Origin of the sequence: Pseudomonas sp. NPDC089392 (assembly GCF_044749595.1) — a bacterium.
In the GTDB taxonomy this organism is placed as follows: Bacteria; Pseudomonadota; Gammaproteobacteria; order Pseudomonadales; family Pseudomonadaceae; genus Aquipseudomonas.
Genome location: NZ_JBIVIF010000006.1, coordinates 1 through 102,406, shown reverse-complemented (window position 1 = coordinate 102,406; position 102,406 = coordinate 1). Strand labels below are relative to the sequence as shown.

The following is a 102,406-nucleotide window of genomic DNA, read 5'->3' as shown; positions in this document are numbered from 1 at the left end:
CGCGGACGTCCACACGGTGCCGTCAGCGAATTCGATGCGCTCGACCTGGTATTGGGCGTTGTCCTGGATGGTGGTCTGGAGGAACCAGTTCTGCACCGTGACCCGGTCCACCCCATTGCGGTGGGCGAGCACCAGGTCCATGCCGTTCTTGCTGACCAGGATGTCGCTGGCGGCAATGCCGGGGCCGAATTTCAGTACATCGGTCATCAAGGTGGTGGTGAAAACATCTTCCTGGATCAGGTCCTGACCATCGCCCAGATTGAACTCGTAGACATCCGCGCCGCCTGTGCCGCGCAAGGTGTCATTGCCGGCACCGCCCCGGTAGAGATCGCCTGCGGAGTTGAAAAAGCCACTGGTGGTAAACGCAACGGCGCCGAGCACGTCATCGCCCTGGCCACCGATCAGGGTGTCCTGGCCCTGGCCACCGTCGAGGGTGTCGTTGCCGTCGCCACCGTCGAGGGTGTCATTGCCCGACCCGCCATCGAGCAGATCGGCGCCGAGGCCGCCGAGCAGGGTGTCCTGGCCATCATCGCCAAATAAAAGGTCATTGCCACCACGACCTGAAAGTGTATCGTCCCCGGCATTCCCATGGATTTCATAGTCGTCATCATTCGGGGCGATCAAGTTGTCAGGAGACGGGGTACCATCAATTCTGGTGGCCATTTCCTATTTCCTCGCTGTTTCAATAGCCTTACAGCTGCTGTAAACGACAGCAGCGCCGATGAAGCCGAATGCCTTCTTCCTGAAGAAATAACCTGCCTGTTAGTGCAACTAAGGAGAGAACGCAGCGCCTAGGCTGAAATGCTGATGAGCCGGATGACTGGCGTGGTGCATGGCAAGCTTGACGCCTGCCATGTCCAAGCCGATCACCAGGAATTGGGGGGAGTAGGGGGCAGCGATTACCACGCAAACCCCATCAGGCCGGTACGCCATGCTGATTCTCCTCGCTGTAACCAGGAGGTGCTTCACCGTCTGGTGAAGCGTTCGGCTTCCACGCATTGCATCTGCAGGTAGCCGTACCTGGCTCAGGCGCACAACTGAGGTTCAACTAAGCGCTAAAAGCAGAAGGGCAATTGACTGACCGGCCCAGTTGGGTCGTAGGCCGTCAAACAACACATCTAAATGGAAAATCTAGTCAACTTCCATAACCAGCGCCAGAACCAGCAGGCCTTTTTCTTGGACCGAGTTAGATCAGACGGTGCCTTGGATGTAGCGAGCAGTTATAGCTTATGTTCGCAGTGCGACTTACAACTCGATTACTTGCGGCTGATATCCCTTCCAAGTTCAGCTTGACCACATCGGTTACCGGCGCCAATCGCCCGACGCACACCACGAAGAGCGGGTCGGTCGATGGTGGTGTCACCGATTTGCACGGCCAACCCCACACGTGCTGCAGGGCTCTACTGTCAGCCTGGTGATGGATCGCCAGGTTTTGCCGGCACAATTTGCATGAGTCAGCTTGATGCTTTCCTGTAACGGTACTAATACTAATGGACTGCCGGGAGAGGGATGATCATGCAGACGCGCTTCGTTGTGGTGCCCGCTGTACCGCTCAACAAAGAAGTCTATCCTCGCCGTATTGGCTTTCCCGCTGCACTGGGCGAGGGCTATGACCTGTACGATACGCAAGACAAAATCCGCCTGAGCCTTAATCTTCCGACGCGGGCTGAAGCCGAGTTCGAATGTGGGTGCCGCAACCGTTGCCTCGACTCCGGTGAAATTGCCGGTATTGGTTGATGCCTTGACCAATGAGCCGGCGCGGTTAACCGTGGTGACGCAGTGCGTCCAGCAACTGTGCCTTGGTCATGGTGGAGCGCCCCTTGATATCCTTGCTACGTGCTTCCTTCATCAGGCTTTGCTTGCTCTGGGTTTCCAGGGAACTGACCGAAGTGCGCGAATGGCCCTGACGTGATTTCGCGGCACGCTTGGCCGAGTCCGAACGGGCAGTTTTCTTTTCGCTGGCAGAGGTCGTTTTCCCCGAACCGCCTTGTTTCTCACCACCTCCGGACTGCTTGTTGACGGTGGCCCAGGCGCGTGCCTCGGCTTCATCCTTCGACAAACCCTTGTGCTCGTAACCTTCCTCGATGTGCTCGGCTTGGCGCTTTTGCTTGTCTGTGTACTTGCCCTTGTCGCCGCGTGGCATGCTCTTTACTCCTGCTGTGTGTGCCTGAGCGGTTGAAACCATTCGCACAACCAGAGTGCCGGGTAATGGACGAGCGGTGTGTTTGCCATGGATAGCAGTCATTCAATCGACACATTGCGGCGTTAGGGTTGAGACAGGAGCCGTTGCAGGGCTCCAGTCCCTCCAGCTGACTCGGGATGACACATGAAGGCAATGGACACCGCTACAGCCAGGCGCAAAGGTATCAAGCTCCGCGCTACTGTGATTTACCGCAAGGATGGCCAGGTTCTTTTTGTACGCAAGCGCAACGCCAAGTGGAACCTTCCGGGTGGCAGGGTCGAGCCAGACGAAACGCCGCTGCAGGCTGCTCGGCGCGAGATGGCAGAAGAGACCGGCCTGGCATTTGATGAATTGCGCTTCCTCAGCGAGTACCGCGAGGACCGGGTGATTCACTACCTGTTCGAAGCCCGCAGGGCGGGGGACAAACCCCGACCACTGAACGAAATTGACGCCTGCCGCTGGCTCAAGCCCAGGCAGGTGGCGAAGCGCCGGGTAAGGCGGCCGATAAAGACCTTGCTCAGGCGCTGCGCGTAAATGAACGGCGGTGCGTATACGTCAGTGGTTCAACACAGCCCGTCGTAGGAGCGGGTTTACCCGCGAATAGGCCGGGCCTGCTGGCCAATTTCCCTGGCCATTCACCGTTGCTGCCGCCATCGTATTCGCGGGTAAACCCGCTCCTACATTGATCGGTGGTGCATACATATCGGTGGTTCGGCACAGGCTGTTGTAGGAGCGGGTTCACCCGCGAAGAGGCCGGGCCTGCTGGCCAATGTCCCTGGCCATTCACCGTTGCAGCCGCCACCGCATTCGCGGGTGAACCCGCTCCTACACTGATCTGTGGCGCACACACATCGGTGGCTCGGCACAGGCCGTTGTAGGAGCGGGTTTACCCGCGAAAGGGCCGGGCCTGCTGGCGGCAGGCTTCAGTAAACCCGCGGCACAATGATTTCCATCGGCGTCGGGCTGCGGGTGTAATCCTCCTTTCGGACCCGCTGCGGCAGCTCGATCATCGGTACTTCCACTTCTTCATAGGGCATTTGCCCAAGCAGGTGGTGAATGCAATTGAGCCTGGCCTTCTTCTTGTCGTCGGCCTGCACCACCCACCAAGGCGCCTCGGCAATGTGGGTGCGCTCAAGCATGATTTCCTTGGCCTTGGTATAGGCCTCCCAGCGCCGCCGCGATTCCAGGTCCATGGGGCTGAGCTTCCATTGCTTGAGCGGGTCGTGAATCCGGCTGAGAAAGCGCAGGTGCTGTTCCTGATCGGAAATGGAGAACCAGTACTTGATCAGCTGAATGCCCGAGCGGGCGAGCATGCGCTCGAACTCCGGCACGGTGCGGAAAAACTCTTCGTACTGGTCGTCGTTGCAAAAACCCATGACCTTTTCCACGCCAGCGCGGTTGTACCAGCTGCGGTCGAACAACACGATCTCACCGGCCGCCGGCAAATGTGAAACGTAACGCTGGAAGTACCACTGCGTGCGTTCGCGGTCATTGGGGGCGGGCAGGGCAGCAACCCGGCACACCCGCGGGTTCAGGCGCTGGGTAATACGCTTGATCACGCCGCCCTTGCCAGCAGCATCGCGGCCCTCGAACAGGATCACTACTTTATGCCCGGTCTTGACAACCCAGCTTTGCAACTTCACCAGTTCGCCTTGCAGGCGGAACAGTTCGCGGAAATAGGTCCTGCGCGCGGCTTTTTCGCTGCCGTCCTCGACATGTTCGTCAAACAGCGCGTTCAGGTCATGGCCATCTTCGGCCAACTCAAGCTCCAGCTCTTCATCACTGTGGTCAAGCAACTCACGGTGGATGCGCCTCATCAGGTTGTGTTCTGTCGGGGACATGGCATGCGCTCATGCAGGAGAGGGATGGCAAAGTGATAATCGCCTTCGGTTACCAAGGCATGACATCAAGCTGCCGTCATGGCACAGGCAAAAAGCTCTATCTCGCGGCCTGCCTTTCAACAGTCACAAAGCTGTAACACAGCTGATGCAAAGTGTGCCGGCCATCACACGGAGCGCTTTTAGATGATACGCCTGATGAAGTCTGCTGCACTCGCTGTTGCCGTCTCCCTTTGCGCCACTGGTGCAGCCTTTGCCGCAGAAAACGTCCGCCTGACCGGTTCCGGCGCGAGCTTCCCTGCACCCATCTACCTGACCTGGTTCAAGGATTTCAGCAAAAACGCCGAAAGCGTCACCGTTGACTACCAGTCCAAAGGTAGCGGCGCAGGCGTTCAGGACTTTCTGAACAAGACCGTCGACTTCGCCGCCAGCGACTCGGCCATGAGCGAAGCAGACATTGCCAAGGTCGGCGAAGGCGTGCAGCTGCTGCCAATGACCGCCGGTGAAATCGTCCTGGCCTACAACCTGCCGGGCAGCCCGAAAGGCCTGAAACTGCCACGCGATGTGTACTCCAACATCTTCCTGGGCAAGATCACCAAGTGGAACGACCCGCAAATCGTCGCCGCCAACCCGGAGCTGAAGCTGCCTGACATGCCGATCACCGTGGTCGTGCGTGCCGACTCCAGCGGCACCAACGCCGTGTTCACCAAGCACCTGTCGGCCATCAACGCCGACTTCAAGAAAGAGCTGGGTGAAGGTAACACCGTCAACTGGCCTGCCAGTGACAAGTTCATCAAGTCGCCGAAGAACGACGGCGTGACCGCCACCGTTCGCCAGACCCCAGGCGCCATCGGCTACATCGAGTACGGCTTCGCCAAACTGGCCAAGGTCGACTTCGCCCAACTGCAGAACAAGGCCGGCCAATACGTCGTGCCGAACGCCGAGAGCGGTGCCGAGGCACTGGCTGCGGTGAAAATGCCTGAGAACCTGGTCGCTACCCTGCCGGACCCGGAAGGTGCCAAGTCCTACCCGATCACTTCCTACACCTGGATGATCTTCCGCAAGGACAACGGCAACCCGGCCAAGGCCAAGGCCATGCGTGAAATGGTCGAGTACAGCCTGACCCACGGCCAGAAGATCGCCGACTCGATGGGTTACATCCCACTGCCACCGTCGGTTGTCGACCAGGTGCGTAAAGCGTCTGCCAACATCCAGTAATACTCAGGCGCTCCCGGCATCGGCATGAAGCCATGCCGGGGGTGTTTGTCCCTTGTCCCGGAATTCGCCCATGAACACACCTTTTGCCATACCGGATAACCCCGACTCCGCGTGCCAGCCTCCGTCTACGAAAGACTTCCTGGTCGATCGCACCTTCCGTGCGCTCGCACGTATTGGTGTGGTGCTGGTGCTGGCGCTGGTCTTCGCGCTGGTCTACGAAGTGGGCCGCAAGGCACTGCCCGGTATTGAAAAGCACGGCTTCGATGTGCTGTTTGGCAGCGTCTGGGACGTTAACCAAGGCAAGTACGGTATTCTGCCAGCGATCTGGGGCACGCTTTACAGCGCCTTTATCGCATTGTTGATCGCCGGTTTCTTCGGCGTCAGCATGGCCATTTTCCTGACCCAGGATTTCCTGCCGGCCAAGCTCGCCGCGGTGTTTCGCACCATCGTCGAACTGCTCGCCGCCATCCCCAGCGTGGTTTATGGCCTGTGGGGCATCTATGTGGTCATCCCGGCGATTCGCCCGCTGACCGCCTGGTTGAACAGCGAGCTGGGCTGGATCCCGTTTTTCGGCACCTCCTTGAGCGGCCCCGGGCTGCTGCCTGCGGCGCTGGTACTGGCAATCATGATCCTGCCGACCATTGCCGCCGTTTCCCAGGATGCGCTCACCAGCGTACCGATGAAAACCAAGCAGGCCGCCTACGGCATGGGTACCACCCACTGGGAAGCCATCCTCAAAGTGATGGTGCCATCGGCTGCTACCGGCATCTTCGGTTCGCTGGTGCTCGGCCTGGGTCGCGCACTCGGCGAGACCATGGCGCTGGCCATGCTGGTGGGCAACGCCAACACCATTTCCGTTTCCTTGTTCGCCCCGGCCAACACCCTGGCAGCGCTGCTGGCGCTGAACTTCCCGGAAGCCGGCCCGAACGAGGTTGAAGTGCTGATGTATGCAGCACTGGTGCTGATGTTCATCACCTTGTTGGTGAACGTGCTTGGCTCGATGATCATGCTCTACGCCCAGCGGGGTAACAAACAATGACAGACCTGACGACCCCTGTAGCCGCGCTGCCCAGCCTGCAGCGCAAGCTGGAAGGCCGCGCACTGCGAAGCCTGATCCTGACCACGCTGGCCTGGTTCGCGGCACTGGTGGCCAGCGTGCCGCTGATTTCCGTGCTGTACATGCTGATCACCCGCGGCGGTGCACGCCTTAACCTGGAAGTGTTCACCGAACTGCCGCCGACCGGCTTCGAGATGGGCGGCGGTTTCGGTAACGCCATGGCCGGTACCTTCGTCATGGTCGGCATTGCCGCCGCCATCGCGGTACCGGTCGGTATCCTGGCCGCAGTGTTCCTGGCCGAGCTCGGCCCGGACAGCAAGCTGGCCAACGCCGCGCGCTTTGCCGCCAAGATGCTCACCGGCCTGCCGTCGATCCTCGCTGGTGTATTTGCCTACGCCCTGGTGGTGATGACCACCGGTACCTACTCGGCTCCGGCGGGTGGTGTGGCACTGGCGGTACTGATGCTGCCGATCGTGGTGCTGACCGCCGAAGAGTCGATGAAGATGGTGCCCAAGATCATGAAGGACGCCGCCTACGGCATGGGCTGCACCCGTGCCCAGGTGATCTGCAAGATCGTCCTGCCCACCGGTCTGCCGGCCATCCTGACTGGCGTGATGCTGGCCGTGGCCCGTGCCGCTGGCGAAACCGCGCCGCTGCTGTTCACCGCACTGTTCAGCAACTACTGGATCTACCACAACGGCGATCTGGCGGTCATGAACCCTACAGCCTCGCTCGCCGTACTGATTTACAACTTCTCCGGCATGCCGTTCGACAACCAGCTGGAGCTCGCCTGGGCGGCCTCGCTGGTGCTGGTCATGATCGTGCTGGTAATCAACATTCTTAGCCGTGTATTCGGCAAGCCCAAGTATTGAGAAAGGGAGCATCCAACTTGAACGTATCCACTGCGCAAAAAGCCGCTCCCGTGGCCAGCGAAGCAACCCCGATCGTCATGGACTGCAAGCTGGACAAGATCTTCTATGGCAACTTCATGGCCGTTCGCGACAGCCATGTGCCGATCCGCAAAAACGAGATCACCGGCTTCATCGGCCCGTCCGGTTGCGGCAAAAGTACCGTGCTGCGTAGCCTCAACCGCATGAACGACCTGGTAAAGGGCTTCCGCTTCGAAGGCCATGTGCACTTCCTGGGCCAGGACGTTTATGGCAAGGGCGTCGACCCTGTAGTGGTGCGCCGTTACATCGGCATGGTGTTCCAGCAGCCGAACCCGTTCTCGATGAGCATCTTCGACAATGTCGCCTTCGGCTTGCGCCTGAACCGCTACAAAGGCGACCTGGGTGACCGCGTGAAGCATGCCTTGCAAGGTGCCGCGCTGTGGGATGAAGTGAAGGACAAGCTCAAGGTCAGCGGCCTGTCCCTGTCCGGTGGCCAACAGCAGCGCCTGTGCATCGCCCGCGCCATCGCTACCGAGCCAGAAGTGCTGCTGCTGGACGAACCGTGCTCGGCACTTGACCCGATCGCCACCCGCCGCGTGGAAGAGCTGATGGTCGAGCTGAAGAAGGACTACACCATCGCCCTGGTGACCCACAACATGCAGCAGGCGATTCGTGTGGCCGACACCACGGCGTTCTTCTCGGTGGATATCTCCCAGGGTACCCGTACTGGCTACCTGGTCGAGATGGGCCCAACTGCGCAAATCTTCCAGAACCCGCGCGAACAACTGACCAGTGACTACATCAGCGGCAAGTTCAGCTGAGTCACTGGCTTCCAAGGTGGCCGGGTGTTGCAACCAGGGAGGTTGCAACACCCGGCCGCGTTACCTTTCGTTAAAGTGTTACCCGGGATTTCCAATGCGAGCGATGCGTCGTCTAGATCTGTCAGCGGTAGAGCGCGCACTGCGCGAGGTGCAGGGCCGTTTTGCCGAACTCAGCCAGCATTTCACCGAACCACGGGACCCGTTTACCGACGAGGTGCTGCTGAACGTGGTTGAAGGCTATGCCCTGATTGACGATTATGTCGCTCGCGGTATCGACCTGTTCGACCTGCAACAGCTGAACCTGATGCTGGAAATCAACGCCACCGTGCTGTGCGGCAGCGACCCGGCCCGTCGCCTGGAGTTCGCCCCGCACCTGGCCGCAACCGAGGCGCACTTTTTCAACAACGTGGAAGGTGGCATCAAGGATTTGTACAACTGGTACTGCTCGTATGGCAGTGACTCGATCTGGAAGCGAGCAGCCGGTGTGTATGTACGTATCCTCAGCAAACCGCAGCTGTTCATCGAAGGCAACAACCGCACGGGCTCGCTCATCGTCAGCTATTTGCTGATGCGCGCTGGGCTGCCGCCATTCGTGCTGTCGCTGGACAACGCCGAGGGTTACTTCAACCCGTCCTCGGTCATACGCAACTCCGCTAAACACGGTGTCAAGGCATTGTACGAATTACCCAAGATCAAGAAAAAGTACGCCGCTTTCCTTGAAGCGAAGGCACCTGAGCCCGGCAAGTTCTTCCTGCATGGCACGCCTGTGCCGGTTTGTGAGAGGAGCCGCTGATGCAACAGGTATCCATGTTGGAACGCGGGCGACAAGCCATCGAACGCAAGCTCAACCGCGGCCAAGTACGCATATCGTTCGATATCGACGACACGCTGGCCTGCCAGCCCGAGCATGCTGCCGCCGAGGACAGCAAGCTGCCAGGCTTTGTCCATCGCTGGTTGGGCGAGCCACTGCGCAGCGGCACCCGCGAGCTGATCCGCGACCTGCGCCGCCAGGGCTGCAGCATCTGGATCTACACCTCGTCGGGGCGCACACCGGCGTATATCCGCCGCTGGCTGATGCTCTATGGCATTCACGTAGACGGCGTGGTCAACAGTGACCGGCACCAGCACATCCTGGCCCAGAACGGGCTGGAGAATTCGCCCTCGAAGCTGCCGTCGGCCTTTGATATCGATTTGCATGTCGATGACTCAGAAGGCGTGCGGCTGGAAGGCGTCGACCACGGTTTCCGCGTGGTGGTGGTGTGCCCGAAGGATGAAAACTGGGCACAGAAAGTGAAGGAGGCGGCGGTCGATGTGCAGGCACGCCTGGCCTGGCAGCAACCGCACCGCTATGAGATGCCCGCTTGCCAGCGTTCGCAGGCACTGGCTTCCTGATCGGTCGCAATGCCAGCTACCGCATAGCATTCTTCGCGGGTAAACCCGCTCCCACAGGATTTTCGCGGCATTCGCGCCTTGCACAGCACCTGTAGGAGCGGCTTTAGCCGCGAACACCGGCAACGCCGGTGCCATCCACCGCGCAGCCTCAACAAACCCGCTCCTTAAATTGACTGTGTTAACCCGCTCATACAGCGGTATTGATACCCGTCTGCTATCCATGCGTACGCCCTAAGTGTTGCATCCAGACCCAAGCAGGTCCCGAGACCAAATCACCGCGCCACACCCACCGCTCCAAAGCACCCGCCACCCCACGCCAAAGCAGCGTTCCTGGCCATCTGCCCACTTCTGATAATCGCCTCCGACATCCAGTCCCCCGTTTGGAGCGCGCCATGCACAACAACAATAAGCACCTGCCGCCTCGTTTCCTCGCTGCTGCCATCGCCAGCTTTTCTGCCCTTGGCCTGAGCAGCGTCGCCGAAGCCGAGATCATGCTGTACGACAAGGAGCAGACGACGTTTTCCACCGACGGCTACATCAACGCCTTCTACGTCAACAGCAAGGTCGACCGCGAAGGCGAGCAATTTGATCGCCGCCAGTCGCGGGTGAAGATGGGCTTCCTGCCCAACTACATCGGCTTCAACATGGGCAAGCAGGTGGATGACCTGAAGCTCGGCGCGCGAGCCTCGTTCTGGGTAACCATCAACGACAGCGAAACCAATGGAACCGACACCGCCATCGACGTGCGCCAGTTCTATGGCACCGTGGCCAACCCCGAGTGGGGCGAGGTGCTTATCGGCAAGGACTTCGGGCTGTTCGCCCGCTCCAACATCCTGCTTGACGAGCTGCTGGCCGGTTATGGCCAGGTCAGTGACACGCTTGGGCTGGTGGACGGCGGCGGGGTGTCGTTCGGCAACATCGGCAGTGGCTACCCGTACCCGTTCCCCACCTCGCAGATCACCTACCGCACCCCGGTGATGGACGGCCTGCGGGTGGCGGTGGGCATCATGGACCCGGTGGACACCAACGACAGCAGCCCGACCGGCAAGGCCTACCAGGAGAACCCGCGCACCGAGAGTGAAATCACCTACCAGTTCGACCTGGGCGGGGCGCAGATCTACAGCTGGGTCAACGGCAGCTACCAGACCTCCGACAATACTGACCCGAGCGTGGAGTCGGTCACCTCCAAAGGTGTCGGCTATGGCGTGCAGGCCAAGATGGGCGGCTGGTCGCTGACCGGCTCTGGGTTTCAGGCCAAGGGTATCAACCCGTTTTTCACCAACAACGCAGGCGAGCCGGTATTGCGCAATGTCGACAGTGACGGCTACCTGCTGCAGGGCTCGTACAAGTTCGGCAAAAACCGCGTGGCGCTGTCTTATGGCAAGACCAAGGACGATGGCAACGGCGCGGTGGGCAGCGGAGCGGATTACGAGACCCGCGGCGTGGCGTTTTTCCATGACGTCAACGACAACCTCAAGCTGGTTGCCGAGTACAACCAGTTTTCCATCGATGGGCATGAAACCAGTGCGCAGAACGAAGATACCGACACCTTTGCAGTGGGTGCAGTGTTGACCTGGTAGGCCCCACCAGGACAGGCAACGCGGTCAACTGTAGGAGCGGCCTTGTGTCGCGATAGGGCTGCGTAGCAGCCCCAGGATTTATGCGTAATCGCAAATACTGCTGGGGCTGCTTTGCAGCCCTTTCGCGACGCAAGGCCGCTCCTACAAAGTTATGCGCAAGCTGGCAAATTTAGGCCCATGGAACCGCCCACCCGCTACCCAAGTAGCATTCGTCCCCCGTACCCACCTTCGTACACTGGCCCCTCAGCCACCCCGCGCCGGAGACCACGATGCAGCAGGCTCACAACGACGGCGTGGTCAGTGCCATGTCCCAGGCCACCGACGCCCGGCTGGCCGCCCAGGATCTGGCGCGGCAGTTACTGCACCCGCATCTGGGCCTGGTGCTGTTTTTCTGTTCCGCCGAATATGACCTGCGGGAGTTGGCCGAGGCGCTGGAGCAAAGTTTTGGCGGCATCCGTCTGGTGGGTTGCACCAGCGCCGGCGAAATCACCCCGCTGGGCTACGGGCGTAATTGCGTGACAGCGGTGGGTTTCGATCACCGGCACTTTTCCATTGCCACCGAGCTGATCGACGAGATGGAACGCTTCAGCCTGATCGACGCGCAGCTGATGGTCGAACGCCTGGTCGGTACCTGTCGCAGCAACACGCTGGCACCCATCAAGGGCCACAGCTTTGCCTTGACCCTGCTCGACGGCTTGTCCAGCCGTGAGGAAATGGTGCTCGCCGCGCTCAGCGCAGCCCTGGGGGACATCCCGCATTTTGGCGGTTCGGCGGGCGATGACAACTACCTGACCCGCACCCATGTGTATTACGGCGGCGCATTCCACCACGGCGCAGCAGTAGTGGTGCTGGTCAATACCTGGCTCGACTTCGAAGTGTTCACCACCCACCACATCCAGCCAAGGGAAGAAAAGCTGGTGGTCACAGGTGCCGACAGTGCCCAGCGGCGGGTCTTCGAACTGAATGCCGAGCCCGCTGCCGAGGAGTACGCCCGGCACATCGGCGTGCCGGTGGCCGCGCTCGATCACCGGGTGTTCGCTGCCCACCCGCTGGCCGTGCGCATTCACGACCAGTACTACGTGCGGGCGATCCAGCAAGTGCACCCGGACCTTAGCCTGAGTTTCTACTGCGCGGTGGAAAACGGCATCGTGCTCACGGCCATGAGCCCAGGGCCGCTACTGCCGAACCTGCACCAGCTGTTCGACGGCCTGCACCAGCGCCTCGGGCCGTTGTTGCTGACCATCGGTTGCGATTGTTTCCTGCGGCGGCTGGAACTGGAGGGCCACCACGGCCTGGAGCCGATCGGCGCGTTCCTGCGCGAGCAGCGGGTGATTGGCTTCAACACCTACGGAGAACAGTTCAATGGCATGCATATCAACCAGACCTTCACCGGGGTCGCCATTGCCCGCAACCGGCCTCCCGTCAGTTGCTGAACTGCAGGCCGAGGTCGCACGGCTGCAGCACGAAAACCACAAGCTGCAGCGTATCAACGGCGCGCTGATCGAACGCATCGAGTCTGGTGTAACGCGGGGCAACGACCCCTATGCGGCGTTCCAGCATTCGGTGGTGCTGGCCGAGCAGGTGCGCGAACGCACAGATGCCCTGAACCAGGCCATGGCCGAGCTCAAGGCTGTCAACCACCTGCTCAGCGAGGCCCGGCAGCGGGCCGAGACTGCCCACCAGCACCAGATTCGCCTGATTACCGACAATGTCCCTGCGTTGATCGCCTACCTGAATGCCGACCTGGTCTACGAATTTACCAACAAGGTTTACGAAGAATGGTACTGCTGGCCCCGTGGCGTAATGCTTGGCCAGAGCCTGCGCGAGGCCCACAGCGAGCAGCATTACCAGCGCCTGGAGGCTTACGTGGCCCGGGCGCTGGCGGGGGAGAGCGTAACCTTCGAATTTGCCGAAACCAATATCAACGGCCAGGAACGCTACATGCTGCGCTCCTACGTGCCCAACCGCCTGGCCAACGGCGAGGTGGTGGGCATTTTCGTGCTGATCCGCGATATCACCGAGCGCCGTAACACCGCACAGGCGTTGCACCAGGCCTATCAGCACCTGGAGCAAAGGGTGCGCGAGCGCACTGCCGAACTGACCAGCCTCAATGACCAGTTGCTGCGTGAAATCGAGGAACGCAGCCGGGCCGAGTCGCGGCTGCGCGAGGCCAAGCGCGAGGCTGAGCAGGCCAACCTGTCGAAGACCAAGTTCCTTGCCGCAGTCAGCCACGACCTGCTGCAACCGCTGAACGCGGCGCGGCTGTTTACCAGCGCTTTGCTTGAAAACCGCGAGCCGCAAAACTGTGCTCACCTGGTGCGAAATGTCAGCAACTCGCTGGGAGATGTGGAGAGCCTGCTGGGCACCCTGGTGGACATTTCCAAGCTCGATGCCGGGGTGATCAAGGCCGATGTTGCCCCGTTCGCCCTCAGTGAACTGATGGACAACCTCGCTGCAGAATACGCCCAGGTGGCGCGTAGCGAGGGGCTGGCGCTGCACTTCGTGGGTTGTTCTGCCGTGGTGCGCAGTGACATCCAGTTGTTGGCGCGGATCCTGCGCAACCTGCTCAGCAATGCCATCCGCTACACCCGTAGCGGGCGCGTGGTGCTGGGTTGCCGGCGGCTGCGTGGCGGCCTGCGCATCGAAGTGTGGGACAGCGGCATTGGCATTGCCGAAGAGCACCTGGACGAGATGTTCCTGGAGTTCAAACGCGGTGATGTACAGCGCCCGGACCAGGACCGCGGGTTAGGCCTGGGCCTGGCGATCGTGGACAAGATTGCCGGCATTCTCGGCCACCGGATCCGTGTTCGTTCCTGGCTTGGCAAGGGTTCGGTATTTGCCGTCGAGGTGCCGTTGAGCACCACTGCCCCCAAGGCCCAGCCGAGCCAGGTAGTTTGCGAGCCGATGTTCGAGCGCCTGCGCGGGGCGCGGGTATGGGTACTGGATAATGACGCGGCGATCTGTGCTGGTATGCGCACCCTGCTGGAGGGTTGGGGCTGCAAGGTGATTACCGCGTTGTCGGAGGAAGACCTGGCACGCCAGGTGGACAATTATCATGCCGAGGCTGACCTGCTGATTGCCGACTACCACCTGGACAACGACTGCAACGGTGTCGACGCCGTGGCGCGGATCAATGCCCGACGTGCCCAGCCACTACCGGCGCTGATGATCACTGCCAACTACAGCAATGAACTCAAGCAGCAGATCCGCGAGCTTGGCCATACCTTGATGCACAAGCCGGTGCGGCCGTTGAAGCTGAAGACAGCGATGAGCCATTTGCTTGGTAGCAGTGTGGCGTAGCTGCTGGCCTCTTCGCGGCGGTTCGACGCCTCGATAAACCCGCTCCTACAAGGGACTGCGATCGTTGTAGGAGCGGGTTTACCCGCGAATAGGCCACAACAGGTCAACGCCGCAAGTAATCAGCGAAATCGATATCCCCAGCACTCAGGATCGCCTGCACCCGGTTATGCACGTTGAGCTTGCGCAATATCGCCGAAACATGCGCCTTGACCGTGGTTTCGGCAATATCCAGGGTGTAGGCGATCTGCTTGTTCGATTCGCCCTTGGTCATGCGCTCAAGTACCAGCAGCTGCTTGCGGGTCAGGGCCTGGAGCATTTCCGGCGGGAAGCTCGGCGCATCGTTGTGGCGCCGGCTGCTGCTGCTTTTCTGGGCGCGGATGATGTCGGGCGGCAGGTAGACATTGCCGTTGAGGATCTGCTCGATCGCTTCGATCATTTGTGAGCGCGGCGAAGACTTGGTGATGAAACCGACGGCACCGTAGGTAATGGCCTGCAGCACGATCTGCTTTTCCTGCTCGGCCGAAACGATCACCACCGGCGTGGTCGGGGCCTCGTTGCGCAAGGTGATCAGGCCATTGAGGCCATGCATGCCGGGCATGTTCAGGTCGAGCAGGATCAGGTCGAGGTCGTCATGCGCCTGGGTCAAGGCCAGGGCACTGTCCAGGTCGGCGGTTTCCATGACTTCGCTGCCTTGGAAACCATCGCTGATGACGTTGTGGATGGCTTCGCGAAACAGGGGGTGATCGTCGGCAATCAGAATTTTGTACATGGCCTTTTCACCTCGTTTTTATTGGATTGGGCGGGGCACGCGTTCGCAGGCGATGACTTCAGGGGAAGGGCTGCGGTTGCGCCGGCTGCACTGGCAGGTTGGCTTGCTGCCAGGCGTCCAGGCCGTCGCGGTACCAATACAAATTGGTATAGCCCAAGGCTTTCGCGCGTTTTACCGCGTTCCAGCTTAACCAGCAATCGGAGCGGCAGTAAAAGACCAGTGGTTGCTCCGGGTGCCTGGCAGTGGCTTTTTGCAGGTTACGCACGAAGTAGTCCTGCCAGGCCGGGCTCAGTACGCCGTCGCCGGTGTTGGCCAGCCACAGGCTGCCGGGGAGGTTGCTGTGCGGTTCGTCTTCGATGAAGCGGCCTTGCAGCCATTGGCGGCGATAGACGTCGATCAGTACCGGCTTGGGCTGTTGGCCCAGCAACCGCTGGAGTGTGTTGGTGTCGATGACCTGGCCGCCCGCGACCTGTTGCGGGGTTGGGCTGCGGTAGAGGCTGGTGCGATAGCCCTCGGTGGAGAACAGCGGCGCGGTATCGGCCTGGGCGATGCCCAGCGACAGGCTTAGCGAAAGCGCCGCCAGCGATAGGCGTGGCAGCCGGGGCAGGGCACGTGGCATGGGTATTTCCTTTTTGTTATAGGCCCATTACATGCCAGTGGCGGTGCTTTGTGAATGCGACGATAGACAGTAAATGCAGTACTAAAGTAGTAGATGGCTGGAGTAGCTTGCTGCTGATGTTTGCACAGTATCTGCATGCTGACGCGGCCCTTGTAGGAGCGGGTTCATCGAGGCGTCGAACCGCCGCGAACACCGGCATAGCCGGTGCCATCCACCGCGTCGCCTGCTTCGCGGGTGAACCCGCTCCCACAGGGGACTGCCAAATCCAAAGATTGCGGTCGATCAACGCGGCTTGCGCAGCGCCGCATGCTGGGGGTTGAAGGTGAGTATCGCCAGCAGCGTGAACAGTGCGGTCAACCCCAGGCACACCGCCAGCGCCAGCAGGTTCAGCCGCTCATACAGGGCAAACCGCACCAGCTCCACGGCGTGGGTAAACGGGTTCACCGCGCACAGCCAGTACAACCATTCGCTGGCCTCGCGCATCTTCCACAACGGGTACAACGCCGAAGACAGGAAAAACAGCGGGAAGATCACGAAGTTCATTACCCCGGCAAAGTTCTCCAGCTGGCGGATCGCGTTCGACAGCAGTAGCCCCAGGGCGCTGAGCATAAAGGCCACCAGCAGCAACGCCGGCAGCGCCAGCAGCAACCCCGCAGCCGGTGGTCGCACGCCATACACCCAGGCGATGGCCAGGAAGGCGTACACCTGCAGCAGCGATATCAACGAGGTCGCCAGCAGCTTGCTGCCCAGCAGGAATGGCCGCGGCAAGGGGCTGGTCAGCAGCACGCGCATGCTGCCCATCTCGCGGTCATAAACCATCGACAACGAACCCTGCATACCGTTGAACAGCAGGATCATGCAAGCCAGCCCCGGGATGATGTACACCTCGTAGGGGATGTAGGTGTCGTAGGGTTCGATGATCGCGATGCCCAGGGCTGCACGAAACCCGGCGGCAAACACCAGCAGCCACAGTAGCGGGCGCACCAGGGCGCTGAGCAGGCGTGTGCGCTGCAACACGAAGCGCAGCCATTCGCGCAGCATGATGCCGTTGAAACATTGCCAGTAAGCGTTCATCGGCCATGGGCTCCTGTGGGTGCACAGGTCAAGCGGGCAAAGGCATTGTCGAGGTCGCCGCCGTGCTCCAGGCTCAGCGCATCGGCTGTGCCGCTGGCCACCAGGCGCCCCTGATGCAGGATCAGCAGGTCATCGCTGGGCTGCACTTCGTCCAGCAGGTGGGTGGTCCACAGCACGCTCAGCTGCTGCTCGCGGCACAGCCGCCGCAGGTGCTGGTTGAGCGCCAGGCGGCTGGCCGGGTCAAGGCCGACACTGGCTTCGTCAAGCAACAGCAAGCGCGGCTCATGCAGCAGCGCGCGGGCAATTTCCACCCGGCGCCGATGGCCAATATTCAGCTCGCGAACACGATCGCCCCGGCGTTCGCCCAAGCCTTGGCGCGCCAGTTCGGCCTCGACCCGCAAATTGCTCAGGCGCCGCGACAGGCCATGCAGCGCGGCGTGGTAGCGCAGGTTCTGCTCGACGCTCAGGTCCAGGTCCAGGGTGCTTTGCTGAAACACCACGCCCAGCTGGCGCAAGGCCGGGCGTGCGGCATTGCGCAGCGAGCAGCCGCACACGCGGATGTCGCCATGCTGCAAGTCGTACAGGCGGGTGAGCAGGGCGATCAAGGTCGACTTGCCGGCGCCATTGGGGCCCAGCAACGCTGCGAAGCGCCCGGGCGCGAGGCTGAAACCGACCTGTTTGAGCGCTTCGCGCGGGCCATAGGCGAAGCTCACGTCACTGACTTCGAGGGCGTTCATGGCGTCACCACCACACCCCAAGGGTAGCGCCCGACCTTCACCGACTTGAGCACCTTGAGGTTTTTCGCATCAATCACCGAAACGTCGCCGCTGACCCCGTTGGTGGCCAGCAACTGGCTCTGGTCCGGGGTGAATGCCAGCTGCCAGACCCGCCGCCCGACCAGCAGGTAGTCGAGCACTTCATAAGTCTTGGCATCAATCACCGCCACATGGTTGGCCGGGCCCAGGGCGACGAAGGCGTACTTGCCATCTGCACTGAGCTTGATGCCCACCGGCTGGACCTTGTCCGGGTGCACGCCCTTGATCTGGAAGTTCAGGGTTTTCAGCACCTGGCGCGTGGCCACGTCAAGAATGGTCACCGTGCCGCCGATTTCCGCCGAGGCCCACAGCTTTGATCCGTCCTGGTTGAACTCGACGAAGCGCGGCCGCTGATCGACCAGGGTGCTGTCGGCCAGGGTCTGGGTGCTGGTGTCGATCCAGTGCAGCATGTTGGTGGTTTCGCTGGTGTTGACCGCCCACTTGCCATCCGGGCTTACCGCCATGCCCTCGGGTTCGATACCGACGTCGATCTGCCCCAGCACTTTGTCGGTCACGGTGTCGATCACCGTGACCAGCGCGTCGTCCTCGTTGGACACGTACAACCAGCGGTCGTTGGGATGCAGGGCGAACTGCTCGGGGTCCTTGCCGGAGGGCAGCTCCTTGATGATCTTGCGGGTGGCCACGTCCATCACCTGCACCCGGTCCGAATCGCTGGCGCAGATGTACAGCAGCTTTTTGTCGTGGGACAGCAGCAGGCCGCGCGGGCGCTGGCCTACCGGCAAGGTCTCGGTGACTTGCAGGGTTTGCATGTCGATCAAGCTGAGGCTGTTGTCTTTCTCGTTGGAGACCCAGGCGGTAGCGGCCATGGCGTGCCCGCTGGCCAGCGCCAGTGCGCTCGACAGCAGGCAGGGGTACAGCAGGGCCCGGGGGAAGAGGGGGCGGCGCATGGCGAATTCCTTATTGTTGTGTTTGTCGGCTCATGGGTAGCTGCAGGTCACTTCGGGCTTGTCGTAGCCCAGGCTGTCCATTTCGTTGAAGGGGTGCAGGAAGCCCTCCTGCGGCGAGGTGCTGACCAGGGCACGTGGCTGCACCAGCGGGATCGGTTGGCGCAGCTCGCCGTTCCATGGGCGGTAACTGAGCTTGCGGCCCTTGAAACCGTCCAGCGGCAATTGCTCGCTCAGCAGCAGTTGCTGCAGCGCGCGCGGTTCGGCCTGGCGCAGTTTGCTGACCGCGCTGGCAACGCTGCGCACGGCCATCCAGGCAGCGAAGTCGCGGTCGTTCATCCAGCGCCCGGCCTGGGCCTCGAAGCGCTTTTGCAGCTGTGCCGCGCCAAAGGTTTCCACGGTCTTGTGCCAGCCGGTGGGGGTCAGGCCCTGGGTGCCGGCGACCGGGCGCGGGTACCAGGTCTGGTAGGGCAGGTATTCGCCAAAGTCGCCGCGCTCGTCGGCCACCAGCACCACGTCGTACTCGGCGGTTTGCGTGAACAGCGGCATGTCGGCCTGGGCGCTGCGGCGCTGGTCGTTGTCGAAAGTCCAGGTTTTTTCCGCCACCAGCTGCACGCCAAAGCGTTTCACCGAGCGGCGCAGGGCGGCGGCGTAGGCCCGGTCGTCCTCGGTCTGGCCGACTACCAGCAGCGCCCGCTGCCATTTGCGCAGCACCAGGAACTGCACCAATGCATCGGCCAGCATGGCCCGGCCAGGCAAGCTGTGCAGCACATTGCCCAGGCACTGGTTGCTGCGCAGGCTGTCGTCGGGGCTGCCGGCATTGAACAGCAGGCTGTCGGGCAGGGCGGCAGACAGTGCGCGCAGGCTGCTTGCCGGCGCATTGACCACGAACAGGCGCAGGCCTTGGTCGTGCTGGGCCTTGGCCGCCTGCAGCAGTGCCTGGGGGCTGTCGACGTTGGCGCTGGCCAGCTGGAACTGCTGCTGCAGGAAGCGCCCGGTGCTGTTGCTGTCGACTATGGCCAGCTCGGCACCTTGCAGCCCGGCATCGGCGGGTTCGGGGATGATATTGGACAGCAGCGGGCCTGGGTCTGGGTGATAGCCCAGGTAGCCGATGCGTACTTGCAGCGGTTCTGCGGCCTGGCCCTGGGCGGCAGGCGCCAGGGGCGCAAGCAGCGCGGCGGCCAGGGCCAGCAGGCAGGTCAGGGCAAGGTGGGCAGGCTGGCGCATAAGGCAACTCCACGGCAGATGGCGCCAGCATAGGAAGCCTGCCGGGAGAGGGAAATATGCAGAAAGTAGCGCTGGGCCGGTACCAAGGTAGTAATTCCGCGCGGCTGTCGCGGTTTTACGATGGACCGCAGCGCCCCTGAAGAGAACCGCCCATGCGCCTGATCAACCTGTCTGCGCTGTGGCGCATCAACCTTTGGGTCACAGGCTGCTTTGCCCTGGTGACAGTGGCCTGTGCCGGAGTGCTGCTACACCAGGCGGTGGCCGATGTCGAGCGAGAGCTGCAGTCTGCCGAAGCCGTGGTGACCTACCTTGCCGATAGCGCCGAACGCGACCCGGCCAGCCTGCAACCCAGCCTGACGCAGAACCTGCGCCACGTGCGGGTGCACTGGCTGGTACCGGGGCAGGCAGCGCGCCTGCCAGGCGCAGCCGGTGTCGATGCCTGGCTGGGCCGCCAGCTGTTCGGCGAACGCCACCACAGCGGCCGGCTGCTGGAGCTGGGTGACGGGCGCAGGGTGCTGATAGCCGTGGATGCGCGGGATGAAATCGATGAGGTCTGGGACTCGCTGCAACAACTGCTGAGCCTCTGCGGCCTGGCCTTGTTGTTGAGCCTGCTGACCATCCGCTGGGCGGTACGTCGGGCCATGGGCTTGCTGGATGAACTGCTGGGGGCATTGCGCCAGGTTTCGGCAGGGCAGCTGACGGGGCGCCTGCGCGAGCAAGGCCTGCCGGAAGCGCGCCAGCTGGCGGAGCACTTCAACCGCATGGTCGCGAACCTGCAGCAGGCGCATGCCGACAATACCCAACTGACCCAGGCCCTGCTGGCGGTGCAGGAGCAGGAACGTACCCGGCTGGCGCAGACCCTGCACGATGATCTCGGGCAATACCTGGCCGGTATCCGCGCCCAGGGTTGCCTGCTGCGCATGGCCGCCGACCAGCCCACGGTGGTGAAGCAGACCGCGCAGGCCCTGGAACTCAACTGCGAACGCCTGCAGCAAGGCTTCCGGGCCTTGGTGCATGACCTGTATCCGGTAGCCCTGCAGCACATGCCACTGGCTGAAGCCTTTGGCGTGTTGGTCGACCAGTGGCAGGCCAGCCAGGGCATCGCTTGCCGCTTGCGGGTTGGCGAGCATTTGCCGGTGCTGCCTGGGGCGAGCAGGACGCATTTGTACCGGCTGCTGCAGGAGGCGCTGACCAACGTCGCCCGGCATGCCGGTGCCAGCCAGGTGCAGGTGCGCCTGCAGCGCAGCGCCAAGGGCTTGCGCCTGTTCGTGCGTGACAATGGCTGCGGTGCACAGCAACCCCAGCGCCCCGGGGTGGGCCTGCACTCGATGGCCGAGCGCGCCCGCAGCCTGGGCGGTGATTTGCGCATCCTCAGCCGCCCGGGTGGCGGCTGGGCGCTGGCCCTGAACATTCCCAAGGAGGTGTGATGAATATCGTATTGGTCGATGACCATGCCGTGGTCCGCCAGGGCTATGCCAGCCTGTTGCGGGCGGTGTTGCCGACAATGCAGGTGCGCGAGGCCGCCAGTGGCGAAGAGGCGCTGGCCCGGGTGCAGGAGCAGGTACCCAATCTGGTGATCATGGACTTCGGCCTGCCGGGCATCAGCGGGCTGGAAACCACCCGCCGCCTGCGCCAGCGCCTGCCGCAGCTGCGGGTATTGTTTTTCAGCATGCACGACGAGCTGCCGCTGGTGCGCCAGGCGCTGGAGGCGGGCGCTTCGGGCTACCTGACCAAGAACTCGGCACCCGAGGTGCTGATCGAGGCGGTGCAGCGGGTGCTGGCCGGGCATGCCTACATTGAGCAGCCGTTGGCCACGCAGTTGGCCTGCACCTCGCAACAGAACGAACGCGACCCGCGCCTGCAGCGCATGACCCAGCGTGAGCTGGAGATTTTCGTGATGCTGGCCAAGGGCACTCCGGCGCGGGTGATTGCCGAGCAGCTGTGCATCAGCGCCAAGACCGTGTCCAACCATTTGACCTTGCTCAAGAGCAAGTTGCAGGTGAGTTCGCATGCCGAGCTGGTGCACCTGGGGATTGATCTGGGGGTGGTGCGGGTGGCGGGGTAGCGTTTCAGCACCTCTCTCACAGCATTAGCAGGGCCCCTGTGGGAGCGGGTTCACCCGCGAACACCGGCGAAGCCGGTGCTATGTATCGCGTGAGCTTCTTCGCGGGTAAACCCGCTCCCACAGGAGAGGAGAGTGGCTTCATCATTTATCCCAGGTTTCAGGGCAGCCCGTGCACTCCTCCATGTTGGCCTCCTGAAAATTCCCGTAGTGCTGCCGCGCCCCGCGCAGATCGGCGCGGGCCAGGTTGCTCTGGCCGAACTTGGCTTCCTGCAGGTTGGCATCGCCCAGGTTGGCCCCTTGCAGGTCGGCCTTGCTCAACCACGCCATCTCCAGGTCCGCCGCCTGCAGGTTGGCCTGCTGCAGCTTGGCCCCCGATAGCCGGGCAAACTGCAGGTAGGCCGCGCTGAGGTCGGCTTGCTCGAACTGTGCCCCCTGGGCGAACAAGCCCCAACCCTGGATGGCCACCAGCCGGCTATGGCTCAGGTCGGCCAGGCGCAGGTTGCTTTGCTGCAGGCTGGCGCGGGTCAGGTTGGCGCCTTGCAGGCGGGCCTTTTCCAGGTTGGCCAGGTCCAGCTGGGCGTGGCGCAGGTCGGCATCGCGCAGGTCGGCGCCGGCCAGGTTCATCTTGCGCAGGTCCTGGTTGGCCAGGTTGGCGCCGCGCAGGTTGGCACCTGGGCACTGGCTGGCTTCGGCAATGATGCAGCCGTTGATGGTCAGGGGGATATCGTTGCCATCGTCATCAGTATTTGCCGCCAGGGCCGGAGAGAGTAGCAACAGCAGGGCGAAGGGCAGGTAGTTCATCGCGAAAGGCTCTCGACAGAAAACGGGCAAAACGGGGAGGGGCACAGGCCGCTCCCCGCTGCAGGTCACCGCTGTGCGGTCTTGTTGTCCCAGCTCGGGATCTTGAACACCCAGAACGAGCCACCCTGGGCCACCGGCTTGGTCAGCTCGGCCATGTCGCCGCCCCACAGCGGCACCGCGCCGCCATAACCGACGGTGACGCCGATGTACTGCTCGCCGTCCTGTTCCCAGGTGATCGGCGGCGAGACGATGCCGCTGCCGGTCTGGAACTTCCACAGCTCCTTGCCCGTCTTGGCGTCGAAGGCCTTGAAAAAGCCATCGCCGGTGCCGGTGAACACCAGGTTACCCTTGGTTGCCAGCACGCCGGCCCACAGCGGCAGGTGCTCCTTGTGCTCCCACACCAGCTTGCCGGTAGTCGGGTCCATGGCGCGCAAGGTACCGACGTGGTCGTCGTACATGCGCTTGATGCGGAACCCCATGCCCAGGTAGGCAGAGCCTTTCTTGTAGTTCACTTCCTCGGTCCAGTACTCCTCTTTCCACTGGTTGCCGGGGATGTAGAACAGGCCGGTTTCCTGGCTGTAGGCCATGGGGTTCCAGTTCTTGCCACCGAGGAACGGCGGCGAGACCTCAACCGGCTTGCCCTTGGTTTCACCCGGCAGCGGCTTGGCCGGGCGTTGGCCGGGGTTTTCCACCGGGCGCCCGGTCTTCAGGTCGATGTGGCTGGCCCAGGTGATGTTGTCGACGAAGGGGAAGGCGTTCTGCAACTTGCCGTTGTTGCGGTCGACCACGTAGAAGAAGCCGTTGCGGTCGGCGTGGCCGGTGGCCTTGACCACTTTGCCGTCCTTGTCCTTGTAGTCGAACAGCACCAGTTCGTTGTTGCCGGAGAAATCCCAGGCATCGTTGGGGGTGTGCTGGTAGAACCATTTGACCTCGCCGGTGCTCGGGTCGACGCCGACCTGGCCGGAGGTGTACAGGCTGTCGAAGTCATGCGGGTTGCCGTCTTTCGAGGTGCGTGCCCAAGTGTTCCATGGGCCCGGGTTGCCGGCGCCGACAATGATGGTGTTGGTTTCGGGGTCGAAGCTGGCGCTTTGCCAAGGGGCACCACCGCCGTGGCTCCAGGCTTCGACCTTGCCGGTTGCGGTGGTCGGGTCGTCCGGCCAGGACGGCGCCTTGACGTCGCCGGTCGGGGTGCTGTCCTTGCCGTTCAGGCGGCCCATATGGCCCTCGACGAAGGGCCGCATCCACACCTCGTCGCCGGTGTCCGGGTCGCGCGCGAACAACTGGCCGACCACGCCAAACTCATCACCGGAGCTGCCGTGGATCAGCAGTACCTTGCCGCTGGTCTTGTCCTTGATCAGCACCGGGGCGCCGGTCATGGTGTAGCCGGCGCTGTGGTCGCCGAACTTCTTGTTCCACACCACCTTGCCGGTGTGCTTGTCGAGGGCGATGACCCGCGCGTCGAGGGTGCCGAAGTAGATCTTGTCGCCGTAGATGGCCGCGCCACGGTTGACCACGTCACAGCACGGGCGAATGTTGTCGGGCAGGCGGTGGTTGTAGGTCCACAGGCGCTTGCCGGTCTTGGCATCGAGGGCGAATACCCGCGAGTACGAGCCGGTAACGTAGACCACGCCATCGCTGACGATGGCCTGCGATTCCTGGCCGCGCTGCTTCTCGTCGCCGAATGAGTAGGACCAGGCCGGGGTCAGCTTGAACACGTTCTTGTCATTGACCTGGGCCAGCGGGCTCCAGCGCTGGGCGTTGGTGCCCATGCCGTATTGCAGCACGTCGTTGGTGGTGAGGTGGTCGTTGGCGATGTCTTCCCAGCTGACATTCTTGCCGGCAGGTGCCGCAGGGGTGGTGGCCGCTGTTGCCACAGTGCCCAGGGCCAGGCTGCCGGCCATCAGCAGCACGCGCACGCTCAGGGCCAGAGGGGAAAGGGCGGGTAGCGATCTTATTGTCATGGTTGCAGTTCCCAGTGGAGGTTTTGGCCTGCACAGGGTGGGGCGTGGCGGCAGTTGCGGGATACGGAAAAAGTCCCGCCCTTGCCGGGAAGAGTTCCCGGCAGGCACCTCATTTGGCCCTTCGCCACAAGCCCTACTACCAAGGGAGTAAGGCCCGGCCACCAAAGCAGCATTCGGCCGCCTGCGGGGTGTTTTTAAGATGGCGGCACGGCCTCTGTGGTTGAGGCTTTGCGTGCAATGGTGAGGGCATAACAATGACAACAAAACGCAATGTGTTGCTTGCTGCAGGCCTGCTGGCCGGCGCGGTGTTGACCGGTACGGCCTGGGCCCATGGCAACGTGGTCCCGCAGGCGGTGGAGACCAAAGGCCTGACCCCGATCAAGGACGCTGGCGTGAGCCTGGACGGCGACGGCTGGGCGGCGGTCAACCCCTATCGCACCTCACCCGAGCACGACAAGGCCGTGGAAATCGGCGCCTCGGCCTACAACCAGAACTGCGCGGCCTGCCATGGCCTGGAAGCCAAGTCTGGCGGCATTGCCCCCGACCTGCGCATGCTCGATGCCGGCGACGCTGGCGATGAATGGTTCGTCGAGCGCGTGCGCCATGGCGCGGTTCGCGACGGACGCGTGTACATGCCGAAGATGGCCGACTACCTGAGCCAGGAAGCCTTGTGGGCGGTGCGCACCTACCTGGACAGCGTGCACGTCGAGGAGTAACGGCCATGCGCCTGATGGCGGTGCTGTTCAGTGGCCTGCTGCTGTGGTGCGCGGCAGCCCAGGCGCAAGTGCGCAACTACGACGCGATCATCGCCGCCGGTGAGTTGAAGGTGGCGGTGTACAAGGATTTTGCGCCCTACAGTTTCCAGGACCATGGCAAGCCGCGTGGTGTCGATGTGGAGCTGGCGCAGGCGCTGGCCGAGGCCATGGGCGTGCGCCTGCAACTGATCTGGGCGCCGCCCGGGGAAAAGCTCGACGACGACCTGCGCGACTACATCTGGCGCGGCAGCCCGCTGCGCCACCAGCAGTTGGCCGACCTGATGATGCGGGTGCCGTACGACCACGATTACGCACAGAAGCGCAACGAACTGGGTGAGCTGGAAAACGCCCAGGTGGTGATGTTCGGCCCCTATCAGGAAGAGCGCTGGCAAGTGGCCTATGACCGTCGCCGGCTGGCCTCGGTGGCCAGTGTCGCGGTGTTCCAGCAGCACCCGATCGGCGTCGAAGTGGACAGCGTGCCGTCGTTCTACCTGACCTCGGTGTTCAACGGCATGCTCAGCGCCAGGACCCATCATTACCCCAGCATGCAGCAGGCATTCACGGCCATGCAGGCTGGCCAGGTGGACGCGGTGATGGCCATGCGTGGCGAGGTCGACTGGCAGTTGCACCAGGCCGCCGACCCGCAACTGGCATTGGCGGAGAACGCCTACCCGAATTTGGGCAAGCAAGCCTGGGAGATCGGCATGGCGGTGCATGAGAGCAACCGGCAGCTGGCTTATGCGGTGGAGGAGGCGCTTGAGGCGCTGATTCGTGATGGGCGGCTGAAGACGATTTATGCCAATTACGGCCTGCGCTACGTGGTGCCAGAGATGTACCAATAAAAAATGTCCAGGCCTGTGGGTTCGCAAAGGCAACATAACCCCTGTGGGAGCGGCTTCAGCCGCGAAGCAAGCGACGCGGTGGATGGCACCGGCTTTGCCGGTGTTCGCGGCTGAAGCCGCTCCCACAGGGGGCCGGCAAGCCTGAAAACCATTTGTTGATCCATGGGAGCGGATCATGAGCCTGAGAGCAACTTTCCTGCTGGCCTGCTGGCTACCCTGGGCCGCCCAGGCCCTGGCCAGCGAGCCGAGCGCCAACAAAGATCCGGTACCGTCGGTAATGTGGGACTTCTACCACAAGCAGCTGCTGGACCAGGCCGCGTTCGTCTTCGATGACCGGGTAAAGCTGCTGGCGCCGCCGTTTGCCGAGGATGCGCGGCAGGTGCCGCTGGAGATCGACGCCCGGGCGTTCACCGGCGAGGTGGTGCGCATCCTTGCCTGGGCCGAACTCAACCCGCTGCCGCGCATTGTCGACTTTGCGCCCGGCGAGCGGGTGCTGCCCTGGTTGTCGATCCGCATCCGCATCGAACAGGCTACGCCGCTGCGTGCTGCCGTGCTGACACGCGATGGCCTGTGGCATGTCGGCTCGACCTTGATCGATGCCGCCGGCGGCGGCTGTACCGCGCCCAGCGTGGTGCGCACCCTGCCTGGCTGGGAGGAACACCTCGGCGAGGTGCTGGGTGGGCGCTACCCGCGCGGCGACAGCAGCCGCTTGCGCCTGCAGGTGGCCCACCCGATGGACAACGGCCTGGTCAGCGGCATTCCCGAATTCTTCCTCAACCATGCCGAGTTGCAAGGCGCCGACGGCCAGCGCTTGGCCAGCCTTGAGCTGTACCCGGCGGTCAGCGAAAACCCCAACCTGGGCTTTGATATTCAGGGCGCCGGGCCGACCCGGCTGCTGTTGCAGGATAACAGTGGCAACCAGTTCGAGGCGGCGGTGCCCTGAGCACCTTGCCAGACTTCCCCTGACCCGAGGCGCCCGTCATGCGTTGGATCCCGCTGTTACTGTTGTGCCTGGGGCTGCCGGCCCAGGCTGACCTGGACTACCGGCTCACGCCCCGGCAGATCGCTGCGGGCACATGGCTGCTGGAAGGCAGCACCGACAATTTCGCCAAGGCCAATGGCGGCAATGTGGTCAACACCGCGTTCATCGTTACCGACAGCGGTGTGGTTGTGATCGACAGCGGGCCGTCGAAACGTTACGGCGAAGCGCTGCGCCAGGCCATCGCTGCCACCACCGACAAGCCGGTGATCGAAGTGCTGTTGACCCATCATCACCCTGACCATGTGCTGGGCAACCAGGCTTTCGCCGATGTACCCATCGGCGCCCTGGCCGGCACCGGTGAGTTGTTGCGCCAGCAAGGTGATGCCATGGCCGAGAACATGTACCGCCTGGTTGGCGACTGGATGCGCGGTACCGAGGTGGTACTGCCGACCCGGGTAGTGGAGCCAGGCGTGCATGAGGTGGGCGGGCACCGGCTGCGCTTGCTGGGGCTGGGCGGGCATACCGGCGCCGACCTGGCGATTCTCGATGAAAAGACTGGCGTGCTGTTTGCGGGTGACCTGGTGTTCTACGAGCGAGCGCTGACTACGCCCAACAGCCCGGGGCTGGAGGTTTGGCTCAAGGACCTGGATACCTTGCAGGCGCTGCCCTGGAAGCAGCTTGTGCCCGGGCATGGCCCGGTGGCCAGCGATGCGCAGCCGTTTGTGCAGATGCGCGATTACCTCGGTTGGCTGGATGGCCTGATGCGTGACGGCGCCGCGCGTGGCGATGACATGGCCGAGATGATCCGCAGCCCGATCCCTGAGCGGTTTGCCCGGATCAGCCTGACCCGTTATGAGCTGATTCGCAGTGTCAGCCACCTGTATCCCCGCTACGAGCGCCAACAACTCCAGCGCGTCGATACCAAGCCCTGACGCGGTCCCCTGTAGGAGCGGCCTTGCGTCGCGATGGGCTGCGCAGCAGCCCCAAAATTTGCGCATCATGCAAGATTGCCGGGGCCGCTGCGCGCCCCATCGCGACGCAAGGCCGCTCCTACAGAGGACCGCGCAGGGCAGCTGCTACCAAGGAACTAGAAAACTCCGCATTCCTGGCAATTGTTGGCGAACAGGCCCCGACCAAGAATTCTCGGCACGCCGGGAAATTTTCCCGGGCACAACAAAAAAACCAAAGGTAGCCGTCATGACCCGATCCCCACGCCGTCCCGTGTTCGCCGTGAGCCTGGTGCTCAGCGCCATGCTGCTTGCCGGCGCAGCCCACGCCGCTGTCAGCAATGAAGAAATCCTCCAGGACCCGAAGAACCCGCAGCAGATCGTGACCAATGGCCTGGGCGTGCAGGGCCAGCGCTACAGCCCGTTGGACCTGCTCAACGCCAACAACGTCAAGGAGCTGCGCCCGGTCTGGGCGTTTTCCTTCGGCGGTGAGAAGCAGCGCGGCCAGCAGGCCCAGCCGCTGATCAAGGACGGGGTGATGTACCTGACCGGCTCTTACTCGCGGGTGTTTGCCGTGGACGCGCGCACTGGCAAGAAGCTGTGGCAATACGATGCACGCCTGCCGGATGACATCCGCCCATGCTGCGACGTGATCAACCGCGGCGTGGCGCTGTACGGTGACCTGGTGTTCTTCGGCACCCTCGACGCCAAGCTGGTGGCGCTGAACAAGGACACCGGCAAGGTGGTATGGAGCAAGAAAGTGGCTGACCACAAGGAAGGCTACTCCATCAGTGCCGCGCCGATGATCGTCAACGGCAAGCTGATCACCGGCGTGGCCGGCGGCGAGTTTGGCGTGGTGGGCAAGATCCAGGCCTACAACCCTGAGAACGGCGAGCTGCTGTGGATGCGCCCCACCGTGGAAGGGCACATGGGCTACGTGTACAAGGACGGCAAGGCGATCGAGAACGGTATATCCGGCGGCGAGGCCGGCAAGACCTGGCCCGGCGACCTGTGGAAGACCGGTGGCGCAGCGCCTTGGCTGGGCGGTTACTACGACCCGGAAACCAACCTGATCCTGTTCGGCACCGGCAACCCAGCGCCGTGGAACTCGCACCTGCGCCCCGGCGACAACCTGTATTCCTCGTCGCGCCTGGCCCTTAACCCGGACGACGGCACCATCAAGTGGCACTTCCAGAGCACGCCGCATGACGGCTGGGACTTCGACGGCGTCAACGAGTTGATCTCGTTCAACTACAAGGACGGCGGCAAGGAGGTCAAGGCAGCCGCCACGGCCGACCGTAACGGCTTCTTCTACGTGCTGGACCGCACCAACGGCAAGTTCATCCGCGGCTTCCCCTTTGTCGACAAGATCACCTGGGCCACCGGCCTGGACAAGGACGGCCGGCCGATCTACAACGAGGCCAGCCGCCCGGGGGCGCCGGGTAGCGAGGCCAAAGGCAGCTCGGTGTTCGTCGCCCCGGCCTTCCTCGGGGCCAAGAACTGGATGCCGATGGCCTACAACAAGGACACCGGGCTGTTCTACGTGCCGTCCAACGAGTGGGGCATGGATATCTGGAACGAAGGCATCGCCTACAAGAAGGGCGCGGCGTTCCTTGGTGCCGGCTTCACCATCAAGCCGCTTAACGAAGACTACATCGGCGTGCTGCGCGCCATCGACCCGGTCAGTGGCAAGGAAGTGTGGCGTCACAAGAACTACGCGCCATTGTGGGGCGGGGTGCTGACCACCAAGGGCAACCTGGTGTTCACAGGCACCCCGGAAGGCTTCCTGCAGGCGTTCAATGCCAAGACCGGCGACAAGGTCTGGGAGTTCCAGACTGGCTCCGGCGTGCTCGGCTCGCCGGTCACCTGGGAAATGGACGGCGAGCAGTACGTTTCGGTGGTCTCCGGCTGGGGCGGCGCGGTGCCGCTGTGGGGCGGTGAAGTGGCCAAGCGGGTCAAGGACTTCAACCAGGGCGGCATGCTCTGGACCTTCAAGCTGCCCAAGCAACTGCAGCAAACGGCCAGCGCCAAGCCGTAACGCCCAACCCCTGCCGCTTGCTGCGAGCGACCTGGCGGCAAGCGGCCCTACTACCAAATGACGAGAGCCCCGCTGCCAACGATGCATTCGCCCGGCAGGCGGGGCTTTTTACCATCGGTCCATCGCCTGTCGTGGGACAGGCATCGACCCGCAGAGGCTCAGCATGATCTACGCACAACCCGGAACCCCAGGCGCCATCGTGTCCTTCAAGCCACGCTACGGCAATTTCATCAACGGCGAATTCGTCGCGCCGTTGGCGGGCCAGTACTTCACCAACAGCTCGCCGGTCAATGGCCAGCCGATTGCCGAATTCCCGCGCTCCACAGCCCAGGACATCGAGCGGGCGCTGGATGCCGCGCATGGTGCCGCTGAAGCCTGGGGCAAGACCTCGGTGCAGGACCGCGCCCTGATGCTGCTGAAGATCGCCGACCGCATCGAGCAGAACCTGGAAGTGCTCGCCGTCACCGAAAGCTGGGACAACGGCAAGGCTGTACGTGAAACCTTGAATGCCGACGTGCCGCTGGCAGCGGACCACTTCCGTTACTTCGCCGGTTGCATCCGCGCCCAGGAGGGCGGGGCAGCAGAGATCAACGAGGGCACCGTGGCTTATCACATCCACGAGCCGCTGGGTGTGGTGGGGCAGATCATCCCGTGGAACTTCCCGCTGCTGATGGCCGCCTGGAAGCTTGCCCCGGCACTGGCGGCTGGCAATTGCGTGGTGCTCAAGCCCGCCGAGCAGACGCCACTGTCGATCACCATTTTTGCCGAACTGATTGCCGACCTGCTGCCCGCAGGCGTGTTGAACATCGTCCAAGGGTTTGGCCGTGAAGCGGGCGAGGCCCTGGCCACCAGCAAGCGCATTGCCAAGATCGCCTTCACCGGCTCCACACCGGTGGGCTCGCACATCATGAAGTGCGCGGCCGAGAACATCATCCCGTCTACCGTGGAGCTGGGCGGCAAGTCGCCGAACATCTTCTTCGAAGACATCATGCAGGCCGAGCCCGCGTTCATCGAAAAGGCCGCCGAAGGCCTGGTGCTGGCGTTCTTCAACCAGGGCGAGGTGTGCACCTGCCCATCCCGGGCGCTGATCCAGGAATCGATCTACGAGCCGTTCATGGCCGAGGTAATGAAGAAGATCGCCAAGATCACCCGCGGCAACCCGCTGGACACCGAGACCATGGTCGGTGCCCAAGCCTCGGAGCAGCAATACGACAAGATCCTTTCCTACCTGCAGATTGCCCGGGAGGAGGGCGCACAGCTGCTCACCGGCGGTGCTGCCGAGCGGCTGCAGGGTGACCTCGCCAGCGGATACTACATTCAGCCGACCTTGCTCAAGGGCAACAACAAGATGCGGGTGTTCCAGGAAGAAATCTTCGGCCCGGTGGTGGGTGTGACCACCTTCAAGGACGAAGCCGAAGCCCTGGCCATTGCCAACGACAGCGAATTCGGCCTGGGCGCAGGCTTGTGGACCCGCGACATCAACCGCGCCTACCGCATGGGCCGGGCGATCCAGGCCGGGCGCGTGTGGACCAACTGCTACCACCTGTACCCGGCGCATGCAGCGTTTGGTGGCTACAAGAAGTCCGGGGTAGGCCGTGAGACCCACAAGATGATGCTCGACCATTATCAGCAGACCAAGAACTTGCTGGTGAGCTACGACATCAACCCGTTGGGCTTCTTCTAAAGCGCCCAGCTGATCGGCTAACGCGGTCAGTTGTAGGAGCGGCCTTGTGTCGCGAAAGCCGCTCCTACAGGAACCCCGCAGGCCTGCGGGCAGCGCTGTACCTGTGGGAGCGGGTTTATCGAGGCGTCGAACCGCCGCGAAGAGGCCGGCACTGCTCCTACCAACGCACCCCGCAACCTCGTTCCAAAGTAGCATTCGCCCCCGCTGCCCCCCATGCATTAATGCCTCTACCGGAATCGCCCGGCACAAGAAGAGGAATTGCCCCATGTGGACTAAACCCGCCTTTACCGACCTGCGCATTGGCTTTGAAGTGACCATGTATTTCGCCAATCGCTGATGTCCTTCCGGCCATCCTTGCGATGGCCGGGTCTTCAACCTGGATGCCCCTGTGAATTTGATCGATCGGCAGCAGGCCATGGCTTTGGCCCGAGGCTTCCGCCTATGCTGGGAGCCGCGCCAGGCCTGCCATGTGCTGCTGCACCCTGGGGGCATCATCGAACTCAACGCCAGTGCCGGCTGGGTACTGGAGCTGCTGGACGGCCACAGCAGCGTGGCAACCATCATCGACCGCCTGGCGCAGCGCTTTCCCGGCGTGGCAGGGCTCGACGAGGATGTACTGGCGTTCCTGGAGGTGGCCCGCGCCAAGTCGTGGATCGAATGAACCACCGCCCCGCTTTGGTCTGGTTGCTTTCGCTGCGGGATGCTTTACGCTGGCGGTTACCTTCCAGAACAATAAGAACAGGCTTTACGATGAGCCAGAGTTTCAGCCCGCTTCGCAAGTTCGTTTCGCCTGAAATCATCTTCGGTGCCGGCTGCCGGCACAATGTCGCCAATTACGCCAAGACCTTCGGTGCGCGCAAGGTGCTGGTGGTCAGCGACCCCGGCGTTATTGCCGCCGGTTGGGTGGCAGACGTGGAGGCCAGCCTGCAGGCCCAGGGCATCGACTACTGCCTGTACAGCGCCGTATCGCCCAACCCGCGGGTCGAAGAGGTAATGCTCGGCGCCGAGATCTACCGGCAAAACCACTGCGACGTGATCGTCGCCGTCGGTGGCGGCAGCCCGATGGACTGCGGCAAGGCCATCGGCATCGTGGTCGCCCATGGGCGCAGCATTCTTGAGTTCGAAGGCGTGGACATGATCCGCGTACCCAGCCCGCCGCTGATCCTGATCCCCACCACCGCCGGCACTTCGGCCGACGTGTCGCAGTTCGTGATCATTTCCAACCAGCAGGAACGCATGAAGTTCTCCATCGTCAGCAAGGCGGTGGTGCCGGACGTGTCGCTGATCGACCCGCAAACCACCCTGAGCATGGACCCGTTCCTGTCAGCCTGCACCGGTATCGATGCGCTGGTGCATGCCATCGAAGCCTTCGTTTCCACTGGCCACGGCCCGCTGACCGACCCCCATGCCCTGGAAGCCATGCGCCTGATCAATGGCAACCTGGTGGAAATGATCGCCAACCCGACCGATATCGCCCTGCGCGAGAAAATCATGCTGGGCAGCATGCAGGCGGGGCTGGCGTTCTCCAACGCCATTCTTGGCGCGGTGCACGCCATGTCGCACAGCCTGGGCGGCTTCCTCGACTTGCCACATGGCTTGTGCAACGCCGTGCTGGTGGAGCACGTGGTGGCGTTCAACTACAGCTCGGCGCCGGAGCGTTTCAAGGTGATTGCCGAGGTATTCGGCATCGACTGCCGCGGCCTCAACCACCGGCAGATCTGCGGGCGCCTGGTGGAGCACTTGATCGCACTGAAGCACGCCATCGGCTTCCATGAAACCTTGGGCCTGCACGGGGTACGCACCTCGGATATTCCGTTCCTGTCGCAACATGCAATGGATGACCCGTGCATCCTCACCAACCCTCGCGCATCCAGCCAGCGAGATGTCGAGGTGGTTTATGGCGAGGCCCTCTGACGAGCAGCAGCGGGCGCTGGCCGGGCTGCTGGGGCTGGGTGACCACTCGGCGCGCAAAAGCCATTACCCGGAGCTGGCGGCCCGCCTGGAAGAGCTGGAGGCCGAACGCAACCGTTACAAATGGCTGTTCGAAAATGCCGTGCACGGGATTTTCCAGGCCAGCCTGCAGGACGGCATGCGTGCCGCCAACCCGGCGCTGGCGCGCATGCTGGGTTATGACGACCCACAAGCAGTGCTGTTTTCCCTGACTGACCTGGCGGCCAACCTGTTTGACGGTGGCGCCGAAGAGCTGCAGGCGATCACATTGATCCTCGCCCGTGAGCGCAGCCTGCACGGTTATGAGACCCGCTTGCGGCGCAAGGACGGCAGCCACCTCGATGTACTGATGAACCTGCTGCTAAAGCCTGGCCAGGAAGGGCTGGTGGAAGGGTTTGTCGCCGATATCACTGAGCGCAAACAGGCCCAGCAGCGCCTGCAGCAGCTCAATGACGAACTGGAGCAACGGGTCGCTGCGCGCACTGATGAATTGCTTGAGGCCCGCGATGCTGCCGAAGCCGCCAACCGCAGCAAGGACAAGTACCTCGCTGCCGCCAGCCATGATTTGCTGCAACCGCTAAACGCCGCCCGCCTGCTGATCTCGACCTTGCGCGAGCGACCATTGCCAGACGCCGAGCATGTGCTCGTAGAGCGTACCCACCAGGCCCTGGAGGGTGCCGAAGACCTGCTGACCGACCTGTTGGACATTTCCCGGCTCGACCAGGCAGCGGTCAAGCCGGATGTGGCCCTGTACCGCCTCGACGAGCTGTTTGCGCCGCTGGTCTCGGAGTTTCGCTCGGTGGCCGACGCCGCAGGCCTTAGCCTGCATGCCCGTATAGCCGACTATGCCATCAACACCGACCTGCGGCTGCTGACGCGCATTCTGCGCAACTTCCTCAGCAATGCCTGCCGTTACACCGACGAGGGCAGGATCCTGCTTGGGGCCAGGCGCCGCGGTAGCCATTTGCGGCTGGAAGTATGGGATACCGGGCGGGGCATTGCGCAGGATCGTTTGCAGGCCATTTTCCTTGAATTCAACCAGCTGGATGTCGGCCGCGCTGCGGATCGCAAGGGCGTGGGTCTGGGGCTGGCCATCGTCGAGCGGATTGCCAAGATTCTCGGCTACCGGATCGAAGTTCGGTCATGGCCGGGGCGCGGCTCGATGTTCAGCATCGAAGTACCGCTTGGCAAAGAGGTGCCGCTGCCCGTCCACCAGGCTGTGCCGCTGCCAAGCGCCGGCAACCCGCTGCCGGGCCGCCGCCTGCTGGTGCTGGACAATGAGGTGAGCATCCTCGAAAGCATGGGCGCGCTGCTGGGGCAGTGGGGTTGTGAAGTGGTAACCGCAACCGATCAGGAGACTGCGTTGCTGGGGTTGCAGGGGCGGGCACCGGAACTGATCCTGGCGGACTTCCACCTGGACCATGGTGTGGTGGGCTGCGATGTGGTCAGGCACCTGCGCGAACATTTTGCCGCGGCCATTCCTGCGGTGATCATTACCGCCGACCGCAGTGACCAGTGCCGGCGCTCATTGCAAAAGCTCGGCGCGCCGTTGCTGAACAAACCGGTCAAACCGGGCAAATTGCGCGCGGTGTTGAGCCAGTTGCTGGGGTAAAGCAGGTTTGCGCGGTCCCCTGTAGGAGCGGCCTTGTGTCGCGATCGGGCTGCGAAGCAGCCCCACCAATTTGTGCATTTACGCTGAAATCCTGGGGCTGCTTCGCAGCCCGATCGCGACACAAGGCCGCTCCTACAAAGGGCCGCGTTCACCATGCGGAACGCTGGCGCCCGTTTTCATTGCCTACCGTCAATCTTGTCATGCCTCTATCATTCAACCCTCACAGCCCTCACAACAGGGCCGTTTCAGGACAATCGCAAACAGGAGTTTCCATGGCAGAGCGAGCAATCCACGCGTCCTATGCAGGCGTGGCGTACCAAGTGAACATTACCGATGGCCAACATCAGTGGGCCAGTGATGTTGCCACCCAGGCGGGTGGCAGCGATGCCGGGCCGTCGCCCCATGAGCTGTTGCTCTCATCGCTGGGGGCCTGTACTTCGATCACCATTGCCATGTACGCCCAGCGCAAGGAAATGCCGCTGGAAGGCATCGATGTGGACATCAGCATCGAGCAGGAACAGCTGGGGCGTGAACCCAAGCTGCAGATCTCTCGCGAAATCAGCCTGCGCGGGGCGCTAAGCGACGAACAACGCGCGCGCTTGCTGGAAATTGCCAATGCCTGCCCCATTCACAAGGTGTTGAGCGGCGAAATCATCATTACCAGCAAACTACGCACCGCGAACTAGAGCAATCAAAGCCGGCTGGGAAGTTTGGATCCAGTTGTCACTAAAAACTTTCCATCCGGTCAGCTTGCAAGAAGTTAGTTAACTAACTAATGCGGCTTTAAATACCGCTGGTCGGTGGTCTTGTTTCAGAAATGAACGATTTGCCTGCGGGTGGTTCATATTTGCCAGCAGGTGCGTTCCTCCAGAACTGCACTTCGCGCCTTTCCTCAGAAAGTAATGGACGTTCAACCTCATCTGTATCGTCGGGATGCACATGGGGCTTTTTTTTACTTGAACATTGGAGCAATGCCATGCCCAATCGAGGCTCATCGGGTGAGCCATTGCCTGTGTGAAATAACAGTCTGCTGTTTAACTTAACGATATGAATTTGGTCTTGCTGTTGCGATCAAGGCGTTCGCATGCCTATTGCAAGACCATCTAGTCTCAAGTATTACGTGGAGAATTCGACGTGGAGATCAATACAATTATTAGCCTGTTCGGGCAGAAAGAATCCATGGAAATGGTGCGGATGTCGGTGATTTATATTCATTTGCTGGCGTGCTGCATCGCGATCGGCCTCGTGTTCGCGAGTGACGTTGAAATGGTCAGGGACTTGTTGAAGGGCCATAAGCCCGGCGGGCACGACAGTACCCATATGGCGCGTTTGCAGAAGTCTGTGGCCAATGCCTTGATATTCTTGTGGCTGACCGGTATCGCGGTAATTGGTATTGATTACCTGGAAAAAGGCATGAACTATTTCGCCAATCCAAAACTTCAGGCGAAAATCATTATTGTCTTGTTACTGACCTTCAACGGCATGTTGTTGCATCGTTATGTATTGCCTGCCCTGCTCAAGGCGGGCTCGTTACTTGACCTGAATGTTGGCGTGCGCACGTTCGCCCTGTTCTCCGGCGCCTTGTCGGGTGTGTCCTGGTTGTATGCGGCAATGCTTGGCGTCTGCCGACCCCTGGCCTGGAAGTACTCGTTGACCGAATTGCTGCTGGCCTATCCGGTGTTGATCCTGCTTGGCTTTGCCATGATGGCCGCACTGACCCAGTGGGCGCGAAAACGCCGTTTGGCCAAAGCGACACAAGCGCCAGCCTGGCCACTGGCGGGTATTCCTTGCTGATTGCCTGAGGTGCGCCTTGCGCGAAAACGCCGCGAACCGGTGGCCCGGTTCGCGGCGTTGTTGATTTCAGGGGCTGTGAAGCGGGGCTATAAATCCAGAATATTGTGGGTTATCCGTTTTTTAAGCCTTTAATCAACAATAAAATGGATTTACGAAACTGCTATCACGCACGCTGCCAAGGTGCACGTTGTCGCCGCTGATATAGCGGGTCATGAATAGAAGAGCCGGTGTTTGCGCAGTGCATTCGGGGTTGAACCGGTCAAAAAGGTGTGTCGACTGTGCCGGCCTCTTCGCGGCGGTTCGACGCCTCGATAAACCCGCTCCCACAGGTATTGTGCAGATTTCAGGTTACAGCGAACCTGTGGGAGCGGGTTTATCGAGGCGTCGAACCGCCGCGAAGAGGCCGGCACAGGCAGCAAACATTTCCTACAGGTCAGCACTTGCCTCTTTCACCAGCCAGTCAATCAGCACCTGCAGCCGTTTGGGCATGCCGTCATGATGCGGGTGAACCAGGTAATAGCCGTAATTGGACGTGTCGACAAAACCGCCAAAAGGCAACACCAGTTCACCCTTGTCAATCTGCTCACGCACCAGCTGATCCCGGCCAATGGCGATGCCAACGTGATTCAGCGCCGCAAGCGTGCACAGGTCGGAGCGATCGAAGGTCAGGAACCTGCGCGGGAGGGGAGCATCCGCCCCCGTGTAACTGGCCCACAGCTGCCACTCCGCATCGAATGCAGCATTGTCCCAGGCCGCTACATCATGCAAGGCGGTACAGCGCCCCAGTTGCAGCAAGTCTCCGGTCAAGCCATGGGTTTCTGCGTAATGGGCAGAACATACCGGGGCTATCCGCTCGCTCATCAAGTGAACGCTCGCAAGCCCAGGGTGATGGCCATCCGAATAACACAGCACCAGGTCGATCTTGCGGGTGCGGTAATCGATGCTCTCATTACCCACCCTGATATCCAGTTGGATATCAGGATAACGGGAAGTGAACTGCGCAAGCCGTGGCACCAGCCAGCATTGCGCGACCGACGGGCGAACATACAGCGTCAGCTGGCCGGCAATCTCGCCATGAGCGCGTTCCTGAACGGCTTCGTTGATCTCGTCCATCGAGCGCTGCATGACCGCGAACAGGCGTTCACCGTCTTCGGTCAGGCTCACCTTGCGCGGCATGCGGTTGAACAGTTTCAACGCCAGCTCACGTTCAAGCCGGTTGATGCGGTGGCTCACGGCGCTTGCGCTCAAGCACAGCTCATCTGCCGCGCGCGCAAAGCTCAGGTAGCGCGCAGCGACCAGAAACACATGCAGGCTACCCAGATGAGCGCCATTGAGCTTGATTGCGCCGTGGCCAGGCTTGTTCATTCAGCAGTCCTTCTGCACAGGTCAGGTGCGTGACAGCAGGCCACGACCTTTCGCCAGGTAAGCATCAAACTCGGTTTCTGGCACCATGCTGCCACCCGTTCCCCATACAAGATGAGTGGCATTTTGCAGCTGGGTAGGGGTATAGCCCAGGCGCGCCAGGTACTCGCTGGATTGTAATACACGTGCCATGCCGGGTACGCCTGCGAGCGCAGAAGGTTCGAGCTTGACCTTGTCTTGCTCAAAGGCAACCACCATGAGGCGGTAAAGCTCTTCGTCAGTAACGGTGTAGTAGCCATCGATCAGCCGCTGCATGGCCTTGCCGACAAACCCCGATGGGCGCCCGACAGCAAGGCCGTCGGCGGCGGTGATATTGTCGATGCCGAAATCCTGCACGCTGGTTTCATCGTGCAGGCCGGTGTACACACCCAGCAGCATGCAGGGGGAGTGAGTGGGCTCTGCAAAGATGCAATGCACGGCGTCACCGAACACCAGCTTCAAACCGAACGCGACGCCACCAGGGCCGCCGCCGACACCGCAGGGCAGGTATACAAACAGTGGATGGTTTGCGTCTACCTTGATGCTGGCCTGGTCGAATTGTCGAGCCAGGCGCTCAGCGGCTACGGCATAGCCCAGAAACAGTTGTGGTGAATTTTCGTCGTCAACGAAGTAGCAGCTGGGATCGGATGCGGCCTGCTGGCGGCCTTGTTCGACGGCAACGCTGTAGTCCGAGGCATGCTCAACGACCGTTACGCCGTTGGCGCGCAGCTTGTCCTTCTTCCACTGCCTGGCATCGGACGACATGTGCACGCTCACCTGGAAGCCCAGCTTCGCGCTCATGATGCCAATCGACAAGCCCAGGTTGCCGGTCGAACCCACGGCGATCTTGTACTGGCTGAAGAACGCGCGCGCCTGGTCGCTCGCCAGTACGGCGTAGTCCGCGGACGGCGTGATCAGGCCGGCCGCCAGGGCCAGGTCCTCAGCGTGCTTGAGTACTTCATGAATGCCACCCCGGGCCTTGATGGAGCCGGAAATGGGCAGGTCACTGTCCGCTTTGAGCCACAGGCTACCCACGTTCTGCAGTGACCCTTCTTCGACAAGCAGCCGGCGAAGCTGCGGCAGTGGGGCGATGTGTGACTCGATAACCCCGCCAGTAGCTGCCGTTTCGGGGAACACGGTGGCGAGGTAGGGCGCAAACCGCTGCAGCCGCTCGCTGGTGGCCTTCACATCGTCAGCCGTCAGGCCCACGTCGAGCAGTGCTTCCGACGCCTTGGCAATGCCAGGGTTGAACCAGCTGGTCTCTTTCAGGGCGACCAGGTCGGCGATGATCGGGTGGCTTTGTTGCCAGGCTTCCAGGGTTTTTCCGTGAATCATGATTTCACCTGTTATGCAGTCTTTGCAGAGTAGATCAGACAATTTTCGAAAGGAGCAGGGTCAGGCACAAAGCGATTACCGAGGCTAGCACCGTAGCCGCGGTGAATTTCTTCAGCGCATCGCTCAGGGACAGGCCCAGGTATTCCTTGACCACCCAGAATGCCGAGTCGGTGATGTGCGTCCAGCCGATGGCACCGGCACCGATGGCGATTACCAGGATTTCCCGGTCGTATTCGGGGTGTTGGCCAAGCATCGGCATCACCATGCCGGCCGCGCTGATCATCGCGACCGTGGCCGAGCCAACCGCAAAGTGCATGATCCCGGCGATCAGCCAGGCGAGGATGATCGGGTTGAGCTGGGTCTGGTTGAGCACGTCGGCCAGCGCCTTGCCGATGCCGCTGCCCACCAGCATGTCGTTGAAGGCGCCACCGGCACCGATGATCAGCAGGATGCCGGCCAGGGGCGGGAAGCAGCGCTGGGTCAGGTTGAGCAACTGCGCCATGTCCAGGCCGCGACGCAGGCCCAGCGCCCAGTAGGCAAACACCACCGACAGCGCCAGGGCGATCAGCGGGTTGCCCACAAAGGCCACCCACTCGTACAGCGTGGTGCCCTTTGCCAGAACCGTGATGGCCAAGGTCTTGCCGACCATCAGCAGCAGCGGCAGCAGTACGGTGGCGAGGGTGATGCCGAAGGCCGGCAGTGGCTGGTCGTCTGCCTGGGCCTCGGTGCGTGCCGCAAGGAAGGCCTGTTGCGCTGGTGTTGCGCCACGCTCACAGGCAAAGCGCACCCAGATCGGGCCGGCGATGATTGCAGTGGGCAGGCCAACGATCAGGCCGTACAGGATAACGGTACCGATATCGGCATTGAGCATGCCGGTGATGGCCGTAGCGGCCGGGTGCGGCGGCAGGATGCAGTGCACCACCATCAGCGAGGTGGCCAGCGGCACGCCGAGGTACAGCATGCTGATGCGGGTTTGCCGGGCGACCACGTAGATCAGCGGAATCAGCAGCACGAAGCCGACTTCGAAGAACACCGGGATACCGGCGATGAAGCCCACCAGCATCATGGCCCACGAGGCGTTGCGTTCACCCAGCAGGTTCAGCAGCGTGGTGGCGATGCGCCTGGCACCGCCCGATTCTTCCAGCAGTTTGCCGAGGATGCTGCCCAGGCCGATGATGCCGGCGAGAAAGCCCAGCGTGCTGCCCATGCCTTTCTCGAAAGCGGCAACCATGGCCGTAGGCGGCATGCCGGTGCCGATACCGACCACCAGGCTTGCGCAAAGCAGGGCGAGGAAGGGGTGGACCTTGAGCTTGCTGATCATGACCACGATCAGGAGTATTGCAGTGCCCAGAACGATTAACGAGAACGTTGGAGTCATGTTGTAGTTATCTCTGTCGCTGATCGCTTCCGTGCGAGCTTCTTGTTGGTTTCCAACCATTAGATTTCAGCGACTTGATCGACTCAAACGATCACTCCTCACCCCATAGGTGAGCCTGTGTCATGCATGGCGAACATTTCACATGTGGGTAGCCATGTTCGACGCAATGTGTCGTCGGTGGGTGCTCTCTTTTCGTGACACATTATGGTGCATGGGCGGCGGTCTGTGTTTAGCGGGCCATGTCATTGGGCAGTCCACCCGCATTCACAGGCCCTGGCTGGAGGGTGCAGGCCGCCAGGTCCTCAAGGAAGGCCTGCAGGATGGGCGGGCGCGAGACACCGCGGCGGGTCGCCACATCGAAGGGTGAGCTGAGGTCCAGGGTGCTGGCGCCCAGGCGCCGCATTTCGCCGGTCTTGACCCACTGTTCGGCAAAGTGCACCGGCAAGAAGCCGATATACGCGCCGGAAATGATCAGGATCGCCGCCGCCTCGATGTTCTCCACGGTGGCGTCGGCCTTGGTGATGCCCAACTGTTCCAGGTCGTACTGCTGCATGTAGCCGCGCACCACGATACGGCTCTGGCGCACATCTTCCATCAGCCGGCCGTTGCTCGCATTGCTGGCGAACAGCGGGTGGCGCCGGCCACAGTACAGCCCCAGGGCCTCGTCATACAGCGGCAGGTAGGACAGCCCGGCCACCCGCATGGGAAAGTGGCCGATGGCCAGGTGCAGCCTGCCGTCCAGCACGCGCTCTTCGAGTTCCGCCGGGGCACCGATGTAGATGTGCAGGTGGGCATCGTGCCCGCGTGAAACAAAGCGCTGGGTGGTGCGCGGCAGTGGCGAGACCGGGTCGGTCAGGGTGGAGTCGATGATGCCCAGGTTGAGCTTGCCGCTGATGTGCTGCTTGAGCACGTCGGCGTCCAGGCAAAAGCTCTCGACGGCGCTGAGCAGGCGCAGGGTGGCCTCATGGATCGCCACCCCTTGCTCGGTCAGGCGAAAGCCGCTGCGCCCGCGCTGGCAAAGCTTGACCCCCAGGCGTGTCTCCAGGTGCGACATCTGTTCGCTGATGGTCGACTGGCCGGCATTGAGCGCCGCCTGCGCCGCAGAAAAGCCGCCGCAGCGGACGATCGTGGTGAATACCCTGAGCAGCTTCAGGTCGACATCGTGCAGCTGGATCACCATGGCCTCCCGGTCGGGCGTCACATCGCCAGTGCTGATATGAGCGCCCGCGCATTGTTCTTGTCGCGCTAATTAAGCATGAGTGCCTGGCCGCTGCAATGCCTGGTTTTGCCTGGCTGCGCCAGCGGTGAATACATCGGCGGGTGCGATGTATGTATCTGCACTTGCGCATTTTTCCCTGCCCGGTCGGTTGCCATAGTGGCTGCAACGGTGGTCGCGCAGTCGCCCCGTCTCCTGACATAGAACAACAAGTGGAGAACGCAGAACATGGCAAAACACGGTTATGAGTCCGGCCGCCTGAACCTGCCCTTTGTCGGCCATTGCACGTTCGCCAAGGCGCCGGTGTGCACCGACTGGGCAGCAATCGACGCCGATGTGGCGATTTTGGGCGCGCCCAACGACATGGGCACCCAATGGCGTTCTGGTGCACGCTTTGGACCGCGCGGCATTCGCGAGGCATCGACCCTGTTTTCCTTCGGCCACGCCGGTGCCTACGACTTCGAAGATGACGCCACCTACCTGACCGAAGACCAGGTGCGCATGGTCGATGTGGGCGATGCCGACATCGTGCATACCGACATGGCCAGCAGCAACGCCAACATCGAGTTGGCCGTGCGGCAGATCCTTGCGGCGGGTGCCATGCCGGTGGTGCTGGGCGGCGACCATTCGGTGCATGCCCCGGTGATCAAGGCGTTCGAAGGCCATGGGCCGATCCACATCGTGCATTTCGACGCCCACCTGGATTTCGTCGACGAGCGCCACGGCGTGCGCTACGGCCACGGCAGCCCGCTGCGCCGCGCCTCGGAGCTGGAGCACATTGTCGGCATGACCCAGATGGGCATTCGCAACGTGTCCTCGTCCAACCGCGACGACTACGACGCCGCGCGTGACGCCGGCTCGCAGATTCTTTCGGTACGTGACGTACGCCGCCTGGGCTGCGAGGGCGTGCTGGCAAAAATCCCCGAAGGCCGCAACTACTACATCACCATCGACATCGACGGCTTCGACCCGTCCATCGCCCCGGGCACGGGTACCCCGAGCCATGGCGGATTCTTGTACTACGAAGTGCTGGAGATCATCCAGGCCCTGGCCCGGCGCAGCCACGGCCGCATCGTCGGCATGGACCTGGTGGAAGTGGCCCCGGCCTACGACCCCACCGGCATGACCTCGATCCTCGCCGCCCAACTGCTGATGAACAGCATCGGCTTCATCTTCCACGCGCGCGCCAAGGCTCGCTGACCCGGAGACTGTACTGTGGACAACAAGGTAAAAGCCTACTTGCAGGCCTTCGGTGTTTCCGAGGCGACCCAGCGTTTTCTCAGCAAGCCGCAACGCATGTTCATCGCCGGTGCCTGGCTGGAGGCCAGCGACGGCGGCAGCGCCGAGGTGGTAGAGCCTTCCACCGAAGGGGTACTGACGCGTATCCCCATGGGCACGGCAGAGGACCTCGACCGCGCGGTGCGCGCCGCACGCGCGCAGTTTGATGGCGGCGCCTGGAGCCAGCTGAAACCGCTGGAACGCGAGCGCCTGATCCATCGCCTTGCCGACTTGATCGAAACCCACGGCGACGAACTGGCGCAGATCGAAGCCATCGACATGGGCAAGTCGGTGGTGCAGGCGCGTGCCGTCGACATCCAGGGCACGGTCGATACCCTGCGTTACTTTGCCGGTTGGGCCAGCAAGGTCCACGGCCGCACGGTCACGCCTTCGCTGCCCGGCAACTACCTGGCCTACACCCGCAAGGAAGCGGTGGGGGTGGTCGGCGCCATCGTGCCGTGGAACTTCCCGCTGCAGACCATGGCCTGGAAGCTGGGCGCGGCGCTGGCCACCGGCTGCACCGTGGTGGTCAAGCCAGCGGAGCTGACCTCGCTGTCGGCGCTGCGCTTTGCCGAGCTGGTGCAGGCCGCGGGCATTCCCGACGGGGTGGTGAACATCGTGACCGGGCGCGGCAGCGTGGTCGGCCAGGCGATGTCCAGCCACCCGGGCATCGACAAACTGAGCTTTACCGGCTCCACGCCAGTGGGTTGCACGGTGGGCAAGTCGGCGATGGACCAGATGAAGCGCCTGACCCTGGAACTGGGCGGCAAGTCGCCGGTGATCGTGTTCGCCGACGCGGACATCGAGGCGGCCGCGCAAGCTGTGGCCAACGGGGTGTTTTTCAACTCAGGGCAAGTGTGTGACGCCGGTACCCGTGCCTATGTCGAGCGCAGTGTCTACCCGGCGTTTCTCGACGCGCTGGCGCGCTACACCGCCACGTTGAAGATCGCCCCGGGGCTGGACCCTGACTGTTTCATCAGCCCCATGGTGTCGCGCCAGCAACAGCAGCGGGTGCTGGACTACATCGCCCTGGGCAAGGCCGAAGGCGCGCGGGTGCACTATGGCGGCGAGCCACTGGATGGCCCGGGCTTCTACGTGCAGCCGACGATCTTCGCCCACTGCAACAACGACATGCGCATCGTCCGCGAGGAAATCTTCGGCCCGGTGCTGGTCACCCAGCCTTTCGATACCCAGGAGCAGGCGCTGGCGCTGGCCAACGACTCGCAGTTTGGCCTGGCGGCGGCGATCTACTCCAACGACCTGGGCAAGGTCCACGGGCTGATCCCGCAGTTGCGCGCCGGCAGCGTGTATGTGAACGCCCACGGCACCCTTGACCCGGCCATGCCATTTGGTGGTTACAAGCAATCGGGCTACGGCAAGGATCTGGGCGCGGAACAACTGGAGTTTCTGCTGGAGACCAAGGCGGTGTGGATTACCTTGCCCTGAGGTACAGGGCCAGCCTGCGTCGCTGAGGTTTGGCGAGCGACGCAGGTTCAATCAAGCATCGAATTTCAAGAACAAGAACCTGTAGAGGTGATGCCGATGAACAGCCAAGTGGATGTGGAGCGTGCGCAAGACCTGGAGAGGCGCCTGTGCGCCTATGAGGAGTTGGAGAAAAGGGCGCACTGGCCGGGTGCAATGACAGCGACCGATGTGGTTGCACTGGCCGTGCTGGTGCTGGTGATGGTTGCCGGTGCGTACTACCTGGGGGGCCAGCCATGAGTGCTTCCCGTGAACAGGAGTTTCGCCTGGGTGCGGAGCGGGGTGACACCCCCTTGCTGCCCAGTGAGCGGGTCTGGGGTTTCTGGGGCTTTGCCTACGCCAACTCGGCGTTGGCAGTGGCCACCTGGGTATTCCTGATCGGTGGCGCCACGGCGCTGTTCGTCGGGCCCTTGCAAGGGATTGCGGCGATCATCATCGGCAACATCATCGGCGTGGTCCTTGCGGCCTCGTCCACCTGCCTGCCCTGTGGCAAGTACGGCGTCGAGCAGTTCACCTTCCTGCGCAGCATGTTCGGCCTCAATGGCAGCCGCCTGGTGTACTTCCTCTCGGTGGTGGTGCTGACCATGGGCTGGCTGGCGGTGCTGGGCCTGATGTGCGGGCGGGCGCTGGACAACCTGGAGACCCTGGTGCAACACAGCCAGCCCAACGGTGACGGTTGGCTGGTGACCGCTGGGGCCTTGCTGGCCATTGTCCTGGCGGCGCTGGTGGCCATGCGCGGGCCAGACATGATTCGCCGGCTGAGTGCGGTGATCGCGCCCAGCCTGATCCTGATCATGCTGGCGCTGATGTACTTCATCTCCCGCCGCTACAGCCTCGACGAACTGCTGGCCATGCCTCCCTTGCAGCCACCGTTCAAGAACCCGCACGTCAACTTCATGGTAGCGGTGGAAATCAACATCGCTGCGGGCTTTTCCTGGTGGCCCTACATCGGCAACCTGTCGCGCCTGTGCAGCAACCAGCGTACGGCCTTCTGGCCCAATCTGGTGGGTATCTTCGGTGCCGCTTCGCTGGGTGAGTCGGTCAGCCTGTTTGCCGCCACCACCCTGGGTAGCAGCGACCCTACCGCCTGGATGCGCCTGGCCGGTGGCATGGGCTTTGGCGTCATCGCCCTGAGCTTCCTGGCGCTGGCCAACCTGACCGGCATGGTCAACATCCTCTACACCGCAGTGATCGGCTTGCGCCAGCTGGCCGGCGAACGCCTGCGCAGCTTGGGTTGGGGGGTATTGATCACGCTGTTCTGCATCATCCCGGTGGGGATCGTGGTGCTGCTGCCGGGTATCTACGATGGCTTTTTCATCTTCCTGGTGTGGACCTCCGCGCTCAACAGTGCCCTGGCCGGCATCGGCATTGCCGATTACTTCTTCCTGCGCAGGCAGCGCCTGAACCTGCGGCAGCTCTACGCCGAACAAAGTGTGTCGCCGCTGCGCTACTGCAAAGGCTTCAACCTCATCGCACTGGTGGCGCTGGTGGCGGGCTTCGCGATCTACGTGGTGGTGTTCAACCCGCAGACCCTGGCCCATACCGACTTCTTCACCTTCGCAACTGCCTCGCTACCGTCCTGCCTGCTGGCCGGGCTGGTGCACTACGGCCTGACCCGCCTGCTGGCGGCGCGCCTGGCGTGGGGCGGCTACCCAAAGCGTAATGAACGCAACATCGAGGCCGTCGGCCTTCGCGCACAGGACTAGAACAATGACCAAGCGATACGACTACATCATTATCGGTGCAGGCTCTGCCGGCTGCGTGTTGGCCAACCGCCTGACAGAAGACGCTGGCACCTCGGTGCTGGTGCTGGAGTTCGGCGGCAGCGACCGCAGCGTACTGATCCAGATGCCCAGCGCATTCTCGTTGCCGATGAACACCAGCAAGTACAACTGGCGCTACGAGACAGTGGCCGAGCCGCACCTGGACAACCGCCGCCTGCATTGCCCGCGGGGTAAAGTGCTGGGTGGCTCGTCGTCGATCAATGGCCTGGTGTACATCCGTGGCCATGCCTGCGACTTCGATGAGTGGGAAAGCCTGGGTGCGAAGAACTGGGGTTATCGCAACTGCCTGCCGTACTTCAAGCGTGCCGAGCAGTACAAGTTTGGTGGCGACGACTACCGCGGCGGCGCAGGGCCGCTGTCTACCAACAATGGCAACAACATGCAGAACCCGTTGTACGGTGCCTGGGTCGAGGCCGGTGCCGAAGCTGGCTACATCAAGACCGATGACTGTAACGGCTACATGCAGGAAGGCTTTGGCGCCATGCACATGACGGTGAAGGACGGTGTGCGCTGGTCCACCGCCAATGCCTACCTGCGCCCGGCCATGAGCCGGCCGAACCTGACCGTGATCACCCATGCCATGACCCGGCGCATCCTGCTCGATGGCAAGCGGGCGGTGGGTGTGGAATATGACCAGGGCGGGCAGATCCACAAGGTGCTGTGTAACCGTGAGGTGCTGGTGGCGTCTGGCCCGATCGGCTCGCCGCATTTGCTGCAACGTTCTGGCATCGGCCCTGCGGCCGTGCTGAAGAGCGCTGGCATCGAGGTGCGCCACGATTTGCCGGGGGTGGGCGAGAACCTGCAGGACCATTCGGAAATCTACATCCAGTATGCGTGCAAGGAACCGGTTACCCTCAACGGCAAGATGAACCTGCTGGGCAAGGCGCTGATCGGCTTGCGCTGGCTGCTGTTCAAGGACGGCCTGGGGGCCAGCAACCACTTCGAGGCGGGCGGCTTCATCCGCTCGTCCAAAGGCCTACGCTGGCCGGACATCCAGTTCCACTTCCTGCCGGCGGCCATGCGCTATGACGGCGACAAACCGTTCAAGGGCCATGGTTTCATGGTGCTGACCGGGCCCAACAAGCCAAAGAGCCGTGGCCATGTGCGGGCGCTGTCGGCCGACCCGTACCAGCACCCGCAAATCCGCTTCAACTACCTGCAGAGCGAAGAGGACCGGGAGGGCTTTCGCCGTTGTGTACGGCTGACCCGCGAGATCATTGCCCAGCCGGCCATGGACCGTTACCGTGGCGAGGAGCTGGCGCCCGGGCCGCAGGTGCAGACTGACGCAGAAATCGACGCCTTCGTGCGCGCCAACATGGAAAGCACCATGCACCCGTGTGGCTCGTGCCGCATGGGCGAGGATGACATGGCGGTGGTTGATTCGGCGTTGCGTGTGCGTGGCCTGCAGGGGGTGCGGGTGATCGACTCTTCGGTGTTCCCGAGCGAGCCCAACGGCAACCTCAACGCCCCGACCATCATGCTGGCCGAGCGCGCTGCCGACCTGGTGCGCGGGCGCCAGCCGCTGGCGCCGGTTGACGTGCCGGTTGGCCTGGTGGGCGGCTGGGAGGAGCAGCAGCGCAGCCGTGCGCCGGTGCGTGAGATGCCTGTTCGCTAAATGCCCGGCTGACGCGCTCGGTGTAGGAGCGGCCTTGCGTCGCGATAGGGCTGCGCAGCAGCCCCAGGATTTCAGCGCAGAAGCAAGCATTGTCGGGGCCGCTTTGCGGCCCTATCGCGACGCAAGGCCGCTCCTACAGGGGATCGCGTCAGTCTGGCGGACTGAATACGCTCCGTTGGAATGATTTCGATACAGGGCGGGCAAGGGCAGCACTCACTGCACCTGGGGCTGCTCGAACGCCTGATTGGCACGCTTTTCTGGAGTGACTTCTTTACAGCCAATAAAGCCACAACTCAATAAAACCCCGCTAACTGGCGCTATTTGCGCTTGGCACAGACCTTGCTCCCGACCTTGCACTCGACCGGACTTGAAAGTTGTTCTTCCGGTCCCGAGGGTTGAACTTGTGACGTTATAAAAACAATTAAACTAGCAAGGTACATGACAATGAATAACTTGCCGCATGGTCACTGCCCGCCTGAGGGTGACGCACACGAACTCAAACGCAACCTGTCCAACCGCCATATCCAGTTGATCGCCATCGGCGGTGCCATCGGCACCGGCTTGTTCATGGGCTCTGGCAAGACCATCAGCCTGGCTGGGCCTTCCATCATCTTTGTCTACATGATCATCGGCTTCATGCTGTTCTTCGTCATGCGGGCAATGGGTGAACTGTTGCTGTCCAACTTGAACTACAAGTCGTTCATCGATTTCTCGGCCGACCTGCTGGGGCCGTGGGCGGGGTTCTTTACCGGCTGGACCTACTGGTTCTGCTGGATTGTCACCGGTATTGCCGATGTGATTGCCATTTCTGCCTATTCACAGTTCTGGTTCCCGGACATGCCGTTGTGGATACCGGCACTGGCGTGCGTTGGCCTGTTGCTGACGCTGAACCTGATGACCGTGAAGATGTTCGGGGAAATGGAGTTCTGGTTTGCCATGATCAAGATCGTGGCCATTTGCGCCCTGGTCTGCACCGGCTTCTACATGGTGGCCGCGACTTACCAGTCGCCGGCCGGGCATGCCGCCGCGCTGGCCAACCTGTGGAACGACGGCGGGATGTTCCCCCACGGCGCCATGGGCTTCTTCGCCGGCTTCCAGATAGCCGTTTTTGCCTTTGTCGGCATCGAGTTAGTGGGTACCACGGCCGCTGAGACCAAGAACCCGGAACGCAACCTGCCACGGGCGATCAACTCGATTCCCCTGCGCATCATCGTCTTCTACGTGCTGGCGCTGATCGCCATCATGGCCGTTACCCCTTGGCGAGAAGTGGTCGCCAACAAGAGCCCCTTCGTCGAACTGTTCGTGCTGGCCGGCCTGCCGGCAGCTGCAGGCATCATCAACTTCGTGGTGCTGACCTCGGCCATGTCCTCTGCCAACAGCGGCGTGTTCTCGACCAGCCGCATGCTCTACGGCCTGGCAGTGGATGGCGATGCGCCCGGCAAGTTCAGCGCGCTGTCCAACCGCGCCGTGCCGTCCAATGGCCTGATTTTCTCTTGCGTGTGCCTGACCGGCGGGGCACTGGTCATCTACCTGGTGCCAAACATGCTCGATGCCTTCACCCTGATCACCACGGTCTCGGCCGTGCTGTTCATGTTTGTCTGGTCGATCATCCTGCTGTCGTACCTGGCGTATCGCAAGCAGCGCGACCCGTTGCACCAGGCATCGAAGTACAAGATGCCCGGCGGCAGCGCCATGTGCCGGGTGTGCCTGGTGTTCTTCGCTTTCATCCTGGCATTGCTGGCCCTGCAAGCCGACACCCGCATGGCGCTGTACCTGGTGCCGGTGTGGTTTGCCGTGCTGGGCCTGGCGTACCGCTCGATCCGCCAGAAGAAGCAGGAGACCGCGCAGTTGTCGTTTGACGCCGACTGATCGGCACCTACAGGTTTTGCCCAAGGGGGACGGCGCCGTTGCGCTGTCCCCCTGTTGTCTTTTTGCCAAACAGGTCTTTGCAGGAGCACAGATGAGAATCCACGTCACCTTCGTCGACCGTGTCGGTATCACTCAGGAAATCCTGTCGCTGCTTGGGGCGCGCAACCTCAACCTGGACGCCGTGGAAATGATCCCGCCCAACGTCTACATCGATGCCCCGACCTTGTCGCCGGTGGTACTCGACGAGCTTTACGCCGCGCTGTTGGGGGTGGACGGGGTGCAGGAGGTATCGCTGGTCGACTTCCTGCCCGGCCACCGCCGGCGCTTGCAGCTGGAGGCCTTGCTGGCGGCCATGAGCGACCCGGTGCTGGCCGTGGACCGCGCGGGCCATGTGCTGTTGGCCAACCCGACGTTGGTCAGCCTGGTGGGCCACGAGCCGGCCGGTGAGCCGTTGAGCAAGCTGTTTGCCGAGCCGGACCTGGCCCGCACCCTGATCGACAAGGGCTTTCGCCTGCCGATGTGCGAGGTGAGCTTTCAGGACCAGTCTTTGCTGCTGGAGGCCACACCGATCAGCGGTGGGGCCGATGGCCTGGTGGGTGGGTTGCTGACTCTGTACCCACCTAGCCGTATCGGCGAGCGGCTGGCCTCGCTGCTGCATGACAACGGCGAGGGGCTGGGGGCGTTGCTGGGGGAGTCGGCGGTGCTGCAGGCACTCAAGGCACGCTTGCACAAGGTGGCGAGCCTGGAGGCGCCGCTGCTGATCCAGGGCGAGACCGGCACCGGCAAAGAGCTGGTAGCCCGTGCCTGCCATGCGCTCAGTGCCCGGCGCGACACGTCTTTCCTGGCGCTGAACTGCGCGGCGCTGCCCGAGAGCCTGGCCGAAAGCGAGCTGTTCGGTTACGCCGCTGGCGCCTTTACCGGCGCCCAGCGGGGCGGCAAGCCGGGGCTGCTGGAACTGGCAGATGGCGGCACGGTGTTTCTCGATGAGGTGGGCGAGATGTCGCCCTACCTGCAGGCCAAGCTGCTGCGCTTTCTCAATGACGGCAGTTTTCGCCGGGTAGGGGGTGGCAACGAGGTACGCGTTAATGTGCGGGTGGTCTGTGCCACCCACCGCAACCTGGAAAGCATGGTGATGGAGGGCAGCTTTCGCGAAGACCTGTATTATCGGCTAAACGTGCTCAACCTCAAGGTGCCGCCGCTGCGCGAACGCGGCAAGGACATCCTCCTGCTGGCTGAGCACTTCCTGCGTCAGGCTTGTGCGCAGATCCAGCGCTCGCCGTGCCGCTTGGCGCTGGCTACCCATCCGCTGCTACTGGGCAATCGCTGGTCTGGCAATGTGCGCCAGTTGCAGAACGTGATTTTCCGCGCTGCGGCGATCAGCGAGGGCGAGGTGATCGACTGTGACGACCTGGAGTTGGCCGGCACCGCGTTGAGCAGCCAGCAGGCCGAAGGAGGGGAAATCGTCAGCCTGGAAGCGGCCGTGCAGGCCTTTGAAAAGTCTCTGCTGGAGAAACTGTACGAAAGCTACCCCTCGACCCGGCAACTGGCCACGCGCCTGCAAACGTCCCACACCGCCATCGGCCAGCGTCTGCGCAAGTACGGTATCGCCAGCCGGGCCTCGTAGCCGACCTGGTGCGAATACGCTCCGCTGGAGTGATAGCACTCCGTTTGATTGCGGGGCACGGGTTCAGTGGCGCGGCCTGCGAGGGGTGAGCAGCAGGCCTGTGCAGTGGAGCGAATACGCTCCGCTGCTGGGGTAGCGAAAACGCCGCTAAACATACGTAATACCTTGATATATATAGATAAAACATGATTGGCATTGCTCTTGCTCTGGTATCTGGCAGTCCCGCACAGGGACCCACCCGATAACAAGAGAGGACATTCCATGAGCACTCTGCGTTTTACTCCCGAACACGAATGGCTGCGGCTGGAAGCGACTGGCGAGCTGACCGTCGGCATCACCAGCTATGCCCAGGCGGCCTTGGGTGATGTGGTGTTCGTGCAGTTGCCGGAGCCTGGCGAGTATGGCGAAGGCAATGAAGTCGCGGTGCTCGAGTCGGTGAAGGCCGCCAGCAACATCACCATGCCGTTGACCGGGACCGTGGTAGCCGTCAACCAGGCCCTGGCCGACGACCCTGAGTTGGTCAACGCCTCGCCGATGCAGGATGGCTGGTTCTTCCGTATCCAGGCCAGCAACCCTGCCGAGCTCGACACCCTGATGGACCAGGACGGCTATGACCGCTTCCTGGCCGAAAACGCCTGAGCCGGGGGTGGCCGCCATGAACAACCCATGCACCCCGCTGGGCACCGACAATGAGTTTGTCGCCCGTCACATTGGCCCGCGTGAAGGCGATATCGAGGCGATGCTGGCGCTGACCGGGCATGATTCGCTCGACGCGCTGACCGACAGCGTCATCCCTGCCAGCATCAAGGGCAGCAGTGTGCTTGACCTGACCGCCGGGCTGGGTGAAGCCGAAGCCCTGGCCGCACTCAAGGCCGTAGCTGGCAACAACCAGCTGTACCGCAACCATATCGGCCAGGGTTACTACCCTTGCCATACGCCGACGCCGATCCTGCGCAACCTGCTGGAAAACCCGGCCTGGTACACCGCCTACACGCCTTACCAGCCGGAGATCTCCCAGGGCCGCCTGGAAGCACTGCTGAACTTCCAGACCCTGGTCAGTGACCTGACGGGTATGGAGATCGCCAACGCCTCGTTGCTCGATGAAGCCACCGCTGCTGCCGAGGCCATGACTTTCTGCAAGCGCCTGGCGAAGACCAAGGCCTCGGCGTTCTTTGCCTCTCGCCATTGTCACCCGCAGACCCTCGATGTGTTGCGTACCCGTGCCCAGCCGCTGGGTATCGAAGTGGTCATCGGTGACGAAGCGGCGCTGGCTGGCCAGCCCCTCGACGGCTATTTCGGCCTGCTGCTGCAGTACCCGGCCAGTACCGGTGAAATCGCCGACCAGCGCGCCCTGGTGCAGCGCGCCCATGCCGCTGGCGCGCTGGTTTCGGTGTGCGCTGACCTGCTGGCGCTGACCTTGCTGACCCCACCGGGTGAGTGGGGGGCCGACGTGGTCATCGGCAGCGCCCAGCGCTTCGGCGTGCCGCTGGGTTTCGGTGGCCCGCATGCGGCGTACTTTGCTACCCGTGACGCGTTCAAGCGCGACATGCCCGGGCGCCTGGTCGGGGTGTCCATCGACCGTTTCGGCAAGCCGGCCCTGCGCCTGGCCATGCAGACCCGCGAGCAACATATCCGCCGCGAGAAAGCTACCAGCAACATCTGCACCGCGCAGGTGCTGCTGGCCAACATCGCCAGCATGTATGCGGTGTATCACGGCCCTCAGGGCCTGACCCAGATCGCCCGCCGGGTGCACCGCCTGACCACGATTCTGGTGCAGGGGCTGCGCCAGCTCGGGCACCAGGTCGAGCAGGCGCACTTCTTCGACACCGTCAGCGTGGTGACAGCAGGGCCAGTGGCCGATGTGTTCGCCGCTGCCCGTAGCGCACGGCTGAACCTGCGCCCGATCGATGCCGTGCGGGTTGGCCTGTCGCTGGATGAAACCTGCGAGCAGGATAGCGTCGAGGCCCTGTGGCGAGTGTTCGCGGCTGCCGGGCAGGCGTTGCCGGACTTCGCCGCCCTGGCGGCCGACAGTGCCGATTGCCTGCCATCGGCGCTGCTGCGCAACACGCCGTTCCTGCAGCATCCGGTGTTCAACCGCTACCACTCTGAAACCGAGCTGATGCGCTACCTGCGTCGCCTGGGTGACAAGGACCTGGCCCTGGACCGCAGCATGATCGCCCTGGGCTCGTGCACCATGAAACTCAACGCCGCCAGCGAGATGATCCCGATCACCTGGCCCGAATTCGGCGCGTTGCACCCGTTCGCCCCGGCCGAACAAGCGCTGGGCTACCGCCAGCTGACCGATGAACTGGAGGCCATGCTGTGTGCAGCCACCGGCTATGACGCCATGTCGTTGCAGCCCAACGCCGGCTCCCAGGGTGAGTACGCCGGCCTGCTGGCCATTCGCGCCTACCATGCCAGCCGTGGACAGGCAGGGCGCGATGTGTGCCTGATTCCGTCGTCGGCCCACGGTACCAACCCGGCCACGGCGCAGATGGCCGGCATGCGGGTGGTGGTGGTCAACTGCGACGAGCGCGGCAACGTCGATGTCGCCGACCTGCAGCGCAAGGCCGAGCAGCACCAGGACACGCTGGCGGCCCTGATGATCACCTATCCATCGACCCATGGCGTGTTCGAGGATGGCATCACCCGCATCTGCGACATAATTCATGAGCATGGCGGCCAGGTGTACCTGGATGGCGCCAACATGAACGCCATGGTCGGCCTGTGCGCACCGGGCAAGTTCGGTGGCGACGTGTCGCACCTGAACCTGCACAAGACCTTCTGCATTCCCCACGGCGGCGGTGGCCCCGGCGTCGGTCCGATCGGCGTCAAGGCGCACCTGGCGCCGTTCCTGCCCGGGCACGGCCATATGCACAACAAGCAAGGCGCGGTCAGCGCGGCGCCTTATGGCAGTGCCAGCATTCTGCCGATCACCTGGATGTACATCCGCATGATGGGCGGGGCAGGGCTCAAACGCGCTTCGCAGCTGGCGATTCTCAGTGCCAACTACATTGCCCGCCGCCTGGAAGAACACTACCCGGTGCTGTACAGCGGCGACAACGGCCTGGTGGCCCACGAGTGCATTCTTGACCTGCGCCCGCTCAAGGACAGCAGCGGCATCGGCGTCGAGGACGTGGCCAAACGGCTGATCGACTTTGGTTTCCATGCCCCGACCATGTCGTTCCCGGTGGCCGGCACGCTGATGGTCGAGCCGACCGAGAGTGAGTCCAAGGAAGAACTGGACCGCTTCTGCGCCGCGATGATCTGCATCCGCGAAGAAATCCGTGCGGTGGAAAACGGCACCCTGGACAAGCTCGACAACCCGCTGAAGAACGCCCCGCATACCGCCAGCGAACTGGTCGGCGAATGGCCGCACAGCTACAGCCGGGAGTTGGCGGTGTACCCGCTGGCCGACCTGCGCGAGAGCAAGTACTGGCCGCCGGTGGGGCGCGTGGACAACGTCTACGGCGACCGCAACCTGGCCTGCGCCTGCCCGCCACTGTCGAGCTACCAAGACGCCTGATGATGCCGGCCCTGTGCTGCGCCGGGCCGTACTTGCCGATTGAATAACAAGGAGTCACACCTATGTTCCACAAAAGCCTGACCCTGTCCGATTTCGACCCTGCGCTGTCCGCGGCCATCCGCCGCGAAGTACAGCGCCAGGAAGACCACATCGAGCTGATCGCCTCGGAAAACTACACCAGCCCGCAGGTGATGCAGGCCCAGGGTACCGAGTTGACCAACAAGTACGCCGAAGGCTACCCAGGCAAGCGCTATTACGGTGGCTGCGAGCATGTCGATGTGGTGGAGCAACTGGCCATCGACCGTGCCAGGCAACTGTTCGGCGCCGGTTACGCCAACGTCCAGCCGCACTCTGGCTCCCAGGCCAACGCCGCGGTTTACCTGGCCCTGCTGCAAGCTGGCGACACCTTGCTGGGCATGAGCCTGGCCCACGGCGGGCACCTGACCCACGGCGCCAAGGTGTCGTCTTCGGGCAAGCTGTACAACGCCGTGCAATATGGCATCGACGCCAACGGCCTGATCGATTACGACGAAGTCGAGCGCCTTGCCGTCGAGCACCAGCCGAAGATGATCGTGGCGGGCTTCTCGGCCTACTCGAAAACCCTGGATTTCCCGCGCTTCCGGCAGATCGCCGACAAGGTCGGGGCCTATCTGTTTGTCGACATGGCCCACGTCGCCGGCCTGGTGGCCGCAGGCCTGTACCCAAACCCGCTGCCGTACGCCGATGTGGTCACCACCACCACGCACAAGACCCTGCGCGGGCCACGCGGTGGCCTGATCCTGGCCAAGGCCGACCCGGAGCTTGAGAAAAAGCTCAATTCGGCGGTGTTCCCGGGCGGGCAGGGGGGGCCGCTGATGCATGTGATCGCGGCCAAGGCGGTGTGCTTCAAGGAGGCCCTGGACCCTGGTTTCAAGGCTTATCAGCGCCAGGTCATCAGCAACGCCCAGGCCATGGCCCAGGTGTTCATGCAGCGTGGCTTTGACGTGGTTTCCGGGGGCACCGACAACCACCTGTTCCTGGTCAGCCTGATCCGCCAGGGCATCACCGGCAAAGATGCCGACGCCGCGCTGGGGCGGGCACACATTACCGTGAACAAGAACGCCGTGCCCAACGACCCGCAGTCGCCGTTCGTGACCTCGGGCCTGCGCATTGGCACGCCGGCGGTGACTACCCGTGGTTTCAAGGAAGCGGAGTGCCGGGCCCTGGCGACCTGGATCTGCGACATCCTTGAGCACCTGGGTGATGCTGATGTCGAGGCGCACGTCGCCCGTCATGTGTCGGAGTTGTGCAAGCTGTTCCCGGTCTATCCGGCCTAGTCGGTGAATACAGGTCTTTGTAGGAGCGGCCTTGTGTCGCGATCGGGCTGCAAAGCAGCCCCAGGGTTACAGCATTGATGCACATATTGCTGGGGCTGCTTCGCAGCCCGATCGCGACCCAAGGCCGCTCCTACAGAGCCTGCGCAGGTCGGATGATTGATGTAAGACAGCTCAGGAGCCAGCCATGTCTACCGAACAACTGCAACACACACCGCCGCGCCCACAGCCGGTGCAGGCCGGGGTGAAGCTGCGCGGCGCCGAGAAGGTGGCGCGTATCCCGGTGAAAATCCTGCCCACCGAGGATGTGCCACGCAAGCCCGACTGGATCCGCGTGGCCATTCCCACCACCCCGGAGGTAGCGCGGGTCAAGGCCTTGCTGCGCAAGCACAAGCTGCACAGCGTGTGCGAGGAAGCGGCCTGCCCAAACCTGGGCGAGTGCTTCTCTGGCGGCACCGCGACCTTCATGATCATGGGCGACATCTGCACCCGGCGTTGCCCGTTCTGTGATGTCGGCCACGGCCGGCCCAAACCGTTGGACGCCGACGAACCCAAGAACCTGGCCATCGCCATCGCCGACCTGGGCTTGAAGTACGTGGTCATCACCTCGGTGGACCGCGACGACCTGCGTGACGGTGGCGCCCAGCACTTTGTCGATTGCCTGCGCGAGATCCGCAAGTTGTCGCCAGGCATCCAGCTGGAAACCCTGGTGCCGGATTACCGCGGGCGCATGGATGTGGCGTTGGCCATTACCGAGCAGGAGCCGCCAGATGTGTTCAACCATAACCTGGAAACCGTGCCGCGCTTGTACAAGGCGGCACGGCCGGGCTCGGACTTCGAGTGGTCGCTGGACCTGCTGGAGCGCTTCAAGCAACGTGTGCCTACGGTGCCGACCAAGTCCGGGCTGATGCTCGGCCTGGGTGAAACCGATGCGCAAGTGCTCGAAGTGATGCAGCGCCTGCGCGAGCATCGGGTGGATATGCTGACCTTGGGGCAATACTTGCAGCCCTCGCGCAGCCACTTGCCGGTGCAGCGCTTCGTCCACCCGGACACCTTTGCCTGGTTGGCCGAACAGGCTTTGGCGATGGGCTTCAGGAACGTGGCATCCGGGCCGTTGGTGCGCTCGTCTTACCATGCTGACCAGCAGGCGCTAGGGTGCTGATCAGTATTTTTTAGCGCTGCTCATGACGCAGGGCACCCAGGCTTGGTTGATGTTTCGCTTGTTCTGGCCTCTTCGCGGGTAAACCCGCTCCTACGGGAACAGCACCCCCTGTGCGAATCATACCGTCAGTGTAGGAGCGGGTTTACCCGCGAAGAGGCCGGTCCCGAAGAAGGAGAACACCTCGATTGCCCAGAGTTGGCATGGAAATCTCATGGTTATTAAAAAACATGTGATCTTCGTAACCTTGCAACCACCCTCCAGGGAAGAACAACAACAGGGGGCGTACATGAGCTGTCTAATTTGCGCAGGACAGGCCGAATCCATTGTGTGTACCCACGGATGGGAAGAGCGGTGTTGTGCCCAATGTGGTTGTTACCGAATGTCCCAAGCGCTCATTCTGGTGATGATGGAAGAGGGGCAGATATTCGATACCGTGCGAATGCGCGAATGGCTGGCGGCAAGGCGTGATGTGGTGCCGGTCCCTTCCATCGACCATAGCCAGGCGATATTGGCGCATTGAACGGTAGTCAGCATTGATATCATATTAATATTGCCTGGCGCCGCTGTCTGAACTTGCTGCTGTTTCTCAATCTCCAGCCATGCACCCAGGGTGCGCGCGCCAAAGGCACAGGAATAACTGGCCCGAAACAAATGTAGGAGCGGCCTTGTGCCGCGAAGCGCCGCGCGGGCGGCGCTCGATCTCACAAGCACCCAACATCTCAAGGCAAGCACCTGTCAGCCCTTACTGCGTGCACGGACATTTCGACCAGACTGCGGCATCATGTTCCGCTCAATCATCACCTCACCCAGGAGACAGCGATGATAAAGACCGGCGACCAACTGCCCGACATTACCCTTTACCAATACAACAACGATGCAGGCGCCTGCGCGATCGGCCCGAATGCCTTTTCCATTCGCGAGCGCTGCAAGCAGAAGAAAGTGCTGATTTTCGCTTTGCCCGGCGCGTTCACGCCGACCTGTTCTGAACGCCACGTTCCCGGTTATGTAGCGGCCGCACCTGCGTTGTTCGCGGCTGGCATTGACGAAATCCTCTGCATTTCAGTGAACGATGCCTTTGTCATGAATGCCTGGGGCAACAGCCTGCAGGTGGGCGATGCGGTCAAGATGATCGGCGATGGCAATGGCGAATTCAGTGAGGCGCTAGGCCTGACCCAGGACCTCTCGGCACGCGGTCTGGGGCGTCGTTCGCAGCGCTATGCCATGTTGGTCAACGATCTGGTCGTCGAGCACATTGCGCTTGAAGCGCCCGGCAAGTTCGAGGTCAGTGATGCCATGAGCATGCTTGCCGCGTTGCGTTAGGTTTTATGGTCCAGGCCTTGCAGTCAATGGCTGTCGAGGCCGCCGCAGAACAGTTCAGACCGGCCGCTAACAATAAGGACAGACGGTTGAAACTTCACCAACTCAGGGCGTTGGTTGCCATCCATAACGCCGGCAGCATCCTCGAAGCGTCCAAGCTCATGCACATCACTCAGCCCGCGCTGAGCCGTTCGATCAAGGACCTGGAGCGGGAGGTTGGTTTTACCCTGTTGCAGCGCTCGCACAAAGGCATGGCCCTTACCGAGGAAGGCAAGCGCGTCATCCGCCATGCCAACCTGGTGGTGGAGAGCATTCGCCGCCTGCAGATCGAAGCGGCGAGCATCCAGGATGCCGCGTTGGGCGCGGTGACGATCGGGGTCACATCGCTGACGGCGATGCTCGATGGGGTAGATGACAGTATCCTGGCTTTCAGGCGCAAGTACCCGCGGGTGAAAATCACCATTACCGACTTGCGCCCCAGCCAGATCCTGCAGCGCCTGCGCGATGGCAGCCTGGACTTTGCCATTACCTCGCAGCAACCGCTGAGCCGGCTCAGCCTGGACTGGGAGGCCCTGGGCAGCATCAAGGGCAGGGTGATCTGCCATGCGTCCAACCAGCACAAGTTCACCAAGTCACTGCGCACCTTGCAGTATGGCCACTGGATCAGCCTGGACGAGCTGTCCGACCAGGCTTCGCAGTTTCACCAACTGTTCGAGGCCAACGGCCTGCGGGTACCGCAAAACACCGTTGAGTGCACCTCGGTGATGATGGCGCTGAAGCTGCTGAAGAACACCGAATCGTTGATGACCATCAGTGAGTTGGCCGTGGACCAGGGGATCACCTTTGGCGTCGATTGCGAGTACGTGGCCATGGCGGTGCAGGAGTTGATTCCGGATTACCCCATCAACCTGGTCTGTATCGACCGCCACAGCCTCACGGCGCCTGCCCAGGAGCTGTTCCACAGCTTGCGCGGGCAGGTGCTCAGGCAAACCCGTGCTGTGGCGTCAGAAGTGGTAGTACATGCCTAGCGAGACGTTGCTTGGGTTGTCACCCACCTGGTCCACCGGGGTGCCGGCGTAGGTGACCGACGACGCACGCTGGTTGGCGATCATGCCGACGCGTCCATACACGGCCCAGCGCGGGGTGAAGAAGTGGTCATAGCCGACCATCACCCCTAGCGCGTCCTTGTCGTGGGCGCTGACCTGGCGCTGCATCACGGCCAGGCGCAGCACGTCCAGCTCGCCGACCGGCGCCATCACGCCGAAGGTGTACAGCGTGGTGCTGGGCGTGCCGGCCTGGTCCACGTCCTGGCGTTGCCAGGTCAGGCTGGTGGACAGTGGGCCGAAGTCATAGAACGCCGACAGGCTCTTGTAGTAGTTGGCGGTCTGGCGCGAGTCGCCAGCGTCGTCCCATGGGTCGCTGTAGTACAGGTTGTAGGAGCCCAGCAGTATCACGCGGCTGTTGCGGTATTGCAGCCGGGCGCCGCCACCGCGCACGGTGCGGCCCTGGCTGGCGGCATCGTCGAAACCGAAGCTCAGCGCGGTGCCGAGGGTGAAACCGTTGAAGTTAGGGCTGGTGTAGGCCAGGGTGTGCTTCGGGCGCATGTCCAGGTAAAAGGCGCCCTTGCCAGCGGCAGGCAGGGCCAGGTAGGTGTAGGGCGAGCCGTAGGTGGCCAGGAACGGGTCGGCGTAGGTGGGCGTGCCCATGTTGTAGGTCTTGCCGAATTCAAGCTTGCCCAAGGTTTTCGAGCGCAGCGCGACTGCCGCCAGGCGCAGGCTGCCAACGGTGTCCCAGGTACCCTCCAGGGCCTTGCCATTGATGTTGAAGCCCTCTTCGGCGACCAGTTCCAGCGCGCTATCAGGGGTCAGCCCCTTGCGTACATAAAGCCCGAGCTTGTTGGTCCAGGCGCCGCCGCCGGCCAGCTTGTAACCCGAGTGGTGCTGCGAGTCGTGATAGCTGGCGAATGCGTCCACGGTACCGTAGACCTTGAGCTTGTCATCGAAACCGTAATCCACGCCGTAGTAACCAAAGCCCGGCGCAATCCGGGCGAGCGTCGGAAAGCCCTCTGCCTGTGCCTGCGCGGCAAGGCAAGCACCTTGGATCATCAACAGCAACGACGTAATGCGAGTGTTCATTCACGACTCCAGGCCAGCACAGTGATGTGGTGGCTGTAGCGTCAGTGAACAGGGCGTTGCAGCGTGATTGCTTATTCGGCCTGGTCATGCCGTTTGGTTAATCATGGGCCGGCGCGGCGTCTGGGCTGGTAACAACCTCTGCGCTAGACAGGCTGCGAACCCGCCGCCAGGCCGCGTTATGGGCGCGGATCAGTGAACGATTCTGGGGCGGCAGGCACAGGCATGGCGAACTGTGCGCCAGTTCAGGGCAAATTGGCCAACGGCCGGTCTGGTCAATTAACCATTGGTTAGCCACATGCCGAAACTGCAAGTGTGTTGAGTGCCCGATTGGCTGATATTCGCTGCACGCCGCGATTTGCCAACGGAGATAACAATGACCACACCGCTATCCGCACCGCCAATCCTGCAGACGGGCGCGCCTTCAGTCGCGCAGGCATCCTCTTCTCGTAAAACCTTGATTGCCTGCTCGTTGGGCAATGCGCTGGAAATGTACGACTTCACCATCTACAGCTTCTTCGCTGTACTGATCGGCAAGCATTTTTTCCCCTCCGACTCAGCGATGGCGTCGTTGTTGATGTCGTTGGCCACGTTTGGCGTCGGTTTCCTGATGCGCCCGGTCGGGGCGATGGTCATCGGTCGCTACGCCGACCGGCGCGGGCGCAAGGCAGCATTGAGCCTGACCATCGGGCTGATGACCCTGGGCACCGCGCTGATCGCTTTTGCCCCCACGTATTCGCAGATCGGCATTTTCGCAACAGTGCTGCTGGTGGCCGGGCGGCTTATCCAGGGTATGTCGGCAGGCGGGGAGGTCGGTACTGCGTCGGTGTTCCTGATGGAGTCCAGTGCGGTGCACAAGCGTTGCCAGAGCGTCAGCTGGCAGGCCGCCAGCCAGGGCTACGCCGCACTGGTGGGGGCCGGTTTTGGCTTTGCCCTCAGCCTGTGGCTCGACCCTGCGGCCCTGGAAGGCTGGGGATGGCGGATACCGTTCATCTTCGGCCTGCTGATCGGACCGGTCGGTTGGTACATTCGCACGCGTTTGCCGGAAACCCATGAGGCCGAGCCTGGGCACAAGGGCGAGCAGGGGCTGGACGCCGAACTGCTCAAACGCATCGTCCAAGGCATCGGCCTGATGGCCAGTTCCACCATCGGCATGTACCTGTTCGTGTTCTACATGCCCACCTACCTGACCACGGCCTTGCATTACCCGCAAGGCAGCGCGATGGCGATTGCCTGTATCAGCAGCGGTTGCATGGCGATCATCTGCCCGTTGGCGGGCAAGTTTGCCGACAAGTACCAACTCAGGAAGCGCCTGCTGGGATGGACGGTTGCCACCCCGGTGGTGTTGACCCTGCCGGTGTTCTACCTGCTTGGGCAAGTGCAGCACATGGGCCTGGCCATGATGTGCGTGGCGGTCCTGATCCTGCCGACCTGCATCGGTGCCGGTGCGTTCTTTGCGCTGATCATGGAGGGCTTCCCGAAGGCTCGACGCTCATTCGGCACCTCGGTCAGCTACAGCCTGGGGGTGACGATATTCGGTGGCTTCTCGCCGCTGGTGGCTACCTGGCTGATTGGCGCGCTGGGCACACCGTTGGCGCCGGCGTACTTCTTGTTGGCCGGCGGCGTTGTCAGCCTGGCCTGCCTCAAATACTTCCCCGAAAACAAAGGATGCGAGTGATATGGGCATTTTGCAGAGCAACCAACCTCGACGTTCGGCAGCAGAGCTGGATGAGTTCGTCATGATTCGTCGGCAGATCCACGCCGCGCCGGAGCTAGGTGGCGACACCCCCGATACCGCGGCGCTGGTGGCCGACAAGCTGCAGGCCTTGGGCTATGAGGTGCATCGCAACGTGGGTGGGCATGGCCTGGTCGGGGTGTTGAAGGTGGGCGACAGCCCGCGCAGCATCGGCTTGCGGGCAGACATGGACGCATTGCCGATGAGCGAAAAGAATCCCTTCGAGCATGCCAGCAAGATCCCTGGCCGCATGCATGCCTGCGGCCATGACGGGCATACCGCGATCCTGCTGGCCGCCGCCGCGCAGCTGGCGGCCACGCGCAACTTCAATGGCACGTTGAACGTGATCTTCCAGCCGGACGAGGAGGGCCTGGCCGGGGCCAAGGCGATGATTGACGACGGCCTGTTCGAGCGCTTCCCGTGTGACTCGGTGTATGCGCTGCACAACATGCCCGGCATGCCGGTGGGCACCTGCGTGGTCCAGGCCGGGCCGACCATGGCGTCCTCCGAGCGCGTCAGCATTCGCATTACCGGCAAAGGCGGGCACGGTGCGATGCCAGAACTTTCGGTGGACCCGGTGATGGCGTTGAACAGCCTGATCAGTGGCATCCAGACCATCAAGTCGCGCAACCTGAGCGTGGAGGAGTATGCCGTCATCAGCATCGGCATGATCCAGGCCGGTACCGTCTATAACATCATCCCCGACGAGGCCTGCATGCTGCTTAGCGTGCGCACCGACACGGCCGAGACCCAGCAGAAGATCAACAGCCGCATTGACGCCTTGGCCAACGGGCACGCAGAAAGCTTTGGTGTGCAGATTGACGTGCAATTCACCCAACTGGCGCCAGCGTTGTGCAACAGCGATGACGAAAGTGCGTTGCTGCGGGAAAGCCTGCGGCCGTTGTTTGCCGACGGTACGATGCTGGACAAGATGCCGAAAAAGGTTATGGGCACCGAAGACTTCGCTTACATGCTGGAGGCGCGGCCTGGCTGTTACTTCATGCTGGGTAATGGTACCGGCGAGTTCCATGGTTGTTCGGTGCATAATCCTCACTATGACTTCAACGATGCGTTGGTGAAGATTGGTGCCGATTGTTGGGTGAAGTGGGTCCAGGATTACCTGCGTTGAGGCGGTGCCAGCCACTGCGTCGCCTGCTTCGCGGGCAAGCCCGCTCCTACACCAACCGCGCAGGCTGCGGGCTTACGCTGTACCGATGTAGGAGCGGCTTCAGCCGCGAACACCGGCGTAGCCGGTGCCATCCACCGCGTCGCCTGCTTCGCGGGCAAGCCCGCTCCTACACCTACCGCGCAGGCTGCGGGCTTACGCTGTACCGATGTAGGAGCGGCTTCAGCCGCGAACACCGGCGTAGCCGGTGCCATCCACCGCGTTGCCTGCTTCGCGGGCAAGCCCGCTCCTACACGTACCGCGCAGGCTAGGGGCTTACGCTGTACCGATGTAGGAGCGGCTTCAGCCGCGAACACCAGCAAAGCCGGTGCCATCCACCGCGTCCCCTGCTTCGCGGGCAAGCCCGCTCCTACACGTACCGCGCAGGTTGCGGGCTCACGCTGTACCGATGTAGGAGCGGCTTCAGCCGCGAACACCGGCAAAGCCGGTGCCATGCACCGCGTCGCCTGCTTCGCGGGGCAAGCCCGCCGTTGGTCACCTGCAAGCACGCTTTTTACCCAAGGGTTCAAACTGCGATGTGCGACTCTAAACGGAGGCGTACGATAATGAATACTGCCATACCGAGCGCAATGACCGTAGTGCTGCTAGGTGCAGCCTGCCCAGCCGCATTTGCAGACCCCAACGACGAGGTCGACAGCACATCTGGGTATATCCAGACCGTCGAAAGAACGAGTTCCCACTCGATGCACCCCAGCGCGCCTATAGCAGTCAGGCAATACGCTGACGATGACGCATCTGGATTTATGCGGGCAGTGGGGAGAAATGGTTCCCACTCGATGCACCCCAACGCGCCTGTGCCAGATGAGCATTTCGCTGACGACCAAGTACAAATGCAACAGCAAACCAAGCATTGATAGCCTTATGTTGGCAAGGCGCAACCGAGGCTAGCGCATGAGTGCTCGAAGCCCGCAGCTACCAACGACTGTAGCTGGAACTGACATCATCCAGCCCGGCGCCCAAAACCTGGCTTTCGCGGGCATCGAGCACTCGCTCAAGCCGTTCGATGAACAGCAGTCCTTTTGTGCGTGGGGTTCGCCGCGAAATCAATCAGTTTTGAGGTGAGATCATGGCGCAAACTGATGTTCTGATTGTTGGCGCTGGCCCAACTGGGCTGACGCTAGCGCTTTGGCTCACCAGGCAAGGCGTTGCCGTAAGGGTCGTCGACAAGAGCAGTGGCCCAGGCGAAGCTTCTCGTGCCATGGCTGTTCAAGCCCGCACGCTGGAGCTTTATCGGCAGCTCGATATGGCCGAGGCGGTGATAGCTGCCGGCTATAAAACACCTGCCATGAACATGTGGGCGCGTGGCAGCCACAGAGCGCGAATCCCCTTGATCGATGCAGGCAAAGAGGTTTCTGCCTATCCCTTCGTGTTGATTTACCCCCAAGATCGCCATGAGCGCTTACTGGTGCTGAAGCTTCAGTCACTCGGCGTGGAGGTGGCGTGGCAGACCGAAATGCTGTCCTTTGAAGAGGATGAACGTCATGTCACCGCACGCCTCAAGCATGCAGATGGGCAGGAAGAATCCTTTACTGCGGCTTACCTGGCGGGATGCGATGGTGCTAGGTCACTCGTTCGGCATGAGATCGGCAGTGGCTTCGAGGGCGGGACCTACAAACAGCTTTTCTATGTCGCGGATGTCAGGGTAACTGGCATCGAGCCTGCGGGTGAGGCACACATCGCATTTGATAAATCCGATTTTGTGCTGCTCTTGTGCTACGGCGAAAATGACCAATACCGCCTGATTGGCACCGTGCGTGACGAGCGCGCCGAGCATCCTGAGCAGCTGACGTTCGCGGACGTTGGCCATGATGCCATCAACGGGTTGAACCTCAAGATTGCCGAGGTGAACTGGTTTTCCACCTACCGTGTTCATCATCGTGTCACGGATCATTTCCGCCATGGCCGAGCGTTTCTGCTCGGCGATGCTGCGCATGTCCATAGCCCGGCCGGTGGTCAGGGCATGAACACCGGCATTCTGGACGCGATCAACCTGGCGTGGAAGTTGGCCGCTGTGGTGAAAGGCAAGGCGCCCGATACATTACTCGACAGCTACCAGGTTGAACGCCAGGCATTTGCCCGCACGCTGGTAGAGACAACGGACAAACTGTTCACGTTTGTTACCGCTCAGGGCGGGTTTGCCGACATTGTACGCACTCGCATCGCGCCGCTCTTCGCGAGCGTTGCCTACAAGAGCGAAAACGTCCGTGAATACCTGTTTCGAGTGGTTTCGCAGACCACCCTTGATTACCGCGACAGCCCACTGAGCCGGGGTAAGGCCGGTGGGGTGCAGGGCGGTGATCGCCTGCCTTGGCTGCCTGGGGGCAGGGCAGATAATTACGATTCACTGGCAGCCATCTTGTGGCAAGTGCATGTGTACGGTGAGGCCAAGGCAGACGTGTCCCAATGGTGCGCAAAGCACGGCATACCACTGCATGTGTTCGCATGGGAGCAAGCGTACGAGAAAGCCGGCGTTGCCAGAAATGCTACTTATCTGTTGCGGCCTGATACCTATGTCGCGCTGGCTGACCCTGAGGGGGAGGCATCCACCTTGAGCCGATATTTTTCGGAGCAGGGCATTATGCTGCCCGCTTGAGTGGTCGCTGGCATCGTTGTGCAACGACCACCCGAAAGGCCAGGGTTGCTAGGCCACTTGCTGCACAGTAGGCCGCTGATCGGTAGCGAGTCGTCTTGCACGCCCTACGCCCCAGGCTAAAGCGCGGCTCATCGATTCACCCGGTCGCGAGTCGAAGGCCTCTTCGTGCAGGGCCATGCCGCAGCCTGCATACACGCCAATGAACATCTGCGTCTGGCCAACCCGGGAAAGCCTGACCTTGACATCAATCGAGGTGCCGTCGTCCAGCTCCTCGTCATGAGCCCGATGATGAAGCACCGGATCGGCCCAACCCCAAAACACATCACCGCGAATACGCATGCCGTTCTCCTACGACTTTAGTCTTATAGTCCGTCAAAGATAGCTGGCGATGATGACGTTTCAACTGCACAGGAACGTGGCGGCCTGGAATCAGACAACCGGCAAGGAAATCGCTACAAAACAAGGATGTACGTACAAGCTGTGGACGTTCAGGCGGCACCCGGTGATGAAATGGGGTTACCCGGTTGAAGGGAGCAGAATGACCTCGAAAGTGGTCCCGTCCTTTTCGTTAGATTGCACTTCGATCTTGCCACCGTGACTTGCGACGATTTCCGACGCGATGAACAACCCAAGGCCCAGCCCCGCCGCAGAGCCCCGTTCGCCGGATGAATAGCTTGAGTATCTGCCTTCCGGCTTGAACAGATAGGGCATCACTTCGGGAGGGATAGGCTCTCCCGAATTCTGCACGCTGACCCGTGGAATACCTTGCACCTTGCCAACCGTGACCTTGATCGGGGCCGTCGAATCACCATGTCGCAGGGCATTGCCTATCAGGTTGGTGAACACCTGAGAGATGCGGTCAGGGTCAAATTGACCGGTGATCTGCACCTGCTCATCCAGGAAGATCTGCGCTTGCGGGAACGCCGTGCGTAGCTCGTTAATGACCGCGTGGCAGATCGGATTCAATTCCACCTTTTGCAAATCCACTGGAATGCCTGTGCCCAGGTTGCAGCGGGCCAGATCCAGCAGGTCGTTGATCATGAGGTTCGCCCGGCGTGCGCTGGTACAGACTTGGGTCGCGAGCACCTTGCCTTTCTCATCCAACCCCTTTTGCCGCTGGATCAGGTCGCCAGCCATGAGAATCGCGCCCAAAGGGGAACGCAGATCATGGCCGAGCACTGCCAGCACCATTTTTCGGGTCGACTCGACGGCTGACCCATACGCTGCGATTGACTCTGCGAGCGCTTGGTCGATGGCTTCATTGAACCGAATCATGTCCTGGACATGAAGCGCCTCTGCGAACGACTCTTGGGTAAGCCAGAGTGACAAGACGCTGGAGCGCAATGCCCGGTATTCGGACACCATCTGATCCATTGAAAAACCGGCTATCAAACGAGCAACCGCATGGGTTTCCGCTGCCGTATCGCTGGAACTCCTGGGCCCTCTCCCTTGTGCCTTTTCAGCTTGTTGGTGGCTGGTCTGGGGTGTTCTCATGTCCAGGGCAACAGTGCGCAGCATTTTCTCGGCATGATCGCGCAAGCCAATGGCATCCTGCTTCGGCAGGTCTGTTTCAACTGAGCGGGCATAGTTCTCCCACGCCTGGAGAATCCCCTCCATGTCGCTCTCAATGAATTGGAACAGCCGCATATGTATCCAGACCCTGCTCTTGAACGCCCTCCGAAAGCCTAGCCTACCGAGCCAGCCTGCGTGACCCAAGCGCTATGCCACTCGGCCGGTCCTGACCTGCGCAAAGTGCTGAACCCCACGTTCGGCGTGGGGCAGCCTCAGGAGCAGATGGCAGCCTCAACGCTCCATGACATAGGTGCCAGGCGCGGGGCAGAGCGGTGGGTACTTGCGCGAGCCGAGCTTCTTCGGCGCCGCCCGGCTGTCGCCCGAGCGCTGGCCGATCCATTCGCGCCAATGCGGCCACCAGCTGCCTTGCTGGCGCTCCCCGGCGTTCTGCAGCCAGGCCTGCGGGGCCTCGGCTGCGGCGGGTGCCGCGTAGTAGAACGACTTCGGGTTGCCCGGCGGGTTCACCAGGCTCTGCAAGTGCCCAGCATTGGACAGCACGTAGGTGCTGTCCTCGCCAAACAGCCGGGCGGTGCCGTAGCAGCCCTGCCACGGTGTGATGTGGTCAGTGGTGCCGCCAACCACGTAGGCGCCCACTTGCACTTGGGTCATGTCGATCGACTCGCCGGCAATCTCCAGGCAACCCGGGTTGCTGTAGGGGTTTTGCTGGATCAGGTCGAGGTAGTCGGCGTGCAGTTGGGCCGGTAGCCGCGTGGTGTCGTTGTTCCAGGCCAGGATGTCGAAAGCCGGCGGTTTGTTGCCCAGCAGGTAGTTGTTTACCCAGTAGCTCCAGATCAGGTCGTTTGGGCGCATCCAGGCGAACATGCGGGCCATGCCCTGGCCGCTCAGCACGCCTTTGCGCCGGGAGCTGGCCTTGGCCGCGCGCAGGGCGGAAGGGGAGGTGAACAGCCCCAGGGTGGTGTCTTCCAGCGCCGACTGCATGTCGAGCACGCACACCGCCCAGCAGGTATTGGCCACCTTGTGGCCTTCGCCACGGGCTGCCAGCCAGCCCAGGTAGGCTGCCAGGGTGATGCCGCCCGAGCAGGAGCCCCACATGTTCACATCCGGGCTACGGGTGATGCTGCGCGCCACGTCCACAGCCTGGTCCAGGCACAACGCGTAATCGGACAAGCCCCAGTCGCGATGCTCGCGGGTGGGGTTGCGCCAACTGATGACGAACAGGCTTACGCCGCTGTCCTGAATCCACTTGATCAGGCTTTTCTCCGGCGACAGGTCGATGGCGTAGTACTTGTTGATTTGCGGCGGCGACATCACCAAAGGCCTGGCATGGACCTTTTCGGTGGTGGGGGCGAACTGCAGCAGCTCGAACATTTCATTGCGAAAAACCACTTCGCCCTTGGCCGTGGCGATGTTTTCCCCAACCTTGAACGGCGTGCTGTCGACCTGCCTGGGCAGGCCGCGGTTGTTCACGATGTCCTGGCCGAACTGGCGGATGCCCCTGGCCAGGCTCATGCCACCCGTGTCCACCAGCTTGCGCAGCGCCGCCGGATTGGTCAGCGGTGAGTTGCTCGGTGCCATGGCATCGGCCAGGAGTGCTGCTATGAAGCGGGCGCGGCTCTTTTCCAGCGGGGCAAGGTCGGTGGACTCGATAAAGCGGGTCAGCTCACTTTGGCCGGCCAGGTAGCTTTGTAGCAGTGCGCGCAGGAAAGCATTGGATTGCCAGGCCGGATCGGCGAAGCGCTTGTCCTTTGGGTCTGGCGCGATGCTGGACTGGCCACCGACGATGCCGCGCAGCGATTTCAGGTAGCCACCGGCGTGAGCGCCAGCCTTTAGCGGCGACTTGCCCACGGCCTTGAACAGGCAGCCGGCCCAGTTGGCCAGGTCGGCCGGGCGCACGCTGACCAGCGGGTTGCCCGCCAGGGTCTGGTTGGCAGCGGCGGCGATCAGTTCTTGGTGCTGAGCGTTGTCCGGGTGGTCGGCCTCCTTGCGCGCGCGACGCTTTCGGCCGGTTGCAGGGGGGCGTTGGGTGGGGGTTGCGGTCTCGCTCGTTCGGGTGGATCTGCTCATGGCTGCTCTCGTGATTCCGGGCGCGGTTTTGTTGTGCACCGACTCTAAGGCAGCAGTGGCTGTGGCCACTTCTCATCACACGTCAGCGAATTTTCATTTCATGACGCGAGGCGTGATGAGTCGACGGTGTGCATACACATCGGTGGTTCGGCACAGGCCGTCGTAGGAGCGGGTTCACCCGCGAAGAGGCCGGGCCTGCGGGCCAATATTCCTGGCCGTTCACCGTTGCAGCCGCCACCGCATTCGCGGGTGAACCCGCTCCTACATCGACCGGTGGTGCACACACCTCGATGGTTCGGCACAAGCCGTTGTAGGAGCGGGTTCACCCGCGAAGAAGCCGGGCCTGCCGGCCAATATTCCTGGCCGTTCACCGTTGCAGCCGCCACCGCATTCGCGGGTGAACCCGCTCCTACATCGACCGGTGGTGCACACACCTCGGTGGTTCGGCACAAGCCGTTGTGGGAGCGGGTTCACCCGCGAAGAGGCCGGGCCTGCCGGCCAATAATCCTGGCCGTTCACCGTTGCAGCCGCCACCGCATTCGCGGGTGAACCCGCTCCTACGTCGACCGGTGGTGCACACACCTCGGTGGTTCGGCACAAGCCGTTGTAGGAGCGGGTTTACCCGCGAAGAGGCTGGGCCTGCGGGCCAATACCCCTGGCCGTTCACCGTTGCAGCCGCCACCGCATTCGCGGGTGAACCCGCTCCTACGTCGACCGGTGGTGCACACACCTCGATGGTTCGGCACAAGCCGTTGTAGGAGCGGGTTCACCCGCGAAGAGGCCGGGCCTGCCGGCCAATATTCCTGGCCGTTCACCGTTGCAGCCGCCACCGCATTCGCGGGTGAACCCGCTCCTACATTAATCGAGGGTGCACACACATCGGTGGTTTGGCACAGGTGGGGCACCTATTCATGGGCTGGAAAAGTCACGATTGCCATAGGTGGAGTAGGGAGCAAGCGGCAGGGTTCAACGCGGCTGATCAGCACTGTGGCCCTGCCCATCATGACCTGAACCAACGGCACGTCGGTATTTAGCGCGGCTCAGTATCAGGTAACTGCATTTCGTATCGCTTATCCGAAAAGTCGCAAATACATTCATCCCACCAAGGTAACCGCAGTCGTAAGAACACACAGGCCTTTCTGTGTCTGACTTGAGGTAAGCGATCATGGCTAATAATCAAGACAAGGGCGGCAACCAGGGCGATACCAACACCGGCATGGGCAACAACACCGCGGGTACCGGCCAGCAAGGCGGGCAAGGTGCGGGCAGTGACATGCCGAACAAGCAACAACAAGGTGGCAGTCAGTCAGGGCAGAAGCCTGAAGACAAAATGAACAAGGACTGGGACCGCTCTCGCGATACTGGGAGCAAAGGTGGGCGCCCAGACCAGAACACAACCGACAAGCAGAACCCGACTGATAAAGACCGCATGGGCGGGCAGCAATCGCAAAGCGATAACCCGCAGTGGGACAAAGACCGCTAACTGCCGCTGGTTTGCATCGGGGTGGCATAGCCACCCTGGTGCCAGGCAGTTACTGCACCAGGCGCTGGGGTAGCCGAAGTAAGGCGGAGTGATCAGCTTGCTGGATCAAAACTCGGGATGAAGCTATACCGAAAGGGGCCGGAGTGGAGGTTGTTTCACAGGCTCGAATCATCCGAGGAGAACGTCGCAGTGTCGACTCAGCTGGTCATACGCAACATGACCCGTCCCGAGTTGGACGAGCTTGTCGATTGGGCTGCCCGTGAGGGTTGGAACCCCGCCTTCACGATGCCGAGCTGTTCTGGGCTGCTGACCCTGCAGCCTTTATCGCGGCGTCCAAGGGCGCTGAGCTTACGACCGCACCTGCTTCCCCGCCGCACGCGAAACCTTACTGAGCGAGTGGATAGCCCAAGCCGATGCATGTGCCGTAGGTTGCCAGCGTGACGGCCGGCTCAGCGGCTATGGCGTAGCAAGGCGCTGCCGTGAAGGCTTCAAGATTGGCCCTTTGTTTGCCGATGATGCCTTGGCAGCCAATACGCTTTATGCGCCCCTGGCGGAGTTTGCCCAGGGTGGCCCGCTGTTTCTCGATGCCCCGGAGAATAACCCCGCCGCCATGGCGCTCGTGCATCAACTGGGTATGAGCGAGGTGTTCGGCTGCGCGCGCATGTACCTGGGCCCTGCGCCTGCGATCGCGCACGAACGTGTGTTCGGCGTCACCACTTTCGAGCTGGGCTGAAGTCCGCACCCCCGAAAACCCTCGTTTGGGTGGCTGGAAACCCAAAAACCCCCATATAAGGGTAATTCTGGGCAACCCTTTTAGCGCGCTTGGGCTTCAACCCAAGCGCCAGGCGCTATCGAGCCTGGCATGATGCGTGCTTGTTCCATGATCGAAATGGCATTGCAGAGTGTTCTCTCACAATCTCGAGGTGAAGCGCATGCAGAAAACTCACGAGAGTAACTCGCCAACCTCGGGATTCGAAAAGTCCAGCCGGGATAAACGCGCCTCGCTTTGGGCGAAAATCAAAGCTATCCAATGGCTCTCGCTACCCATTGGGCCCCGTATCATTTCAGTCGCCGCCATGGTTGGGTTGATTGCTACCAGCCTGATGATCAGTATCAGCACCGATCAAAGTACGGCACTCACGGCCAAGTTCATCCAGGCTTTGGGTGCCGTGGATACCGCTAACGCGGGGCTGCCGGGATATCAAACAAGCGACATACTTGACGCGCGTGCGGACAGCGGCTTGTCCCGTGAAGCCCGGGCCAATCGTCAGAAATCACGGAATCTGTTTTTTGCCAGCCTGGGCAATATTGCCAATCAGTCGGATACGCTGTTAATCAATGTCTATGCACCCGATAAGGTCATCATTTGGTCCAGCAACGCTAAACTGATCGGCCAGCAATTCCCGGATAACGACGAACTTGAGAGTACCGAGGCCGGCAAGGGTGGCGTCGTCGCAAATTACCACCAGGTAAAAGAAAGTCGTAAAGAACAGCAGTTCATTCGACAGCCAAGCAACCTGTTCATCGAGCATTACATCCCGCTGGTCAACAAAGCGGGGGAAGTACCCTCCGTCGTGGAATTTTATACAGAGCCCTCTGGTTGGCTGGTACATACTCGGTCGGGTTACCTGGTGGTGTGGCTGGCCTGCTCGATTGCCGCAGCGTTGATCTACCTTGGCCTACTCTCCTTTACGGGTAGGCTTGGCAACCTGTTTCCTTCGAGGATTCAAAAAAATATCGACCACGAAATGGCTACCTTGCTTAACGAAGTGACCAGCGTCGTAGCTCACAACCTGCGCAACCCCCTTGCCGCGGTCCGCTCCAGCGCCGAGTTGGCCCTGGAAATCGGAACTGATGCTGCCTGCAAAAACATCGGGGACATCATCGACCAGGTCGATTGCATGTCAGACTGGATCAAGGAGCTGCATGTTGCATCCACATCGCTGAAGGGTGAAATCGGCAAGGTCGACCCGGTAGATGCGGTACTTGAGACCTTGCGAAATTTTGAACTGCCATTAAGCAACGCCAATGTGCACGTAGAATTTTCAGCAACCAGCACGCTAACGGTCATAGGTCATCACCCGTTGCTGGTTCAAATATTGGACAGTCTGGTATCCAATGCGATAGAGGCGATGCCGGACGGAGGGACTTTGTACATAACCATCAATCAGCGCTCGCCCAAGCGCTTGAACATCATCCTGCAGGACACCGGCAAGGGATTGACCGCTGCCCAACAGAAAGCGTTGTTTCGGCCGCGTTGTGCGATCAAGCAGGGAGGCTTTGGGATCGGCTTGATGTTGGTGAAATTGATCATGCAGCGCTTTGGCGGTCACGCGAGCCTGGTCACTGGCAAACATAAGGGAACAACGGTCAACCTGTGCTTCAGGATGGCAGACAGTGTCTAGTGCGGGCTCTTGATTTGTAGCGCACGGCCCACAGGATTGTCAGCAGCTTCAGACCTGCGCTGTACTTGTGGGAGCCGCGCTTGCCGGCGATGGGCCGCTAAGCGGCCCCGGCAATCTTGAGGCAGGCTCAAGATCCTGATTAGTTCGCGGGCAAGAGGATCACGAAGTTCTTTTTCATGTCTTCCAGCACGGTCCATTTGCCCTTGGCGCCCGGTTCGATAATGAATGTGTCGCCAGCGGCCAGTGTGACAGGGGCGCAACCCTCAAGCTCGATGACGCAGCGTCCACTCAGGACATGGCAGAATTCCCAGACTTTGTAGTCGATGCGCCACGCTCCGGTGCTGGCTTCCCATTCTCCGGAAATGCGACCTTGCTGTTCATCGTGATAGTACTTGGACGTCAGCGTATGAGGGGTGCCTTCCACCACCTCTTCAAAAAAGGGAAGGTCGCGCACCGGTTGGATATCCAGTTCGCGAAACACGGTCAGTTGCTTGTTCATGGTTTTTTCTCGAGCACGTTGTGGGTAGGGCGATACATCAAATAGGCTTCACCGGTTACGCCCAGCATCGGGTGCGGAACGATCTGGCAGGTTTTAACAGTTTGAAAACCGTGACGTTCGTAGAAGCGGCGTGCACCGTGGTTTTCTGCATAATCGATCAGGCATAGCCCATCCAGGCCAGAGTCCTCAGCGCGCTGCTGGGCGTGGCGAAGAAACTGGACGCCCAGCCCCTGGCTGCGCCAGGCCTCATCCAGGGCCAGGCTGGATATGTACAAGGTGTCGGGTATTTCCATGTCGGAATAAGGCGCGAGGACCGGGTCTGTCTCGACAGGCCTGTCAGGGGTCTCGCGCAAGGCATAGCTATGCATCATGCCAATGACGCGCCCTTCGAAAGTGGCCATCAGGCAGTTCTTGTAGGAAAAGTCGCCCTGTTCCCTGGCATAGCGAGACGCACCGACACTCAGCAATGCTTCGCCAGGTGCGGCAAGCTTGCTCCAGATGTAATCGGCCATGCCCTCCGATGTCAGTTGAAAGAAGCGTGCAATATCGTGCGCGTCCGAGGCTTGAGCGGGTCTGAAGTCGATAGGCATGTACAGTGCTCTCATGGGATCGGGTGGTTAGTTTTCAAGGATTATGCCTTTGCAGGGTGGCAGGGTAGGCGGGTTGAACGGTTCCCATCTTGCTCTGGGCGACACCGTCAGTACGGCGTGCGACGCTGCCCTATGCTCAAGGGCTCGTGGCGTTTTTGTGGTTTGGGGCTGGTTTGGTCTCGGAATGTTCGCCTTGAGATATGTCGCGCCTATTCGATCGAGCGCCGCCCGCGCGGCGCTTCGCGGCACAAGGCCGCTCCCACATCTGTTTCGGGCCAATTATTCCTGTGACATAGGCGCGCGCACCCTGGGTGCATGACAGGAGATTGAAGAAGAGCAGGTGTGCAACCCTCGATATAGAAGGGAACAAACAAGGCGGACAGAGGTGAAGGCCCAGGAGAGACTGGCCCGAAACAGATGTGGGAGCGGCCTTGTGCCGCGAAGCGCCGCGCGGGCGGCGCTCGATCTCATAGGCGCTACATACCTCAAGACGAACACATCCGAGACAACACCAGCCCCAAGCCGGGTCCGTCCTCAATGGATCGAAAGCGGTCATTCGCGTCTGACCGCTATCGACCCAAAGCGATCCGCCGTGCTGCAGCCCAGTGGCGGCCTTAACTCACCATCACTTCATCCAGTGCCTGCTCCAGGGTGCTGACCGTGCGCTCGATATTGTGCAGTTTTTCGAGCCCGAACAGCCCGATACGGAAGGTCTGGAAGTCGGCGGGTTCGTCACATTGCAACGGCACTCCGGCGGCGATCTGTAGGCCGTGTTCGGCAAATTTCTTACCGTTCTTGATGTCGGCATCATCGGTGTAGCTCACCACTACGCCCGGGGCCTGAAAGCCGGCTGCGGCCACGCTTTTGATGCCTTTGCCGGTCAACATGGCGCGCACCCGGTCGCCCAGAGCCTGTTGCTCACTGCGGAGCTTGTCGAAGCCGCAGGCTCGCATCTCGTTCATTGCTTTGTTAAATCGCGCGAGAGAGTCGCTGGGCATGGTCGCATGATAGGCATGCCCGCCCTGTTCGTAGGCCTGCATGATCTGCAGCCACTTTTTCAGGTCGCAGGCAAAGCTGCTGCTTTGCGTCTGCTCGATGCGCTCCAGGGCCAAGGCGCTGAGCATCACCAGGGCGCAGCAAGGGGAGGCGCTCCAGCCTTTCTGTGGTGCGCTGATCAGCAGGTCGACTGCGCACTTGTGCATATCAACCCAGATCGTGCCAGAGGCGATGCAGTCGAGCACGAACAGCCCCCCCACGGCATGCACGGCGTCGCCAATGGCCCTCAGGTAATCGTCGGGCAGGATAATCCCGGATGAGGTTTCAACGTGGGGGGCGAAGACAATCTGCGGCTTGTGCGCCTCAATGGCCGCCAGCACCTCGTCCAGAGGCGGGGGAGCGTAGGCAGCCTGGCGGCCCGTATCGACCGGCCGGGCTTTCAGCACCGTGGTGGCTGCCGGGATGTTGCCCATCTCAAGGATCTGGCTCCAGCGATAACTGAACCAGCCGTTGCGGACCACCAGGCATTGCTGGCCGGTGGCAAACTGTCGCGCTACCGCTTCCATGCCGAATGTACCGCTGCCCGGCACTACCGCAACAGCCTGGGCGTTGTAGACCTGTTTCAGGGTCCTGGAAATGTTCCTCATCACGCCTTGAAATGTCTGCGACATGTGATTGAGCGAGCGGTCGGTGTAGACCACCGAGTACTCGACCAGCCCCTCAGGATCAATACTGGGATATAGCTTGGACATGCGGTGACTCCTTTGGCAGAGATGTCATTGGTATGGACCCTGTCCGAAGCCTTGGCAAATGTGAAGATTGATCGGGGCTGTTTGCAGGTACCGTACAGCCCCTGTGCCAGGGCTATGCAGGCCTGTTCGAACCAGAGTATTGAGGCTTTCCTGGCGGCATGGTCTGCTCCACCTGTTCTTCGAACCACTTCAACACACCTGGGCTTCCTTAGTGGGCAAAGTGATCCTTGATGTAGCGCACCGTCTTTTCCAAAGTGCGCGCCATATCGGGATGTGCTAGCTGATACTTGCGTTCCAATTGCTCGCTATTACTCATATCGAAGCGCTGCGTCTGGATAAAGTCCAATGACTCGGCGCTGATTGCAAATCGTGCTGCTAGTCCGGGAATTGTGAAAAGCCACCTGAGCAACCTTATCGGGACATGGCGGCGGGGCGCCTTGACCTCCAGCGTTCTAGCGATCTGCTCAAGCATCCCCTGCAGGCTCAATGTGTGCTCATAGAGCGCCAGGACCTGCCGGTTGGCCATCGAGGGATCGAACGCCACACAGGTCATCATCGCCACCAGGTAGTCGACGCTGACTAATGGCAACCAGTGCCTGGCGGAGCCGGGGACGGCTTTGAACCGACCTTGTGCCAGGTTTCGAACGAGTTCGGCCAGAGGCTGTCCTTCCAGGATGTGCCCACTCTCGCTGTGGCCACACACCGTAGCAGGATGAACGATCGTGTAGTCCGCGCCCGCATCCTGCATATAACGGATGACGGCAAAATGAGACTCGATCTTGCTGCCTTCGTAGCCACCTGCACGGCGGTAGACTGCGGGCCAATTGGTGTTTTCAGGGCACTCTTTATCAACACCGATACTGGCAAGGTGGATAAGGTTTTGCAGCATAAAGCCGCCCACCATCAGCAATCGGATGCGCTGGCTTGCCGCAAGCCTGGCGACTCTCAGCGCCCCTTGCACATTGACTGCTCGAGCGTGCTCCATCGTCAGCCCCCAGGAAAACTCCGCCGCAAGGTGGAAGGCCACAGAGGCTGAAGACACGCACTGCTTGTCCGCCTCGCTGAGCCCAAGCCCCTCTCTGCTGATATCGCCCTCAACGGCATGGATGTACGCCGGATTACCGCCCAGTTGGCCTACCTGTTTTCTGAGGCGCTCAATGTTTCCTGGGGTGCGCATAAGCACCCAGGTCTTGTACCCTGTCGAAGTAAGACGGGCCAATAAGTGTTGCCCCAAAAATCCACTGCCGCCTGTAACGAAGCATTCCACGCTCATGCCTGATTCCTTGTTTGGATGATGGGCGCAGGCTAATGTGTAGAGTCCGCTCTACAGTCAAGGAGTTTTTAGTGTGAATGTTGGAGAGTTAGAGCGCCGGAGTGGTGTCGGCCGGCACGCATTGCGCTATTACGAACAGCTCGGGCTTATCGTGGCCCAGCGACAAGCCAACAACTACCGCAGCTACAGCGATCAGACGGTTGTTGATCTGGCCTTTATTCAGAGCGCCCAGAGTGGCGGTTTTTCCCTCGCTGAGATTGGAGAAATTCTTGCAGCCAAGCGAGGCAACAAGATCGATTGCGCGCAAGGCGCAGCCTTGGTCGCCAGCAAGATGGCCGAAATTCAAGCGAAGATCACCACGCTGCAAGCCGCTTATGTCTTTCTGAGCGCGGAGCATGCGAAGCTTGAAGCCAGTGCCATTGCCAATGGTCTGATCGCTCCCCACTTACCTGTCCATCTGCATGCCTCGACGCCATAGCATTCCGGCAAGGCCATTCGTTTGGCCTAGTGAACAGGACCGTAGTCGAAGGGGGGTTCGAGTAGCCTTCCCAAGAGCGACCACTCCCATAAATAGGCTTCCTTGATTACGAAATCTTCAAGATGGCCTCAAAACGCGACTGACCTACGATGCTCGGCCGTTGCCACCACCTTGCCGCGCTTGAGCACCATCAACCGTGTCGGCAGGTCGAGAATGACATCGGCCACAGCACGGCAATCGACCAGCACCAGGTCGGCATCATTGCCCACCGCCAAACCGTGGTGTTTCAACCCCAAGGCTTTGGCAGGGTTTGTCGTGAGCATCGACAACACGGTGGCCTGATCATCCGCGCCACCTAAGTGGCACGCAGGAATGGCCAGTTGTGCAATGTGTAACAGGTCGCCAGTGCCATAGGGTGTGAATGCGTTTCGGATGTTGTTGGTGGCCAGGCAAACCGTGACACCGCCGTCGCGCAGCGCACGCACAGGTGTCAGGGTGCGTCTTACATTGTGGCTGTCACCCCGAGCTCCCAGGTGCAGGTCGGTGGCGGGCAGGCACATCACGCTGATGTCGGCCTCACGTAGCAACGCGATGACCTGTGCCTGCCGCGCTGGCGAGACGGCGGCCAGGCTGGTCAGGTGCCCAACGCAGACCCGCCCTTGGTAGCCTTCGGCGATGGTTCGACGTGCCACGTACTCGATGGTCATGTGCTCGGCGTCATCGGCGAAGTCCTGGTGCAAGTCAATGTCTTTGCCGTAGCGCTTGGCCAAGTCAAAGACGAAATCAATGTGCTCCTGCGGCGACACGTCGTTGTAGGGAATGCCGCCCACCACATCGGCCCCCATCTCCATTGCCTGGGCCATCATGGCCTGCATGCCAGGCAGCTTGAGAATGCCTTCTTGCGGAAAGGCCACGACCTGGATGTCGATCACCTCGCGCAACTGCTCGCGCAGCTCCAGCACCACTTCGAGCCCGGTGAAGCCTTGGGCGGGGTCGAACTCGGCATGGGCGCGGACATGCGTGGTACCGGCTTGTACCAATGCGCGCAGCACCTGGATCGAACGTTCGCGGATATCCTCACGGGTCAGTGTGGGCTTCAATTCGGCGGTGACGGCGATCGCTTCCTTCAAGGTGCCGGAACGATTGGCCTTGCGCTGCATGACGTTGGCTTTTTCAAGATGCAGGTGGCCTTCGACAAACCCAGCAACAAGCACATTGCCGTCGCCTTGGACTTCGTGCTCCGCCGTGGTGGCGATGTGTTGCGCGATCTCGGCGATTTTGCCCGCTTGCACGGCCACATCTACCCGAGGCTGGGCGTCGTCAATGCGTACATTTCGAAAGATAAGGTCCATCAACTTCAGTCCTCATAAGGAGTGCTGTAGCGCTGCGAAGGCCGGGCTCAGTTATTCGAGCAACCATTGCCCATCACGCGGTACTCAAGCACATGCTCTTTGCCTTGGGAGTCTTCGTACGTCATGCGAGCGGGCACTACCTGACAGACATTGGGGACCTCGCTCATGGAAATGACACGGGCAATATCGAGGTGCTGGGAGTAGCTGTACTGTTCAACCGGAGCCTGCTCGACCTGTTGCTCAACGTCGGTAGCCATCGCCACGTTGCACAGCGCGCCGAGTATCAATGCGAACAACGCTTTCAATTTTGATCACCTTCAGGTTGTGGCTGGGCCGCTAAATTGCGGCCCAGCCCATGTGTTGCAGCCAAATCAGAACGGTTTGGTGGGCAGGTATTTGCCATCCAGGGTGATCACTGCGCGCGAGCCTCCCTCGGGGTCTTCGACTTTCTTGATGTCCAGCTTGAAATTGATGGCACTGATGATGCCGTCGCCGAACTTTTCATGAACCAGCGCCTTCAAGGTGGTGCCGTACACCTGCAACATCTCGTAAAAGCGGTAGATGGTCGGGTCGGTCGGGATACCATTTTGAATGCTGCCGCGCAGTGGCACGGTCTGCAGCAGTGCGATGCCGTCCGCGTCGAGGCCGAGCTTGTCACCCACCACCTGGGCGGCGCTCGCCGGCAACGGGTGCTGGCCCAACAGTGCTGCGGTGACGAACGCTTCGGACAAACCGGTGCCTTCGGTGATCTGGGAGAACGAGAGGTCTTTGCGGGCTTTGGCCAGAAGGATGACTTCGCTCAGGGCAAGGCGGGCGTTCTGGCTGATTTGCGATTGGATCATGGTGTTTCTCCTTGGTTGAAAGATGTTCAGGCAACGCGCTTGGGTTGATGGGAAACGGCGTGCACTTCGGGGTTGTGGGCGAGGGATACGAATTTGCCGGTACTGCCATCGAAGGCCTCGATCAGCCCGCTTTCGATGTCGTAGATCCAGCCATGCAATGTCACGCGGCCTTCTTCAAGGGCCAGGCGCACCGAGGGATGGGTCTGGATGTTGGCAAGCTGGGCGATCACGTTTTCGCGCACCATGGCTTCGACCTTGGCCTGCGGGCCGAAATGGTTGCGGGCTTCGTTAACCACTCGGGCGGAATCGGCGTAGCGCAGCCAGCCGGCCACTGCGGGCATGTGGTCCAGGCATTTGCAGGTGGCGATGGCCGTCATGGCGCCGCAATCGGAGTGGCCGCAGATGACGATGTCGGAAACCTGCAAGGCCGCCACGGCATATTCGACCGAGGCCGATACGCCTCCAGGCTCAGGCCCGTAGGACGGCACGATGTTGCCTGCATTGCGGATGACGAACAGGTCCCCGGGTTCGCGCTGGGTGACCAGCTCCGGCACCAGGCGGCTGTCGGAGCATGAGATGAACAGGGCACGTGGGCTCTGCTGGCTGGCCAGATCCTTGAACAGTTTGACGCGCTCGGGATAGGCGACTTTCTGGAACTTCAGAAACCCGTCGATGATGTCTTTCATGGCTGACTCCTTGAGTGACGCGATGTGTTGAAGCAAAGGTTACGCAGCACCTTAAATAAGGTAAAAGTCTGATTTATGATCAGGTGGATCAGATAATCTTATAGGTTCATCCATGCTTGCCCGGCACATTCAGTACTTCATCGCAGTGGCAAACCACCTCAGTTTCACGCGCGCCGCAGCGGCCTTGCATGTGTCTCAACCGGCCTTGTCGCAGCAGGTCCGCCAGCTGGAAGAGAGTCTCGGCACTCCGTTGTTCGATCGTTCCGGCCGGACCACGCGATTGACGGATGCCGGCGAGGTGTACCTGCGCTATGCCAAGCGAGCCGCGCAGGAACTGCAAGAGGCAAAACGAGCCATTGATGACCTCGGCGATCTGAGCCGCGGATCACTTCGGGTGGGGGTAACACCGACATTCACCAGCTACCTCGTTGGCCCGCTGGTTGAGGCGTTCCATAGCCGGTACCCGAACATTACGCTGGTGCTGCGAGAGATCGCTCAAGAGGCGCTGGAAGAACTGTTGTTGGCCGACGAGGTTGATGTGGGAATTGCGTTCGACAACGGCCATCATCTGGACCTGGAGGCCCAAGCGCTACTGGTCGAAACCCTCGCGCTGGTGGTCGGCAAGCATCATCCTCTCGCCACGACGGGCAGTATTGGCCTGGAGGTGTTGAACTCAGAATCGTTGATACTCTTGAGCGCCGAATTCGCCACGCGTGAGCAGATCGACAGCTACTGCCGCCAGCACAACATTCGCCCTCATGTTCAAGTGGAAGCCAATACCATCAGTGCGCTTATCGAGGTGGTCAGCAGGACCACGCTCTCGACCTTGTTGCCGGCCAACATCGCCCTGGCTCACGAGCAGTTGGTCGCTATCGCGCTAGACCAGCAGCGCTTGCGACGCACTGCTGTTCTGATGCAACGAAAAGGGGTTTACCAAACGGCTGCAGCGAGGGCCTTCGTCGAACTGGCGATGAAAGTGGCCAGGCAACTTGAGGAGCCAGGCTGCTCCGATCAGCTGATGTAGAAGGGGGCCAAAATCTTTAGGCCAGTTCAGGTTACCCGCGAACATGGGCGAAGCCCGTGCCGTCCTCCGCGTTGCCTGCTTCGCGGGTAAACCCGCTCCCACAGGGTTTGCGCCGGCCTCTGAAAATGAGCAAGAGCAGCACTCTCTTGATGGCCGCTATGGGTCGTTAGCTGCCTGTCGTGGATGGCTGTTATCGACCGATAGCTGCCAGTGAATCCAGCTGCAATTTCTGTAGGAGCGGGCTTGCCCCGCGAAGAGGCCAGCCCTGGAAACGGATTTGCCTGGCACGGGCTATGCTCGTGTTCGCGGGTCAAGCCCGCTCCTATAAAGAGATTTGGATCAGTGTAGGAGCGGGTTTACCCGCGAACACCGGCACAGCCGGTGCCATCCCCTGCGGCGCCTGCTTCGCGGGTAAACCCGCTCCCACAGAATGCGCGTCGCGCTGTTCATTCAGATGCAAACGACGGCCGTTCCGCAAACCACGCCACCGCCAGCTCCTTGAATGCCTCAGCCGAAGGCGTCAGCGGATAGCGCTGATCATGTGCCAGTACGATGCTATGCGTTGGTAATTTCTCCTCGGTCGGCCGACATACCAGTGCTTGACCATCATAGCTACGGTCACCAAATGGCCGGGTATAGATCAGCGCCACACCAAACCCATTGGCGACGAGGCTACGCTGCAACTCGAACGTGCGCACACGGTGCACCACGGCGGGTGACAGATCGTAAAAGCTGAACAGGTCCAGCACATGCTGCCAACTTTGCGCCTGATCGGTGACGACCAGGGTGTATTCGGACAGCGCCTTCAGACTGACACGCGACTGCCTGGCCAGCGGGTGATCGGCCGACAGCAGTACCTGAGCGGTCAATTGACACAGTTGCGTGCATTGAGTGTTCGGCGGTAAACCCAGGTCGTAGGTGATAGCCAACTCTATCGCCCCCTCGGCAAGCCGCTTGCCAACGTAATCGAAGCTGCCATCGCGCATATCGACAGTGACTCTTGGGCAAGACTCCTGCATCCGCCGCACAATCTGTGGCAGGCAGTAGGGCGCCAGGTCTTCAAAGCACCCGACCACCAGTTCCCCGACGCACTCGCCTGCATTGGCATTGATCTCGGCAAAGGTCTGAGCCTCTGCCAGAACGCGACGGGCCTGGACCATGACGGTGCGACCGAATGGGGTCAGCGATATGCCAAGGCCACGTTGGCGGATGAAGATGGATTGACCCAGCACCTCCTCCAGTTCGGTGATGGCCGCCGAGATGGAGGGTTGTGAAACATGAAGCTCCATGGCGGCCGTGGTCAGGTTGCCGTGCTTGGCCGCTGCGAGTGCATAGCGCAGTTGTCGCAGTGTGAACTTCATAGGTTTTACCTTTGTGATGCATCAGTACTTATTATTTTATCCTTTTTTGAGGTTATGAAATATTTCTCCCGTGCAAATGTTCTTGTTTGGGAGCGTCACAATGACAATTACAAAGGCTCTGCTGACTACGACACTTTCTTTCGGGCTGCTGGCGTCCGCTGGCGCCAGCCAGGCGGCCGGTTGGTGCGAGTCTGGCAAACCGGTGAAATTCGCCGGTTTGAACTGGGAAAGCGGGATGCTGCTTACTGACGTGATGCAGTTCGTGCTGAAAAATGGGTATGGCTGTGAAACTGACAGCCTGCCGGGTAACTCCATTTCCATGGAAAACGCCCTGAGCAGCAACGATATCCAGGTGTTTGCCGAAGAGTGGGTAGGGCGCAGTGAGGTCTGGAACAAGGCAGCGGCTGCCGGCAAGGTCGTCGGCGTCGGCTCACCGGTCGCTGGCGCGGTCGAAGGCTGGTACGTGCCGCGTTATGTGATCGAAGGCGATGCCAAGCGCAAACTCGAAGCCAAGGCACCGAACCTCAAGAGCATCGACGACCTGGGGCAATACGCCCAGGTGTTCAAGGACCCGGAAGAACCGGACAAGGGGCGCTTCTACAATTGCCCGGCCGGCTGGACCTGCGAGCTGGACAACAGCGAGATGCTCAAGCGCTATGGCCTGGAAAGCGTTTATACCAACTTCCGCCCGGGCACCGGCCCGGCGCTGGATGCCGCCGTCTTGTCGAGCTACAAGCGTGGCGAGCCGATCCTGTTCTACTACTGGTCGCCGACGCCGCTGATGGGCCAGGCCGACCTGGTCAAGCTGGACGAGCCCGGCGCGGATAAATCCCTGACCATCAAGGTGGGTGTGTCGAAGGCCTTCCACGAGCAGGCGCCGGAACTGGTGGCGGTGCTGGAAAAGGTCAATCTGCCGATCGATCTGCTGAACCAGAACCTGGCGCGCATGAGCAAGGACCGTATCGAGTCGCCGGAGCTGGCCAGGTTGTTCCTCAAGGAACACCCCGAAGTCTGGCACAGCTGGGTCAGCGAAGACGCAGCCAAAAAAGTAGCCGCGGCACTCTGAGCTTATGGTGTCGCCCGGCGCCTGCCGGGCAAGCCACACGACAGTCCGCTCCATGCACTTGCTCGAGACAATTCCATGTTTCCCAAAAACTTCACGTTTTCCATTGCCGACTGGGTCAATGGCTGGGTCGATGCGCTGGTAAGCAACTACGGTGACGTGTTCCGGCACATCTCCGACACCCTGTTGTGGGCCATCGTCAACCTCGAAGGCCTGCTGCGCGCAGCACCCTGGTGGCTGATGCTGGCCATCGTCGCCGGTATCGCCTGGCACGCCACCCGTAAAGCCGCGACCACTGCCGTGATCGTTGGCTTGCTGTTCCTGGTCGGTGCGGTAGGCCTCTGGGACAAGCTGATGCAGACCTTGGCGCTGATGCTGGTAGCAACGCTGATATCGGTGCTGGTCGGCATTCCGCTGGGTATCCTGTCGGCGCGCAACGACCGCCTGCGGGCGGTGCTGATGCCGCTGCTCGACATCATGCAGACCATGCCCAGCTTCGTGTACCTGATTCCGGTACTGATGCTGTTCGGCCTGGGCAAGGTGCCGGCGATCTTTGCCACTGTCATCTATGCCGCCCCGCCGCTGATCCGCCTGACTGATCTGGGCATTCGCCAGGTGGACGGCGAGGTCATGGAGGCGATCAATGCTTTTGGTGCCAATCGCCTGCAACAACTGTTCGGCGTGCAGCTGCCACTGGCGTTGCCGAGCATCATGGCCGGGATCAACCAGACCACCATGATGGCCCTGTCGATGGTGGTCATCGCCTCGATGATCGGCGCCCGTGGCCTGGGTGAAGACGTGCTGGTCGGCATCCAGACCTTGAATGTGGGCCGCGGCCTCGAAGCGGGCCTGGCCATTGTGATTCTGGCGGTTGTGATCGACCGCATTACCCAGGCCTATGGCCGGCCACGGCATGGGGTGGGCAAATGAGCGCCAAGCAGATGATGAACAAGATTGAAGTCAAGAACGTCTTCAAAATCTTCGGTGCCCGCGCCGAAGATGCCCTGAAACTGATCCGCCAGAAAAAAGCCAAGGAACAGGTGCTGGCCGAAACCGGCTGCGTAGTCGGGGTCAACGATCTGTCGTTGTCCATCGGCAGCGGTGAGATCTTCGTGATCATGGGGCTGTCGGGCTCGGGCAAGTCGACCCTGGTGCGTCACTTCAACCGCCTGATTGACCCCACCAGCGGCGAGATCCTGGTCGATGGCGAGGACATTCTGCAGTACGACAGGCAAGCCCTGCGCGAATTCCGTCGGCACAAGATCAGCATGGTGTTCCAGAGCTTCGGCCTGTTGCCGCACCGCACCGTGCTGGACAACGTCGCTTATGGCTTGAAAGTCCGTGGCGAGAGCAAGGCCCTGTGCACCGAGCGTGCCCTGCACTGGATCAGTACCGTGGGCCTCAAGGGTTACGAAAAATCGTACCCGCACCAGTTGTCGGGCGGCATGCGCCAGCGCGTCGGCCTGGCCCGTGCCTTGGCTGCCGACACCGACATCATCCTGATGGACGAAGCCTTCAGTGCGCTCGACCCGCTGATTCGCGCCGAAATGCAGGACCAGTTGCTGGAACTGCAAAAGACCCTGCACAAGACCATCGTCTTCATCACCCACGACCTGGACGAAGCGGTGCGTATCGGCAACCGGATTGCCATTCTCAAGGACGGTCGCCTGATCCAGGTCGGCACGCCGAAGGAAATCCTCTACCAGCCTGCGGACGAATACGTAGATCGTTTCGTGCAGCGCCGCGTAGCTTCGCTTTAAGGAACAGCGTGTATGTCGATTACGGAAAAAATCATCATCGCCGATGCGCCCGTTCGCTGGCAGGACGTGGTGGCCGTGGCGCGGCATGGGGCGCAGATTGAGCTGGCCCCATCGGCCTGGGCGCGCATCGAGAACGCCCAGGCGATTGTCCAGCGTATCGTTGCCAGCGGTGAACGCGCCTATGGCGTCAACACCGGGCTTGGCGCCTTGTGCAATGTTTCATTGCAGGACGAACAACTCAGCCAGCTGTCACGCAACACCTTGCTCAGCCATGCCTGTGGCGTGGGTGCGGCGCTGTCGGACGAACAGACCCGGGCTATCATGTGCGCGGCGATCATCAATTTCTGCCAGGGCCGTTCCGGCCTTCAGCGCAAGGTGGTCGAGGCACTGCTGAGCTTGCTCAACCAGCGCATCACCCCGCAGGTGCCGAAGCAGGGGTCGGTGGGGTATCTGACCCACATGGCCCATATCAGCATCAGCTTGCTCGGCGTTGGCCAGGTCAGCTATCGCGGCCAGATCGTGCCGGCGCAGCAAGCCTTGGCCGAGGCGGGCCTGGCGCCGGTCAAACTGGGTGCAAAGGATGGCCTGTGCCTGGTCAATGGTACCCCTTGCATGACCGGCCTGAGCTGCCTGTCTCTGGACGACGCCACTCGGTTGAGCCAATGGGCGGACGTTATCGGCGCCATGAGCTTCGAGGCCCTGCGTGGCCAACTCGATGCCTTCGACCCTGAAATCATCGCGATGAAACCGCACCCCGGCATGCAGCGTGTGGGCAGTAACCTGCGCCGCCTGCTTGACGGCAGCGAAATCATTGCCAGCAGCCATGGCATTCGCACCCAGGACGCCTTGAGCATTCGCTCGATTCCGCAGGTGCATGGCGCCGCGCGCGATCAGTTGGCACACGCTGCGCGGCAGATCGAAACCGAACTCAACTCCACCACCGACAACCCGATGCTGCTGGGTACGCCTGACTCTTACCGGGTGGTTTCCCAGGCGAACCCGCACGGCCAGTCCGTGGCCATGGCGGCCGATTTGCTAGCCATTGCGGTGGCCGAGATCGGAGCGATTGCCGAGCGGCGTCTCGATCGCCTGATCAACCCGTTGGTCAGCGGTTTGCCGGCCTTCCTGGTCAGCCAGCCGGGCGTGAACTCGGGCATGATGATTGTGCAGTACGTGGCCGCATCACTGTGTGCAGAAAACCGCCAGCTGGCACAGCCGGCAGTCATCGACAACTACGTCACCTCCGGCCTGCAGGAGGATCACCTGAGCATGGGGACCAATGCCGGGTTGAAGCTACACCGGGCGCTGGAGAACTGTACGCAGATCCTTGCCATCGAATACCTGTTGGCGGCCCAGGCATTCGAGTTCCTCAAGCAGCAGCGCTTTGGCGCAGGTACCCACGTTGCCTGGCGGTTGTTGCGCGAACGGGTCCCGGCCTATGCCCAGGACCGTTGGCTGGCCCCGGATATCGCCAGCAGTGCAGCGATCCTGAAGGATCCTGGCCTGCTTGGCGCTGCATTCCCCGAGCTGCTGTGACAGATGTAGGCGGCTGGAGATCTCTTAGCTTCGAAGGGTGCGGGTCATATCCGAAAAATGACGACCCTATGGGAGCGGGTGTGTCGAACCGCCGCGAACACCGGCGAAACCGGTGCCATGCACCGCGGTGGATTCTTCGCGGGCGCGCCCGCTCCCACCTAGACTGCATCACCTTCAAGGCTGGCACAGAACCTGTAGGAGCGGGCTTGCCCGCGAAGCAGGCGATGAGGTGGATGGCACCGGCGTTGCCGGTGTTCGCGGCTGAAGCCCACAGGCACTGTGGTGACTTGCATCCGGCTTCAGACTCCCTTCAGATTTGCCGCAGATACTCACCCTGACCAACCCAGTCGGGGGGAGCTTCATGACTCAAACCCTTTGGAGCAGCCTGCTCCCACTATCCATCGGCACTCACGCTGACCATCACGCTCACTTGTCCCTGCATCTGCATCACGACCCTGGTCGTGGCGAGCTGGAACATTTCATTCACCAGTGCTTCTCCGATGTACACCATGCCGATGTCCATCACTACCTGCCGGAGCTTCTGGCCCTGCGGGACAGCCACGGGCGACTGATCGCTGCGGCGGGAGTACGTCCCGCCAGCAGCGGGCTGTTGTTTCTCGAACGCTATCTGGATGAGCCCCTGGAAAGCGCGATTACTCGGGTGGCAGGAGTGACGCTGCCGCGCGAATGCATGGTCGAGGTTGGCAACCTGGCTTCGCTCAGCGCCGGCAGCGCCCGGATCATGATAACCGCCGTGACCTGGCTGCTTGCCACGCGAGAGCTGCGGTGGGTGGCGTTTACCGGGGCTTCGACGCTGATCAACAGTTTCCAGCGCCTGGGCCTGGTGCCGACCGTAGTGGCGCAGGCCGATCCGAGCCGGTTGGACGAGCCAGCTGAGCATTGGGGGCACTATTACGACCAGCATCCGCACGTGTTCGTCGGCGATATCCGCCATGGCTTCGATCGCCTGGAGTCGGCAGGTGTGTTCCAGCGCCTGGGGCTGCCTGCGCTGAGCAAGGAGACCGGCCATGCCGCATGAGCTGGAGCGCTTCAAGCAGAAGTTGCTTGCCCTTGGCCGTGAGCACGGCGATGCCCTGGCCGTGGAGGGCGCCAATGAGCGGTTCACCTACAAGCAATTGCTGGCCGAGGTCTGGCTGCGCGCCGAGGCCTTGAGCGCGCAACCTCCTGGCGCGTTGGTCCTGGCGTTGGACAACGGCCCTGAATTGCTGTTCTGGGACTTGGCGGCACTGGTATCAGGGCGAGCCTGCGTGATCGTGCCAACGTTCTTCAGTACGGCGCAGGTGCACCACTGCATCGAACAGTGCGGCGCAAGCCTGGTGCTTTGCCAGCCTGCCTGGGAGGGCGTGTTCAGCCAGCTGGGATTCGTGCAGCAGGAGGCATTCTGGATGCGCGATCTGGCAGCGCCGGTGGTGCTACCTGAGGGGACCGCCAAGGTCACCTATACCTCCGGCAGCACAGGCACGCCCAAAGGTGTTTGCCTGGGCGCCGATGCCATGCTGCGCGTCGCAGAGGAACTGGAGCAGGCCAGCCGATCTACTGTGCCCCAGCGATACCTGGCCGTGTTGCCGCTGGGGGTACTGCTGGAAAACCTGGGCGTCTACGCCGCACTGATGGCCGGGGCCAGCGTGCTGCTTTACCCACAGGCGCAACTGGGCATGGGCGGCGCCAGTCAGGTCGATTTCAAACGCCTGCTCGGGGCCATTGCCTTGAGCGGCGCACACAGCCTGATCCTGGTGCCGCAGCTTTTGATGGGCCTGGTCACGGCGATCGAGCGTGGTTTGATGCAGGTTGGCCCACTGCGCTTCGTCGCGGTCGGCGGGGCACGGGTATCGCCCAGCCTGCTGGCGCGGGCCGAGGCCATCGGGTTGCCGGTTTTTGAAGGCTATGGGCTGTCGGAGTGCGCGTCGGTGGTGGCGCTCAACCGCCCGGGGGCGGTGCGCCAAGGCAGCGTCGGCCGGCCATTGCCCCATGTTCAGGTGCGAATCGCTGAAGATGGAGAGGTACTGGTAAGCGGTTCCGTGCTGCTTGGCTACCTGGGGGAGGCACCCGTCTCGTCGGAATGGTGGGCCACAGGTGACCTGGGTTACTTCGATGACGACGGTTATCTGTACTTGAATGGACGCAAGAAACACCAGTTCATCACCAGCTTCGGGCGCAACGTCAACCCCGAATGGGTGGAAGCCGAGCTGACCCAGAGCGGCGTGATCGCCCAGGCGTTCGTGCATGGCGAAGGGCTGCCGCGCAACCTGGCATTGCTCTGGCCACTTGACCCCGTTGCCTGCGACGAGGTCATCGAGCAGGCCGTGCAGCACAGCAATGCAACCTTGCCCGACTATGCCAGGGTGCATGCCTGGCGGCGTCTGCCTGGCCCGCTTACTTCTGGCGAGCACACCTTGACTGCCAATGGCCGCCCGCGACGCGAGGCGATCCTGCAGCGTTATCACACCCTTTTGTCCGACATTCCGTTGTGAGGCTCGCCATGTCATTTTTCGACACCCTGCAGTTGCAAACCAGCCACGAACGCCAGGCGCTGTTCGCAGTGCCGGTAATCCGTGAAGCGCTGGTTGGCCAAGTCAGCCATGACAGTTATATCGCCTTCCTGACCCAGGCCTATTACCACGTGCGCCACACCGTGCCGCTGATGATGGCCTGCGGCGCGCGGTTGCCCTCGCGACTGGAATGGTTGCGCGGCGCCGTATGCGAATACATCGAGGAGGAATATGGCCATGAGCAGTGGATCCTCAACGATATCAAGGCCTGTGGCGGTGACTGGGAGGCGGTGCGTGACGGCCGGCCGGCATTGCCGATCGAGCTGATGGTCGCCTACCTGTACGACCTCATTGCCCGGGGTAACCCGGTGGGGTTGTTCGGCATGGTCAACGTCCTCGAGGGCACCAGCATCGCGCTGGCCACCCATGCCGCCGGTTCGATCCAGAGCAGCCTGGGGTTGCCGGATAGCGCGTTCAGCTACCTCAGCTCCCATGGCGCGCTGGACCAGGACCACATGGTCACCTACAAGCGGCTGATGGACCGGCTGGACGAGGTCGATGACCACCAGGCCGTGATACATGCCGCCAAGGTGGTTTACCGGTTATACACCGAGATGTTCGAAGGCTTGCCGCGCGCGGGCCAGGTCGAGGTACAACATGCGCTTGCCTGAGTCGGTGGTGGTACTGACCGGGGCCAGTGGCGGCATCGGCCTGGAGCTGGCCGAGCAACTGTGCGCGGCCGGGGCCCGGGTACTGGCGGTGAGCCGGCATCTGGGCAAGCTGGCAAGCCTGATGAACCGCTACCCGGATCGCTTGCGCTGGCAGACTGCCGACCTGCGTACCCAGCACGGTCGCGAGCAGGTCATCAGCCGGGCCCGTGAAATGGGCGGGTTCAATGTGCTGATCAACGCCGCCGGTGTGAACCGGTTCGCCTTGCTCGACCAGTTGGATGAACAAGCGCTGGACGAATTGCTGGACATCAACCTCAAGGCGCCACTGCAGCTGACCCGTGCCTGCCTGCCGCTGCTGCGCGAGCAACCCAAGGCGCTGGTGGTCAATGTCGGGTCCACCTATGGCTCGATCGGCTACCCCGGTTATGCCAGCTATTGCGCCAGCAAATTCGCGCTGCGGGGGTTCTCCGAAGCGCTGCGGCGCGAGTTGGCCGACACCACGGTGAATGTCCTGTACGCCGCGCCCCGTGCAACCCGTACGGCCATGAACAGCAGCGCCGCGACCGCGCTCAATCAGGCGCTGAAAGTCGGCATGGACGACCCCGCCGATGTCGCCCGCGCCGTGCTCAAGGCGGTGCAGTCCGAGCGCAGCGAGCTCTACCTGGGTTGGCCGGAGAAACTGTTCGTGCGGATCAACGGCATGTTGCCTGGGGTGGTCGACCGTGCGCTGCGCAAGCAATTGCCGGTAATCCGGCGATACATCGGTAGTCATTCCAAGGAGTCGAGCAAATGAAGCGTTCTTTCATCGTCAGTCTGCTGGCATTCGCCCCCTTCACCTGGGCACTGGACCCGGCAGGTACGCAACACCTGAGCGATCTGCAGCAGCGCTGGGCGCAGATCCAGTACCAGCTACCGAAGGAAAAACGTGCTGACGCATTCGAAAAACTGGCCGGTGATGCCACTGCGTTCGTTCATCAATACCCCGGCACACCTGAGCCCTTGATCTGGGATGGCATCATCAACAGCAGTTGGGCGGGCGCCGTCGGTGGCCTGGGCGCGCTGGGCAAGGTCAAGGCGGCCAAAGCCAGCCTGGAGCAGGCCATGAAGCTGGACCCCAATGCCCTGCAAGGCTCGGCCTACACTAGCCTGGGCACGCTCTATGACCAGGTGCCGGGCTGGCCGATCGGTTTTGGTGACGCTGAAATGGCCGACAAGATGCTGCGCAAAGCCTTGCAGATCAACCCCAATGGAATCGACAGCAACTACTTCTGGGCCGATCACTTGTACCGGCAAAAGCGCTACCCTGAAGCCACCGCTGCCTTGCAGAAAGCCTTGCAGGCGCCGCCTAGGCCAGGGCGTGAACTGGCTGACCAGGGCCGACGCTCCGATATAAATGCTTTACTCAAGGCCATCAAGGACAAACAGGACTGAACATGCGGCTGCTGCTGCTTGAAGACGATACCGCGCTGGGTGAAGGCATCTGCGACGGCTTGCGCCAGGAGGGTTACACGCTGGACTGGCTGCGTGATGGCATTAGCGGCTTGCATGCGTTGCAACATGAGGCGTTCGACCTGGTGATCCTGGATCTCGGCCTGCCCCGCCTGGATGGCATCGAGCTGCTGCGGCGTGTGAGGGCTGGTGGCGACAGCCTGCCGGTGCTGATCCTCACCGCGCGGGATGCCCTCGATGACCGCATCACCGGGCTGGACGCCGGCGCCGATGATTACCTGGTAAAGCCATTCGACCTCAACGAGCTGAAGGCCCGCTTGCGTGCCTTGCTACGGCGCAGCGACGGGCGGGCGAAGCTATTGATCGAACACGCCGGTATCACGCTTGATCCCGCCACCCGGCAAGTGCACTACAACGGCGCCGAAGTCATTCTGACCCCGAAGGAATACCGCTTGTTGCATGAGTTGTTGGCGCAACCCGGCAAGGTCTTCACCCGGGAACGCCTGACCCAGTTGCTATACGGCTGGGATGAGGAGCCCGAGAGCAACACGCTGGAGGTAAATATCTACCAGCTGCGCAAGAAGCTCTTCAACGGCCTGATCCGCACGGTCCGCGGCATCGGCTATCTGGTTGAGGTCAAGGCATGAGTTCGCTGCGCCAACGAACACTCTGGCGGGTCATGCTGTTGCTGTTGATCGGTACTGGCCTGCTGGCTTTCTATAACTACCACGACAGCCGCCACGAAATTAACGAGGTGTATGACGCGCACCTCGCCCAGAACGCGCGCCTGCTTCAGGGGGTGATGAACCTGCCTGTGCAGGGCAACTCGCGTGACGCCATGTACCGCGCTTTCAACGAGGCGCTGGGGCAGGCAGGGCGTCATCGGGTCGGCCACCCTTACGAAAGCAAGCTGGCGTTTCAAGTACTGGGGGAGGGCGGTGTGGTGCTGGTGCGCACACCGAGTGCCCCCGGCCTTGATCCGCCACCGGCTGCTCCGGGTTTCTACGACTTTGCCAGTGACGGCAAACAATGGCGTGGTTTTGTCCTGCCCGTGCCGGAAAAACACTGGCTCATCTGGGTGGGCGAACGCGATGATGTGCGCTATGACCTGATTGACCGCATCGTACGCCACACACTGTTCCCGTTCCTGTTCGGTAGCCTGGCCCTTGCGCTGTTAGTCTGGGCCGCCATTGGCTGGGGCTTGCGACCTCTACAGAACATGGCCAACGTCATCCGCGCACGTCATGCTGAATCCCTGGAGCCTCTGCGTCTGGTGCCATTGCCATCGGAGTTGGAGCCCATGCAGGCTGCCATCAATCGCCTGCTGGCCCAGATCGCGGACTTGCTGCGGCGTGAGCATCGGTTCATCGCTGATGCTGCCCATGAAATGCGCACGCCCCTGGCGGTGTTGCGGCTGCACGCGCAGAACGCACTGGAGGCCAGTCAAGAGGCCGAGCGCCACAAGGCATTGGTTTTTCTCATCGGCGGCGTCGATCGGCTGACCCGGGTGGTCAACCAGTTGCTGACACTGGCACGTGTCGAACCCCGGCTGGGTCAGCGCGCTACTGCCCAGGTCGACCTGGCTGGGGTGGTCACTGATACCTTGGCCGAATTGACCCCGTGGATTCTGGACCGTGGCCTGGAGCCTTCGCTGGCTATTGGCGAAGGTGATCACCATCTGGCCATTGATGCCGGTGCGTTGACAATTGCGCTGCAGAACCTGGTTTCCAACGCGGTAGAGCATTCCCCTCCAGGAGGGCGCATCACGGTGCTGCTCAGGCGTCTGGACAAGCGTTTCGAGTTGATTGTCGAGGATGAGGGGCCGGGTATCGAAGAGGCTGAGCTATCACGCGTGTTCGAACGCTTCTACAGCCGCAACAACCCCAATGGTGCCGGCCTGGGGTTATCCATCGTGGCCACCATCATCGAACGTCTTGGCGGGCGGGTGCGTCTCGAGAACCGAGTCAGTGGCGGATTGGCTGCCACCTTGTCGCTGCCTTTGACGTCGATCTGACAGCTTCTGCGAGTAAGGAAAAACACCATGGTTGATACCACCTCCGCTGTGAGTAGGCAGCCGCCATCGCAAGTGACTCGGCAGCCGATTGGCCTGTATGAAGCTTTTCTGTTTTGGCTCAAGCTGGGCTTCATCAGCTTTGGCGGGCCCGCCGGACAGATCTCGATCATGCACCAGGAACTGGTCGAGCGTCGCCGCTGGATCAGCGAGAAGCGGTTTCTGCACGCGCTGAACTACTGCATGTTATTGCCTGGCCCTGAGGCTCAGCAGCTTGCCACCTACATTGGCTGGCTCATGCACCGCACCTGGGGTGGGGTGATTGCCGGCGTATTGTTCGTGCTGCCTTCGCTGTTCATCCTGATCGGTTTGTCCTGGGTGTACGTCGCCTTTGGCGAGGTACCGGTGGTCGCGGGGATCTTCTATGGCATCAAGCCGGCAGTCACGGCCATTGTCGTCCACGCAGCCCATCGGATTGGATCGCGAGCACTGAAGAATGGCTGGCTGTGGGCCATGGCCGGAGCCTCGTTCGTGGCCATCTTCGCCCTCAACGTGCCGTTCCCCCTTATCGTTTTGGTAGCTGCCATCATTGGCTACATAGGCGGTCACTTCGCCCCTGGCAAATTCGTGATCGGTGGCAGTCATGGGGCTGCGAAGAACAGCTACGGGCCGGCCTTGATCGATGACGACACCCAAACCCCTGAGCATGCCCGCTACAGCTCTGGGCATCTGGTACGTCTGCTGCTGGTCGGTGCTGGGCTGTGGGTCCTGCCCATGGGGATGCTGACGCTGTCGTTTGGCTGGGGTGGCACCTTGACGCAGATGGGCTGGTTCTTCACCAAGGCCGCACTGATGACTTTCGGTGGTGCATACGCGGTGTTGCCTTATGTCTACCAGGGGGCTGTCGGGCACTACGGGTGGCTGTCACCCACCCAGATGATCGATGGCCTCGCGTTAGGGGAAACCACACCAGGGCCATTGATCATGGTGGTTGCCTTCGTCGGCTTCGTCGGTGGCTACGTCTATCCGATGTTCGGTGCCGAACACCCATTCCTTGCCGGAGCAGTTGCGGCGAGCCTCGTCACGTGGTTTACCTTCCTGCCGTCGTTCATCTTCATTCTTGCTGGAGGCCCGCTCGTGGAGTCGACTCACAACGAGATGAAATTCACCGCCCCGCTTACAGGCATCACCGCCGCCGTGGTGGGAGTGATCCTGAACCTCGCCATGTTCTTCGGCTACCACGTGCTTTGGCCAATGGGCTTCAATGGGGCGTTCGACTGGCCTTCTGCAGTGATCGCGGTTACAGCTGCGATTGCTTTGTTTCGCTTCAAGCGGGGTGTGATTCAGGTGCTGTTCGCCTGCGCATTGGTCGGCCTGGCGGTTCACATGTTGCGTATGTGAAACCAGAGCCTGCTTGTTCGCCTTGAGGTATGTAGCGCCTAGGAGATCGAGCGCCGCCCGCGCGGCGCTTCGCGGCACAAGGCCACACATCTGTTTCGGGCCAGTCTCCCCTGGGCCTTCACCTTTGTCCGCCTTGTTTGTTCCCTTCGATATGGAGGGTTGCACACCTGCTCTTCTTCAATCTCCTGTCATGCACCCAGGGTGCGCGCGCCTATGTCACAGGAATAATTGGCCCGAAACAGATGTGGGAGCGGCCTTGTGCCGCGAAGCGCCGCGCGGGCGGCGCTCGATCTCAAAGGCGCTGAGTATTTCACGGCGAAGTCATGTTTTGTGGCGCTTCGTGAAAAGGGAATCGAGTTCAAGATGAATACCCTTGACCTCGACACGCTGGAGCATCAGGCTCGGGACTATTCCCGTCTTTCGCTGACTCAGAGAGTACCCACTCTGGGGCATGGCGAATTTGCATTGTCTGAATCATCTGCAATCACCGAGTACCTGGAAGACCTGTTCCCCCAGACGCCGATTTACCCGACAAACCCGCGGCAACGTGCCAAGGCGCGGCAAGTTCAAGCCTGGCTGCGAAGTGACTTGCTACCTATCCGCCAGGAGCGCTCCACGCTTGTTGTGTTCTACGGCGTTAAATACGGTGCTTTGTCAGCCTCGGCTGAGTCCTCGTCGCAAAAGTTGGTGGAGGCTGCGCAACGGCTGCTGGGCGATAGCCCGGATTATCTTTTTGGCGAATGGTCTATCGCCGATGTCGATCTCGCTTTGATGCTAAATCGACTGATACTCAATGGAGATCGCCTTCCCGTTCGACTGGAGGATTATGCTCAGCGGCAATGGCAGCGCCCGACCGTGCAGGAGTGGGTTCAGTTGGAGCGACCTCCACTGTAGCCGCACCGGCTACGGCCAACGATTCTGATAAGTTGTTGCAAGCCCATTGCCTAGGGATGTAATGCAGCTGCTCGCTGCTGGTCGCTTGCAGCCCTCTGCGAAAGGCAGCTATGGGGCGGAAGCTGCCGGTCGAGAGGGGCTGCTTTCTACCCGAGGCTACCAGTGGCAAAAGCCGGTCACGGCTGGGCCTGCACGGCAACGACAACCAGCTTGAGGAAGGGCATTAGACGTCAGGTAACAACCCTCGACGCAGCATTCACACCTTCCAGAGTCGCAAATGAAATGTCCTTTGCGGTGAGCAGGAACTCACTCATAAAAGGCGCTTCGAGCATGTCGCTGCGCACAGCCGCGAACAGCGTCGCCTGCAACCCTTGCTCGCCCAGGCGCTTGGCAATCACATAGCCGCGGGAAGTGTATTCATGCACCGCCCAGTTTGGTAGACAGCACACACCACGGCCGCTGGCCACCAGCTGCATCATCATGACCGTCATTTCTGCGGTGCGTATCTGTGCCGGCTCGATGTCGGCTGGGTCGAGAAAGCGGGTGAAGATGTCCAGGCGGTTTCGCTCGATGGGGTATGTGATCAGTGTCTGGCTGGCGATGTCGGCGGGTTGCAGATACGGTTTTTCGCGCAGGGCATGGTGTTTGTCGATGGCCAGCATTGCCTCGTAACCAAACAGAGGCACGTAAGTGATACCCGGCAGGGGCATCGGGTCGGAGGTCACCACCAGGTCGAGGTCGCCGCGCTCCAGGGCCGGGAGTGGCGCGAACGACAACCCCGATGCCAGATCAAGTTCAACCTCTGGCCAGGCGCTGCGAAATTCATCCAGCGAGGGCATCAGCCACTGATAGCAGCTGTGGCATTCGATGGCGATGTGCAGCCGGTCGGCCGCGTCACCCGCAAGCTTGCTCAGGTTGCGCTCCGTCGTACGGATCAAGGGCAGCACCTGGTCGGCCAGTTGCAGCAACTTGAGACCTGCGGTGGTGAAGCGTACCGGTTTGGACTTGCGTACGAACACCGGCATGCCGACGCGGCTTTCCAGCTCGCGGAACTGGTGCGACAGCGCCGACTGGGTCAGGTGCAGGAATTCAGCAGCCTCGGGCAGGCTGTCCGTTTCGCGCAAGGCATGGAGTGTGCGCAGGTGTCTCAGATCGATCATAAGCAGAGGGGCTGCCTTCAACGGGCCAAGAGTTCTCGGCGAACGATGTCTGCACCGGCACTCAAGGCATTCAGCTTACCCCTGGCCACCTGGCGGGGCAGGGGCGCCATGCCGCAGTTGGTGCACGGGTAAAGCTTGTCGGCATCCACGAATTGCAGCGCTTTGCGCAAGGTGTTGGCCACTTCCTCGGGCGTTTCGATGGCACGGTTCGCCACGTCGATGGCACCGACCATCACTTTCTTGCCGCGGATGAGTTCGATCAGGTCCATCGGCACATGGGAGTTGTGGCATTCGAGCGAGACGATGTCGATGCTGGATTTCTGCAGCTTGGGGAAGGCTTCTTCATATTGGCGCCACTCGGAGCCCAAGGTCTTCTTCCAGTCGGTGTTGGCCTTGATGCCGTAGCCGTAGCAGATGTGCACCGCGGTTTCACACTTGAGGCCTTCGATGGCCCGTTCCAGGGTGGCAACGCCCCAGTCATTGACTTCGTCGAAGAACACATTGAAGGCCGGCTCGTCGAACTGGATGATGTCGACGCCGGCCGCTTCCAGCTCCCGGGCTTCCTGGTTGAGGATCTTGGCGAATTCCCAGGCCAGTTTTTCGCGGCTTTTGTAGTGGCTGTCGTACAGCGTGTCGATCATGGTCATCGGGCCAGGCAGGGCCCATTTGATGGGCTGCTGGGTCTGCTGGCGCAGGAATTTGGCGTCCTCGACGAACACCGGCTTCTGGCGAGCGACAGCCCCAACGACCGTGGGTACGCTCGCATCATAGCGATCACGGATGCGCACGGTTTCACGCTTCTCGAAATCGACGCCGCTGAGGTGCTCAATAAAGGTGGTGACGAAATGCTGGCGGGTTTGTTCACCGTCACTGACGATATCAATGCCGGCATGTTGCTGTTCTTGCAACGATAGGCGCAGGGCATCCTGTTTGCCTTCGACCAGTGCTTCGTCTTGCAACTTCCAGGGCGACCAGAGTGTTTCTGGTTGTGCCAGCCAAGAGGGTTTGGGCAGGCTGCCGGCGGTGGAAGTAGGGAGCAGTTTTTTCATGGGGTAAGACCTTGTATTCCGTGTAATTCAGGCAGCGTACTGGGCGGACCATTGTTCAAGCACAGCGTGGTAAGGTTTGATGAAGTGCTCTTCGACAAACCGCCCCTGTTCAATTGCCAGGCGGCTACGTTCTTCGCGATCATAAACAATGCGCGTCAACGAATAATCCTGGTTTTGCAGGCTTGGCTGGTAGGACTTGCCGGCCGCAGAATTCGCATTGTAGATCTCGGGGCGATAGATTTTCTGGAACGTGTCCATGGTGCTGATGGTGCTGATCAGTTCGAGATTGGTGTAGTCACCCAGCAAGTCACCGGCGAAATAGAACGCCAACGGCGCGACACTGTTTGGCGGCATGAAGTAACGAACTTTCAGGCCCATTTTCTCAAAATATTCATCGGTCAGTGAATATTCGTCCTGCTGGTATTCAACGCCCAGTACGGGGTGCTGGTTTTCCGTTCGGTGGTAGGTTTTGCTGCTCGAAACGCTCAGGCAGATGACCGGAGCCTTCTCGAAATTCGCCTTGTAAGTCTCTGAATTTACGAAGCTTTTGAACAGCTGGCCATGCAACTCGCCAAAGTCCTCTGGGGTGCTGAAGGCCGCTTGGTCTTTATTGTGCCCCAGCAGCAGTACGCTGAAGTCATAATCCCGTACATAGGACGAAAAGTTGTTCCCGACCATACCTGCGATGCGCTCGCCTGTTTTCCGGTCGATAATGTTTGTCTTGAGGATCTCGATCAACGGAAGGGCGTTATCGCTGCAGCGGGCATCGATATTCATTTCGACGGAAATGATTTCGAGTTCGACGCTGTAACGGTCTCCGGTTGGATTGTCCCACTGCGCCAGTGCATTGAAGCGGTTGTCAATCATCCGCAGCGTATTGCGCAAGTTTTCCTGGCGGCTCGCGCCCCGTGCCAGGTTGGCAAAGTTGGTGGTGGTGCGCGTGTTGTCGGAGGGGTGGTAGTTTTCGTCGAAGCGGATGCGCTTGATGGAAAATTCGAAATCTTTATTCGTCATGATCGGGTGCCCCACTCGAATATTTATAGGCTCTGAGATTGAGATGTATGTTATGCAGTGGGCTGATCAAGTGGAACTGAATTGATTTCACAGAACCTTTAGTCATGTTCATGACGTAGCAGTAATAGAGGAAGGATGAGCCCTCGGGCTCATTCACCCGCCTCCAGTTTTTCCAGTTGTGCGCTCAAGCGTGTTCTGGCGCGGGCTGGCAGTTCGTCGGGCAGTACCGGTTTGCCGGCGCCCGGCCCACCTACCTGGACCAGCATCACCATGCCCATCGCCAGGTGTGGAATGCACTGGATGCCGTACAGGCCCGGCACCGTGAAGGTCTGTTCGAACGGTTGGCTGATCCTGCTCTTGAACGGTTCGGCCCCGGCCGGAAGCAACGCCGGTACACTGGCGGCGTTGTGGCTGCTGTGGGTGGGTACGAAGCGCACCGTGTCACCCGGCGCGATATGCAGGTGATCAGGCTCAAAGACCATGGCACCCTCGGCACCGCGGTTGAGCATCTTGACCTCATGGCTTTCGGCCAAGGCCGCCGGGGCTGCAACGACACTGGCCAGCAGCAGTGCGAGAGCACGCATGAACAAGGCCATCACTGCGGCGCCTTCCCAGGCAGGCTCAATGTGGCGAGCAGTACAGAAACGCGAGGCAACAAAGGGGCGATCTCCTATCGAACAATGCGCGGGAATTACGCACGGACAGGCATCGCCATGCCCCGTGAAAGCACGGGGCATCACCCTGAAGAGGGTAAAGGATGGCCATCCCGGACACCCCGCCGGTTGGTATATGTTTGCCGGCAGGTCTCCTGACTGATGCGTCATGGCCTGGCTCCAACCTTCCCGGATCTTGTCCAGTGGCGTTTCAGGAGCAGGCTCGGCACCTACAGTTGCGGGGGCAGTTCCGTTTGGCTCACGTGCAGGCGAGCGACGGATTCCCTATTAATTCCGAGGTGGAAACCGGCGAGTGGCATCGTAGACCATCAGGCTGATGATTGAAAGGTTGGGATGTTTGGGTGTACCGAAAGAACGGGGGCAGAAGGGCAGGGCATTTTTTGAAGCAAGCATGACAGCTTTGGGTCGATAGCGGACACTCGCGACTGGCAGCTAACGACCCATTAAGGACGGACACAGCTTGGGGCTGGTGTTGTCTCGGATGTGTTCGGCTTGAGGTATGTAGCGCCTATAAGATCGAGCGCCGCCCGCGCGGCGCTTCGCGGCACAAGGCCGCTCCCACATCTGTTTCGGGCCAGTCTATCCTGGACCTTCACCTCTGTCCGCCTTGTTTGTTCCCTTCGATATCGAGGGTTGCACACCTGCTCTTCATCAATCTCCTGTCATGCACCCAGGGTGCGCGCGCCTATGTCACAGGAATAATTGGCCCGAAACAGATGTGGGAGCAACTGTCTTGCTCAATTTCCAAGATCTGGCGCGATCCCGGTGGGAGCGGGCTTGGCCCGCGAACACCGGCAACGCCGGTGCCATCC

At 61.5% G+C, this 102,406-nt stretch carries 91 protein-coding genes, 1 pseudogene and 1 riboswitch; of the genes and pseudogenes, 60 read left to right on the top strand and 32 right to left on the bottom strand.

Annotation, left to right across the window (positions count from 1 at the left end; all coding sequences use genetic code 11):
* The coding region (locus tag ACIP1G_RS08470) for a calcium-binding protein (RefSeq protein WP_400735431.1) at positions 1-663 on the bottom strand (663 nt) is incomplete at its 3' end.
* Between the two features lie 846 nt (positions 664-1,509).
* Here ACIP1G_RS08470 and ACIP1G_RS08465 point away from each other — a divergent pair.
* Positions 1,510-1,737 (top strand): hypothetical protein, encoded by a 228-nt coding sequence (locus tag ACIP1G_RS08465; protein ID WP_400735429.1) that lies wholly within the window; start codon positions 1,510-1,512, stop codon positions 1,735-1,737.
* Positions 1,738-1,762: 25 nt separating this feature from the next.
* Here ACIP1G_RS08465 and ACIP1G_RS08460 read toward each other — a convergent pair whose 3' ends face one another.
* Complete coding sequence (locus ACIP1G_RS08460; RefSeq protein ID WP_400735428.1) at positions 1,763-2,143, bottom strand: termination factor Rho; 381 nt, start codon at positions 2,141-2,143, stop codon at positions 1,763-1,765.
* 183 nt (positions 2,144-2,326) lie between these two features.
* Here ACIP1G_RS08460 and ACIP1G_RS08455 point away from each other — a divergent pair, with 183 nt between their 5' ends.
* Complete coding sequence (locus ACIP1G_RS08455) at positions 2,327-2,716, top strand: NUDIX hydrolase (protein ID WP_400735426.1); 390 nt, start codon at positions 2,327-2,329, stop codon at positions 2,714-2,716.
* A 389-nt stretch (positions 2,717-3,105) separates the two neighbouring features.
* Here the strand turns inward: ACIP1G_RS08455 and ppk2 are convergent, their stop codons facing one another.
* Positions 3,106-4,023 (bottom strand): polyphosphate kinase 2, encoded by a 918-nt coding sequence (gene ppk2, locus ACIP1G_RS08450; RefSeq protein ID WP_400735424.1) that lies wholly within the window; start codon positions 4,021-4,023, stop codon positions 3,106-3,108.
* A 183-nt stretch (positions 4,024-4,206) separates the two neighbouring features.
* On the opposite strand from ppk2, the gene pstS reads away from it, so the two are divergent.
* From pstS to ACIP1G_RS08405, 9 genes are all read left to right on the top strand, one after another.
* The gene (pstS, locus tag ACIP1G_RS08445; RefSeq protein WP_400735422.1) at positions 4,207-5,238 is read left to right on the top strand and encodes a phosphate ABC transporter substrate-binding protein PstS; all 1,032 of its coding nucleotides are present in this window, start codon (positions 4,207-4,209) and stop codon (positions 5,236-5,238) included.
* 70 nt (positions 5,239-5,308) lie between these two features.
* On the top strand, positions 5,309-6,277 hold the full coding sequence (gene pstC / locus ACIP1G_RS08440) for a phosphate ABC transporter permease subunit PstC (RefSeq protein WP_400735420.1): 969 nt from the start codon (positions 5,309-5,311) through the stop codon (positions 6,275-6,277).
* Positions 6,274-7,167, top strand: a complete 894-nt coding sequence (gene pstA, locus ACIP1G_RS08435) for a phosphate ABC transporter permease PstA (RefSeq protein ID WP_400735418.1) — start codon at positions 6,274-6,276, stop codon at positions 7,165-7,167. Before pstC ends, pstA begins: the two co-directional genes overlap by 4 nt.
* Before the next feature lie 77 nt (positions 7,168-7,244).
* Entirely contained in the window at positions 7,245-8,006 is a 762-nt protein-coding gene (gene pstB, locus ACIP1G_RS08430) for a phosphate ABC transporter ATP-binding protein PstB (RefSeq protein ID WP_017148287.1), read from the top strand.
* 94 nt (positions 8,007-8,100) lie between these two features.
* Positions 8,101-8,799, top strand: a complete 699-nt coding sequence (locus ACIP1G_RS08425; RefSeq protein ID WP_400735416.1) for a hypothetical protein — start codon at positions 8,101-8,103, stop codon at positions 8,797-8,799.
* On the top strand, positions 8,799-9,398 hold the full coding sequence (locus ACIP1G_RS08420; protein WP_400735414.1) for a hypothetical protein: 600 nt from the start codon (positions 8,799-8,801) through the stop codon (positions 9,396-9,398). The genes ACIP1G_RS08425 and ACIP1G_RS08420 overlap by 1 nt, the downstream gene beginning before the upstream one ends.
* Before the next feature lie 392 nt (positions 9,399-9,790).
* Positions 9,791-10,978: a porin gene (locus tag ACIP1G_RS08415; RefSeq protein WP_400735412.1), complete on the top strand. Its 1,188-nt coding sequence runs from the start codon at positions 9,791-9,793 to the stop codon at positions 10,976-10,978.
* Positions 10,979-11,247: 269 nt separating this feature from the next.
* On the top strand, positions 11,248-12,411 hold the full coding sequence (nosP, locus tag ACIP1G_RS08410) for a nitric oxide-sensing protein NosP (protein WP_400735410.1): 1,164 nt from the start codon (positions 11,248-11,250) through the stop codon (positions 12,409-12,411).
* Positions 12,380-14,278, top strand: a complete 1,899-nt coding sequence (locus tag ACIP1G_RS08405) for a NahK/ErcS family hybrid sensor histidine kinase/response regulator (protein ID WP_400735408.1) — start codon at positions 12,380-12,382, stop codon at positions 14,276-14,278. The genes nosP and ACIP1G_RS08405 overlap by 32 nt, the downstream gene beginning before the upstream one ends.
* 103 nt (positions 14,279-14,381) lie before the next feature.
* Here the strand turns inward: ACIP1G_RS08405 and ACIP1G_RS08400 are convergent, their stop codons facing one another.
* The 6 genes from ACIP1G_RS08400 to ACIP1G_RS08375 form a co-directional block, all read right to left on the bottom strand.
* Complete coding sequence (locus ACIP1G_RS08400) at positions 14,382-15,047, bottom strand: response regulator transcription factor (protein ID WP_346645323.1); 666 nt, start codon at positions 15,045-15,047, stop codon at positions 14,382-14,384.
* Between the two features lie 58 nt (positions 15,048-15,105).
* Positions 15,106-15,666: a PQQ-dependent catabolism-associated CXXCW motif protein gene (locus tag ACIP1G_RS08395; protein WP_400735406.1), complete on the bottom strand. Its 561-nt coding sequence runs from the start codon at positions 15,664-15,666 to the stop codon at positions 15,106-15,108.
* Between the two features lie 282 nt (positions 15,667-15,948).
* Positions 15,949-16,740 (bottom strand): ABC transporter permease, encoded by a 792-nt coding sequence (locus ACIP1G_RS08390; RefSeq protein WP_400735404.1) that lies wholly within the window; start codon positions 16,738-16,740, stop codon positions 15,949-15,951.
* On the bottom strand, positions 16,737-17,477 hold the full coding sequence (locus tag ACIP1G_RS08385) for an ABC transporter ATP-binding protein (protein ID WP_400735403.1): 741 nt from the start codon (positions 17,475-17,477) through the stop codon (positions 16,737-16,739). Before ACIP1G_RS08385 ends, ACIP1G_RS08390 begins: the two co-directional genes overlap by 4 nt.
* Positions 17,474-18,463: a YVTN family beta-propeller repeat protein gene (locus ACIP1G_RS08380; RefSeq protein WP_400735402.1), complete on the bottom strand. Its 990-nt coding sequence runs from the start codon at positions 18,461-18,463 to the stop codon at positions 17,474-17,476. The genes ACIP1G_RS08385 and ACIP1G_RS08380 overlap by 4 nt, the downstream gene beginning before the upstream one ends.
* A 30-nt stretch (positions 18,464-18,493) precedes the next feature.
* Positions 18,494-19,687 carry an ABC transporter substrate-binding protein gene (locus ACIP1G_RS08375; protein WP_400735401.1) on the bottom strand — a complete coding sequence of 398 codons (1,194 nt, stop codon included), beginning with the start codon at positions 19,685-19,687 and terminating at the stop codon, positions 18,494-18,496.
* Between the two features lie 152 nt (positions 19,688-19,839).
* On the opposite strand from ACIP1G_RS08375, the gene ACIP1G_RS08370 reads away from it, so the two are divergent.
* Together ACIP1G_RS08370 and ACIP1G_RS08365 are read left to right on the top strand one after the other, a co-directional pair.
* Positions 19,840-21,114 (top strand): histidine kinase, encoded by a 1,275-nt coding sequence (locus ACIP1G_RS08370; RefSeq protein WP_400735400.1) that lies wholly within the window; start codon positions 19,840-19,842, stop codon positions 21,112-21,114.
* Positions 21,114-21,752, top strand: a complete 639-nt coding sequence (locus tag ACIP1G_RS08365; protein WP_400735399.1) for a response regulator — start codon at positions 21,114-21,116, stop codon at positions 21,750-21,752. Before ACIP1G_RS08370 ends, ACIP1G_RS08365 begins: the two co-directional genes overlap by 1 nt.
* Positions 21,753-21,893: 141 nt before the next feature.
* Here the strand turns inward: ACIP1G_RS08365 and ACIP1G_RS08360 are convergent, their stop codons facing one another.
* Positions 21,894-22,553 (bottom strand): pentapeptide repeat-containing protein, encoded by a 660-nt coding sequence (locus tag ACIP1G_RS08360; RefSeq protein ID WP_400735398.1) that lies wholly within the window; start codon positions 22,551-22,553, stop codon positions 21,894-21,896.
* A gap of 65 nt (positions 22,554-22,618) precedes the next feature.
* A complete protein-coding gene (gene exaA, locus ACIP1G_RS08355) occupies positions 22,619-24,514 on the bottom strand; it encodes a quinoprotein ethanol dehydrogenase (protein WP_400735397.1) in 1,896 nt (631 codons plus the stop codon).
* Positions 24,515-24,768: 254 nt separating this feature from the next.
* Here exaA and pedF point away from each other — a divergent pair, with 254 nt between their 5' ends.
* The 12 genes from pedF (at position 24,769) to ACIP1G_RS08295 (ending at position 37,118) form a co-directional block, all read left to right on the top strand.
* A complete protein-coding gene (gene pedF / locus ACIP1G_RS08350) occupies positions 24,769-25,230 on the top strand; it encodes a cytochrome c-550 PedF (protein WP_400735396.1) in 462 nt (153 codons plus the stop codon).
* A gap of 5 nt (positions 25,231-25,235) precedes the next feature.
* The gene (locus ACIP1G_RS08345; RefSeq protein WP_400735395.1) at positions 25,236-26,111 is read left to right on the top strand and encodes a substrate-binding periplasmic protein; all 876 of its coding nucleotides are present in this window, start codon (positions 25,236-25,238) and stop codon (positions 26,109-26,111) included.
* A 175-nt stretch (positions 26,112-26,286) separates the two neighbouring features.
* Positions 26,287-27,054 (top strand): quinoprotein dehydrogenase-associated SoxYZ-like carrier, encoded by a 768-nt coding sequence (locus ACIP1G_RS08340; protein ID WP_400735394.1) that lies wholly within the window; start codon positions 26,287-26,289, stop codon positions 27,052-27,054.
* A 38-nt stretch (positions 27,055-27,092) separates the two neighbouring features.
* A complete protein-coding gene (locus tag ACIP1G_RS08335; protein ID WP_400735393.1) occupies positions 27,093-28,025 on the top strand; it encodes a quinoprotein relay system zinc metallohydrolase 1 in 933 nt (310 codons plus the stop codon).
* Between the two features lie 265 nt (positions 28,026-28,290).
* Positions 28,291-30,078 (top strand): PQQ-dependent alcohol dehydrogenase PedH, encoded by a 1,788-nt coding sequence (gene pedH, locus ACIP1G_RS08330; RefSeq protein WP_346646697.1) that lies wholly within the window; start codon positions 28,291-28,293, stop codon positions 30,076-30,078.
* A gap of 163 nt (positions 30,079-30,241) precedes the next feature.
* Entirely contained in the window at positions 30,242-31,762 is a 1,521-nt protein-coding gene (locus ACIP1G_RS08325) for an aldehyde dehydrogenase family protein (protein ID WP_400735392.1), read from the top strand.
* A 265-nt stretch (positions 31,763-32,027) separates the two neighbouring features.
* On the top strand, positions 32,028-32,099 hold the full coding sequence (gene pqqA / locus ACIP1G_RS08320) for a pyrroloquinoline quinone precursor peptide PqqA (RefSeq protein WP_003253598.1): 72 nt from the start codon (positions 32,028-32,030) through the stop codon (positions 32,097-32,099).
* 51 nt (positions 32,100-32,150) lie between these two features.
* The gene (gene pqqD / locus ACIP1G_RS08315) at positions 32,151-32,423 is read left to right on the top strand and encodes a pyrroloquinoline quinone biosynthesis peptide chaperone PqqD (RefSeq protein ID WP_400735391.1); all 273 of its coding nucleotides are present in this window, start codon (positions 32,151-32,153) and stop codon (positions 32,421-32,423) included.
* 89 nt (positions 32,424-32,512) lie between these two features.
* The gene (gene ercA, locus ACIP1G_RS08310) at positions 32,513-33,676 is read left to right on the top strand and encodes an alcohol dehydrogenase-like regulatory protein ErcA (protein WP_400735389.1); all 1,164 of its coding nucleotides are present in this window, start codon (positions 32,513-32,515) and stop codon (positions 33,674-33,676) included.
* A complete protein-coding gene (locus ACIP1G_RS08305; RefSeq protein ID WP_400735388.1) occupies positions 33,660-35,324 on the top strand; it encodes a NahK/ErcS family hybrid sensor histidine kinase/response regulator in 1,665 nt (554 codons plus the stop codon). The genes ercA and ACIP1G_RS08305 overlap by 17 nt, the downstream gene beginning before the upstream one ends.
* Before the next feature lie 272 nt (positions 35,325-35,596).
* Positions 35,597-36,010, top strand: coding sequence for an OsmC family protein (locus ACIP1G_RS08300; RefSeq protein WP_400735386.1), 414 nt, complete (start codon positions 35,597-35,599; stop codon positions 36,008-36,010).
* A gap of 493 nt (positions 36,011-36,503) precedes the next feature.
* Positions 36,504-37,118, top strand: a complete 615-nt coding sequence (locus ACIP1G_RS08295) for a hypothetical protein (RefSeq protein WP_400735580.1) — start codon at positions 36,504-36,506, stop codon at positions 37,116-37,118.
* 426 nt (positions 37,119-37,544) lie between these two features.
* On the opposite strand, the gene dsdC is transcribed toward ACIP1G_RS08295, so the two are convergent.
* The 4 genes from dsdC to ACIP1G_RS08275 all read right to left on the bottom strand — a co-directional run bounded on the left by dsdC (position 37,545) and on the right by ACIP1G_RS08275 (position 42,409).
* Positions 37,545-38,483: a DNA-binding transcriptional regulator DsdC gene (gene dsdC / locus ACIP1G_RS08290; protein WP_400735384.1), complete on the bottom strand. Its 939-nt coding sequence runs from the start codon at positions 38,481-38,483 to the stop codon at positions 37,545-37,547.
* Between the two features lie 21 nt (positions 38,484-38,504).
* A complete protein-coding gene (locus ACIP1G_RS08285; protein ID WP_400735383.1) occupies positions 38,505-39,854 on the bottom strand; it encodes a D-serine ammonia-lyase in 1,350 nt (449 codons plus the stop codon).
* A 34-nt stretch (positions 39,855-39,888) separates the two neighbouring features.
* Positions 39,889-41,232, bottom strand: coding sequence for a gluconate:H+ symporter (locus ACIP1G_RS08280; protein ID WP_400735382.1), 1,344 nt, complete (start codon positions 41,230-41,232; stop codon positions 39,889-39,891).
* A gap of 229 nt (positions 41,233-41,461) precedes the next feature.
* Positions 41,462-42,409 (bottom strand): LysR family transcriptional regulator, encoded by a 948-nt coding sequence (locus ACIP1G_RS08275; RefSeq protein WP_400735380.1) that lies wholly within the window; start codon positions 42,407-42,409, stop codon positions 41,462-41,464.
* Positions 42,410-42,676: 267 nt separating this feature from the next.
* Between ACIP1G_RS08275 and speB the strand changes: the two genes are divergently transcribed.
* The 14 genes from speB to ACIP1G_RS08205 all read left to right on the top strand — a co-directional run bounded on the left by speB (position 42,677) and on the right by ACIP1G_RS08205 (position 60,446).
* On the top strand, positions 42,677-43,648 hold the full coding sequence (gene speB, locus ACIP1G_RS08270) for an agmatinase (protein ID WP_400735378.1): 972 nt from the start codon (positions 42,677-42,679) through the stop codon (positions 43,646-43,648).
* A 15-nt stretch (positions 43,649-43,663) separates the two neighbouring features.
* Positions 43,664-45,172, top strand: a complete 1,509-nt coding sequence (locus ACIP1G_RS08265; protein ID WP_400735377.1) for an aldehyde dehydrogenase family protein — start codon at positions 43,664-43,666, stop codon at positions 45,170-45,172.
* Between the two features lie 96 nt (positions 45,173-45,268).
* Positions 45,269-45,448 carry a hypothetical protein gene (locus tag ACIP1G_RS08260; protein WP_400735375.1) on the top strand — a complete coding sequence of 60 codons (180 nt, stop codon included), beginning with the start codon at positions 45,269-45,271 and terminating at the stop codon, positions 45,446-45,448.
* The gene (locus tag ACIP1G_RS08255; RefSeq protein WP_400735373.1) at positions 45,445-46,914 is read left to right on the top strand and encodes a cytosine permease; all 1,470 of its coding nucleotides are present in this window, start codon (positions 45,445-45,447) and stop codon (positions 46,912-46,914) included. Before ACIP1G_RS08260 ends, ACIP1G_RS08255 begins: the two co-directional genes overlap by 4 nt.
* Before the next feature lie 4 nt (positions 46,915-46,918).
* Positions 46,919-48,607: a choline dehydrogenase gene (gene betA, locus ACIP1G_RS08250; protein ID WP_400735372.1), complete on the top strand. Its 1,689-nt coding sequence runs from the start codon at positions 46,919-46,921 to the stop codon at positions 48,605-48,607.
* Between the two features lie 444 nt (positions 48,608-49,051).
* Entirely contained in the window at positions 49,052-50,476 is a 1,425-nt protein-coding gene (gene cycA / locus ACIP1G_RS08245) for a D-serine/D-alanine/glycine transporter (RefSeq protein WP_400735370.1), read from the top strand.
* Between the two features lie 91 nt (positions 50,477-50,567).
* The gene (locus ACIP1G_RS08240; RefSeq protein ID WP_400735368.1) at positions 50,568-52,100 is read left to right on the top strand and encodes a sigma 54-interacting transcriptional regulator; all 1,533 of its coding nucleotides are present in this window, start codon (positions 50,568-50,570) and stop codon (positions 52,098-52,100) included.
* Positions 52,101-52,361: 261 nt separating this feature from the next.
* A complete protein-coding gene (gcvH, locus tag ACIP1G_RS08235) occupies positions 52,362-52,739 on the top strand; it encodes a glycine cleavage system protein GcvH (RefSeq protein ID WP_400735366.1) in 378 nt (125 codons plus the stop codon).
* 16 nt (positions 52,740-52,755) lie between these two features.
* Positions 52,756-55,626, top strand: a complete 2,871-nt coding sequence (gene gcvP, locus ACIP1G_RS08230; protein WP_400735578.1) for an aminomethyl-transferring glycine dehydrogenase — start codon at positions 52,756-52,758, stop codon at positions 55,624-55,626.
* A 62-nt stretch (positions 55,627-55,688) separates the two neighbouring features.
* Positions 55,689-56,942, top strand: coding sequence for a serine hydroxymethyltransferase (gene glyA, locus ACIP1G_RS08225; RefSeq protein WP_400735364.1), 1,254 nt, complete (start codon positions 55,689-55,691; stop codon positions 56,940-56,942).
* Positions 56,943-57,126: 184 nt separating this feature from the next.
* The gene (gene lipA / locus ACIP1G_RS08220) at positions 57,127-58,101 is read left to right on the top strand and encodes a lipoyl synthase (RefSeq protein ID WP_400735362.1); all 975 of its coding nucleotides are present in this window, start codon (positions 57,127-57,129) and stop codon (positions 58,099-58,101) included.
* A 379-nt stretch (positions 58,102-58,480) separates the two neighbouring features.
* Positions 58,481-58,621: a hypothetical protein gene (locus ACIP1G_RS08215; protein WP_400735360.1), complete on the top strand. Its 141-nt coding sequence runs from the start codon at positions 58,481-58,483 to the stop codon at positions 58,619-58,621.
* 299 nt (positions 58,622-58,920) lie between these two features.
* The gene (locus ACIP1G_RS08210) at positions 58,921-59,421 is read left to right on the top strand and encodes a peroxiredoxin (protein ID WP_400735358.1); all 501 of its coding nucleotides are present in this window, start codon (positions 58,921-58,923) and stop codon (positions 59,419-59,421) included.
* 86 nt (positions 59,422-59,507) lie between these two features.
* Complete coding sequence (locus tag ACIP1G_RS08205) at positions 59,508-60,446, top strand: LysR family transcriptional regulator (RefSeq protein ID WP_400735356.1); 939 nt, start codon at positions 59,508-59,510, stop codon at positions 60,444-60,446.
* Here ACIP1G_RS08205 and ACIP1G_RS08200 read toward each other — a convergent pair.
* On the bottom strand, positions 60,423-61,553 hold the full coding sequence (locus tag ACIP1G_RS08200; RefSeq protein WP_400735354.1) for a porin: 1,131 nt from the start codon (positions 61,551-61,553) through the stop codon (positions 60,423-60,425). The two genes, ACIP1G_RS08205 and ACIP1G_RS08200, sit on opposite strands and share 24 nt — an antisense overlap.
* 373 nt (positions 61,554-61,926) lie before the next feature.
* Between ACIP1G_RS08200 and ACIP1G_RS08195 the strand changes: the two genes are divergently transcribed.
* From ACIP1G_RS08195 to ACIP1G_RS08185, 3 genes are all read left to right on the top strand, one after another.
* Positions 61,927-63,228: an MFS transporter gene (locus ACIP1G_RS08195; RefSeq protein ID WP_400735353.1), complete on the top strand. Its 1,302-nt coding sequence runs from the start codon at positions 61,927-61,929 to the stop codon at positions 63,226-63,228.
* 1 nt (position 63,229) lies between these two features.
* On the top strand, positions 63,230-64,414 hold the full coding sequence (locus tag ACIP1G_RS08190; RefSeq protein ID WP_400735351.1) for a M20 aminoacylase family protein: 1,185 nt from the start codon (positions 63,230-63,232) through the stop codon (positions 64,412-64,414).
* Between the two features lie 1,123 nt (positions 64,415-65,537).
* Positions 65,538-67,064 carry an FAD-dependent oxidoreductase gene (locus ACIP1G_RS08185; protein ID WP_400735349.1) on the top strand — a complete coding sequence of 509 codons (1,527 nt, stop codon included), beginning with the start codon at positions 65,538-65,540 and terminating at the stop codon, positions 67,062-67,064.
* A 48-nt stretch (positions 67,065-67,112) separates the two neighbouring features.
* Here ACIP1G_RS08185 and ACIP1G_RS08180 read toward each other — a convergent pair whose 3' ends face one another.
* The 3 genes from ACIP1G_RS08180 to ACIP1G_RS08170 all read right to left on the bottom strand — a co-directional run bounded on the left by ACIP1G_RS08180 (position 67,113) and on the right by ACIP1G_RS08170 (position 70,661).
* Complete coding sequence (locus ACIP1G_RS08180; RefSeq protein WP_400735348.1) at positions 67,113-67,403, bottom strand: hypothetical protein; 291 nt, start codon at positions 67,401-67,403, stop codon at positions 67,113-67,115.
* 177 nt (positions 67,404-67,580) lie between these two features.
* Positions 67,581-68,711 (bottom strand): sensor histidine kinase, encoded by a 1,131-nt coding sequence (locus ACIP1G_RS08175; RefSeq protein ID WP_400735346.1) that lies wholly within the window; start codon positions 68,709-68,711, stop codon positions 67,581-67,583.
* A 156-nt stretch (positions 68,712-68,867) separates the two neighbouring features.
* Positions 68,868-70,661 carry an alpha/beta fold hydrolase gene (locus ACIP1G_RS08170; RefSeq protein ID WP_400735345.1) on the bottom strand — a complete coding sequence of 598 codons (1,794 nt, stop codon included), beginning with the start codon at positions 70,659-70,661 and terminating at the stop codon, positions 68,868-68,870.
* Between the two features lie 1,165 nt (positions 70,662-71,826).
* Here ACIP1G_RS08170 and ACIP1G_RS08165 point away from each other — a divergent pair.
* The 3 genes and pseudogenes from ACIP1G_RS08165 to ACIP1G_RS08155 all read left to right on the top strand — a co-directional run bounded on the left by ACIP1G_RS08165 (position 71,827) and on the right by ACIP1G_RS08155 (position 74,549).
* Positions 71,827-72,144 (top strand): hypothetical protein, encoded by a 318-nt coding sequence (locus ACIP1G_RS08165; protein ID WP_400735343.1) that lies wholly within the window; start codon positions 71,827-71,829, stop codon positions 72,142-72,144.
* Between the two features lie 189 nt (positions 72,145-72,333).
* A pseudogene (locus tag ACIP1G_RS08160) lies at positions 72,334-72,877 on the top strand (hypothetical protein).
* Between the two features lie 199 nt (positions 72,878-73,076).
* Complete coding sequence (locus tag ACIP1G_RS08155; RefSeq protein ID WP_400735341.1) at positions 73,077-74,549, top strand: sensor histidine kinase; 1,473 nt, start codon at positions 73,077-73,079, stop codon at positions 74,547-74,549.
* A 139-nt stretch (positions 74,550-74,688) separates the two neighbouring features.
* On the opposite strand, the gene ACIP1G_RS08150 is transcribed toward ACIP1G_RS08155, so the two are convergent.
* From ACIP1G_RS08150 to ACIP1G_RS08135, 4 genes are all read right to left on the bottom strand, one after another.
* On the bottom strand, positions 74,689-75,048 hold the full coding sequence (locus ACIP1G_RS08150) for a cupin domain-containing protein (protein ID WP_400735340.1): 360 nt from the start codon (positions 75,046-75,048) through the stop codon (positions 74,689-74,691).
* A complete protein-coding gene (locus tag ACIP1G_RS08145) occupies positions 75,045-75,638 on the bottom strand; it encodes a GNAT family N-acetyltransferase (protein WP_400735339.1) in 594 nt (197 codons plus the stop codon). The genes ACIP1G_RS08150 and ACIP1G_RS08145 overlap by 4 nt, the downstream gene beginning before the upstream one ends.
* Before the next feature lie 614 nt (positions 75,639-76,252).
* The gene (locus tag ACIP1G_RS08140; RefSeq protein WP_400735337.1) at positions 76,253-77,386 is read right to left on the bottom strand and encodes an aminotransferase class V-fold PLP-dependent enzyme; all 1,134 of its coding nucleotides are present in this window, start codon (positions 77,384-77,386) and stop codon (positions 76,253-76,255) included.
* A gap of 208 nt (positions 77,387-77,594) precedes the next feature.
* A complete protein-coding gene (locus ACIP1G_RS08135) occupies positions 77,595-78,659 on the bottom strand; it encodes an SDR family oxidoreductase (RefSeq protein WP_400735335.1) in 1,065 nt (354 codons plus the stop codon).
* Positions 78,660-78,732: 73 nt separating this feature from the next.
* On the opposite strand from ACIP1G_RS08135, the gene ACIP1G_RS08130 reads away from it, so the two are divergent.
* Entirely contained in the window at positions 78,733-79,137 is a 405-nt protein-coding gene (locus tag ACIP1G_RS08130; protein WP_400735334.1) for a MerR family transcriptional regulator, read from the top strand.
* A 128-nt stretch (positions 79,138-79,265) separates the two neighbouring features.
* Here the strand turns inward: ACIP1G_RS08130 and ACIP1G_RS08125 are convergent, their stop codons facing one another.
* The 4 genes from ACIP1G_RS08125 to ACIP1G_RS08110 all read right to left on the bottom strand — a co-directional run bounded on the left by ACIP1G_RS08125 (position 79,266) and on the right by ACIP1G_RS08110 (position 82,017).
* Positions 79,266-80,489, bottom strand: a complete 1,224-nt coding sequence (locus ACIP1G_RS08125; RefSeq protein ID WP_400735332.1) for an amidohydrolase family protein — start codon at positions 80,487-80,489, stop codon at positions 79,266-79,268.
* Between the two features lie 47 nt (positions 80,490-80,536).
* Positions 80,537-80,794, bottom strand: coding sequence for a DUF2790 domain-containing protein (locus ACIP1G_RS08120; protein WP_400735330.1), 258 nt, complete (start codon positions 80,792-80,794; stop codon positions 80,537-80,539).
* A 66-nt stretch (positions 80,795-80,860) separates the two neighbouring features.
* Complete coding sequence (cynS, locus tag ACIP1G_RS08115) at positions 80,861-81,331, bottom strand: cyanase (protein ID WP_110993677.1); 471 nt, start codon at positions 81,329-81,331, stop codon at positions 80,861-80,863.
* Positions 81,332-81,357: 26 nt separating this feature from the next.
* On the bottom strand, positions 81,358-82,017 hold the full coding sequence (locus ACIP1G_RS08110; RefSeq protein ID WP_400735328.1) for a carbonic anhydrase: 660 nt from the start codon (positions 82,015-82,017) through the stop codon (positions 81,358-81,360).
* A gap of 112 nt (positions 82,018-82,129) precedes the next feature.
* Between ACIP1G_RS08110 and cynR the strand changes: the two genes are divergently transcribed.
* Positions 82,130-83,041 (top strand): transcriptional regulator CynR, encoded by a 912-nt coding sequence (cynR, locus tag ACIP1G_RS08105; RefSeq protein ID WP_400735326.1) that lies wholly within the window; start codon positions 82,130-82,132, stop codon positions 83,039-83,041.
* Between the two features lie 446 nt (positions 83,042-83,487).
* Here cynR and ACIP1G_RS08100 read toward each other — a convergent pair whose 3' ends face one another.
* Positions 83,488-84,402 (bottom strand): LysR family transcriptional regulator, encoded by a 915-nt coding sequence (locus tag ACIP1G_RS08100; protein ID WP_400735324.1) that lies wholly within the window; start codon positions 84,400-84,402, stop codon positions 83,488-83,490.
* A gap of 100 nt (positions 84,403-84,502) precedes the next feature.
* Here ACIP1G_RS08100 and ACIP1G_RS08095 point away from each other — a divergent pair, with 100 nt between their 5' ends.
* From ACIP1G_RS08095 to yfcF, 13 genes are all read left to right on the top strand, one after another.
* Positions 84,503-85,468: an ABC transporter substrate-binding protein gene (locus tag ACIP1G_RS08095; protein ID WP_400735322.1), complete on the top strand. Its 966-nt coding sequence runs from the start codon at positions 84,503-84,505 to the stop codon at positions 85,466-85,468.
* Positions 85,469-85,543: 75 nt separating this feature from the next.
* The gene (locus ACIP1G_RS08090) at positions 85,544-86,395 is read left to right on the top strand and encodes an ABC transporter permease (protein ID WP_400735320.1); all 852 of its coding nucleotides are present in this window, start codon (positions 85,544-85,546) and stop codon (positions 86,393-86,395) included.
* A complete protein-coding gene (locus ACIP1G_RS08085) occupies positions 86,392-87,225 on the top strand; it encodes a glycine betaine/L-proline ABC transporter ATP-binding protein (RefSeq protein ID WP_400735318.1) in 834 nt (277 codons plus the stop codon). Before ACIP1G_RS08090 ends, ACIP1G_RS08085 begins: the two co-directional genes overlap by 4 nt.
* A gap of 12 nt (positions 87,226-87,237) precedes the next feature.
* Positions 87,238-88,761, top strand: coding sequence for a histidine ammonia-lyase (hutH, locus tag ACIP1G_RS08080; RefSeq protein WP_400735317.1), 1,524 nt, complete (start codon positions 87,238-87,240; stop codon positions 88,759-88,761).
* 361 nt (positions 88,762-89,122) lie between these two features.
* Positions 89,123-89,800 carry a thermostable hemolysin gene (locus ACIP1G_RS08075; protein WP_400735315.1) on the top strand — a complete coding sequence of 226 codons (678 nt, stop codon included), beginning with the start codon at positions 89,123-89,125 and terminating at the stop codon, positions 89,798-89,800.
* Positions 89,790-91,253 (top strand): AMP-binding protein, encoded by a 1,464-nt coding sequence (locus ACIP1G_RS08070; protein ID WP_400735313.1) that lies wholly within the window; start codon positions 89,790-89,792, stop codon positions 91,251-91,253. Before ACIP1G_RS08075 ends, ACIP1G_RS08070 begins: the two co-directional genes overlap by 11 nt.
* A gap of 8 nt (positions 91,254-91,261) precedes the next feature.
* Complete coding sequence (locus ACIP1G_RS08065; protein ID WP_400735311.1) at positions 91,262-91,942, top strand: TenA family transcriptional regulator; 681 nt, start codon at positions 91,262-91,264, stop codon at positions 91,940-91,942.
* Positions 91,929-92,735, top strand: coding sequence for an SDR family oxidoreductase (locus tag ACIP1G_RS08060; RefSeq protein WP_400735309.1), 807 nt, complete (start codon positions 91,929-91,931; stop codon positions 92,733-92,735). Before ACIP1G_RS08065 ends, ACIP1G_RS08060 begins: the two co-directional genes overlap by 14 nt.
* Positions 92,732-93,373 carry a hypothetical protein gene (locus ACIP1G_RS08055; RefSeq protein WP_400735308.1) on the top strand — a complete coding sequence of 214 codons (642 nt, stop codon included), beginning with the start codon at positions 92,732-92,734 and terminating at the stop codon, positions 93,371-93,373. The genes ACIP1G_RS08060 and ACIP1G_RS08055 overlap by 4 nt, the downstream gene beginning before the upstream one ends.
* A gap of 2 nt (positions 93,374-93,375) precedes the next feature.
* On the top strand, positions 93,376-94,038 hold the full coding sequence (locus ACIP1G_RS08050) for a response regulator (protein ID WP_400735306.1): 663 nt from the start codon (positions 93,376-93,378) through the stop codon (positions 94,036-94,038).
* Positions 94,035-95,405, top strand: a complete 1,371-nt coding sequence (locus tag ACIP1G_RS08045; protein ID WP_400735304.1) for a sensor histidine kinase — start codon at positions 94,035-94,037, stop codon at positions 95,403-95,405. Before ACIP1G_RS08050 ends, ACIP1G_RS08045 begins: the two co-directional genes overlap by 4 nt.
* A gap of 27 nt (positions 95,406-95,432) precedes the next feature.
* Complete coding sequence (gene chrA, locus ACIP1G_RS08040; RefSeq protein WP_400735302.1) at positions 95,433-96,803, top strand: chromate efflux transporter; 1,371 nt, start codon at positions 95,433-95,435, stop codon at positions 96,801-96,803.
* Positions 96,804-97,061: 258 nt separating this feature from the next.
* A complete protein-coding gene (gene yfcF, locus ACIP1G_RS08035; protein WP_400735300.1) occupies positions 97,062-97,697 on the top strand; it encodes a glutathione transferase in 636 nt (211 codons plus the stop codon).
* A 230-nt stretch (positions 97,698-97,927) separates the two neighbouring features.
* On the opposite strand, the gene ACIP1G_RS08030 is transcribed toward yfcF, so the two are convergent.
* From ACIP1G_RS08030 to ACIP1G_RS08015, 4 genes are all read right to left on the bottom strand, one after another.
* Positions 97,928-98,857, bottom strand: a complete 930-nt coding sequence (locus tag ACIP1G_RS08030; protein WP_400735299.1) for a LysR substrate-binding domain-containing protein — start codon at positions 98,855-98,857, stop codon at positions 97,928-97,930.
* 17 nt (positions 98,858-98,874) lie between these two features.
* On the bottom strand, positions 98,875-99,906 hold the full coding sequence (locus ACIP1G_RS08025) for a methionine synthase (protein ID WP_400735297.1): 1,032 nt from the start codon (positions 99,904-99,906) through the stop codon (positions 98,875-98,877).
* A gap of 27 nt (positions 99,907-99,933) precedes the next feature.
* On the bottom strand, positions 99,934-100,920 hold the full coding sequence (locus ACIP1G_RS08020) for a DUF1852 domain-containing protein (RefSeq protein ID WP_400735296.1): 987 nt from the start codon (positions 100,918-100,920) through the stop codon (positions 99,934-99,936).
* A gap of 149 nt (positions 100,921-101,069) precedes the next feature.
* A complete protein-coding gene (locus ACIP1G_RS08015; RefSeq protein WP_400735294.1) occupies positions 101,070-101,504 on the bottom strand; it encodes a pseudoazurin in 435 nt (144 codons plus the stop codon).
* A gap of 196 nt (positions 101,505-101,700) precedes the next feature.
* Positions 101,701-101,899: riboswitch (cobalamin riboswitch) on the bottom strand.
* Positions 101,900-102,406: the final 507 nt, after the last annotated feature.

Coding starts and splice junctions, on each gene's coding strand:
- ACIP1G_RS08125 (WP_400735332.1), bottom strand. CDS start 80,489: ATGGACCTTATCTTTCGAAATGTACGCATTGACGACGCCCAGCCTCGG.
- ACIP1G_RS08055 (WP_400735308.1), top strand. CDS start 92,732: ATGAAGCGTTCTTTCATCGTCAGTCTGCTGGCATTCGCCCCCTTCACC.
- ACIP1G_RS08295 (WP_400735580.1), top strand. CDS start 36,504: ATGGAAATGGTGCGGATGTCGGTGATTTATATTCATTTGCTGGCGTGC.
- ACIP1G_RS08280 (WP_400735382.1), bottom strand. CDS start 41,232: ATGACTCCAACGTTCTCGTTAATCGTTCTGGGCACTGCAATACTCCTG.
- ACIP1G_RS08260 (WP_400735375.1), top strand. CDS start 45,269: ATGAACAGCCAAGTGGATGTGGAGCGTGCGCAAGACCTGGAGAGGCGC.
- ACIP1G_RS08400 (WP_346645323.1), bottom strand. CDS start 15,047: ATGTACAAAATTCTGATTGCCGACGATCACCCCCTGTTTCGCGAAGCC.
- pstA (WP_400735418.1), top strand. CDS start 6,274: ATGACAGACCTGACGACCCCTGTAGCCGCGCTGCCCAGCCTGCAGCGC.
- ACIP1G_RS08345 (WP_400735395.1), top strand. CDS start 25,236: ATGCGCCTGATGGCGGTGCTGTTCAGTGGCCTGCTGCTGTGGTGCGCG.
- ACIP1G_RS08335 (WP_400735393.1), top strand. CDS start 27,093: ATGCGTTGGATCCCGCTGTTACTGTTGTGCCTGGGGCTGCCGGCCCAG.
- ACIP1G_RS08095 (WP_400735322.1), top strand. CDS start 84,503: ATGACAATTACAAAGGCTCTGCTGACTACGACACTTTCTTTCGGGCTG.
- ACIP1G_RS08025 (WP_400735297.1), bottom strand. CDS start 99,906: ATGAAAAAACTGCTCCCTACTTCCACCGCCGGCAGCCTGCCCAAACCC.
- lipA (WP_400735362.1), top strand. CDS start 57,127: ATGTCTACCGAACAACTGCAACACACACCGCCGCGCCCACAGCCGGTG.
- ACIP1G_RS08415 (WP_400735412.1), top strand. CDS start 9,791: ATGCACAACAACAATAAGCACCTGCCGCCTCGTTTCCTCGCTGCTGCC.
- cynS (WP_110993677.1), bottom strand. CDS start 81,331: ATGATCCAATCGCAAATCAGCCAGAACGCCCGCCTTGCCCTGAGCGAA.
- ACIP1G_RS08190 (WP_400735351.1), top strand. CDS start 63,230: ATGGGCATTTTGCAGAGCAACCAACCTCGACGTTCGGCAGCAGAGCTG.
- ACIP1G_RS08170 (WP_400735345.1), bottom strand. CDS start 70,661: ATGAGCAGATCCACCCGAACGAGCGAGACCGCAACCCCCACCCAACGC.
- ACIP1G_RS08165 (WP_400735343.1), top strand. CDS start 71,827: ATGGCTAATAATCAAGACAAGGGCGGCAACCAGGGCGATACCAACACC.
- ACIP1G_RS08370 (WP_400735400.1), top strand. CDS start 19,840: ATGCGCCTGATCAACCTGTCTGCGCTGTGGCGCATCAACCTTTGGGTC.
- ACIP1G_RS08195 (WP_400735353.1), top strand. CDS start 61,927: ATGACCACACCGCTATCCGCACCGCCAATCCTGCAGACGGGCGCGCCT.
- nosP (WP_400735410.1), top strand. CDS start 11,248: ATGCAGCAGGCTCACAACGACGGCGTGGTCAGTGCCATGTCCCAGGCC.
- ACIP1G_RS08420 (WP_400735414.1), top strand. CDS start 8,799: ATGCAACAGGTATCCATGTTGGAACGCGGGCGACAAGCCATCGAACGC.
- ACIP1G_RS08240 (WP_400735368.1), top strand. CDS start 50,568: ATGAGAATCCACGTCACCTTCGTCGACCGTGTCGGTATCACTCAGGAA.
- betA (WP_400735372.1), top strand. CDS start 46,919: ATGACCAAGCGATACGACTACATCATTATCGGTGCAGGCTCTGCCGGC.
- ACIP1G_RS08455 (WP_400735426.1), top strand. CDS start 2,327: ATGAAGGCAATGGACACCGCTACAGCCAGGCGCAAAGGTATCAAGCTC.
- cycA (WP_400735370.1), top strand. CDS start 49,052: ATGAATAACTTGCCGCATGGTCACTGCCCGCCTGAGGGTGACGCACAC.
- ACIP1G_RS08465 (WP_400735429.1), top strand. CDS start 1,510: ATGATCATGCAGACGCGCTTCGTTGTGGTGCCCGCTGTACCGCTCAAC.
- ppk2 (WP_400735424.1), bottom strand. CDS start 4,023: ATGTCCCCGACAGAACACAACCTGATGAGGCGCATCCACCGTGAGTTG.
- gcvH (WP_400735366.1), top strand. CDS start 52,362: ATGAGCACTCTGCGTTTTACTCCCGAACACGAATGGCTGCGGCTGGAA.
- ACIP1G_RS08065 (WP_400735311.1), top strand. CDS start 91,262: ATGTCATTTTTCGACACCCTGCAGTTGCAAACCAGCCACGAACGCCAG.
- ACIP1G_RS08175 (WP_400735346.1), bottom strand. CDS start 68,711: ATGCGGCTGTTCCAATTCATTGAGAGCGACATGGAGGGGATTCTCCAG.
- ACIP1G_RS08375 (WP_400735401.1), bottom strand. CDS start 19,687: ATGCGCCAGCCTGCCCACCTTGCCCTGACCTGCCTGCTGGCCCTGGCC.
- ACIP1G_RS08390 (WP_400735404.1), bottom strand. CDS start 16,740: ATGAACGCTTACTGGCAATGTTTCAACGGCATCATGCTGCGCGAATGG.
- ACIP1G_RS08145 (WP_400735339.1), bottom strand. CDS start 75,638: ATGCCTATCGACTTCAGACCCGCTCAAGCCTCGGACGCGCACGATATT.
- pedH (WP_346646697.1), top strand. CDS start 28,291: ATGACCCGATCCCCACGCCGTCCCGTGTTCGCCGTGAGCCTGGTGCTC.
- ACIP1G_RS08340 (WP_400735394.1), top strand. CDS start 26,287: ATGAGCCTGAGAGCAACTTTCCTGCTGGCCTGCTGGCTACCCTGGGCC.
- ACIP1G_RS08460 (WP_400735428.1), bottom strand. CDS start 2,143: ATGCCACGCGGCGACAAGGGCAAGTACACAGACAAGCAAAAGCGCCAA.
- hutH (WP_400735317.1), top strand. CDS start 87,238: ATGTCGATTACGGAAAAAATCATCATCGCCGATGCGCCCGTTCGCTGG.
- ACIP1G_RS08180 (WP_400735348.1), bottom strand. CDS start 67,403: ATGCGTATTCGCGGTGATGTGTTTTGGGGTTGGGCCGATCCGGTGCTT.
- ACIP1G_RS08050 (WP_400735306.1), top strand. CDS start 93,376: ATGCGGCTGCTGCTGCTTGAAGACGATACCGCGCTGGGTGAAGGCATC.
- pstB (WP_017148287.1), top strand. CDS start 7,245: ATGGACTGCAAGCTGGACAAGATCTTCTATGGCAACTTCATGGCCGTT.
- ACIP1G_RS08210 (WP_400735358.1), top strand. CDS start 58,921: ATGATAAAGACCGGCGACCAACTGCCCGACATTACCCTTTACCAATAC.
- ercA (WP_400735389.1), top strand. CDS start 32,513: ATGAGCCAGAGTTTCAGCCCGCTTCGCAAGTTCGTTTCGCCTGAAATC.
- ACIP1G_RS08395 (WP_400735406.1), bottom strand. CDS start 15,666: ATGCCACGTGCCCTGCCCCGGCTGCCACGCCTATCGCTGGCGGCGCTT.
- ACIP1G_RS08365 (WP_400735399.1), top strand. CDS start 21,114: ATGAATATCGTATTGGTCGATGACCATGCCGTGGTCCGCCAGGGCTAT.
- ACIP1G_RS08020 (WP_400735296.1), bottom strand. CDS start 100,920: ATGACGAATAAAGATTTCGAATTTTCCATCAAGCGCATCCGCTTCGAC.
- ACIP1G_RS08070 (WP_400735313.1), top strand. CDS start 89,790: ATGCCGCATGAGCTGGAGCGCTTCAAGCAGAAGTTGCTTGCCCTTGGC.
- pedF (WP_400735396.1), top strand. CDS start 24,769: ATGACAACAAAACGCAATGTGTTGCTTGCTGCAGGCCTGCTGGCCGGC.
- ACIP1G_RS08325 (WP_400735392.1), top strand. CDS start 30,242: ATGATCTACGCACAACCCGGAACCCCAGGCGCCATCGTGTCCTTCAAG.
- ACIP1G_RS08030 (WP_400735299.1), bottom strand. CDS start 98,857: ATGATCGATCTGAGACACCTGCGCACACTCCATGCCTTGCGCGAAACG.
- ACIP1G_RS08215 (WP_400735360.1), top strand. CDS start 58,481: ATGTCCCAAGCGCTCATTCTGGTGATGATGGAAGAGGGGCAGATATTC.
- ACIP1G_RS08135 (WP_400735335.1), bottom strand. CDS start 78,659: ATGAGCGTGGAATGCTTCGTTACAGGCGGCAGTGGATTTTTGGGGCAA.
- ACIP1G_RS08085 (WP_400735318.1), top strand. CDS start 86,392: ATGAGCGCCAAGCAGATGATGAACAAGATTGAAGTCAAGAACGTCTTC.
- ACIP1G_RS08090 (WP_400735320.1), top strand. CDS start 85,544: ATGTTTCCCAAAAACTTCACGTTTTCCATTGCCGACTGGGTCAATGGC.
- ACIP1G_RS08060 (WP_400735309.1), top strand. CDS start 91,929: ATGCGCTTGCCTGAGTCGGTGGTGGTACTGACCGGGGCCAGTGGCGGC.
- dsdC (WP_400735384.1), bottom strand. CDS start 38,483: ATGAACAAGCCTGGCCACGGCGCAATCAAGCTCAATGGCGCTCATCTG.
- ACIP1G_RS08140 (WP_400735337.1), bottom strand. CDS start 77,386: ATGTCCAAGCTATATCCCAGTATTGATCCTGAGGGGCTGGTCGAGTAC.
- gcvP (WP_400735578.1), top strand. CDS start 52,756: ATGAACAACCCATGCACCCCGCTGGGCACCGACAATGAGTTTGTCGCC.
- ACIP1G_RS08155 (WP_400735341.1), top strand. CDS start 73,077: ATGCAGAAAACTCACGAGAGTAACTCGCCAACCTCGGGATTCGAAAAG.
- ACIP1G_RS08380 (WP_400735402.1), bottom strand. CDS start 18,463: ATGCGCCGCCCCCTCTTCCCCCGGGCCCTGCTGTACCCCTGCCTGCTG.
- ACIP1G_RS08300 (WP_400735386.1), top strand. CDS start 35,597: ATGGCAGAGCGAGCAATCCACGCGTCCTATGCAGGCGTGGCGTACCAA.
- ACIP1G_RS08425 (WP_400735416.1), top strand. CDS start 8,101: ATGCGAGCGATGCGTCGTCTAGATCTGTCAGCGGTAGAGCGCGCACTG.
- ACIP1G_RS08360 (WP_400735398.1), bottom strand. CDS start 22,553: ATGAACTACCTGCCCTTCGCCCTGCTGTTGCTACTCTCTCCGGCCCTG.
- pstS (WP_400735422.1), top strand. CDS start 4,207: ATGATACGCCTGATGAAGTCTGCTGCACTCGCTGTTGCCGTCTCCCTT.
- ACIP1G_RS08110 (WP_400735328.1), bottom strand. CDS start 82,017: ATGAAAGACATCATCGACGGGTTTCTGAAGTTCCAGAAAGTCGCCTAT.
- exaA (WP_400735397.1), bottom strand. CDS start 24,514: ATGACAATAAGATCGCTACCCGCCCTTTCCCCTCTGGCCCTGAGCGTG.
- ACIP1G_RS08305 (WP_400735388.1), top strand. CDS start 33,660: ATGGCGAGGCCCTCTGACGAGCAGCAGCGGGCGCTGGCCGGGCTGCTG.
- ACIP1G_RS08150 (WP_400735340.1), bottom strand. CDS start 75,048: ATGAACAAGCAACTGACCGTGTTTCGCGAACTGGATATCCAACCGGTG.
- ACIP1G_RS08185 (WP_400735349.1), top strand. CDS start 65,538: ATGGCGCAAACTGATGTTCTGATTGTTGGCGCTGGCCCAACTGGGCTG.
- ACIP1G_RS08045 (WP_400735304.1), top strand. CDS start 94,035: ATGAGTTCGCTGCGCCAACGAACACTCTGGCGGGTCATGCTGTTGCTG.
- ACIP1G_RS08075 (WP_400735315.1), top strand. CDS start 89,123: ATGACTCAAACCCTTTGGAGCAGCCTGCTCCCACTATCCATCGGCACT.
- chrA (WP_400735302.1), top strand. CDS start 95,433: ATGGTTGATACCACCTCCGCTGTGAGTAGGCAGCCGCCATCGCAAGTG.
- speB (WP_400735378.1), top strand. CDS start 42,677: ATGGCAAAACACGGTTATGAGTCCGGCCGCCTGAACCTGCCCTTTGTC.
- glyA (WP_400735364.1), top strand. CDS start 55,689: ATGTTCCACAAAAGCCTGACCCTGTCCGATTTCGACCCTGCGCTGTCC.
- ACIP1G_RS08285 (WP_400735383.1), bottom strand. CDS start 39,854: ATGATTCACGGAAAAACCCTGGAAGCCTGGCAACAAAGCCACCCGATC.
- ACIP1G_RS08385 (WP_400735403.1), bottom strand. CDS start 17,477: ATGAACGCCCTCGAAGTCAGTGACGTGAGCTTCGCCTATGGCCCGCGC.
- ACIP1G_RS08200 (WP_400735354.1), bottom strand. CDS start 61,553: ATGAACACTCGCATTACGTCGTTGCTGTTGATGATCCAAGGTGCTTGC.
- pstC (WP_400735420.1), top strand. CDS start 5,309: ATGAACACACCTTTTGCCATACCGGATAACCCCGACTCCGCGTGCCAG.
- ACIP1G_RS08015 (WP_400735294.1), bottom strand. CDS start 101,504: ATGCGTGCTCTCGCACTGCTGCTGGCCAGTGTCGTTGCAGCCCCGGCG.
- ACIP1G_RS08255 (WP_400735373.1), top strand. CDS start 45,445: ATGAGTGCTTCCCGTGAACAGGAGTTTCGCCTGGGTGCGGAGCGGGGT.
- cynR (WP_400735326.1), top strand. CDS start 82,130: ATGCTTGCCCGGCACATTCAGTACTTCATCGCAGTGGCAAACCACCTC.
- ACIP1G_RS08100 (WP_400735324.1), bottom strand. CDS start 84,402: ATGAAGTTCACACTGCGACAACTGCGCTATGCACTCGCAGCGGCCAAG.